At 66.0% G+C, this 109,894-nt stretch carries 109 protein-coding genes, 1 tRNA gene, 2 rRNA genes and 2 pseudogenes (2 of these 114 only partly in view); 65 read left to right on the top strand and 49 right to left on the bottom strand.

Annotated elements, in window-relative coordinates; all coding sequences use genetic code 11:
• The 3 genes in view from DACI_RS13125 to DACI_RS13115 are tightly spaced (at most 11 nt apart) and all read left to right on the top strand, a layout consistent with a single transcriptional unit that may run on beyond the window.
• A protein-coding gene (locus DACI_RS13125) for a phage tail tape measure protein (protein WP_012204505.1) crosses the window boundary here: on the top strand, positions 1 to 2,253 show its 3' portion. It extends 585 nt beyond the left edge of the window; only the last 2,253 of its 2,838 coding nucleotides appear in the window; its start codon lies off the left edge, out of view; the stop codon is at positions 2,251 to 2,253.
• An 11-nt stretch (positions 2,254 to 2,264) separates the two neighbouring features.
• On the top strand, positions 2,265 to 2,705 hold the full coding sequence (locus DACI_RS13120; RefSeq protein ID WP_012204504.1) for a phage tail protein: 441 nt from the start codon (positions 2,265 to 2,267) through the stop codon (positions 2,703 to 2,705).
• A complete protein-coding gene (locus DACI_RS13115; RefSeq protein WP_016450706.1) occupies positions 2,693 to 3,706 on the top strand; it encodes a contractile injection system protein, VgrG/Pvc8 family in 1,014 nt (337 codons plus the stop codon). Before DACI_RS13120 ends, DACI_RS13115 begins: the two co-directional genes overlap by 13 nt.
• Before the next feature lie 48 nt (positions 3,707 to 3,754).
• Here DACI_RS13115 and DACI_RS13110 read toward each other — a convergent pair whose 3' ends face one another.
• Positions 3,755 to 4,087: a helix-turn-helix domain-containing protein gene (locus tag DACI_RS13110; protein WP_012204502.1), complete on the bottom strand. Its 333-nt coding sequence runs from the start codon at positions 4,085 to 4,087 to the stop codon at positions 3,755 to 3,757.
• 86 nt (positions 4,088 to 4,173) lie between these two features.
• On the opposite strand from DACI_RS13110, the gene DACI_RS13105 reads away from it, so the two are divergent.
• The 6 genes from DACI_RS13105 (at position 4,174) to DACI_RS13080 (ending at position 7,836) form a co-directional block, all read left to right on the top strand.
• Positions 4,174 to 4,395, top strand: coding sequence for a hypothetical protein (locus tag DACI_RS13105; RefSeq protein ID WP_225971082.1), 222 nt, complete (start codon positions 4,174 to 4,176; stop codon positions 4,393 to 4,395).
• A gap of 61 nt (positions 4,396 to 4,456) precedes the next feature.
• On the top strand, positions 4,457 to 4,780 hold the full coding sequence (locus DACI_RS13100; protein WP_012204500.1) for an ogr/Delta-like zinc finger family protein: 324 nt from the start codon (positions 4,457 to 4,459) through the stop codon (positions 4,778 to 4,780).
• A 108-nt stretch (positions 4,781 to 4,888) separates the two neighbouring features.
• Positions 4,889 to 5,341: a hypothetical protein gene (locus tag DACI_RS13095; RefSeq protein WP_012204499.1), complete on the top strand. Its 453-nt coding sequence runs from the start codon at positions 4,889 to 4,891 to the stop codon at positions 5,339 to 5,341.
• Positions 5,342 to 5,345: 4 nt separating this feature from the next.
• A complete protein-coding gene (locus DACI_RS13090) occupies positions 5,346 to 7,325 on the top strand; it encodes a replication endonuclease (RefSeq protein ID WP_012204498.1) in 1,980 nt (659 codons plus the stop codon).
• A 21-nt stretch (positions 7,326 to 7,346) separates the two neighbouring features.
• A complete protein-coding gene (locus DACI_RS13085) occupies positions 7,347 to 7,595 on the top strand; it encodes a hypothetical protein (protein ID WP_012204497.1) in 249 nt (82 codons plus the stop codon).
• Positions 7,596 to 7,629: 34 nt separating this feature from the next.
• Positions 7,630 to 7,836 (top strand): helix-turn-helix transcriptional regulator, encoded by a 207-nt coding sequence (locus DACI_RS13080; RefSeq protein WP_012204496.1) that lies wholly within the window; start codon positions 7,630 to 7,632, stop codon positions 7,834 to 7,836.
• Positions 7,837 to 7,862: 26 nt separating this feature from the next.
• Here the strand turns inward: DACI_RS13080 and DACI_RS13075 are convergent, their stop codons facing one another.
• The 3 genes from DACI_RS13075 to DACI_RS13065 all read right to left on the bottom strand — a co-directional run bounded on the left by DACI_RS13075 (position 7,863) and on the right by DACI_RS13065 (position 10,713).
• The gene (locus tag DACI_RS13075; RefSeq protein WP_012204495.1) at positions 7,863 to 9,170 is read right to left on the bottom strand and encodes a type II toxin-antitoxin system HipA family toxin; all 1,308 of its coding nucleotides are present in this window, start codon (positions 9,168 to 9,170) and stop codon (positions 7,863 to 7,865) included.
• Entirely contained in the window at positions 9,170 to 9,577 is a 408-nt protein-coding gene (locus DACI_RS13070) for a helix-turn-helix domain-containing protein (protein WP_012204494.1), read from the bottom strand. Before DACI_RS13070 ends, DACI_RS13075 begins: the two co-directional genes overlap by 1 nt.
• A gap of 119 nt (positions 9,578 to 9,696) precedes the next feature.
• Positions 9,697 to 10,713, bottom strand: a complete 1,017-nt coding sequence (locus tag DACI_RS13065; protein WP_012204493.1) for a tyrosine-type recombinase/integrase — start codon at positions 10,711 to 10,713, stop codon at positions 9,697 to 9,699.
• A gap of 428 nt (positions 10,714 to 11,141) precedes the next feature.
• Here DACI_RS13065 and DACI_RS13060 point away from each other — a divergent pair, with 428 nt between their 5' ends.
• The 25 genes from DACI_RS13060 to DACI_RS12940 all read left to right on the top strand — a co-directional run bounded on the left by DACI_RS13060 (position 11,142) and on the right by DACI_RS12940 (position 30,716).
• Positions 11,142 to 11,360: a hypothetical protein gene (locus DACI_RS13060; RefSeq protein ID WP_012204526.1), complete on the top strand. Its 219-nt coding sequence runs from the start codon at positions 11,142 to 11,144 to the stop codon at positions 11,358 to 11,360.
• Between the two features lie 385 nt (positions 11,361 to 11,745).
• Positions 11,746 to 11,949 carry a tail protein X gene (locus DACI_RS13055; protein WP_012204525.1) on the top strand — a complete coding sequence of 68 codons (204 nt, stop codon included), beginning with the start codon at positions 11,746 to 11,748 and terminating at the stop codon, positions 11,947 to 11,949.
• Between the two features lies 1 nt (position 11,950).
• On the top strand, positions 11,951 to 12,217 hold the full coding sequence (locus tag DACI_RS13050) for a hypothetical protein (protein ID WP_012204524.1): 267 nt from the start codon (positions 11,951 to 11,953) through the stop codon (positions 12,215 to 12,217).
• Complete coding sequence (locus DACI_RS13045; RefSeq protein ID WP_012204523.1) at positions 12,214 to 12,795, top strand: glycoside hydrolase family protein; 582 nt, start codon at positions 12,214 to 12,216, stop codon at positions 12,793 to 12,795. Before DACI_RS13050 ends, DACI_RS13045 begins: the two co-directional genes overlap by 4 nt.
• Complete coding sequence (locus tag DACI_RS13040; protein ID WP_012204522.1) at positions 12,795 to 13,361, top strand: DUF2514 family protein; 567 nt, start codon at positions 12,795 to 12,797, stop codon at positions 13,359 to 13,361. The genes DACI_RS13045 and DACI_RS13040 overlap by 1 nt, the downstream gene beginning before the upstream one ends.
• A complete protein-coding gene (locus DACI_RS13035) occupies positions 13,345 to 13,854 on the top strand; it encodes a phage tail protein (protein WP_012204521.1) in 510 nt (169 codons plus the stop codon). The genes DACI_RS13040 and DACI_RS13035 overlap by 17 nt, the downstream gene beginning before the upstream one ends.
• Positions 13,855 to 13,952: 98 nt before the next feature.
• Positions 13,953 to 14,558, top strand: coding sequence for a phage baseplate assembly protein V (locus DACI_RS13030; protein ID WP_050771840.1), 606 nt, complete (start codon positions 13,953 to 13,955; stop codon positions 14,556 to 14,558).
• The gene (locus DACI_RS13025) at positions 14,555 to 14,905 is read left to right on the top strand and encodes a GPW/gp25 family protein (protein ID WP_012204519.1); all 351 of its coding nucleotides are present in this window, start codon (positions 14,555 to 14,557) and stop codon (positions 14,903 to 14,905) included. The genes DACI_RS13030 and DACI_RS13025 overlap by 4 nt, the downstream gene beginning before the upstream one ends.
• 8 nt (positions 14,906 to 14,913) lie before the next feature.
• On the top strand, positions 14,914 to 15,759 hold the full coding sequence (locus DACI_RS13020) for a baseplate assembly protein (protein WP_225971083.1): 846 nt from the start codon (positions 14,914 to 14,916) through the stop codon (positions 15,757 to 15,759).
• Positions 15,756 to 16,736 carry a phage tail protein gene (locus tag DACI_RS13015; RefSeq protein ID WP_012204517.1) on the top strand — a complete coding sequence of 327 codons (981 nt, stop codon included), beginning with the start codon at positions 15,756 to 15,758 and terminating at the stop codon, positions 16,734 to 16,736. Before DACI_RS13020 ends, DACI_RS13015 begins: the two co-directional genes overlap by 4 nt.
• A gap of 2 nt (positions 16,737 to 16,738) precedes the next feature.
• The gene (locus DACI_RS13010) at positions 16,739 to 17,224 is read left to right on the top strand and encodes a hypothetical protein (RefSeq protein ID WP_012204516.1); all 486 of its coding nucleotides are present in this window, start codon (positions 16,739 to 16,741) and stop codon (positions 17,222 to 17,224) included.
• 10 nt (positions 17,225 to 17,234) lie between these two features.
• Positions 17,235 to 20,351 (top strand): DUF4815 domain-containing protein, encoded by a 3,117-nt coding sequence (locus DACI_RS30750; RefSeq protein WP_012204515.1) that lies wholly within the window; start codon positions 17,235 to 17,237, stop codon positions 20,349 to 20,351.
• The gene (locus tag DACI_RS13000; RefSeq protein WP_043781397.1) at positions 20,348 to 20,887 is read left to right on the top strand and encodes a hypothetical protein; all 540 of its coding nucleotides are present in this window, start codon (positions 20,348 to 20,350) and stop codon (positions 20,885 to 20,887) included. Before DACI_RS30750 ends, DACI_RS13000 begins: the two co-directional genes overlap by 4 nt.
• A complete protein-coding gene (locus DACI_RS12995) occupies positions 20,884 to 21,717 on the top strand; it encodes a glycine-rich domain-containing protein (RefSeq protein ID WP_012204513.1) in 834 nt (277 codons plus the stop codon). Before DACI_RS13000 ends, DACI_RS12995 begins: the two co-directional genes overlap by 4 nt.
• Positions 21,714 to 22,004: a hypothetical protein gene (locus tag DACI_RS12990; protein ID WP_012204512.1), complete on the top strand. Its 291-nt coding sequence runs from the start codon at positions 21,714 to 21,716 to the stop codon at positions 22,002 to 22,004. The genes DACI_RS12995 and DACI_RS12990 overlap by 4 nt, the downstream gene beginning before the upstream one ends.
• Positions 22,001 to 22,687 carry a hypothetical protein gene (locus tag DACI_RS12985; protein ID WP_012204511.1) on the top strand — a complete coding sequence of 229 codons (687 nt, stop codon included), beginning with the start codon at positions 22,001 to 22,003 and terminating at the stop codon, positions 22,685 to 22,687. Before DACI_RS12990 ends, DACI_RS12985 begins: the two co-directional genes overlap by 4 nt.
• Positions 22,688 to 23,043: 356 nt before the next feature.
• On the top strand, positions 23,044 to 23,430 hold the full coding sequence (locus DACI_RS12980; protein ID WP_043781394.1) for a hypothetical protein: 387 nt from the start codon (positions 23,044 to 23,046) through the stop codon (positions 23,428 to 23,430).
• Positions 23,430 to 23,915, top strand: coding sequence for a hypothetical protein (locus DACI_RS12975; protein WP_012204510.1), 486 nt, complete (start codon positions 23,430 to 23,432; stop codon positions 23,913 to 23,915). Before DACI_RS12980 ends, DACI_RS12975 begins: the two co-directional genes overlap by 1 nt.
• A 57-nt stretch (positions 23,916 to 23,972) precedes the next feature.
• Positions 23,973 to 25,166: a phage tail sheath subtilisin-like domain-containing protein gene (locus tag DACI_RS12970; protein WP_012204509.1), complete on the top strand. Its 1,194-nt coding sequence runs from the start codon at positions 23,973 to 23,975 to the stop codon at positions 25,164 to 25,166.
• A gap of 63 nt (positions 25,167 to 25,229) precedes the next feature.
• The gene (locus tag DACI_RS12965; RefSeq protein ID WP_012204508.1) at positions 25,230 to 25,739 is read left to right on the top strand and encodes a phage major tail tube protein; all 510 of its coding nucleotides are present in this window, start codon (positions 25,230 to 25,232) and stop codon (positions 25,737 to 25,739) included.
• Between the two features lie 88 nt (positions 25,740 to 25,827).
• Positions 25,828 to 26,187: a phage tail assembly protein gene (locus tag DACI_RS12960; RefSeq protein ID WP_012204507.1), complete on the top strand. Its 360-nt coding sequence runs from the start codon at positions 25,828 to 25,830 to the stop codon at positions 26,185 to 26,187.
• A gap of 8 nt (positions 26,188 to 26,195) precedes the next feature.
• Positions 26,196 to 26,312, top strand: coding sequence for a GpE family phage tail protein (locus DACI_RS31200; protein WP_012204506.1), 117 nt, complete (start codon positions 26,196 to 26,198; stop codon positions 26,310 to 26,312).
• A 113-nt stretch (positions 26,313 to 26,425) separates the two neighbouring features.
• Positions 26,426 to 29,263, top strand: a complete 2,838-nt coding sequence (locus DACI_RS12950; RefSeq protein ID WP_012204505.1) for a phage tail tape measure protein — start codon at positions 26,426 to 26,428, stop codon at positions 29,261 to 29,263.
• An 11-nt stretch (positions 29,264 to 29,274) separates the two neighbouring features.
• Complete coding sequence (locus DACI_RS12945) at positions 29,275 to 29,715, top strand: phage tail protein (RefSeq protein ID WP_012204504.1); 441 nt, start codon at positions 29,275 to 29,277, stop codon at positions 29,713 to 29,715.
• Positions 29,703 to 30,716, top strand: coding sequence for a contractile injection system protein, VgrG/Pvc8 family (locus DACI_RS12940; protein ID WP_016450706.1), 1,014 nt, complete (start codon positions 29,703 to 29,705; stop codon positions 30,714 to 30,716). The genes DACI_RS12945 and DACI_RS12940 overlap by 13 nt, the downstream gene beginning before the upstream one ends.
• 48 nt (positions 30,717 to 30,764) lie before the next feature.
• On the opposite strand, the gene DACI_RS12935 is transcribed toward DACI_RS12940, so the two are convergent.
• On the bottom strand, positions 30,765 to 31,097 hold the full coding sequence (locus tag DACI_RS12935; protein WP_012204502.1) for a helix-turn-helix domain-containing protein: 333 nt from the start codon (positions 31,095 to 31,097) through the stop codon (positions 30,765 to 30,767).
• A gap of 86 nt (positions 31,098 to 31,183) precedes the next feature.
• Here DACI_RS12935 and DACI_RS12930 point away from each other — a divergent pair, with 86 nt between their 5' ends.
• From DACI_RS12930 to DACI_RS12905, 6 genes are all read left to right on the top strand, one after another.
• Positions 31,184 to 31,405, top strand: coding sequence for a hypothetical protein (locus tag DACI_RS12930; RefSeq protein WP_225971082.1), 222 nt, complete (start codon positions 31,184 to 31,186; stop codon positions 31,403 to 31,405).
• A gap of 61 nt (positions 31,406 to 31,466) precedes the next feature.
• Positions 31,467 to 31,790 carry an ogr/Delta-like zinc finger family protein gene (locus DACI_RS12925; RefSeq protein ID WP_012204500.1) on the top strand — a complete coding sequence of 108 codons (324 nt, stop codon included), beginning with the start codon at positions 31,467 to 31,469 and terminating at the stop codon, positions 31,788 to 31,790.
• A 108-nt stretch (positions 31,791 to 31,898) separates the two neighbouring features.
• The gene (locus DACI_RS12920; RefSeq protein ID WP_012204499.1) at positions 31,899 to 32,351 is read left to right on the top strand and encodes a hypothetical protein; all 453 of its coding nucleotides are present in this window, start codon (positions 31,899 to 31,901) and stop codon (positions 32,349 to 32,351) included.
• A gap of 4 nt (positions 32,352 to 32,355) precedes the next feature.
• Positions 32,356 to 34,335, top strand: a complete 1,980-nt coding sequence (locus DACI_RS12915) for a replication endonuclease (RefSeq protein WP_012204498.1) — start codon at positions 32,356 to 32,358, stop codon at positions 34,333 to 34,335.
• A gap of 21 nt (positions 34,336 to 34,356) precedes the next feature.
• On the top strand, positions 34,357 to 34,605 hold the full coding sequence (locus DACI_RS12910; protein ID WP_012204497.1) for a hypothetical protein: 249 nt from the start codon (positions 34,357 to 34,359) through the stop codon (positions 34,603 to 34,605).
• 34 nt (positions 34,606 to 34,639) lie between these two features.
• Positions 34,640 to 34,846, top strand: a complete 207-nt coding sequence (locus DACI_RS12905; RefSeq protein ID WP_012204496.1) for a helix-turn-helix transcriptional regulator — start codon at positions 34,640 to 34,642, stop codon at positions 34,844 to 34,846.
• Between the two features lie 26 nt (positions 34,847 to 34,872).
• On the opposite strand, the gene DACI_RS12900 is transcribed toward DACI_RS12905, so the two are convergent.
• The 6 genes from DACI_RS12900 to DACI_RS12875 form a co-directional block, all read right to left on the bottom strand.
• Entirely contained in the window at positions 34,873 to 36,180 is a 1,308-nt protein-coding gene (locus DACI_RS12900; protein ID WP_012204495.1) for a type II toxin-antitoxin system HipA family toxin, read from the bottom strand.
• On the bottom strand, positions 36,180 to 36,587 hold the full coding sequence (locus DACI_RS12895; protein ID WP_012204494.1) for a helix-turn-helix domain-containing protein: 408 nt from the start codon (positions 36,585 to 36,587) through the stop codon (positions 36,180 to 36,182). The genes DACI_RS12900 and DACI_RS12895 overlap by 1 nt, the downstream gene beginning before the upstream one ends.
• A gap of 119 nt (positions 36,588 to 36,706) precedes the next feature.
• The gene (locus tag DACI_RS12890; RefSeq protein WP_012204493.1) at positions 36,707 to 37,723 is read right to left on the bottom strand and encodes a tyrosine-type recombinase/integrase; all 1,017 of its coding nucleotides are present in this window, start codon (positions 37,721 to 37,723) and stop codon (positions 36,707 to 36,709) included.
• A 185-nt stretch (positions 37,724 to 37,908) separates the two neighbouring features.
• Positions 37,909 to 37,995 (bottom strand) — tRNA-Leu (locus DACI_RS12885).
• 120 nt (positions 37,996 to 38,115) lie between these two features.
• On the bottom strand, positions 38,116 to 41,331 hold the full coding sequence (locus tag DACI_RS12880; RefSeq protein WP_012204492.1) for an efflux RND transporter permease subunit: 3,216 nt from the start codon (positions 41,329 to 41,331) through the stop codon (positions 38,116 to 38,118).
• Positions 41,328 to 42,578, bottom strand: a complete 1,251-nt coding sequence (locus DACI_RS12875; RefSeq protein ID WP_012204491.1) for an efflux RND transporter periplasmic adaptor subunit — start codon at positions 42,576 to 42,578, stop codon at positions 41,328 to 41,330. Before DACI_RS12875 ends, DACI_RS12880 begins: the two co-directional genes overlap by 4 nt.
• A 174-nt stretch (positions 42,579 to 42,752) precedes the next feature.
• On the opposite strand from DACI_RS12875, the gene hpnC reads away from it, so the two are divergent.
• The 4 genes from hpnC (at position 42,753) to DACI_RS12855 (ending at position 47,078) form a co-directional block, all read left to right on the top strand.
• Positions 42,753 to 43,637, top strand: coding sequence for a squalene synthase HpnC (hpnC, locus tag DACI_RS12870; protein ID WP_012204490.1), 885 nt, complete (start codon positions 42,753 to 42,755; stop codon positions 43,635 to 43,637).
• A gap of 67 nt (positions 43,638 to 43,704) precedes the next feature.
• On the top strand, positions 43,705 to 44,550 hold the full coding sequence (gene hpnD, locus DACI_RS12865; RefSeq protein ID WP_012204489.1) for a presqualene diphosphate synthase HpnD: 846 nt from the start codon (positions 43,705 to 43,707) through the stop codon (positions 44,548 to 44,550).
• Positions 44,547 to 45,935: a hydroxysqualene dehydroxylase HpnE gene (hpnE, locus tag DACI_RS12860; RefSeq protein WP_012204488.1), complete on the top strand. Its 1,389-nt coding sequence runs from the start codon at positions 44,547 to 44,549 to the stop codon at positions 45,933 to 45,935. Before hpnD ends, hpnE begins: the two co-directional genes overlap by 4 nt.
• Before the next feature lie 123 nt (positions 45,936 to 46,058).
• The gene (locus DACI_RS12855) at positions 46,059 to 47,078 is read left to right on the top strand and encodes a Bug family tripartite tricarboxylate transporter substrate binding protein (RefSeq protein ID WP_012204487.1); all 1,020 of its coding nucleotides are present in this window, start codon (positions 46,059 to 46,061) and stop codon (positions 47,076 to 47,078) included.
• Between the two features lie 39 nt (positions 47,079 to 47,117).
• Here the strand turns inward: DACI_RS12855 and DACI_RS12850 are convergent, their stop codons facing one another.
• The gene (locus DACI_RS12850) at positions 47,118 to 47,801 is read right to left on the bottom strand and encodes a GntR family transcriptional regulator (RefSeq protein ID WP_012204486.1); all 684 of its coding nucleotides are present in this window, start codon (positions 47,799 to 47,801) and stop codon (positions 47,118 to 47,120) included.
• A 167-nt stretch (positions 47,802 to 47,968) separates the two neighbouring features.
• Here DACI_RS12850 and DACI_RS12845 point away from each other — a divergent pair, with 167 nt between their 5' ends.
• The 3 genes from DACI_RS12845 (at position 47,969) to DACI_RS12835 (ending at position 50,357) form a co-directional block, all read left to right on the top strand.
• The gene (locus tag DACI_RS12845) at positions 47,969 to 48,367 is read left to right on the top strand and encodes a carboxymuconolactone decarboxylase family protein (RefSeq protein WP_012204485.1); all 399 of its coding nucleotides are present in this window, start codon (positions 47,969 to 47,971) and stop codon (positions 48,365 to 48,367) included.
• A gap of 10 nt (positions 48,368 to 48,377) precedes the next feature.
• Entirely contained in the window at positions 48,378 to 49,241 is an 864-nt protein-coding gene (locus tag DACI_RS12840) for an NAD(P)-dependent oxidoreductase (protein ID WP_012204484.1), read from the top strand.
• Between the two features lie 132 nt (positions 49,242 to 49,373).
• The gene (locus DACI_RS12835; RefSeq protein ID WP_012204483.1) at positions 49,374 to 50,357 is read left to right on the top strand and encodes a tripartite tricarboxylate transporter substrate binding protein BugD; all 984 of its coding nucleotides are present in this window, start codon (positions 49,374 to 49,376) and stop codon (positions 50,355 to 50,357) included.
• 174 nt (positions 50,358 to 50,531) lie between these two features.
• Here the strand turns inward: DACI_RS12835 and DACI_RS12830 are convergent, their stop codons facing one another.
• From DACI_RS12830 to DACI_RS12820, 3 genes are read right to left on the bottom strand one after another with little or no spacing between them, the layout of a single operon-like run.
• Positions 50,532 to 50,744 (bottom strand): DUF2788 domain-containing protein, encoded by a 213-nt coding sequence (locus tag DACI_RS12830; protein ID WP_012204482.1) that lies wholly within the window; start codon positions 50,742 to 50,744, stop codon positions 50,532 to 50,534.
• Positions 50,745 to 50,800: 56 nt separating this feature from the next.
• Positions 50,801 to 51,634, bottom strand: coding sequence for a DUF2189 domain-containing protein (locus DACI_RS12825; RefSeq protein ID WP_012204481.1), 834 nt, complete (start codon positions 51,632 to 51,634; stop codon positions 50,801 to 50,803).
• Between the two features lie 30 nt (positions 51,635 to 51,664).
• On the bottom strand, positions 51,665 to 52,435 hold the full coding sequence (locus tag DACI_RS12820) for an HAD family hydrolase (protein WP_012204480.1): 771 nt from the start codon (positions 52,433 to 52,435) through the stop codon (positions 51,665 to 51,667).
• A 91-nt stretch (positions 52,436 to 52,526) separates the two neighbouring features.
• Here DACI_RS12820 and hemH point away from each other — a divergent pair, with 91 nt between their 5' ends.
• From hemH to DACI_RS32370, 4 genes are all read left to right on the top strand, one after another.
• Positions 52,527 to 53,624, top strand: a complete 1,098-nt coding sequence (hemH, locus tag DACI_RS12815) for a ferrochelatase (RefSeq protein ID WP_012204479.1) — start codon at positions 52,527 to 52,529, stop codon at positions 53,622 to 53,624.
• A gap of 146 nt (positions 53,625 to 53,770) precedes the next feature.
• Positions 53,771 to 54,745, top strand: coding sequence for a sulfurtransferase (locus DACI_RS12810; protein WP_012204478.1), 975 nt, complete (start codon positions 53,771 to 53,773; stop codon positions 54,743 to 54,745).
• Between the two features lie 93 nt (positions 54,746 to 54,838).
• Positions 54,839 to 55,936: a YeeE/YedE thiosulfate transporter family protein gene (locus DACI_RS12805; RefSeq protein ID WP_043781388.1), complete on the top strand. Its 1,098-nt coding sequence runs from the start codon at positions 54,839 to 54,841 to the stop codon at positions 55,934 to 55,936.
• Between the two features lie 11 nt (positions 55,937 to 55,947).
• Positions 55,948 to 56,121: a hypothetical protein gene (locus DACI_RS32370; RefSeq protein ID WP_012204476.1), complete on the top strand. Its 174-nt coding sequence runs from the start codon at positions 55,948 to 55,950 to the stop codon at positions 56,119 to 56,121.
• Between the two features lie 18 nt (positions 56,122 to 56,139).
• Here DACI_RS32370 and DACI_RS12800 read toward each other — a convergent pair whose 3' ends face one another.
• The 12 genes from DACI_RS12800 to DACI_RS12745 all read right to left on the bottom strand — a co-directional run bounded on the left by DACI_RS12800 (position 56,140) and on the right by DACI_RS12745 (position 69,500).
• Positions 56,140 to 57,135 carry a rhodanese-like domain-containing protein gene (locus tag DACI_RS12800; protein WP_012204475.1) on the bottom strand — a complete coding sequence of 332 codons (996 nt, stop codon included), beginning with the start codon at positions 57,133 to 57,135 and terminating at the stop codon, positions 56,140 to 56,142.
• A 109-nt stretch (positions 57,136 to 57,244) separates the two neighbouring features.
• A complete protein-coding gene (locus DACI_RS12795) occupies positions 57,245 to 58,153 on the bottom strand; it encodes an alpha/beta fold hydrolase (protein ID WP_012204474.1) in 909 nt (302 codons plus the stop codon).
• A gap of 65 nt (positions 58,154 to 58,218) precedes the next feature.
• Complete coding sequence (locus DACI_RS12790; protein ID WP_012204473.1) at positions 58,219 to 60,423, bottom strand: 3-hydroxybutyrate oligomer hydrolase family protein; 2,205 nt, start codon at positions 60,421 to 60,423, stop codon at positions 58,219 to 58,221.
• 52 nt (positions 60,424 to 60,475) lie between these two features.
• Positions 60,476 to 61,543, bottom strand: a complete 1,068-nt coding sequence (locus tag DACI_RS12785; RefSeq protein WP_012204472.1) for a branched-chain amino acid ABC transporter permease — start codon at positions 61,541 to 61,543, stop codon at positions 60,476 to 60,478.
• 13 nt (positions 61,544 to 61,556) lie between these two features.
• A complete protein-coding gene (locus DACI_RS12780) occupies positions 61,557 to 62,549 on the bottom strand; it encodes a branched-chain amino acid ABC transporter permease (RefSeq protein WP_012204471.1) in 993 nt (330 codons plus the stop codon).
• Complete coding sequence (locus tag DACI_RS12775) at positions 62,546 to 63,295, bottom strand: branched-chain amino acid ABC transporter ATP-binding protein (RefSeq protein WP_012204470.1); 750 nt, start codon at positions 63,293 to 63,295, stop codon at positions 62,546 to 62,548. The genes DACI_RS12780 and DACI_RS12775 overlap by 4 nt, the downstream gene beginning before the upstream one ends.
• Entirely contained in the window at positions 63,292 to 64,074 is a 783-nt protein-coding gene (locus tag DACI_RS12770) for an ABC transporter ATP-binding protein (RefSeq protein WP_012204469.1), read from the bottom strand. Before DACI_RS12770 ends, DACI_RS12775 begins: the two co-directional genes overlap by 4 nt.
• 3 nt (positions 64,075 to 64,077) lie before the next feature.
• Positions 64,078 to 65,280 (bottom strand): substrate-binding domain-containing protein, encoded by a 1,203-nt coding sequence (locus DACI_RS12765; protein ID WP_012204468.1) that lies wholly within the window; start codon positions 65,278 to 65,280, stop codon positions 64,078 to 64,080.
• Positions 65,281 to 65,570: 290 nt separating this feature from the next.
• Positions 65,571 to 66,596, bottom strand: coding sequence for a methionine synthase (locus DACI_RS12760; RefSeq protein ID WP_012204467.1), 1,026 nt, complete (start codon positions 66,594 to 66,596; stop codon positions 65,571 to 65,573).
• A 108-nt stretch (positions 66,597 to 66,704) separates the two neighbouring features.
• Positions 66,705 to 67,688 carry a DUF1852 domain-containing protein gene (locus DACI_RS12755; protein ID WP_012204466.1) on the bottom strand — a complete coding sequence of 328 codons (984 nt, stop codon included), beginning with the start codon at positions 67,686 to 67,688 and terminating at the stop codon, positions 66,705 to 66,707.
• Between the two features lie 43 nt (positions 67,689 to 67,731).
• Positions 67,732 to 68,313, bottom strand: a complete 582-nt coding sequence (gene msuE / locus DACI_RS12750; protein WP_012204465.1) for an FMN reductase — start codon at positions 68,311 to 68,313, stop codon at positions 67,732 to 67,734.
• Positions 68,314 to 68,597: 284 nt separating this feature from the next.
• Positions 68,598 to 69,500 (bottom strand): LysR family transcriptional regulator, encoded by a 903-nt coding sequence (locus DACI_RS12745; protein WP_043781385.1) that lies wholly within the window; start codon positions 69,498 to 69,500, stop codon positions 68,598 to 68,600.
• A 111-nt stretch (positions 69,501 to 69,611) separates the two neighbouring features.
• On the opposite strand from DACI_RS12745, the gene DACI_RS12740 reads away from it, so the two are divergent.
• The 3 genes from DACI_RS12740 (at position 69,612) to DACI_RS12730 (ending at position 72,745) form a co-directional block, all read left to right on the top strand.
• Positions 69,612 to 70,586: a Bug family tripartite tricarboxylate transporter substrate binding protein gene (locus DACI_RS12740; RefSeq protein ID WP_012204463.1), complete on the top strand. Its 975-nt coding sequence runs from the start codon at positions 69,612 to 69,614 to the stop codon at positions 70,584 to 70,586.
• Positions 70,587 to 70,661: 75 nt separating this feature from the next.
• Positions 70,662 to 71,513, top strand: a complete 852-nt coding sequence (locus DACI_RS12735) for a substrate-binding domain-containing protein (protein ID WP_012204462.1) — start codon at positions 70,662 to 70,664, stop codon at positions 71,511 to 71,513.
• Positions 71,514 to 71,641: 128 nt separating this feature from the next.
• A complete protein-coding gene (locus tag DACI_RS12730; protein WP_012204461.1) occupies positions 71,642 to 72,745 on the top strand; it encodes a porin in 1,104 nt (367 codons plus the stop codon).
• A 334-nt stretch (positions 72,746 to 73,079) separates the two neighbouring features.
• Here the strand turns inward: DACI_RS12730 and DACI_RS12725 are convergent, their stop codons facing one another.
• A complete protein-coding gene (locus DACI_RS12725) occupies positions 73,080 to 74,105 on the bottom strand; it encodes a hypothetical protein (protein ID WP_157059652.1) in 1,026 nt (341 codons plus the stop codon).
• 197 nt (positions 74,106 to 74,302) lie between these two features.
• Between DACI_RS12725 and DACI_RS32875 the strand changes: the two are divergent.
• A pseudogene (locus DACI_RS32875) lies at positions 74,303 to 74,614 on the top strand (integrase core domain-containing protein); the annotation flags it as partial.
• 30 nt (positions 74,615 to 74,644) lie between these two features.
• On the opposite strand, the pseudogene DACI_RS31190 reads toward DACI_RS32875, so the two are convergent.
• The 4 genes and pseudogenes from DACI_RS31190 to DACI_RS12705 all read right to left on the bottom strand — a co-directional run bounded on the left by DACI_RS31190 (position 74,645) and on the right by DACI_RS12705 (position 78,489).
• Positions 74,645 to 75,364 (bottom strand): annotated as a pseudogene (locus DACI_RS31190) (transposase).
• 242 nt (positions 75,365 to 75,606) lie between these two features.
• Positions 75,607 to 77,388 (bottom strand): ATP-dependent nuclease, encoded by a 1,782-nt coding sequence (locus DACI_RS31185; protein WP_012204457.1) that lies wholly within the window; start codon positions 77,386 to 77,388, stop codon positions 75,607 to 75,609.
• A gap of 241 nt (positions 77,389 to 77,629) precedes the next feature.
• A complete protein-coding gene (locus DACI_RS31985; protein ID WP_157059651.1) occupies positions 77,630 to 77,821 on the bottom strand; it encodes a hypothetical protein in 192 nt (63 codons plus the stop codon).
• A 17-nt stretch (positions 77,822 to 77,838) separates the two neighbouring features.
• Positions 77,839 to 78,489 carry a LexA family protein gene (locus tag DACI_RS12705; protein ID WP_043781378.1) on the bottom strand — a complete coding sequence of 217 codons (651 nt, stop codon included), beginning with the start codon at positions 78,487 to 78,489 and terminating at the stop codon, positions 77,839 to 77,841.
• Positions 78,490 to 78,562: 73 nt separating this feature from the next.
• Between DACI_RS12705 and DACI_RS31180 the strand changes: the two genes are divergently transcribed.
• The 7 genes from DACI_RS31180 (at position 78,563) to DACI_RS12675 (ending at position 83,808) form a co-directional block, all read left to right on the top strand.
• Positions 78,563 to 78,793, top strand: a complete 231-nt coding sequence (locus DACI_RS31180) for a helix-turn-helix domain-containing protein (RefSeq protein ID WP_012204455.1) — start codon at positions 78,563 to 78,565, stop codon at positions 78,791 to 78,793.
• A gap of 4 nt (positions 78,794 to 78,797) precedes the next feature.
• A complete protein-coding gene (locus DACI_RS12700) occupies positions 78,798 to 79,502 on the top strand; it encodes a hypothetical protein (RefSeq protein ID WP_050771838.1) in 705 nt (234 codons plus the stop codon).
• Between the two features lie 23 nt (positions 79,503 to 79,525).
• Complete coding sequence (locus DACI_RS12695; protein ID WP_012204453.1) at positions 79,526 to 80,224, top strand: hypothetical protein; 699 nt, start codon at positions 79,526 to 79,528, stop codon at positions 80,222 to 80,224.
• Positions 80,225 to 80,260: 36 nt separating this feature from the next.
• Entirely contained in the window at positions 80,261 to 81,004 is a 744-nt protein-coding gene (locus DACI_RS12690) for a hypothetical protein (RefSeq protein ID WP_012204452.1), read from the top strand.
• A gap of 28 nt (positions 81,005 to 81,032) precedes the next feature.
• A complete protein-coding gene (locus tag DACI_RS12685; RefSeq protein WP_225971081.1) occupies positions 81,033 to 81,713 on the top strand; it encodes a hypothetical protein in 681 nt (226 codons plus the stop codon).
• Between the two features lie 124 nt (positions 81,714 to 81,837).
• The gene (locus DACI_RS12680) at positions 81,838 to 82,998 is read left to right on the top strand and encodes a hypothetical protein (RefSeq protein ID WP_012204450.1); all 1,161 of its coding nucleotides are present in this window, start codon (positions 81,838 to 81,840) and stop codon (positions 82,996 to 82,998) included.
• The gene (locus DACI_RS12675) at positions 82,999 to 83,808 is read left to right on the top strand and encodes a nucleotidyltransferase family protein (protein ID WP_012204449.1); all 810 of its coding nucleotides are present in this window, start codon (positions 82,999 to 83,001) and stop codon (positions 83,806 to 83,808) included.
• Between the two features lie 66 nt (positions 83,809 to 83,874).
• Here DACI_RS12675 and DACI_RS12670 read toward each other — a convergent pair whose 3' ends face one another.
• The 12 genes from DACI_RS12670 to DACI_RS12620 all read right to left on the bottom strand — a co-directional run bounded on the left by DACI_RS12670 (position 83,875) and on the right by DACI_RS12620 (position 101,775).
• Positions 83,875 to 85,053, bottom strand: coding sequence for a DUF4272 domain-containing protein (locus DACI_RS12670; protein ID WP_012204448.1), 1,179 nt, complete (start codon positions 85,051 to 85,053; stop codon positions 83,875 to 83,877).
• Positions 85,054 to 85,161: 108 nt separating this feature from the next.
• Positions 85,162 to 86,694, bottom strand: coding sequence for a sigma-54 interaction domain-containing protein (locus DACI_RS12665; RefSeq protein ID WP_012204447.1), 1,533 nt, complete (start codon positions 86,692 to 86,694; stop codon positions 85,162 to 85,164).
• 71 nt (positions 86,695 to 86,765) lie between these two features.
• Positions 86,766 to 87,086, bottom strand: a complete 321-nt coding sequence (locus DACI_RS12660) for an ArsR/SmtB family transcription factor (RefSeq protein WP_012204446.1) — start codon at positions 87,084 to 87,086, stop codon at positions 86,766 to 86,768.
• Positions 87,087 to 87,365: 279 nt separating this feature from the next.
• Entirely contained in the window at positions 87,366 to 88,679 is a 1,314-nt protein-coding gene (locus DACI_RS12655; RefSeq protein ID WP_012204445.1) for an SGNH/GDSL hydrolase family protein, read from the bottom strand.
• A 227-nt stretch (positions 88,680 to 88,906) separates the two neighbouring features.
• Entirely contained in the window at positions 88,907 to 89,455 is a 549-nt protein-coding gene (locus DACI_RS31980; RefSeq protein ID WP_157059650.1) for a YbbD family protein, read from the bottom strand.
• A gap of 910 nt (positions 89,456 to 90,365) precedes the next feature.
• Positions 90,366 to 90,920 (bottom strand): hypothetical protein, encoded by a 555-nt coding sequence (locus DACI_RS32870; RefSeq protein WP_422653292.1) that lies wholly within the window; start codon positions 90,918 to 90,920, stop codon positions 90,366 to 90,368.
• Positions 90,921 to 91,856: 936 nt separating this feature from the next.
• Positions 91,857 to 92,665, bottom strand: a protein-coding gene (locus tag DACI_RS31170; protein WP_085930546.1) for an IS5 family transposase whose coding sequence is annotated in 2 segments (ribosomal slippage) — positions 91,857 to 92,335 and positions 92,335 to 92,665 — 810 coding nt in all. Because the reading frame shifts where the segments join, the coding sequence is not laid out codon by codon here.
• Between the two features lie 432 nt (positions 92,666 to 93,097).
• Entirely contained in the window at positions 93,098 to 93,433 is a 336-nt protein-coding gene (locus DACI_RS31965; protein ID WP_012204441.1) for an SEL1-like repeat protein, read from the bottom strand.
• Positions 93,434 to 93,468: 35 nt separating this feature from the next.
• Positions 93,469 to 97,998 (bottom strand): RHS repeat-associated core domain-containing protein, encoded by a 4,530-nt coding sequence (locus tag DACI_RS12635; RefSeq protein WP_012204440.1) that lies wholly within the window; start codon positions 97,996 to 97,998, stop codon positions 93,469 to 93,471.
• A 517-nt stretch (positions 97,999 to 98,515) separates the two neighbouring features.
• The gene (locus tag DACI_RS12630; RefSeq protein WP_012204439.1) at positions 98,516 to 100,030 is read right to left on the bottom strand and encodes a tripartite tricarboxylate transporter permease; all 1,515 of its coding nucleotides are present in this window, start codon (positions 100,028 to 100,030) and stop codon (positions 98,516 to 98,518) included.
• A complete protein-coding gene (locus tag DACI_RS12625) occupies positions 100,030 to 100,599 on the bottom strand; it encodes a tripartite tricarboxylate transporter TctB family protein (RefSeq protein ID WP_012204438.1) in 570 nt (189 codons plus the stop codon). Before DACI_RS12625 ends, DACI_RS12630 begins: the two co-directional genes overlap by 1 nt.
• Before the next feature lie 216 nt (positions 100,600 to 100,815).
• Positions 100,816 to 101,775 (bottom strand): Bug family tripartite tricarboxylate transporter substrate binding protein, encoded by a 960-nt coding sequence (locus DACI_RS12620; protein ID WP_012204437.1) that lies wholly within the window; start codon positions 101,773 to 101,775, stop codon positions 100,816 to 100,818.
• A 100-nt stretch (positions 101,776 to 101,875) separates the two neighbouring features.
• On the opposite strand from DACI_RS12620, the gene DACI_RS12615 reads away from it, so the two are divergent.
• Genes DACI_RS12615 through DACI_RS12605 form a run of 3 tightly spaced genes read left to right on the top strand, consistent with a single transcriptional unit; the run spans position 101,876 to position 104,570 of the window.
• Positions 101,876 to 102,598: a response regulator transcription factor gene (locus DACI_RS12615; protein WP_012204436.1), complete on the top strand. Its 723-nt coding sequence runs from the start codon at positions 101,876 to 101,878 to the stop codon at positions 102,596 to 102,598.
• A gap of 30 nt (positions 102,599 to 102,628) precedes the next feature.
• The gene (locus tag DACI_RS12610; protein ID WP_012204435.1) at positions 102,629 to 104,116 is read left to right on the top strand and encodes a sensor histidine kinase; all 1,488 of its coding nucleotides are present in this window, start codon (positions 102,629 to 102,631) and stop codon (positions 104,114 to 104,116) included.
• Between the two features lie 4 nt (positions 104,117 to 104,120).
• Positions 104,121 to 104,570 (top strand): RNA-binding S4 domain-containing protein, encoded by a 450-nt coding sequence (locus tag DACI_RS12605; protein WP_012204434.1) that lies wholly within the window; start codon positions 104,121 to 104,123, stop codon positions 104,568 to 104,570.
• A gap of 106 nt (positions 104,571 to 104,676) precedes the next feature.
• Here DACI_RS12605 and DACI_RS12600 read toward each other — a convergent pair whose 3' ends face one another.
• The 5 genes from DACI_RS12600 to DACI_RS12580 all read right to left on the bottom strand — a co-directional run.
• Positions 104,677 to 106,050 (bottom strand): uracil-xanthine permease family protein, encoded by a 1,374-nt coding sequence (locus DACI_RS12600; RefSeq protein ID WP_012204433.1) that lies wholly within the window; start codon positions 106,048 to 106,050, stop codon positions 104,677 to 104,679.
• Positions 106,051 to 106,097: 47 nt separating this feature from the next.
• On the bottom strand, positions 106,098 to 107,525 hold the full coding sequence (guaD, locus tag DACI_RS12595; protein ID WP_012204432.1) for a guanine deaminase: 1,428 nt from the start codon (positions 107,523 to 107,525) through the stop codon (positions 106,098 to 106,100).
• Between the two features lie 19 nt (positions 107,526 to 107,544).
• Positions 107,545 to 108,288: a 16S rRNA pseudouridine(516) synthase gene (locus tag DACI_RS12590; RefSeq protein ID WP_029733247.1), complete on the bottom strand. Its 744-nt coding sequence runs from the start codon at positions 108,286 to 108,288 to the stop codon at positions 107,545 to 107,547.
• A 129-nt stretch (positions 108,289 to 108,417) separates the two neighbouring features.
• A 5S ribosomal RNA gene (rrf, locus tag DACI_RS12585) occupies positions 108,418 to 108,530 on the bottom strand.
• 126 nt (positions 108,531 to 108,656) lie between these two features.
• Positions 108,657 to 109,894, bottom strand: a 23S ribosomal RNA gene (locus tag DACI_RS12580) (it continues 1,638 nt past the right edge of the window).

Genomic DNA, 109,894 nt, shown 5'->3' with positions numbered 1-109,894 from the left:
CTGGCGCCCGTGCGCGCCGTGAGCCAGGCCTTCATGACCGACGACCAGGCCGCCGCGCAGCTGCGCGCCACCATGGCGGGCAGCAACGGCAAGCCGGGCGCCGATTACCAGCAGGTGCTGGACTTGGCCAAGAGCCTGGGCACCGACATGCCCGGCAGCACGGCCGACTACATCGCGATGATGAACCAGCTGCAGCGCCAGGGTGTGTCCTCGCAGGATGTGCTGGGCGGCGTGGCACAGCAGGCGGCCAACCTGGGCGCGGTGCTGAACATGCCCGCCAAGGAGGCCGGCGAGTTCGCGGCGCAGCTGCAGCAGGCCACCCGCGCAAGCGCGGGCGACATGGCCGCACTGGCCGACACGGTGCAGCGCACCTCCCACCTGGGACTGGACCCGACAGGCATGGTCAAGGGCCTGGATGCCATCGGCAAGGCCCTGCCGCAGCTGGGGCAGCAGGGCGCAAGGTCGGGACAGATGTTCGCGCCGCTGCTGCTCATGCTCAACGACGCCAGCATCAGCGGCGAGGCCGCGGGCAAGGCCGTCGGCAACCTGGTCAAGAACTCCATGGACCCGGCCAAACTAGGCCAGGTCAACAAGATGCTCGCGGGCCAGGGCGTGTCGCTGGACTTCAAGGACGCCAGCGGCCAGTTCGGCGGCACCGAGCAGATGATGGCCCAGCTGCAAAAGCTGCAGAGCCTGGGCAGCGACAAGCTGCGCGCCGCTGCGCTGGACAAGCTGGCCGGCGGCGATGCGCAGACGCGCAAGGCCTTGGAGGCGCTGCTCCAGCAGGGCCCGGGCGGCTACCAGCAGATCGCCTCCCAGCTCAAGTCACAGGCGGATCTGGATGGGCGCGTGGCCATCCTGAAGGACTCGGTCTCGGCCCAATACGAGTCCGTCAAGGACAGCTACAACGGCCTGTTGAGCGACATGGGCTCGACCATCGAGTCCGACCTCAAGGCCGTGCTGGGCACGCTGCGCGAGATGACCGAAGGCATGCGTGCCTGGGTCAAGGAGCATCCCCAGATCGTGCAGTGGACGCTGCGCATCGTGGCCGTGCTGGGCCTGCTGGTCGCAGGCGTCGGCGTGGTGAGCAGCGTGCTGTTCGGCCTGCTGGCGCCGCTGCTGCTCACGCGCACCGTGTTCGGCCTGCTGGGTGCGGCCATGGGCGCAGGCAGCGGTGCCTTGGGTGTGCTCAGGCGCGGCCTGGCGGCCGTGGTCCTGTCGCTTGGCATGATGAGCGGTGGCGGCAGTGCCATGGGCCTGTTGGCCGGCGGCATGCGCATGGCCAGCAACGCCGTGGGCGTGCTCCGGCGCGGCGTGGGCGCCGTGGTCCTGTCCCTGTCCATGATGAGCGGCGGTGGCGGAGCCATGGGTCTGCTGTCGGGAGGCTTGCGCATGGCCAGCAACGCTGCGGGCGTGCTCAGGCGCGGGCTGGGCGCTGTGGTCCTGTCGCTGGCCATGATGGGCCGCGGCGCTGCCATGGGCAGCATAGGCACCGCACTGGCCGGCGCGGGCCGCGCTGCAGGCCGCATCTTCGGCGGCGGTGCAGGCGCAGTTACAGGTGCAGGCAAGGGCCGAGCGGGCGCCGTCATGGGCCTGCTGGGCGCCGGCCTGGGTGCCGTCGGCGGTGGCCTGGGCGGCAGTCTGGGTGGCGCAGCCGCATCGCTGATGGGCCTGGTGCGCATGACACCCATGGGCCGGCTCGCAGGCGGCCTGATGGGCGCGGGCGGCTCGATCATGCAGAACTGGGACGGCCTGTCCACCGCCTTCAAGGCCGGCGACTGGAAGGGCGTCGGCGGCACGCTGCTGGAGGCCGGCAAGGCCGGTCTGGATGGCGCTACGGGCGGGTTGTTCGGCGTGGTCTCTGACCTGGCGGGCAAGGGCATCAGCGGCCTGGCCTCGTCGGTGGGCTCGTGGTTCAAATCCGGCGATGCGTCAGCACCCGACCAGGGCCGCGCCGGCGCACTGCGCCAGGGTGTTGCGGCCGCAGCCACGGCGGCCACGCTGGCCACGGGCGCCATGCCGGCCCTGGCCGACACGGGCGCCGTGCGCATCGACAGCCGCCCGCCGCTGGCCAGCGCCGCTGCACCCGCGCCGGCACCGGCCCCGGTGGCCGGCGCCACCATCCACATAACCGTCAACGCCGCGCCCGGCCAGGACGCGCAGGCCATTGCCCGCGCCGTGGCCGCCGAGCTGGACCGCCGCGACATGGCCAAGCGCTCCAGCGTGCTGTCGCAGCTGTCGGACATCGACTGAGGAGCATGAGCATGCTGATCACACTGGGCCAGTTTGCCTTTGGCATCGACACACTGGCATTCGACAAGCTGGTGCGCAGCAGCACCTGGCGCCACCCGAGCAACAGCCGCGTGGGCGCGCGCCCCGCCCGCCAGTCACTGGGCCCAGGCGATGAAACGCTGGGCCTGACCGGCGTGCTCGCACCCGAGTTCCGGGGCACGGCCAAGTCGCTGGACGACCTGCGCGAAATGGCCGACCAGGGCAAGGCATGGGCCCTGGTGGGCGGCGAAAGCATCCTGGGCGCCTGGGTCATCGAGAGCCTCCAGCAGACCGGCACGCACTACACACCGGGCGGCAAGCCGCGCCGCATCGAGTTCGATCTCAAGCTGGCCCGCGTGGACGATCACCTGGCCGAAGGCGGCGGCGGCGTCGACCCCTGGCCCGATGACGACTTCTGGGAATGGTGGATCTGATGGCCACGCAGGAATACTTGCACGCCAAGCCCCAGTACGAAATCGTCCTGGACGGGCGCGACATCACCAGCAGCGTGAACACGCGGCTGATGAACCTGACGCTGTCCGAATCGCGCGGCGAAGAGGCCGACAAGCTGGACATCACGCTGGACGACAGCGATGGGCGCCTGCCCATGCCGGGCAAGGGATCCAAGATCGCGCTGAAGCTGGGCTGGGCCGGCCACGGCCTGGTCGACAAGGGCACCTACGAGGTGGACGAGGTGGAGCACCAGGGTGCGCCCGACAGGATCGTGGTGCATGCGCGCTCGGCCGAGCTCAAGCGCCAGCTGCGCACGCGCTCCGAGCACAGCTACCACAACAGCACGCTGGGCCAGATCGTGCGCAGCATTGCGCAGCGCAACGGCCTGCAGGTGCGCGTGGACGCGCAGTTCGAGAACCTGCGCGTGGACCACATCGACCAGACCCACGAAAGCGACCTGAACTTCTGCAGCCGCCTGGCGCGTCAGTACGACGCCGTGTGCACGGTCAAGAAGGGCAAGCTGGCCTTCATCGCCATCGACAGCAAGATCACCGCTGCCGGCCAGGCCGTGGAGGCCGCCACGCTCACGCGCGCCGAGGGCGACAGCCACGCCTACCACACGGCCGCGCGCAACGACTACAGCGGCGTTCGCGCGTACTGGAACGACGCGGATCGCGCCGAAAAACGCAGCGCCACGCAGGGCGCCGAGGACAACGAAAAGCGCCTGAAGGACACCTACGGCAGCGAGGCCGAGGCGCAGGCCGCAGCCAAGGCCGAGATGGGCCGCATCAACCGCGCCAAGGCCACCATGGGCCTGAAGCTGGCGCTGGCGCGGCCCGACCTGATGCCGCAGACGCCGCTGAAGCTGCAGGGGTTCAAGGCGGAGATCGATGACACGCCGTGGCTGGTCGTCAAGATCCAGCATGAGCTGGGCGACGGCGGCTTCACCTCCAAGCTGACGCTGGAGACGCGTGCCAAGTGAGCGAGAGGGGCGGGTAGAGCGCGTCCTGGAGCGGCCGGCGCAGGCCGTTCAACGCGCGGCCAGGGTCGCCACGGCCATGATGGCGGCGCGGCCCGAATCGTCGGCCCGGCCGTAGCAATCGAGCAGCTCGCGCTCGTCGGGCGCCAGGGTCTGGACCGATGCGTTCGCATGCTGGCCCGTGACCACATACAGGACATCCACGCCCAGGCCCGCCATCACGGCCAGGGCGGCCGCATTGGGCGATTGCTCGCCCTTCTCCCAGGTGGCCAGGGTGCCGCGCGAGACGTCGCAGGCGTCGGCCATGGCGAGCTGCGCCACGTCCAGACGCAGACGCTCTTGCCTCAGCCTTTCACCGATGTGATCGAAATTTCTTCTATTCATCAATTGACATGCTCGAAATTTCGAGCAATGATGCAGTCAGCGTGTAACCAAACCATCCAAACCATCCCAAATACTACATGACAGCCATGCACTCCCCCAGAGCCGTGCCCGGTATCCCTGCGGCTCCGGTGCTTCATGACAGGCCCGTGCCACTGCGCATGACGGCATCCGAACGCGAACGCCACGCCCGCTATGCCAGCCGTGAAAGCCGCAGCGCCTCCAACTTCGCGCTGAAGCTGTACCGCATGGGCATGCAGCAGTACGAGCAGCAGATGCCGCCGCTGCCCCAGGCCGATCAGGCGCGATAGCCACCCGCGCCGACCTGTTCACCGCCTTGTCTTCGATCCCAACTGCCCCCAGGAGCCTGCCATGCGCATGATGTGCCCCCACTGCAACGAACACGCCTACACCCGCACCAGCCTGCAGCTGACCAGCACCAGCCGCGAGACCATCTTCCAGTGCCGCAACTTCGAGTGCGGCCATGTGTTCTCGGCGGTGACCGAGATCAACCGCACCATCAGCCCCAGCGCCATTCCCAACCCCATGGTGATCCTGCCGATGAGCACGCACATCAAGCGCAAGCTGCTGCAGACCCAGCTGGACGCCATGCCGTCCTCGCAATACGAAGGCGCAGCGCACCGCGCAGCCCAGGCGGCCGAATCCGCCCAATCCAGCGAAGGCGCGCGCAGCTAGCGCGGCCGGGGCGCCTTCGCCGCTCCTGACGGCGCCCCACCCGGCGCGCGGGCAGCCCGCCTGCACCGCCGCCACCCCACCCCCTTTCCCGCAACCTGCGGAGCCTGCATGAAGGCCCTGCGGGATGCGCTCACCCTGAAACGACCTGGACAGACCATGAAGCTCGGCGACCTGCGCCTTTCCGATCTGATGCGACTGCTGCGGGCAGACGATGCGCCCGCGCCCGAATACCGGCCCGAGGACCCGCCCGCGCTGCCCGAGGCCTACCAGCGCCTGAGCGTCCAGGACTGCCGCATCCGCCTGCGCGAACTGCAGCGCGAGGCCGCGCAGCGCTGCGCCAATGGCCGCTGCGGCAGCGCCGAAAGCCGCGAATGGGCGGGCCTGGCCAGCCACTACCGCATGGCCCTGGTGCTGCTGGCGGGCATAGACGGCGAGATCGAGGAGCTGGCCCTGCGCGACTGGCGCGAAATGCCGCCGCCCGAGCGCGACGCCATCCGCCGCCAGATCCGCGCGCTGCGCAGCTGCCTGCTGCCGCTGCGCGCGCTGGCCCTGAGGACCTGAGCCCATGTCCGTCCTGCTCGCCGCCAAATCCACCGGCCGCAGGCTGCGCACCGCCAGCCTGCAGCAATGGGACCAGCACAAGCCCCGCCCCCACATGGTCCAGCGCGCCATGCAGGCGCTGGAAAAAGCCTTGCCGCCGCAGTGGCTGCAGCCCATGAAGCTGCTGGGCCTGGGCGACTGGCAAAAGGGCGCGCAACACGCCAACGGCCAGCCCGAATGGGCCGCCTGCCACGACGCGCTGGCCGCCATTGACGACTTTGCCAGCCGCCACGGCCGTGCGGCCGAATGGAATCTGGACGACTACGAGATCTGCCAGATGGCCAGGCGCCTGAGCGACGAAGTCGGTGAGCTCGACGCCGGCGCCCAGGCCCAGAACATGGACCTGGCCGCACGCGTGGACCTGGTGCGGCTGATGCTGCGCATGCTGGGCCTGCAGGAAAGCACGCCGCTGGCCGGCGAGCCCGCCATCCGCCGCGCGCTGGATGCCGCCTGGTGGCGCCGCATGCTGCGCCGCCACGTCACGCGCACCGTGGAGGCTGGCGCCGTCAAGCTGGGCATCGTCAACCGCAGCGCCGGCGGCTATGCCAGCAATACCACCGTGCGCCGGCGCACCGCGCAGATCGAACGCAACGCCCGCGCGCTGGAGCGCAGCCTCTACCGAAACGAGGCCGGCCAGGTCTTCACCCTGGCCGAGCTGGCCGCGCTGTCGCCGGCCAACCCCGTGATCCGTGGCGGCGAGCTGATGACGCGCATCCGCGGCGCAGAGGAATATGCCGACGCGCGCAGCCACGTCGGTCTCTTTCTCACGCTGACGGCGCCCAGCCGCTTTCACGCCGTCACGCTGGGCAGCGGCGGCCGGCCGCGCCCCAATCCCCATTACGACGGCCGCAGCACGCCGCGCGATGCCCAGCTGTGGCTGCGCACCATGTGGGCGCGCGTGCGATCTCACCTGGGCCGCCAGCGCATCGCCATGTACGGCATCCGCGTGGCCGAGCCGCACCATGACGCCACGCCGCACTGGCACGCCCTGGTCTGGGCCGAGTGCGAGGAGCACGCCCGGCACATCGAGGCCGCCATCCGCAAATGGTGGCTCAGCGAAGATGGCGACGAGCGCGGTGCCCAGCGCAACCGCGTCAACGTCAAGCGCATGACCGGCGGCGGCGCTGCCGGCTACGTGGCCAAGTACATCGCCAAGAGCGTGGGCCATGCGGCCCTGGCCGACCACCTCGACGTGGTGCAGGGCCGCCTGTGGGATGTGGAGCAGGGCGGCATGCCCGGCCACCGCCGCGTGGACGCCTGGGCCGCCTGCTGGGGCATTCGCCAGTTCCAGGCCGTGGGCATGCCCAGCGTCTGCGTCTGGCGCGAGCTGCGCCGTGTCAGCAAGGACCAGGTCGAACAGATCCGCATCGACGGCGACAAGGCCAGCTGGAAGGCCTGGGGCGCCAGCCACCGCCACGGGCCCGACATCCCCGCCGACTGGCGCCTCTACATGGAAGCCATGGGCGGCCACTGCCTGGCCCGCGACCGCTGGCATCTGCGCATGGCACGCCGCCCCGTGCCCGCCGGCGCCGTCAACCAGTACGGCGAGGCCATCGCGCCCGGCTGCGGCCGCGTGGTGGGCCTGGAAACCCGGCGCGGCCAGTGGCTGGTCTCGCGCCGCATCGCCTGGCGCAGCGTGGCTCGCGCCACGCTGGAGTTCCAGGAAAACCACGGTGCAGAAAGCGTCGAGGGCGCCGAGGGTGCCGAGGTCGCCGACACGGCCCCGCCCGCCCCGCCCGCCCTGCCCGCCCGCGCGCCGCTGGCGCGCGCTTGGACTGGTTTCAATAACTGTACGGCCCGGCTCACGGGCCACACGCTGCGCGCCCTCATCGGCCGCGGCGGGCACCAGCGCGAGGACCGGGCCAACCCTTCCGCGCCCGATTCCGTGCTGCACCGCCCCGCATCCGGCGCCACGCCATCCAACCACCCTTTCTTGACCAGCTGATCCACCCCAGGAGGACCCACCATGCACCACAACATCACCGCCCTGCGCAGCTACCGCGCCACCCTCATCCCCCACGGCGTGGACGCAGCGCAGCTGGATCAACTGGCCGACGCCCGCCTGCTGCCCGTGCTGCGCCTGAAGGCGGCCAGCGCCAGCCACGCCCAGGCCTGCGCCCTGCTGGCCAGCGGCCGGCCCGTGCTGCGAGTCGAGCGAGTTGAACGTGTGGAGCGCAAGAAGGCAGGCAAGTCCATCACGACGCGCCACCCCTGATCAAGCACCGGACACGACATCGGAGAACACCGCAATGACGCAACAGAACATGGAACTCTTTCACAGCGCCCCGCGCCTGGACACCCAGGGCATCGCCAACTACCTGGGCCTGAGCCGCGAGCACGTCACCGCGCGCCTGACCAAGCGCCCGGACTTTCCCAAGCCCTTCATCAACGCCAGCCGCCGCATCCGCTACTGGCGCATGGCCGACGTCAAGGCCTGGGCCGAGGGGCGCCGGTGAGCCGGCACCAGGCCATCGCCGTGCGCTCAGTGATCGCTGCCCGCAAGAAAGCGGCGAGCCTGGTCGCGCGCCCCGTCGAAGATCTGCCGGGCCATAGGCTGCGGCACGCTGGCCGGCAGGCGCGGCTGCAGCCGGTCGATGGCGCCGTCCAGCGCCTCGACCATCTCCACCATGCTCTCCCACAGGCCTGCGATGCGCGTGGTCTCGGCCAGGGCCTTCCAGTGGCGGCGCTGGATCTCGGCCAGGCGGTAGTGGCGGCTGCGCCCCGGCAGGGCCATGGCCATCCTGGCGCGCTGGCGGGCAATCTTGCCGTGGCCGTGACCGATGATGGGCCAGGCCGACAGCACGTCGTACAGCGGCGTCATCTCATAGCCGCCGCCCGGCTGCAGGAACACCGAGAAATTCTTGGCATGCCCGTCCGTGGCCGCCAGCAGCCAGAACGCCAGCTGGGCCATCACGAAGCGGGCGCAATCCTGGGCAGGCTCGCTGCCATGCTGCAGCACCTGCAGGCACTGCAGCATGCCGGGCCCGCCGTGGGTCTCGTACTTGTTGGCGCTGGCAACGCCGCGCACCTGGCAGAAGTCTTCCTGGGGCAGACGCGCAATCCAGCCCTGGGCCGTCCAGGCGCGGTCAAAGCGCTCCACGCACAGCACCTGCTGCCCGCCAAAGGTCTCGATGCTGCTGTCGGCCACGGCAAAGCCCAGCTCGGCCAGCAGCCGGGCGCACAGCCACTCATTGGCCACTGACTCGCTCAGGTCGTAGTGCCAGTGCGGCACCACGCCGATGGCCGGCTTCAGGATATGCGTGGTCGGCGTCGCGCCCAGCGGGCGGCACCACTGGCCGCCATGGCGCAGCACCGCCGTCTTCTCCTGCGCACCGGCAATGGACAGCCGGAACTCCTGGTCCACCTCCAGCGCACCAAACCCGCCACCCAGACTGGCCAGGTGCTCTGCAATCTGCGCCTCGCTCAGCGGCTCGAACCGCACCTGATCGAACCCTTCGGGTACGGCCCCCTCGGGCAACAGTTGCACGGCCCCCACGCAATCGCGGCCAATGGCTTCCAACAGCGAAAACGCATCGATCCCGCGCAGCCCGAAGCGCTGGTGAATGCGCCGGCGAATGCCCTCGCCGTCCGGCAGCAGGTTGTCGAAATAATGGGCCACCACCTCGCCCGCCACCGTCAGGTCGCGGGTGAAGGGCATGGACAGCGACAGCGGCCGCGCATGCGCGCTCTGCGGCCAGGCCGGGTCATAGGCGAACACATGGCGGCCCGTGCGCGTGACCTCCCAGGTGCCCACCCGCTCCCCATTCATCCAGACGCCCAGCGCCGCCATCACCAGGACCCTTTCGGCTTGCGGTCCTGCCAGTGCGGCGGCAGCGCCTGCGGCTTGAAGGCCACGGGGCGGTCGGCGGGCTTGCGGGGCACGTTGTCACCCGCGTACGGTTGTGGAGCTGGCTCGGCCACCCTCAACGCAGCAGGCGCAGGCACAGACATAGGTGCAGACGCAGGAGAAGCCACCGCATCCGCCCTGGGCCGCATGAGCAGATCGGCATCCAGCAGCTGCAGGATCTCCATCAGCTGGCGCACGCTGATGGCGGCCGGGTCACGCTCTATCGCCGCCACACGCGACTGGGACACGCCCAGCCGCTGTGCCAGTTGGGCCTGGCTCACGCCAGCGGCCTTGCGCAGCGACTTCAGGTGCAGCGCAAGCTGATCGGGCAGTTGCAACAGGTGGTCCATGGTGTTCTCCTGGCCAGGGCATTCAAAATATCATCTCAAGATGATGAATTGAAATTATCACTCCAGAATAATATTGTCAACATATCATATTAGAGTGATATTCCTGGCAGCCATCCTGCCTACAACCGTGCCGCTATGTCCTCGGCCGTCTCCCGGTAATAGGTATTGAACAGCTCGTTGATATCCACGTGGCCGCTGATGCGGGCCAGCGTCATCACATCCACGCGCTTGCTCAGCCAGGTCAGCGCCGTGGCTCGCAGGTCATGAAAGCGCAGGCCCTCCACCATCACCCGGTCGCGCAGCTTGCGGTAGAGCGTGTCGCGGCTGGCGTCGCTGATGGTCCAGTAGGCGTCGCGCCCGGCAGCCTCGGCGGCGGCGTCCAGCACGCGCAGCAGGCGCACGGCACGGCGCGTCAGCGGCACATGGCGCTCGCCCACCTTGGCCTCGGTCTTGTGGTGCGGCAGGTGGTAGACCCGGCGCTTGAGATCCACATTGCTGCGGCCCATGCGCAGGATCTCGCCGCTGCGCATGGCCGTGTGCAGGGCCACCAGCATGGTCCAGGCCGTCTGCTCCATGGCGGTGACAGGCGCCAGGCGCGGCGAGACATTGGCCGAGCGCAGCATGCGCCGCACCTCGCTCCACTGCCCCGTGCGCCGGCGCGCATGGGACTTGGCCGGCAGCTTGATCTCGGGCCAGGGGCTCTTGCCCACCCATTTCCACTGCTTGACCGCCAGCGTCCAGATCGGACGGAATTGCTGCGCCTCGCGCAGCACGCTGGCGCCGGAGACCTGCTGCAGCCGCGCATCGCGCCAGCGCGCCAGGTCGTCGCCCGTGATCTCGTGGAAGACCTTGGAGGCCAGCTCGGGAAACTCGCGCAGCCAGGCATCAAAGCGCAAATGATCGGCCCGCGCCGTGCTGGCCGTCTTTTTGTCGGTGACCTCGCGCCGATAGCGCTCCACCGCCTCGGCCAGCGTGCGCCGCGGAAACTCCCCGCGCGCACCGGCCAGAATGGCCGCCTCCTCGGCCACGGCCCAGCCCTGCGCCTCGGCCTTGGTCGCCCGCGTGGCGGTGCGCCGGATGCCCGCGCGCTCCACCTCGGCCCGCCAGCCGTTCTTCACCTTCCGGAAATACGCCATCCCACCTCCTGCAGCCCGCGCGGGATCACAAGCGGGATCTGCGCGGGATTGTGATGTGATTTTGCGCTGTTTTGTGCCGGTTTCAACCCGTTCCGTTTTGCCCCCAGAACCCAGAAAAAAAGCCCGCCTCCTCTACAGGAAGCGGGCTTGAGCAGTGTTCGCCGCAGTTGAGCGGCGTTGGTGCGTGGTGCGCGGGGGGCGGGTCGTTATCCATTCAAAAACAATCACTTGCCTTCACTGCGCGGGATCCGTGCGGGCCAGCAAAGAGCTTCGGAGGCCGCCCGGCACACGTCAGCCCAACATGCGCGCAGCCCGACCAAAGGCCCTGCCAGTCATCGCCAATCAGCAGATGAAAAAGGGTCACATCAAATTGAAACATCTGGTCATTCGACCTATACTGTATGTGCATACAGTAGAAAGAAGACGCGATGCAGCACCAGATTGAGACGGTCAGGGACGATGTGGAAAGCGCCAGCGAGCAAGTGGCCGCCATCTGCGAGCTGCTGGCTGCAGCCCGGGGCACGGCCGTGCACGCCTCGGCCATTACCGCATTGCTGCTGCCCGTGTCACGCAAGCTCAGCGCGGCGGCGGGTGACCTGTCCGACCATCTGCATCGCAGCCAGGTAGTTGGCAGCAAGCGCTGCTAGACCCTCTCACCCGCACCATGACAAGACCCCGCCCTGCGGGGTCTTGTCATTTCTGCATTCGGCATGGCCGCTGGCGTGCCCGCAGCGCGCACAGGCTGCAGCGATTGCCGGGCCTGCTCCCGTCGGCAAACATGGCATTCATACCCGGCCCGCGCGCCGGACCCGGCATACCGCCTGCTTGGTGCTACCGCGATCCGGTGGCCTGAGGCGTTCCCGGCATCCGCAGCCACACGCATGGCAGGTGCACCAGGAACAGGTCCGCGCGGGCCGGCCCACGAGGAGCTTCAGTGAGTCTTGCCATTCCCTTTCCCGCGCCGGATCAGGCGATACCGCCACCGGCCCGTGCCGCCGCTCCCGCCGACCCTGCACACAGGGAGCGCGCCTGATGCTGGCCATTGCCCGTGAATACGAAACGCTGGACGAGCTGTGCATGCGCCAGCTGGGCGCCACGCGCGGCGTGGTGGAAGCCACGCTGGAGCGCAACCCGGGCCTGCCGGCCCACGGCCCCCATCTGCCCGCCGGCCTGGCCGTCGAGCTGACCGAACCTGCCCAGGCGCCCAGCCTGCCCCTGATCAGTTTCTGGGATTGACATGGACCGAGAAACCATCGTCAGGACCGCTGCCCTGGAAGGCGCCAAGGCCGCGCCTCCCGTCACCGTCGTGGCCGCGAACGTGGCCAATGGCTGGACCATGACCCATACCGCCACCGCGCTGACCATCGTCTACGTGCTGCTGCAGGCCGCGTATCTGCTGTGGCGCTGGCGCAATGAGCGCGAGGACCGGCGCGCGCGCCAGGCCGAGGACGCTGCGCGCAGGAAGGCGTCTTCGACCGCCACAGACACCGGAGCGGCCCCATGAGCACGGCCCGCATGCCAGCGGCAGGACTGGGCATTGGCGCGGCCATTCTCGCGGCCTGGATTGCCGCAGAAGGCTTCAGCGCAGATCCGATCATCCCGGTTCGCGGCGATGTGCCCACCATCGGCCACGGCGCCACGCGCTACGAGGACGGCACACGCGTGACCCTGGCCGACCCGCCCATCACCCGCGAACGGGCGCGCGAGCTGGCCATCAACCTGCTGGAGCAGCAGTACGGCGCCTGCGTGCGCGATTCGCTGGGTGACACGCGAGTGCACCCGGCCGAGTTCGCCCAGGCGGTGGACTTCGCAGGCCAATACGGCTGCGGGGCCTGGCGCGGCTCCTCGATGCTGGCCAGGACACGGGCCGGCGACTACGCCGGCGCCTGCCAGTCCTACCTGTCCTGGCGATTCATGACCAGCACCCAGCCTTTGCAGGGCTTCAGCGCCTATCGATGGGATGGCGCAGGCCGGCCCGCGCGCTGGCGCTTTGACTGCTCGGCACCCGGCAACAAGGTATGCCGCGGCGTGTGGACACGCCAGCAGGCGCGCCACGCGGCCTGCATGGAGGCCCAGCCTTGATGGACCGCCTGCAAACCCATGCCTGGCAGCTGCTGGCCCTGCTGCTGGCGGCGCTGCTGGTCTGGCAGTCGCTGGCGCGGCTGGGTGCCGAGCGCGATGCGGCGCAGGCACGCACGGATCTGGCGACCGACCGCCAGGCCGCTGCCACCGCCGCGCTGCACGCATCCGAACGCTATCGACAACGGGAAGGAGCCTACCGTGAACGCCTCGACTTTCTTGCACGCGACACGGACCTGGCCCTGGCGCGCGCTGCGGCGGATGCCGATGCTGCCCGCGCTGCTGCTGGCCGGCTGCGCGGCGACCTCGCCGACTACATCACCGCCCACCGTGCCGCCGCCCAGGCTCGCGCCGCTGCCGGACAGTGCGCGCCAGACACCGCAGCCCTCGATCTGCTCGCCGAGCTGCAGCGCCGCGCTGACGAGCGAGCGGGAGCGCTGGCGCGCATTGCTGACGACGCCCGCCACCGAGGCAGCGCCTGCGAGCGCGCCTACGACGCCGGGCTCGCCCTGACCAGCGCCCTGACCAGCACCATGACCCAGGACCCACGCCATGCTCAAGCCCGCTAGCCTGCGCGACGCGCTCGTCGCTGCCCTGCCCCAGCTGCAACAGTCGCCGCGGAACATCCGTTTCACCATCCAGAGGGGCCGTGTGGTCAACACGGGCACGCCGTCCCTTTCCTGGGAATACCGCTACACGCTGAGCCTGGTGATTGCGGACTTCACCGGCAGCATCGATGCCGTGACCGTGCCGCTGCTGGTCTGGGCGCGGCGCCACCAGCCCGACCTGTTCGACCATGCCGAAAGGCGCGAGCAGGCGATCCGCTTCGACATTGCGCCTCCTTCCACGGACCCTGCAGCCGCCTCGCAGCCGCAGCAGCTCGCCATCGAGATCGACCTGGTGGAGGCCGTACTGGCGCGCCCGCGCGAGGGCAACCCCGGCGCCTTCGACCTGATCTACAAGCCCGAGCCGCCAGGCCAGCTCGACATTGCGCAGCGCCAGTTGTGGGAGCTGTTCCTGTTCGGCGAGAAGGTGGCCGAGTGGAACTACGACCCGCGCTGAGGCGTGGCCCTGCTCCATGCCGGGCTGCATGTCGGGCCGCATGTGGCAGCGTGCGCCACGCCCGGCACACGGCGACACGCAAGGGCCCGGCCGGCACCATGAACGCCATGGATTCGCCCGTTGCACAAACCGAGAGCCCGTACGAGATCATCCGCCGCCTGGAAGGGCTGATCCGCACGGGCACCATCGCCGCAGTCCGCCATGCGCGCCCTGCGCGCTGCCGCGTCAAGACCGGCAACCTGACCACCAACTGGATTCCCTGGCTGGCCATGCGCGCCGCGGGCGAGAACGCCAGCGTCTGGTGGCCACCGGCCGTGGGCGAGCAATGCCTGCTGCTGTCGCCCGGCGGCGACCTGCTGGGCGCCGTGGCGCTGACCGGCATCTACAGCAGCGCCGCAGCCCAGCCCAGCGACCGCGAAGGGGTGTGCCACACGCAGTGGAGCCCCACCGATTTCATGGAGCACGACAGCACCACGGGCCGTCTCAACATCAACGTGGCCCACGGCATCACGCTGCGCGTGGGCAACTCGGTGATCAGCATCGACGAGCAAGGCATCAGCCTGCAGGCCAGCGGCGGTTCGGCCACCGTCAATGCGCAGGGCCTGGCCGGCGCGCCCGATGTGACCACCGGCCCCATCAGCCTGCTGCGCCACCGACACGGCGGCGTCAGAGCAGGCGACGCCGTCACGCAGGGGCCGCTATGAACCGCCACACAGGCCGCCGCATCGAGGGCATGGAGCATCTGCGCCAGAGCGTGGCCGACATCCTGTCCACGCCCATCGGCTCGCGCGTGATGCGCCGCGACTATGGATCGCTGGTCCCGGCGCTGCTGGACCAGCCCGACAACAACGCCACCCAGGCACGCCTGCGCGCCGCCGTGGCCAGCGCGCTGATGCGCTGGGAGCCCCGCATCCGCCTGACACGCATCGTGATCGAGCGCGATCCGGCCACACCCGCGCGCGCCGACCTGACGCTGATCGGCACCTTCAACAACACGCGCCGCCCGGCACCGCTGAGCCTGCAGATGCCTATTGCCCGCACCCTTTCATGAAGCAAGACATGACCCCTGCACTGGATGCCCTGCCGCCGCCCGGCGTCGTCGAGACGCTGGATTTCGAGCGCATCCTCGACGCCCACCGCGCCGATCTGCTGGCGCGCCACCCCGAGGCCGCCGAGGTCCTGGCGCTGGAGAGCGAGCCGCTCAACAAGCTGCTGGAGGCGCACGCCTACCGCGAGCTGCTGTACCGGGCGCGCGTCAATGATGTGGCGCGTGCGCATTTGATTGCGTTCGCCCAGGGCTCGGACCTGGACCACAAGGGCGCCTTCTATGACGTGGCCCGACTGCCCGGGGAAAGCGACGAACGCTACCGCCAGCGCATCCTGCTGCGCGTGCGCGCGCTGGCCGGCAGCGGCACGGCCGAGCACTACGAGCACCTGGCCATGACGGCCAGCGCCAATGTGCACAGCGCCATTGCCACACAACCCCAGCCCGGCCGCGTGAGCGTGCAGCTGTGGCTGGTCGAGCCCGCACAGGCCGAAGAGACGCTGGCCATCGTGCTGTCGGCCCTCAATGCGCCAGGCGCACGGCCGCTGGGCGTGCCCGTGTCGGTATCGCTGGCGCGCCCGCACCCCATCGACATCACGGCACACCTGCTGCGCGAGCCCGGTGCGCCCGTGGACATCGTGGCGCGCCTGCAGGCCGGCCTGGCCGCCCAGATTGCAGCCTACGCGCTGCTGGGCCGCGATGTGCCGCGCTCGTGGATCACCACGCGCCTGCATGTGGACGGCATTGCCCGCGTCACCTACCCCGACGCCCAGGCCCCGGCCGAGCTCACGCCGCTGGCCGCCGACGAATACCCGGTGCTGGGCCGAGTGCAGCTGGTGGACGAGGGCCTGCAGGCATGAGCACCGCCGCCATCGTCCCGACGGCGCCCCGCCGCCACGTGCTGCCGCCCAACGCCACGGCGCTGGAGAAGGCCGTGGACCAGGTCGTCCCGAATTGGGACGGCCTGGCCGGCGCCTTTCCCGCGCCGGCCCAGGGCGAGCCTGCGGCCTTTCTGCCCTGGCTGGCGGCCGAATGGGGCATTGCCCAGTTCGACCGCTACTTCGACGACGTGCCCGCACTCATCGCCAACGGCCTGCCCTGGCTGCGCGAGCGCGGCACGGCCGCGTCCATGCAGCGTGCGCTGGGCTGGCTGGGCTATGACGGCGCGCAGCTCGACGAGGATGGTGCCTGGCTGCACCTGGACCTGGGCCGCATCATCGGCGACGCAGAGCTGGCCAGCGTGGCCCATGTGGTACGCGCCAGCCTGCCGGCGCACGTGCGCTTTTACCGCGTCTTCCACGGCCACGACCTGCGCCCGCTGCGGCTGGACCACGGCCCGGGCCTGGACGCCGGCATGCTGGACAACGACAGCGGCACCTGGATCGATGTGTCGCCGTATGGCGAACCCGTCAAGCTCAGCCAGGGCCTGCCCCGCCGCACCGGCACCGAGGCACCGCCTTCGGACGGCGTGCTCACGGCCCAGCTGTTCCGCGTCACCACCATCGCCACCTATGCCGACCGCATGCTGCTCGATGCCTGGACGCTGGACAGCGAGATCCTGATCGACGCCAGCCTGGGCATCACCGAAGTCAACGCCACCACCACGGGCGAGCCCGCCTACTACGCGCCGCTGCGGCCCATCCCAGCCCAGGCCATGGCCACCCACAGCGCCTGGACGGCGCCCGCTCCGCTGGCCCTGGCCAGCCTGCACCCCTGGGCCAGCACCGAGCGCCCGCACGACAACACCCGTACCTGGACCGGACGCTGGGACAGCACGCCCTGGCGCCGATCCTTCGAAACCCGCACCACCACCACCGAAGAACCCGAGGAACCCTGAACATGGCAGTTCTGCAGCAAGCGGGCCGCATCGCCCTCGCCAAGGCCGTCGCCGCCCAGACCATCCACATCGCCTGGGGCCGCGGCCTGCCCGCCTGGGACGCCGCGCCCGAGCCCGAACCCATCACCGCCAACGCCCTGGTCGACGAAATCGGCCGCCGCCTGGTCACCGAGGTGCGCTTTGCGCGGCCCGACGACAACGGCGAGATCGAGCTGCCCAGCGGCGCGCGCTACAGCGTCAGCGACACACCCACCACCTTCGTCTACCTGCGCGCGGCCTTCGGCTTCGACGACGCCAAGGGCGAGGACGTGCGCGAGATGGGCGTGTTCTTCGGCACCCAGGTCGCCACGGACGTGCCGCCCGGCCAGCGCTGGGTGCTGGCCAGCCAGCTGACCGGCAAGGGCGAGCTGTACACGCTGGAGCGTCGCCCCCGGATCCTGCGCAGCGGCAGCGTGCGCCAGGTCGAAGAAATCATCCTCCCCTTCTGAACGGCACCCCATGAGCCAGACCAAGATCTACGACCGCTTCGACGCCGGCAAGCGCTACGACAGGCTGCAGTTCGCGGCCGACCGCGTGCTGCAATCGGCCGAACTCAACGAGCTGCAGAGCATGCAGCAGCACCGCCTGCGCGGCATCACCGATGTGCTGTTCAAGGAGGGCGACATCGTCCGCGGCTGCCAATGCATCACCTCCGCCGACACGGGTGCCACCACCATCGAGGCCGGCGCGCTCTACGTGGCCGGCGCCGTGCGCGGCATCACGCCGGGCACGCTCACCGTGGCCACCGTGGGCACGGTCTACGTGGGCGCCTACCTGCAGACCGACACCGTCACCGAGCTGCAGGACCCCGAACTGCTCAACCCCGCCGCCGGCACGCGCGGCTATGGCGAGCCCGGTGCGCTGCGCGAGCGCGTCACCCTGGTCTGGGGCGCGCAGGGCGACGGCACGGCCGGCACCTTCTATCCCGTGTGGACCATCATCGACGGCTCCGTCATGCCCAAGGAGCCGCCGCCCAACATCGACGCCGTCACCCAGGCCCTGGCCCGCTATGACCGCGACAGCGCGGGCGGCACCTACGTCGTGCGCGGCCTGGACGTGATCATGGGCGAGGACCTGGCCACCGGCCAGCAGGTCTACACCGTGCGCGAGGGCGCCGCCCGCGTCAACGGCCATCCGCTGGAACTGGGTGCCAGCCGCCGCCTGGTCTACGAGGCCAAGCCCGACCTGTTCTTCGTGGACAGCGAGCCCCACACCTCGGCCGGCACGGCCGCCCAGCGCATCCGCTTCGACCGCCAGCCCGCTGTCGGCACGCCCCAGGTGCGCGTGCAGGCGCGCAAGACCGTCACGCTCACGCATGGCGGCTTCACGGGCGCGGCCGACCCGCTGCCCGACAACGCCGTGCTGGCCGTGGACAGCGTGGTCCAGGCCGGCACCACCTACGTGCAGGGCACGGACTGGAAGCTGGTCGGCGGCCAGATCGACTGGAGCCCCTCGGGCGCCGAGCCCGTTCCCGGCAGCACCTACCAGGTCACCTACCAATACATGCTCAACGCCACGCCCACAGCTGTGGACTCCACGGGCTTCACCGTGGAAGGCGCGCTCAAGGACACCCTGGTGCTGGTCAGCTACCACTACGCGCTGCGCCGCTACGACCGCCTGGTGCTCAACAGCGAAGGCCAACTGCAATGGGTGCCCGGCGTGCCCGCCGCCTGGTCGCCCAAGGTGCCGGCAGCACCCAGCGGCACCCTGGCCCTGGCCTCGGTCTACCAAAGCTGGGACAGCAACCGCCGCGTGGACCAGGACGCCGTGCGCGTCGTGCCCATGCAGACCCTCAGGGCCTACCAGGACCACATCCAGACCATCTACGCCGACCTGGCCGAGCTGCGGCTGTCGGTGGACGTGTCGGGGCGGCACAGCGGGGTCAAGAAGGGGTTGTTTGCGGATCCGATGCTGGACAACGGCCTGCGCGATGCGGGGCGCAGCCAGAGCGCCCATATCCTGGGCGGACAGCTGCAGCTGCCCATGAACGCCAAGCTGCACCAGATCGGCACCGATATCACCTCGCCCCAGACCACGCCCTACCAGCCTGTGGTCGTGCTCGACCAGTTGGGCCGAACCGGCTCCATGCTGGTCAATCCCTATGGCGCCTTCGATGTGCTGCCCAGCGCAGCCACCCTGACGCCCGCCGTGGACTACTGGACCGATGTGCAGACCCAATGGGCCAACCCCATCATCCTGCGCCTGACGCCTAGCCAGGCGCGTCCTTCGGAAACCGAAAAGCTGCTGTCCGAATCCACCAAGGCACTGGAGAAGCTGCGCCAGATCGATGTGCAGTTCTGGCTGGATTTTCCGGTGGGCGAAACCCTCACCGAGCTGATCTTCGACGGCATTCCCGTCACGCCCCAGCCCCTGACCGGCGGCACGCTCGTGGCCACGGCACAGGGACTCAAAGGCACGTTCAAGATCCCGGCGGGCGTGCCCTCGGGCACCAAGAGCGTGCACTTCACGGGACGCGCCGGCAGCCATGCCGAGGCCGTCTTCACGGGCCAGGGCCAGTTGCTCGAGCGCAGCGTGGCCAAGATCACGGTCCAGCTCTACGACCCGCTGGCGCAGACCTTCACCCTGGGCACCACGCGCGAGATCTGCGGCACGCGCCTGTGGTTCGCCGCGGCGGGCGACAAGGATGTGCAGGTGCAACTGCGTGAAGTCACCAGCGGCGTGCCTTCGCGCAGCATCCTGGCCGAATGCGTGCTCAAGCCGGCCCAGATCAGCGCCGACATCGCCGCGACCAAACCCACGCAGGCGCAATGGGCGCCGGTGCTGCTGGAGTCGGGCGTGGAATACGCCATCGTCGTGCTGACCAACGACGCCACCACCGCCCTGGCCGTGGCCGAGCTGGGCGGCTGGGACGCGGCGCGCGCGCAGTGGGTCACCAGCCAGCCCTACAGCGTGGGCGTGCTGCTGTCCAGCAGCAATGCCAGCACCTGGACACCCCACCAGACACGCGACATGACCTTCGAACTGCTGGCGGCCGAACACACGGCCACCACGCGCACCATCGAGCTGGGCAGCATCGCCGTACAGGACGCCACCGACCTCATGGTCCAGGCCGGCGCCATGCTGCCCGCAGCCGACGCACAACTGGTCTTCGCCATGCAGCTGGAAGACGGCAGCACGCTGGAGGCCGCGCCCGGCCAGGCCGTGCAGCTGGCCAGCCGCTACAGCGGCAACGTGGCCGTGCGCGCCAAGCTCTCTGGCAACACCAACCACGCAGCCCACCTGCTGCCGGGCATGCAGCTGGTGGCCGGCAGCCTGCAGGCCACGGGCGACTACATCAGCCCCGCCATCAACGCCGGCACCAACGTCACGCTCAACGTCGTGGCCGAGGCTGTGCTGCCCGCCGGCAGCGCCCTGGCCGTGCAGATGCAGGCCGAAGGCAGCAGCGCCTGGACCAACGTGCCCTACCTGAGCACCAGCCCCCAGACCGCAGGCGTGCTGGAGCTGAGCTACCGCCTTACCGGCATCAGCGCCGAGCGCCTACGTGTCCGCCTGGTCCTCACGGGCAGCCACGGCGCCCGTCCCCAGGTCACCAACCTGCGAGCCATCGTGATATGACATTGCACGACGACAAGACAGCGCAGGGCTGGCCCCTGCCCCACCCCGACAACCGTCTGGAAGACGACGTGCTGCGCCTGCGCCAGGCCGTGCAGGACGTGGACCAGGCGCTGACCGCAGCGCGCCAGCTCATCGACACCAAGGCCAGCTCCCAGGGCGTGCAGGACGCCATGGACATCGTGGCCCGCCGCATAGAGCAGCTGGAGACCGCGACCCAGGCCCTGAGCACCGGCAAGGTGGCCAGCGTCAACGGCGTGGCCGGCGTCAACGTCAAGCTCAACCCCGAGCACATCGCGCTGGGCCCGGCCAACGGCGCCACCAGCGAAAGCTTCGGCTACGACGCCCAAGGCCGCATCAGCAGCATCACGCGCAGCGTCAACGGCTTCAGCGCCACCACCGCCGTCAGCTACGACGGCGCCGGCCGCGTCTCGCAGCAGCAGACCAGCTACCGCGGGCGCGTGCGTACGGAAACCTATGCCTACGACGCCGCCACGGGGCGGGTGTCGGGGGTCAATGCCACGGAGGTACAGGGATGAGTTTCGACGCAGTCAACTACGCCGAGTTGCGCCGGCTGGCCGACAGCGTGCAGCAGGCCGCTCAGAAGGTGGACTCCGGCCGCAATGAAGCCGCGGGACACAAGGCCGAAGTACTGGCCGCCATGTCCGGCAAGCTCAAGTTCACAGAGTTCCGGAGCAGCGGCTACTTCTACCCTTCAGCCAAGCTGCTGGCCAACGGCGGCCAAGTATTCATACTGGCCGTTGGCGGCGGGCAAGGTGGAGCCCGTGGGGGATACAACGGCAACAGCGGAGGCGCCGGTGGAGCGGTGCGCTTCGAGATTGGCGGTGTCGGCGGCCCTACCAGCGTAGTCATCGGCGCAGGCGGAAGCGGACAGACTGCAGCCTATCTGAGCCAGGCCGCCAATGGTGGAGACACCTCGTTCGGAAACCTGCTGGCCATGGGCGGGCGTCAGTTCAAAAGCCCCACAGGTGTCGGCGACCCGTCCCCGCGCGGCTCGGCTGCCGGCCGCTCTTTCGGCGTCAGTGGATATGGTGGCCCCGGCGGCGCAGGAGGATTCGGCAGCTCGGGAACAGGCAATGCTACCCAGCCGGGCGCCGATGGTGTGATCGGCGGACTGGCTATGGGCAATAGCTCGACCGGGGACTACGGAAACGTCGTGCCCGGAGATCCCGGCTACAGCGGTGGAGGCGCCGGAGGCACGGGCGTCGCCGGCAGCGCGACACGGGGAGGCCACGCAGCCCCCAACTCTGGCGGAGGCGGAGGAGGCGGCGGTTCGTCCGGGATCGGTCAGCATGCCGATGGCGGCAATGGCGGAAGCGGCTTTGTACGCGTCTGGTGGTACGAATGAGTAAGCAGGACCTGCATTTCGCACTGATCAAGGCCGACCGCGTGCACAACATCATCGTTGCGGACGAGGAATTCATCGCCGAGTTGCAGACGCGCCAGCCATCACTGTGGGACAGCATCGAGCCAGTGGCAGGCGACTGCGCGATCGGCTCCGTCAGAACAGGCACAGGCTGGCAGATCTCCACCGAAGATCAAGCGCCTGCGCCCATAAACACGCCCATAACCGAACCCGACGAATTAGCCGCAGGGCGCGTGTCGGCGGTCAATGCCACGGAGGTACAGGGATGAGTTTCGATCCCATCACGAATGCAGGCGTCAAGGCGCTGCAGGGTCAGGTCAACACGGTGCAGTCGCAGACGACTGCGCTGACGACGAAGCTGGCGCAGATCGAGAGCGCGCTGGCGAGTTTGAATACCGCTCAAGCTTCTTCGCGCAAGCCGTTGAGAGTGACGGAGTACACGTCGGGGGCGGGGACGCACACGTTCCTGCCGGAAAGCACGCATCAGTACATCACCTTAGTGGGCGCAGGCGGTGCAGGTGGAGCCGGATATCTCTCCGGTTCGCAGCACATCCAAAATGGAGGCGGATCTGCGGGCTACGAACTGCGTTTGCGGATGGCCCTGACCGCCACAGCTGCCTACCAAGTGGGCGCAGGTGGCGGCACATCAGGAGCCCAAGGCGGAAGGACTGTACTTGGCGCGCTCGCGGTCAGTGGCGGAGCCGGCGGGTCTTCTGATCGCAGCTACACCCCACCCCCTCAAGTCGGGACTGGTGGCGTTGAAACGGGAGAAGCGGGCTCGTTCGCCAAAGGCGGCAATTCGACCATGGGCATCGGAGGCCAGTGCTACGGCCTCTACGGCTCGATACCGTTGGGCTATGCAACGGGATACGGCGCAGGTGGGGGAGGCTCATACGGCCCTGGCGGCTTCAGCCCAGGGACCGGGGGTTACATCCGTATCGAAGAGTACTGAACCAAACGCTGAACGAGCGAGGCAAAAACCTGGGCACTCCCGTTTCGTAACGCTCGCTCCTTGCCATCCACTTAGCTCCGGCGCCGTTGCGACCGGAGCTTTGCCATGCCCGACCCAAACGACAGACACGCCAAACCAAGCCTCTGTGCAGCCCTCCGGCACAGCCAAGGTCGCTGGTGCCCAAGCCCCCGCCGCGAGAACATCAATGCAACCCGGGCACAACGCCAGCGGCCTTGCAGGCTGCAGGCGCTGTGCCCGGCCAGGACAACAGGCCGCCTTGGCTGCATGAACTTCAGCATGACACAGACCATCACTGTCGATTCCATCAACACCGCAGCTTGCGCAAAGGTGCCTGCATGAGCCTGGATGCCGTCATCAGTGCCGATCTGGTGAAGACGCGGGCGGAGATTGCCGCGCTTAGCAATGCTTTGATATCCGCGCGCAACGAGATTGCAGGACTGTCAGGGCAAATCAGCAACGGGAGTGCGATCAAGAGTGTCCAGAGAATAAGGCTCAGACCTGCCTACAACTATGAAGGAGCTTACTCAGACGCGACTATCACAGCGATCAATCCACAAAAGACTCTTATTTTGATTCGAGGAGTTTACGTGGGCTCAACCCTCTATGGCAGGTTCGATTGTGAAATCATCAATCCCACGACATTGCGCTGCTATAGCGCTGGATACAGCGGGGGGTACGTCCCCCTCCCAGAGATGGACATCCAGGTGGTGGAGTTCAAGTAATGCCCCACCACTACGCCCAGCTCACCCCCGCCGGCGTGGCCTTCGCCATCACCGAGACGCACGCCGAGCTCGACGCTCCCGACCTGCTCCCCCTGCCCCGCTACGACACCTCGGTGCTCGGCCGCCGCTGGACCGGCACGCACTGGGAAGACGTGGCGCAGGCCTTGCCTGACGAACAGGCAGCGTCCAACGAATCCGCCCCCCGCCACATCACCCCCCACGCCCTGCGCCGCCGCTTCACCGTGGTCGAGCGCACGGCGCTGGAGTGGGCCGTGGTGGACCGCGCCGAGGCGGGCGAGGCCGACCGGCTCAACGCGGCCACGCTGCGCTCACTGCTCAAGGACATCGAGCAGGCGCGGCAACTCGATCTTGACGACCCCGAACTGGCCGACAGCCTGCGCCAGTTCGAGGCCTTCGGACTCATCGCCGCGGGGCGTGCCCAGGAAATCCTGGACGGCCCCGTACAAGCCCACGAACAGCCGTGACCACCCCTTTCTGACGACAGCCCCACGGCCCAACCACCCCCCAACCCGGAGAACACCATGGCGACAGCCCCGTTCCATCATGGCATTCGCGTCACGGAAGTGAGCGAAGGCATCAATTCCATCCGCATTGTGTCCACGGCCGTGATCGGCCTCGTGGCCACTGCCAGCGACGCCGATGCGGCCACTTTCCCGCTGAACCGTCCGGTGCTGGTCACCAAGGTCGATGCGGCCATCGGCAAGGCCGGCACCAAGGGCACGCTGGCCCTGGCGCTGAACGCCATCAAGGAGCAGTGCCGCCCGGTGCTGGTCGTCGTGCGCGTGGCCGATGGCGAAGGCGCCACCGAGGCCGAACGCCGCACCGACCAGGACGCCAAGGTCATCGGCACCACCGCCGGCAACCAGTACACGGGCCTGCAAGCGCTGCTGGCGGCCCAGGCCCAGCTCGGCGTCAAGCCGCGCATCCTGGGCGCGCCGGGCCTGGACAGCCAGGCCGTGACCGACGCGCTGGCGTCCGTGGCCATCAAGCTGCGCGGCTTTGCGTATGCGGCGGCCATCGGCAACGATGTGGCCGAGGCCCAGGCCTACCGCGAGCACTTCGGCCAGCGCGAACTGATGCTGCTGTGGCCCGGCTTCAAGGCACTCGACCTGTCCACCGCCGCCGTGCAGGACGCCTCGCCCGTGGCCTACGCCCTGGGCCTGCGCGCGCGCATCGACCAGGAGCAGGGCTGGCACAAGACGCTGTCCAACGTGCCGTTGTCCGGCGTGCTGGGCATCTCGCGCGATGTGCACTGGGACCTGCAAAGCCCCGATACCGAGGCCGGCATCCTCAACCAGGCCGGCATCACCACGCTGATCCAGAGCCAGGGCCACCGCTTCTGGGGCTCGCGCACCTGCACGGACAGCGAGCTGTTCCGCTTCGAGTCCAGCGTGCGCACCGCGCAGGTGCTGGCCGACACCATGGCCGAGGCGCATTTCTGGGCCGTGGACAAGCCCATGCACCCCAGCCTGGTCAAGGACATCCTGGAAGGCATCAACACCAAGTTCCGCGAGTTGAAGGCCCTGGGCTACATCCTGGACGGCAAGGCCTGGTACGACGAAACGGTCAACGAGACCGCCACGCTCAAGGCCGGCAAGCTGGTGCTGGACTACGACTACACGCCCGTGCCTCCGCTGGAGGACCTGGGCTTTCGCCAGCGCATCACCGATCGCTACTTCGCCGACTTCGCCCTGCGCGTGGGCACCGGCCAGTAAGCGGCGGCCGCACCCGACACACCCAATACACCGAACACACCGGATACACAGGAGAAAAGCACCATGGGACTGCCCCGCTCTCTCAAGAATTTCGCCACCTTCGTGGATGGCAACTCGTACATCGGCGACATGCCCGAAGTGGGCTTGCCCAAGCTCACCCGCAAGATGGAGAAGTACCGCGCCGGCGGCATGAACGGCGAGGTCAGCCTGGACTTCGGCATGGAGGCCATCGAGGCCGACCTGACCGCTGCCGGCTACATGAAGGAGTTGATCTCCACCTGGGGCACGCTGCGCCACGACGGCGTGCTGCTGCGCTTCGCCGGCGCCCTGCAGGGCGATGACAGCGAAGGCGTGGACTCGCTGGAAGTGGTCATGCGTGGCCGCTTCTCGGAGTTCGACCCCGGCAAGGCCAAGGCCGGCGACAAGACCGAGATCAAGTACAAGCTGGCCGTCAGCTACTACCGCCTGTCCATCAACGGCCAGGTGCTGATCGAGATCGATCCGGTCAACTTCGTCGAAGTCGTCAACGGCATCGACCGCCTCGCGCAGGTCCGCGCCGCGCTGGGCATCTGAGCCTGGCTCACCTGACCTGACCTCACCGGGCCCCACCGGGCCAGTTGGCCCGGTCCTCCTCTTTTCTTCACCCGAACGCTGACACACCATGGACACCACCAAGCCCCAGGAAGACCTCCAGAACCAGGCTGCCGCCAATGCGGCCGCCCTCGCATCGGGCGATGCGCGCGAGATCACGCTCGACGTGCCGCTCAAGCGCCCCGGCGGCGACCTGGCCCGGGTGCTGGTGCGCCGCCCCAATGCCGGCGCGCTGCGCGGCCTGTCGCTGGTCGAGCTGCTGCACATGAACGTGACCGCGCTGCAGACCCTGCTGCCGCGCGTGACCGAGCCCATGCTGCACAAGGCCGAGGTGCTGCAGCTGGACCCCGCCGACCTGGTGACCCTGGGTACGGAGGTGGCCTCTTTTTTGGTGCCGAAGGCGCAGAGGGAGCAATTCCCGAGCGCGTAGAGGACGCCATGGCCGACCTGGCCATGGTCTTCCACTGGCGGCCGGCGGACATGGAGGACATGTCGCTGGCCGAACTCGGCCAATGGCATGAACGGGCGCGCGAGCGCTATGAAAGCCAGGACTGAGCCAGTACTGAGCACCACCTCCACTCCATCGCCCGCCTCTCGCCCCTCTCTTGCACGCCCCTTGCCCATGACCTCCACCCAACGCCAACACCGCACCGGCCAGGGAGCCCTCCATGGCCGTTGACACCCTGCGCCTGGACGAGGTGCTCAAGCAGGCCGAGCGCGTGCACCAGCCCCTGGCGCTGCTGGGCAGAACCAGCAGCAACACGGCCAGGGAACTCAAGGAAACGGTCGACCAGTTGAAGAAGCTGCAGCAGCAGCAAACCCAGCTGGGCGACTACCGCGCGCTGCGCAGCGGCCTGGCAGACACCACGGCACGGCTGCGCGGCGCGCGCCAGCAGATGGCCCAGCTGCGGCTGGAATCGGGCGCGGGCGAGCAGCCCTCGCGCGCCATGCTGCGCGCGCTGCGTTCGGCCCAGGTCGAGGAAGAGCGCCTGGCGCTGCTGCGCGCCACGCAGCGATCGCGCCTGATGGACATGCGCGAAGGCCTGCGCGGCGCGGGCGTGGACACGGGCAACCTGTCGGCGCACGAGCGCAAGCTGCACAACGACATCCGCGCCACCACGGCCCAGATGGAAAAGCAGCGCAAGGTGGTGGCACCGGCCGCCCAGCGGCTGGAGAGAATCGACGCCCTGCGCGAGCAGAGCAAGACCCTGGCCGATCGCGGCCAAGCGCTGCGCGAGACGGGCGGCAAGATGCTGGCGCCCGTGCGCGCCGTGAGCCAGGCCTTCATGACCGACGACCAGGCCGCCGCGCAGCTGCGCGCCACCATGGCGGGCAGCAACGGCAAGCCGGGCGCCGATTACCAGCAGGTGCTGGACTTGGCCAAGAGCCTGGGCACCGACATGCCCGGCAGCACGGCCGACTACATCGCGATGATGAACCAGCTGCAGCGCCAGGGTGTGTCCTCGCAGGATGTGCTGGGCGGCGTGGCACAGCAGGCGGCCAACCTGGGCGCGGTGCTGAACATGCCCGCCAAGGAGGCCGGCGAGTTCGCGGCGCAGCTGCAGCAGGCCACCCGCGCAAGCGCGGGCGACATGGCCGCACTGGCCGACACGGTGCAGCGCACCTCCCACCTGGGACTGGACCCGACAGGCATGGTCAAGGGCCTGGATGCCATCGGCAAGGCCCTGCCGCAGCTGGGGCAGCAGGGCGCAAGGTCGGGACAGATGTTCGCGCCGCTGCTGCTCATGCTCAACGACGCCAGCATCAGCGGCGAGGCCGCGGGCAAGGCCGTCGGCAACCTGGTCAAGAACTCCATGGACCCGGCCAAACTAGGCCAGGTCAACAAGATGCTCGCGGGCCAGGGCGTGTCGCTGGACTTCAAGGACGCCAGCGGCCAGTTCGGCGGCACCGAGCAGATGATGGCCCAGCTGCAAAAGCTGCAGAGCCTGGGCAGCGACAAGCTGCGCGCCGCTGCGCTGGACAAGCTGGCCGGCGGCGATGCGCAGACGCGCAAGGCCTTGGAGGCGCTGCTCCAGCAGGGCCCGGGCGGCTACCAGCAGATCGCCTCCCAGCTCAAGTCACAGGCGGATCTGGATGGGCGCGTGGCCATCCTGAAGGACTCGGTCTCGGCCCAATACGAGTCCGTCAAGGACAGCTACAACGGCCTGTTGAGCGACATGGGCTCGACCATCGAGTCCGACCTCAAGGCCGTGCTGGGCACGCTGCGCGAGATGACCGAAGGCATGCGTGCCTGGGTCAAGGAGCATCCCCAGATCGTGCAGTGGACGCTGCGCATCGTGGCCGTGCTGGGCCTGCTGGTCGCAGGCGTCGGCGTGGTGAGCAGCGTGCTGTTCGGCCTGCTGGCGCCGCTGCTGCTCACGCGCACCGTGTTCGGCCTGCTGGGTGCGGCCATGGGCGCAGGCAGCGGTGCCTTGGGTGTGCTCAGGCGCGGCCTGGCGGCCGTGGTCCTGTCGCTTGGCATGATGAGCGGTGGCGGCAGTGCCATGGGCCTGTTGGCCGGCGGCATGCGCATGGCCAGCAACGCCGTGGGCGTGCTCCGGCGCGGCGTGGGCGCCGTGGTCCTGTCCCTGTCCATGATGAGCGGCGGTGGCGGAGCCATGGGTCTGCTGTCGGGAGGCTTGCGCATGGCCAGCAACGCTGCGGGCGTGCTCAGGCGCGGGCTGGGCGCTGTGGTCCTGTCGCTGGCCATGATGGGCCGCGGCGCTGCCATGGGCAGCATAGGCACCGCACTGGCCGGCGCGGGCCGCGCTGCAGGCCGCATCTTCGGCGGCGGTGCAGGCGCAGTTACAGGTGCAGGCAAGGGCCGAGCGGGCGCCGTCATGGGCCTGCTGGGCGCCGGCCTGGGTGCCGTCGGCGGTGGCCTGGGCGGCAGTCTGGGTGGCGCAGCCGCATCGCTGATGGGCCTGGTGCGCATGACACCCATGGGCCGGCTCGCAGGCGGCCTGATGGGCGCGGGCGGCTCGATCATGCAGAACTGGGACGGCCTGTCCACCGCCTTCAAGGCCGGCGACTGGAAGGGCGTCGGCGGCACGCTGCTGGAGGCCGGCAAGGCCGGTCTGGATGGCGCTACGGGCGGGTTGTTCGGCGTGGTCTCTGACCTGGCGGGCAAGGGCATCAGCGGCCTGGCCTCGTCGGTGGGCTCGTGGTTCAAATCCGGCGATGCGTCAGCACCCGACCAGGGCCGCGCCGGCGCACTGCGCCAGGGTGTTGCGGCCGCAGCCACGGCGGCCACGCTGGCCACGGGCGCCATGCCGGCCCTGGCCGACACGGGCGCCGTGCGCATCGACAGCCGCCCGCCGCTGGCCAGCGCCGCTGCACCCGCGCCGGCACCGGCCCCGGTGGCCGGCGCCACCATCCACATAACCGTCAACGCCGCGCCCGGCCAGGACGCGCAGGCCATTGCCCGCGCCGTGGCCGCCGAGCTGGACCGCCGCGACATGGCCAAGCGCTCCAGCGTGCTGTCGCAGCTGTCGGACATCGACTGAGGAGCATGAGCATGCTGATCACACTGGGCCAGTTTGCCTTTGGCATCGACACACTGGCATTCGACAAGCTGGTGCGCAGCAGCACCTGGCGCCACCCGAGCAACAGCCGCGTGGGCGCGCGCCCCGCCCGCCAGTCACTGGGCCCAGGCGATGAAACGCTGGGCCTGACCGGCGTGCTCGCACCCGAGTTCCGGGGCACGGCCAAGTCGCTGGACGACCTGCGCGAAATGGCCGACCAGGGCAAGGCATGGGCCCTGGTGGGCGGCGAAAGCATCCTGGGCGCCTGGGTCATCGAGAGCCTCCAGCAGACCGGCACGCACTACACACCGGGCGGCAAGCCGCGCCGCATCGAGTTCGATCTCAAGCTGGCCCGCGTGGACGATCACCTGGCCGAAGGCGGCGGCGGCGTCGACCCCTGGCCCGATGACGACTTCTGGGAATGGTGGATCTGATGGCCACGCAGGAATACTTGCACGCCAAGCCCCAGTACGAAATCGTCCTGGACGGGCGCGACATCACCAGCAGCGTGAACACGCGGCTGATGAACCTGACGCTGTCCGAATCGCGCGGCGAAGAGGCCGACAAGCTGGACATCACGCTGGACGACAGCGATGGGCGCCTGCCCATGCCGGGCAAGGGATCCAAGATCGCGCTGAAGCTGGGCTGGGCCGGCCACGGCCTGGTCGACAAGGGCACCTACGAGGTGGACGAGGTGGAGCACCAGGGTGCGCCCGACAGGATCGTGGTGCATGCGCGCTCGGCCGAGCTCAAGCGCCAGCTGCGCACGCGCTCCGAGCACAGCTACCACAACAGCACGCTGGGCCAGATCGTGCGCAGCATTGCGCAGCGCAACGGCCTGCAGGTGCGCGTGGACGCGCAGTTCGAGAACCTGCGCGTGGACCACATCGACCAGACCCACGAAAGCGACCTGAACTTCTGCAGCCGCCTGGCGCGTCAGTACGACGCCGTGTGCACGGTCAAGAAGGGCAAGCTGGCCTTCATCGCCATCGACAGCAAGATCACCGCTGCCGGCCAGGCCGTGGAGGCCGCCACGCTCACGCGCGCCGAGGGCGACAGCCACGCCTACCACACGGCCGCGCGCAACGACTACAGCGGCGTTCGCGCGTACTGGAACGACGCGGATCGCGCCGAAAAACGCAGCGCCACGCAGGGCGCCGAGGACAACGAAAAGCGCCTGAAGGACACCTACGGCAGCGAGGCCGAGGCGCAGGCCGCAGCCAAGGCCGAGATGGGCCGCATCAACCGCGCCAAGGCCACCATGGGCCTGAAGCTGGCGCTGGCGCGGCCCGACCTGATGCCGCAGACGCCGCTGAAGCTGCAGGGGTTCAAGGCGGAGATCGATGACACGCCGTGGCTGGTCGTCAAGATCCAGCATGAGCTGGGCGACGGCGGCTTCACCTCCAAGCTGACGCTGGAGACGCGTGCCAAGTGAGCGAGAGGGGCGGGTAGAGCGCGTCCTGGAGCGGCCGGCGCAGGCCGTTCAACGCGCGGCCAGGGTCGCCACGGCCATGATGGCGGCGCGGCCCGAATCGTCGGCCCGGCCGTAGCAATCGAGCAGCTCGCGCTCGTCGGGCGCCAGGGTCTGGACCGATGCGTTCGCATGCTGGCCCGTGACCACATACAGGACATCCACGCCCAGGCCCGCCATCACGGCCAGGGCGGCCGCATTGGGCGATTGCTCGCCCTTCTCCCAGGTGGCCAGGGTGCCGCGCGAGACGTCGCAGGCGTCGGCCATGGCGAGCTGCGCCACGTCCAGACGCAGACGCTCTTGCCTCAGCCTTTCACCGATGTGATCGAAATTTCTTCTATTCATCAATTGACATGCTCGAAATTTCGAGCAATGATGCAGTCAGCGTGTAACCAAACCATCCAAACCATCCCAAATACTACATGACAGCCATGCACTCCCCCAGAGCCGTGCCCGGTATCCCTGCGGCTCCGGTGCTTCATGACAGGCCCGTGCCACTGCGCATGACGGCATCCGAACGCGAACGCCACGCCCGCTATGCCAGCCGTGAAAGCCGCAGCGCCTCCAACTTCGCGCTGAAGCTGTACCGCATGGGCATGCAGCAGTACGAGCAGCAGATGCCGCCGCTGCCCCAGGCCGATCAGGCGCGATAGCCACCCGCGCCGACCTGTTCACCGCCTTGTCTTCGATCCCAACTGCCCCCAGGAGCCTGCCATGCGCATGATGTGCCCCCACTGCAACGAACACGCCTACACCCGCACCAGCCTGCAGCTGACCAGCACCAGCCGCGAGACCATCTTCCAGTGCCGCAACTTCGAGTGCGGCCATGTGTTCTCGGCGGTGACCGAGATCAACCGCACCATCAGCCCCAGCGCCATTCCCAACCCCATGGTGATCCTGCCGATGAGCACGCACATCAAGCGCAAGCTGCTGCAGACCCAGCTGGACGCCATGCCGTCCTCGCAATACGAAGGCGCAGCGCACCGCGCAGCCCAGGCGGCCGAATCCGCCCAATCCAGCGAAGGCGCGCGCAGCTAGCGCGGCCGGGGCGCCTTCGCCGCTCCTGACGGCGCCCCACCCGGCGCGCGGGCAGCCCGCCTGCACCGCCGCCACCCCACCCCCTTTCCCGCAACCTGCGGAGCCTGCATGAAGGCCCTGCGGGATGCGCTCACCCTGAAACGACCTGGACAGACCATGAAGCTCGGCGACCTGCGCCTTTCCGATCTGATGCGACTGCTGCGGGCAGACGATGCGCCCGCGCCCGAATACCGGCCCGAGGACCCGCCCGCGCTGCCCGAGGCCTACCAGCGCCTGAGCGTCCAGGACTGCCGCATCCGCCTGCGCGAACTGCAGCGCGAGGCCGCGCAGCGCTGCGCCAATGGCCGCTGCGGCAGCGCCGAAAGCCGCGAATGGGCGGGCCTGGCCAGCCACTACCGCATGGCCCTGGTGCTGCTGGCGGGCATAGACGGCGAGATCGAGGAGCTGGCCCTGCGCGACTGGCGCGAAATGCCGCCGCCCGAGCGCGACGCCATCCGCCGCCAGATCCGCGCGCTGCGCAGCTGCCTGCTGCCGCTGCGCGCGCTGGCCCTGAGGACCTGAGCCCATGTCCGTCCTGCTCGCCGCCAAATCCACCGGCCGCAGGCTGCGCACCGCCAGCCTGCAGCAATGGGACCAGCACAAGCCCCGCCCCCACATGGTCCAGCGCGCCATGCAGGCGCTGGAAAAAGCCTTGCCGCCGCAGTGGCTGCAGCCCATGAAGCTGCTGGGCCTGGGCGACTGGCAAAAGGGCGCGCAACACGCCAACGGCCAGCCCGAATGGGCCGCCTGCCACGACGCGCTGGCCGCCATTGACGACTTTGCCAGCCGCCACGGCCGTGCGGCCGAATGGAATCTGGACGACTACGAGATCTGCCAGATGGCCAGGCGCCTGAGCGACGAAGTCGGTGAGCTCGACGCCGGCGCCCAGGCCCAGAACATGGACCTGGCCGCACGCGTGGACCTGGTGCGGCTGATGCTGCGCATGCTGGGCCTGCAGGAAAGCACGCCGCTGGCCGGCGAGCCCGCCATCCGCCGCGCGCTGGATGCCGCCTGGTGGCGCCGCATGCTGCGCCGCCACGTCACGCGCACCGTGGAGGCTGGCGCCGTCAAGCTGGGCATCGTCAACCGCAGCGCCGGCGGCTATGCCAGCAATACCACCGTGCGCCGGCGCACCGCGCAGATCGAACGCAACGCCCGCGCGCTGGAGCGCAGCCTCTACCGAAACGAGGCCGGCCAGGTCTTCACCCTGGCCGAGCTGGCCGCGCTGTCGCCGGCCAACCCCGTGATCCGTGGCGGCGAGCTGATGACGCGCATCCGCGGCGCAGAGGAATATGCCGACGCGCGCAGCCACGTCGGTCTCTTTCTCACGCTGACGGCGCCCAGCCGCTTTCACGCCGTCACGCTGGGCAGCGGCGGCCGGCCGCGCCCCAATCCCCATTACGACGGCCGCAGCACGCCGCGCGATGCCCAGCTGTGGCTGCGCACCATGTGGGCGCGCGTGCGATCTCACCTGGGCCGCCAGCGCATCGCCATGTACGGCATCCGCGTGGCCGAGCCGCACCATGACGCCACGCCGCACTGGCACGCCCTGGTCTGGGCCGAGTGCGAGGAGCACGCCCGGCACATCGAGGCCGCCATCCGCAAATGGTGGCTCAGCGAAGATGGCGACGAGCGCGGTGCCCAGCGCAACCGCGTCAACGTCAAGCGCATGACCGGCGGCGGCGCTGCCGGCTACGTGGCCAAGTACATCGCCAAGAGCGTGGGCCATGCGGCCCTGGCCGACCACCTCGACGTGGTGCAGGGCCGCCTGTGGGATGTGGAGCAGGGCGGCATGCCCGGCCACCGCCGCGTGGACGCCTGGGCCGCCTGCTGGGGCATTCGCCAGTTCCAGGCCGTGGGCATGCCCAGCGTCTGCGTCTGGCGCGAGCTGCGCCGTGTCAGCAAGGACCAGGTCGAACAGATCCGCATCGACGGCGACAAGGCCAGCTGGAAGGCCTGGGGCGCCAGCCACCGCCACGGGCCCGACATCCCCGCCGACTGGCGCCTCTACATGGAAGCCATGGGCGGCCACTGCCTGGCCCGCGACCGCTGGCATCTGCGCATGGCACGCCGCCCCGTGCCCGCCGGCGCCGTCAACCAGTACGGCGAGGCCATCGCGCCCGGCTGCGGCCGCGTGGTGGGCCTGGAAACCCGGCGCGGCCAGTGGCTGGTCTCGCGCCGCATCGCCTGGCGCAGCGTGGCTCGCGCCACGCTGGAGTTCCAGGAAAACCACGGTGCAGAAAGCGTCGAGGGCGCCGAGGGTGCCGAGGTCGCCGACACGGCCCCGCCCGCCCCGCCCGCCCTGCCCGCCCGCGCGCCGCTGGCGCGCGCTTGGACTGGTTTCAATAACTGTACGGCCCGGCTCACGGGCCACACGCTGCGCGCCCTCATCGGCCGCGGCGGGCACCAGCGCGAGGACCGGGCCAACCCTTCCGCGCCCGATTCCGTGCTGCACCGCCCCGCATCCGGCGCCACGCCATCCAACCACCCTTTCTTGACCAGCTGATCCACCCCAGGAGGACCCACCATGCACCACAACATCACCGCCCTGCGCAGCTACCGCGCCACCCTCATCCCCCACGGCGTGGACGCAGCGCAGCTGGATCAACTGGCCGACGCCCGCCTGCTGCCCGTGCTGCGCCTGAAGGCGGCCAGCGCCAGCCACGCCCAGGCCTGCGCCCTGCTGGCCAGCGGCCGGCCCGTGCTGCGAGTCGAGCGAGTTGAACGTGTGGAGCGCAAGAAGGCAGGCAAGTCCATCACGACGCGCCACCCCTGATCAAGCACCGGACACGACATCGGAGAACACCGCAATGACGCAACAGAACATGGAACTCTTTCACAGCGCCCCGCGCCTGGACACCCAGGGCATCGCCAACTACCTGGGCCTGAGCCGCGAGCACGTCACCGCGCGCCTGACCAAGCGCCCGGACTTTCCCAAGCCCTTCATCAACGCCAGCCGCCGCATCCGCTACTGGCGCATGGCCGACGTCAAGGCCTGGGCCGAGGGGCGCCGGTGAGCCGGCACCAGGCCATCGCCGTGCGCTCAGTGATCGCTGCCCGCAAGAAAGCGGCGAGCCTGGTCGCGCGCCCCGTCGAAGATCTGCCGGGCCATAGGCTGCGGCACGCTGGCCGGCAGGCGCGGCTGCAGCCGGTCGATGGCGCCGTCCAGCGCCTCGACCATCTCCACCATGCTCTCCCACAGGCCTGCGATGCGCGTGGTCTCGGCCAGGGCCTTCCAGTGGCGGCGCTGGATCTCGGCCAGGCGGTAGTGGCGGCTGCGCCCCGGCAGGGCCATGGCCATCCTGGCGCGCTGGCGGGCAATCTTGCCGTGGCCGTGACCGATGATGGGCCAGGCCGACAGCACGTCGTACAGCGGCGTCATCTCATAGCCGCCGCCCGGCTGCAGGAACACCGAGAAATTCTTGGCATGCCCGTCCGTGGCCGCCAGCAGCCAGAACGCCAGCTGGGCCATCACGAAGCGGGCGCAATCCTGGGCAGGCTCGCTGCCATGCTGCAGCACCTGCAGGCACTGCAGCATGCCGGGCCCGCCGTGGGTCTCGTACTTGTTGGCGCTGGCAACGCCGCGCACCTGGCAGAAGTCTTCCTGGGGCAGACGCGCAATCCAGCCCTGGGCCGTCCAGGCGCGGTCAAAGCGCTCCACGCACAGCACCTGCTGCCCGCCAAAGGTCTCGATGCTGCTGTCGGCCACGGCAAAGCCCAGCTCGGCCAGCAGCCGGGCGCACAGCCACTCATTGGCCACTGACTCGCTCAGGTCGTAGTGCCAGTGCGGCACCACGCCGATGGCCGGCTTCAGGATATGCGTGGTCGGCGTCGCGCCCAGCGGGCGGCACCACTGGCCGCCATGGCGCAGCACCGCCGTCTTCTCCTGCGCACCGGCAATGGACAGCCGGAACTCCTGGTCCACCTCCAGCGCACCAAACCCGCCACCCAGACTGGCCAGGTGCTCTGCAATCTGCGCCTCGCTCAGCGGCTCGAACCGCACCTGATCGAACCCTTCGGGTACGGCCCCCTCGGGCAACAGTTGCACGGCCCCCACGCAATCGCGGCCAATGGCTTCCAACAGCGAAAACGCATCGATCCCGCGCAGCCCGAAGCGCTGGTGAATGCGCCGGCGAATGCCCTCGCCGTCCGGCAGCAGGTTGTCGAAATAATGGGCCACCACCTCGCCCGCCACCGTCAGGTCGCGGGTGAAGGGCATGGACAGCGACAGCGGCCGCGCATGCGCGCTCTGCGGCCAGGCCGGGTCATAGGCGAACACATGGCGGCCCGTGCGCGTGACCTCCCAGGTGCCCACCCGCTCCCCATTCATCCAGACGCCCAGCGCCGCCATCACCAGGACCCTTTCGGCTTGCGGTCCTGCCAGTGCGGCGGCAGCGCCTGCGGCTTGAAGGCCACGGGGCGGTCGGCGGGCTTGCGGGGCACGTTGTCACCCGCGTACGGTTGTGGAGCTGGCTCGGCCACCCTCAACGCAGCAGGCGCAGGCACAGACATAGGTGCAGACGCAGGAGAAGCCACCGCATCCGCCCTGGGCCGCATGAGCAGATCGGCATCCAGCAGCTGCAGGATCTCCATCAGCTGGCGCACGCTGATGGCGGCCGGGTCACGCTCTATCGCCGCCACACGCGACTGGGACACGCCCAGCCGCTGTGCCAGTTGGGCCTGGCTCACGCCAGCGGCCTTGCGCAGCGACTTCAGGTGCAGCGCAAGCTGATCGGGCAGTTGCAACAGGTGGTCCATGGTGTTCTCCTGGCCAGGGCATTCAAAATATCATCTCAAGATGATGAATTGAAATTATCACTCCAGAATAATATTGTCAACATATCATATTAGAGTGATATTCCTGGCAGCCATCCTGCCTACAACCGTGCCGCTATGTCCTCGGCCGTCTCCCGGTAATAGGTATTGAACAGCTCGTTGATATCCACGTGGCCGCTGATGCGGGCCAGCGTCATCACATCCACGCGCTTGCTCAGCCAGGTCAGCGCCGTGGCTCGCAGGTCATGAAAGCGCAGGCCCTCCACCATCACCCGGTCGCGCAGCTTGCGGTAGAGCGTGTCGCGGCTGGCGTCGCTGATGGTCCAGTAGGCGTCGCGCCCGGCAGCCTCGGCGGCGGCGTCCAGCACGCGCAGCAGGCGCACGGCACGGCGCGTCAGCGGCACATGGCGCTCGCCCACCTTGGCCTCGGTCTTGTGGTGCGGCAGGTGGTAGACCCGGCGCTTGAGATCCACATTGCTGCGGCCCATGCGCAGGATCTCGCCGCTGCGCATGGCCGTGTGCAGGGCCACCAGCATGGTCCAGGCCGTCTGCTCCATGGCGGTGACAGGCGCCAGGCGCGGCGAGACATTGGCCGAGCGCAGCATGCGCCGCACCTCGCTCCACTGCCCCGTGCGCCGGCGCGCATGGGACTTGGCCGGCAGCTTGATCTCGGGCCAGGGGCTCTTGCCCACCCATTTCCACTGCTTGACCGCCAGCGTCCAGATCGGACGGAATTGCTGCGCCTCGCGCAGCACGCTGGCGCCGGAGACCTGCTGCAGCCGCGCATCGCGCCAGCGCGCCAGGTCGTCGCCCGTGATCTCGTGGAAGACCTTGGAGGCCAGCTCGGGAAACTCGCGCAGCCAGGCATCAAAGCGCAAATGATCGGCCCGCGCCGTGCTGGCCGTCTTTTTGTCGGTGACCTCGCGCCGATAGCGCTCCACCGCCTCGGCCAGCGTGCGCCGCGGAAACTCCCCGCGCGCACCGGCCAGAATGGCCGCCTCCTCGGCCACGGCCCAGCCCTGCGCCTCGGCCTTGGTCGCCCGCGTGGCGGTGCGCCGGATGCCCGCGCGCTCCACCTCGGCCCGCCAGCCGTTCTTCACCTTCCGGAAATACGCCATCCCACCTCCTGCAGCCCGCGCGGGATCACAAGCGGGATCTGCGCGGGATTGTGATGTGATTTTGCGCTGTTTTGTGCCGGTTTCAACCCGTTCCGTTTTGCCCCCAGAACCCAGAAAAAAAGCCCGCCTCCTCTACAGGAAGCGGGCTTGAGCAGTGTTCGCCGCAGTTGAGCGGCGTTGGTGCGTGGTGCGCGGGGGGGGACTCGAACCCCCACACCATTGCTGGCGTCAGGACCTAAACCTGGTGCGTCTACCAATTTCGCCACCCGCGCTGGTTCTTGAGGGAGCCGCCTGCGCGGCGGCTCCTAGGTCAGGGCGCAGATTCTAGCCGCAATTGCGGGGTGGATTGCCATACCCCGGATTTGAGCGGCGGCCTCTGCGTTTTCGCCGCCTCAATGCGTGGGCTCGCGGCGCACGCGGAACACGGCGGCGTACATGGCCGGCAGCGCCAGCAGTGTCAGCACCGTGGCCACGATCAGCCCGCCCATGATGGCCACGGCCATGGGGCCCCAGAACACGCTGCGCGACAGCGGGATCATGGCCAGCACGGCGGCGGCAGCCGTCAGCACGATGGGGCGCAGGCGGCGCACGGCGGCTTCGATGATGGCGTCCCAGGCCGGCACGCCGCGCGCGCGGTCGGTCTCGATCTGGTCGATCAGGATCACCGAATTGCGCTGGATCATCCCCATCAGCGCCACCACGCCCAGCAGCGCCACGAAGCCGAAGGGCCGGCCCAGCAGCAGCAGCGCCGCCGCCACGCCGGGAATTCCCAGCGGCCCGGTGATGAACACCAGCAGTGAACGGCTGACACTGCGCAACTGCAGCATGAGCAGCGTGAAGGTGAGGAACAGCATCACGGGCACACCAGCGACGATGGCGTCCGAGCCCTTGGAGCTTTCCTCCACGGCACCGGCCACATCGATGCGGTAGGCCGTGTCGCCCGCAGCGTGCCAGCGCGCCTCGATCTCGCGCAGACCCGGCAGCAGCGCATGGGTCAGCGTTGCGCCCTGCAGGCCCTCGCGCACATCGCCCTGTACCGTGATGGCGAACATGCGCTTTTCTCGCCACATCACGCCGGGCTCCCAGACCATCACGGGCTTGGCGATCTGCGTGAGCGGGATCGACTTACCCGACGCCGTGGGCAGGTAGGCGTTGGCGATGTCGGTGATGGCGTCGCGCTCCGAATACGGCGTGCGCAGCACGATGTCGATGAGCTTGTCACCCTCGCGGAACTGGCCCACGGTGGAGCCGCTGAGCATGACGCGGGCCGCCTGTGCGATGGCCTGGCTGCTCACGCCCAGGGCGCGCGCCTTGTCCTGGTCCACCTCCAGGCGCACGGCCTTGACGGACTCGTTCCAGTTGTCGTTGACGCCGCGCATGTCGGCGTTGGCGATCATGACCTGCTTGACCTCGTCGGCATAGGCACGCAGCTTTTGCGGATCGGTGCCGGACACGCGGAACTGCACCGGATAGGGCACGGGAGGCCCGTTGGGCAGCAGCTTGACGCGGCCGCGCACCTCGGGGAACTCCTGGGCCAGCAGCGCCGGCAGCGCCTTGCGCAGACGCTCGCGCGTGGGCAGGTCCTGGGCGACCAGGATGAACTGCGAGACGTTGTTCTGCGGGAACACCTGGTCCAGCGGCAGGTAGAAACGCGGCACGCCCGAGCCTACCCACTCGCTGACCGTGCGCACGCCGTCCAGCTGCATGAAGCGCTCTTCCACGCGGCGCGTGACGGCCTCGTTGGCGGCCAGCGACGTGCCCTCGGGGAACCAGATGTCCACCAGCACTTCGGGCCGGCTGGAATCCGGGAAGAACTGCTGCTGCACGCGCGACATGCCCACCAGGCCCAGCGCGAAGACCAGCACCGTGATGGCGATGGTCAGCCAGCGGTGCGTCACGCACCAGTTCACGGCGCGCCTAAAGCGGTTGTAGAACGGGCTGTCGAAGACTTCATGCTCGGCCGACGAGGCATTGAGGTTGGTCTCCTCGATGGGCACCTCGCCCGAGGCCACCTCGGGCGGCAGCGTGGCCGCGTGCGGCGGGCGCTTGAGCAGCAGCATGCCCAGGTAGGGCACGAAGTACACCGAGGCGAACCAGCTGAGCACCAGCGCAATCACCGTCACCGCGAAGATGGCGAAGGTGTACTCGCCCGTCATGGACTTGGCCATGCCGATGGGCAGAAAGCCCGCCGCCGTGATCAGCGTGCCGGTCAGCATGGGCTTGGCCGTGATCTCGTAGGCAAAGGTGGCGGCGCGGTACTTCTCGTAGCCCTCCTCCATCTTGCGCACCATCATCTCCACGGCAATGATGGCGTCGTCCACCAGCAGGCCCAGCGCGATGATCAGCGAGCCCAGCGACACCTTGTGCAGGCCGATGTTCCAGTACCACATGGCCAGGAAGGTCGCGGCCAGCACCAGCGGAATCGTGATGGCCACCACCAGGCCCGGGCGCGGGTCGATGTACCAGCGCTTCCACAGCGGCTGGTGGCCCTCGCGCCTGTGCAGGCCCAGGCTGATGAAGCTCACGGCCAGCACCACCACCACGGCCTCGATCAGCACCTGCAGGAATTCGTTGACCGAATCGGCCACCGCCTTGGGCTGGTCCTGCATGTTGGCCAGCTCCACGCCGGCCGGCAGCGTGCGCGCGATGTCGCCCACGGCGCCGCGCAGGGACTTGCCCAGGCGGATGATGTCGCCGCCCTTGGTCATGGACACGCCCAGCGCAATCGTCTCGCGCCCCTGGTGGCGCACCTTCACATTGGCCGGATCGGCATAGCCGCGGCGGATCTCGGCGATATCGCCCAGACGCAGCTGCGCGCCCGATGCGCCGCGGATGGGCATGGCGCGCAGCTCATCCACCGCCAGGAACTGGCCGGCCACGCGCACCTGCACATCCTCGCGCGGCGTCTGCAGCACGCCTGCGCCCTCGATGGCGTTTTGCTGGCCCAGCTGGCCCAGCACCTGGTTCATGTCCAGGCCCAGCTGCGACAGGCGGCGCTGCGACAGCTCGATGTAGACCTTCTCGTCCTGCACGCCGAACAGCTCGACCTTGGCCACATCGGGCACGCGCAGCAGGCGCTGGCGCACGTCGTCGGCCATGGTCTTGAGCTCGGCGTAGCTGAAGCCGTCGGCCTGCAGGGCGTAGATCACGCCATAGACATCGCCGAACTCGTCATTGAAGAACGGCCCCTGCACGCCCTGCGGCAGGGTGTAGCGCATGTCGCCGATCTTCTTGCGCACCGTGTACCACAGCTGCTGGACATCGCCGGGGCGCGAGTTGTCCTTGAGCTGGAAGATGATCATCGACTCGCCGGGCTTGGAGTAGCTGCTGATCTTGTCGGCGTAGGGAACCTCCTGCAGCGTGCGCTCGATCTTGTCGGTGACCTGCTCGGCCATCTGCTGCGCCGTGGCGCCCGGCCAGTTGGTGCGCACCACCATGGCGCGGAAGGTGAAGGGCGGGTCCTCGTCCTGCCCCAGCTGGAAGTACGAGGCAAAGCCCAGCAGCAGCAGCACGACGATGAAATAGCGCGTCAGCGCCACATGGTCCAGCGCCCAGCGCGAAAGATTGAAGTGCGCGCCCTGCGGCGCCTTGTGCTTGGGCCCGCTCATTGGGCCGCTCCGCTGGGCGCAGCGCCTGCGGCGGCAGGTGCCTGTGCAGGCTGTGTCTGTTGCGGCCGCTGCTGAGCCGGCTGCTGCTGTGCCGGCTGCGGGGCCTTGTCATAACGGTCCTGATAGACCGTGACCTTCTGGCCTGGCGTGAGCACATGCACGCCGGCGGCCACCACCTGCATGCCGGGCGTCAGGCCAGCGGCAATCACGGCCTCGTTGCCATCGGCCGTGGCCAGTTGCACGGGCTGCAGCTTCACCGTGCTGCTGGCGGCGTCGAACACCCACACGGCCGTGCCCTGGCCGCCGCCGCCTTCCTGGCGCAGCGCGGTGGTGGGCAGCTTGATCACGGGCTGGCCCGTGGGGCCCATGCCCTCGGGCAATGCGTGGACCGTGGCACCCAGCGGCGGCACGGCGGCGGCGTCCGAGGTGGGCAAAGCCACCTTCACCTGGTAGGTGCGCGTGACGGGATCGGCACTGGCCGCCACCTCGCGCACCTGGCCCTGCAATGGCTGCATGCCGGCCGACCAGGGGCGCACATTCACCTTCTGGCCCACGCGGATGGCACCGCGCTTGTCTTCGGGCACCACGAACACCACGTCGCGCGGGCCGTCCTGGGCAATGCGCACCACGGGCGAGCCGGCCGACACCACCTGGCCGGGCTCGGCGTCTATGCCGGTCACCACGCCGGGCACATCGGCCAGCAGTTGCGCATAGGCCTCCTGGTTGCTCTGCGATGCCAGCTGCGCTTTGGCCTGGTCCAGCGTGGCCTGGGCGGACTTGAGCGTGGCCTCTCGCCGCTCCAGCTCCGCACCGCTGATGAAATTCTGCGCCTTCAGCTGCGAGTAACGCCTCACATCGGCGGCGGCAAGATCGCGCTGCGTGGTCGCGGCCGCCACCTGGGCGCGCGCGGCGTCAGCTCCCAGCCGGTAGTCGCTGGCATCGAGCCGCGCCAGCAACTGGCCTGCCTGCACGTGCTGGCCCAGCTCCACCTCGCGGCGAACGAGCTTGCCGGCCACGCGAAAGCCCAGGCGCGACTCTATGCGCGCGCGCACCTCGCCCGCGTATTCCAGTTGCGTGTCCAGCGCGCCCACGCCTACGGTGAGCAGCTTGACGGCGCGCACCGGCTCGGGCGGCGGCTCGGCCTTGGAACAGGCGCCCAGCGCCAGCGCGGCGGCCAGGCACAGAGGGGCAAGAAGAAGATGGCGCGGCAAAGCGGGCGCGGCAGGGTTCGATGGCAAGTCGGGCATGTGGATCCGGGAGGGCTGGTGCGAAAAGCGGCTGCGGGCTGCAAGATCCGGGCAACATGCCGCGGCAGCTGGCTGGCGCCGTTTACTGACTGACGGGTTAGTAATTTAGGAGAAGCCCTTGAGCCCGTCAAGTGAAATGCATGGCCTTGCGCGCAGCATCGACAATCGGCCACCGTGAAGTCCACCGCTCCCACCCTGCCCGCCTCCCCCGCCCCGGTCACGCACTACGAGAACTTTCCCGTGGCGTCCTGGCTGTGCCCGCCCCGCTTGCGCCCGCCGATTGCCGCGCTCTACCACTTCGCACGCACTGCAGACGATCTGGCCGACGAGGGCGACGCCACGCCCCCCGAGCGCCTGGCCGCGCTGGCCGCCTACCGTGCCGACCTGATGGCGCTGGGCACCGAAGGCGAGGCCTCCATGCTCGCCCGCACAGCCTGGCCTCTTGTCTTTGCAGGACTGGCGCCGCAAGTACGCGCCCACCAGCTGCCGCTGGCGCTGATGGACGACCTGCTCAGCGCCTTCGCGCAGGACGTGCACAAGACCGAATCCGGCACCACCTACGCCGACCGCGCCGAGCTGCTTGACTACTGCCGCCGCTCGGCCAACCCCGTGGGCCGGTTGCTGCTGCATCTGTACGGGGTGGATGATGCCGAATCGCTGGCCCGCAGCGACGCCATCTGCACCGCCCTGCAATTGATCAATTTCTGGCAGGACTTCAGCGTGGACCTGCCACGCCAGCGCCACTACCTGACCGATGCCGACTGCGCCGCCCACGGCGTGCGGCTTGAAGACCTGCGCGCCAAGCCCGCTGCACTGACCCCTGCCGTGCGCGCGCTGTTGGCCGACCAATCGGCATGGGCGCGCGCCCTGATGCTGTCTGGCGCACCGCTGGTGCACCGCCTGCCGGGCCGCATCGGCTGGGAGCTGCGTCTGGTGGTGCAGGGCGGGCTGCGCATCCTGGACAAGGTCGATGCACTGCAGGGCGCCAGCCTCTACCGCCGCCCCACCGTCGGCAAGGCCGATGCCCCGCTGCTGCTGTGGCGCGCCCTGCGCATGTGATGACGGGCCGGCCGTTGCGACACCCAGGCTTTGGCCCCAAGCCGTCCATGGGACAATCCGGCCCCATATGAATCCGGATCAGTACGTCCAAGACAAGGCCGCCGCCTCGGGCAGCAGCTTTTATTACGCCTTCCTCTTCCTGCCGCGCGAGCGCCGTGCGGCCATCACCGCCTTTTATGCGTTCTGCCGCGAAGTGGACGACGTGGTGGACGAAGTCTCCGACCCCGGCGTGGCCGCCACCAAGCTCGGCTGGTGGCAAAACGAAGTGCACCAGGCCTTTGCAGGCAAGCCCTCGCATCCCGTAATGCGGGCGCTCATGCCGCACGCCCCGGTCTACGGCATCGAGGAGCGCCACCTGCAGGCGGTCATCGACGGCTGCCGCATGGACCTGGAGCAGACCCGCTACCTGGACTTCCAGGGCCTGACGCGCTACTGCCACCTGGTCGCAGGCGTGGTCGGCGAAGTGGCCGCACGCATCTTTGGCCAAACACAGGAAGAAACCACGGCCTACGCCCACAAGATGGGTCTGGCCTTCCAGCTGACCAACATCATCCGCGACGTGGGCGAGGACGCCATGCGCGGACGCATCTACCTGCCCATCAGCGAGCTGCAGCAGTTCGACGTCAAGGCGCATGAGATCACCAAGCGCGAATACTCGGACCGCTTCACCGCGCTGATGCGCTTTCAGGCCGAGCGCGCCCACCGCCTCTACGACGAGGCCCTGGCCCTGCTGCCCGCCGCCGACCGCCGCACGCAAAAGCCCGGCCTGATGATGGCCAGCATCTACCGCACCCTGCTGCGCGAGATCGAGGCCGACGACTTCCGCGTGCTGCACCAGCGCATCAGCCTGCCGCCGCTGCGCAAGCTGTGGCTGGCCTGGAAGATGCAGGCGCTGGGGCGCATGGCGCGGTGAGCAGAGACAGCGCCAAGCACACGCCTCGCGCCGCTCAGCCGCGCGCCGCCATCATCGGCGGAGGCTGGGCCGGCTTTGCCGCCGCCCTCACGCTGGCGCGCAGCGGCTGGCACATCACCCTGCACGAGGCCGCACGCGAGCCCGGCGGCCGTGCGCGCGGCATGGACCTCGACACGCCACAGGGCCCGCTGCGCGTGGACAACGGCCAACACATCCTCATCGGTGCCTACACCGAAAGCCTGCGCCTCATGCGCGAGGTGGGCGTGGACCCTGAACAGGCCCTGCACCGCCAGCCCATGGCCTTGCCCTATATCGATGGCAGTGGGCTGCGCTTTCCCGACTGGCCTGCGCCGCTGGATGCGCTGGCCGGCATTGCCACCGCACGCGGCTGGAGCCTGGGCGAGCGTGCAGCCCTGCTGGCGCGCGCCGTGCGCTGGCGGCTGGCGGGCTTTCGCTGCGCGCCGCAAGCCACCGTGGCCGACCTGTGCGCCGGCCTGCCGCAGCGCCTGGTCACCGAGTTCATTGACCCGCTGTGCATCTCGGCACTCAACACGCCCATTCACCTGGCCAGCGGCACGGTGTTCCTTCGCGTGCTGCGCGATGCGCTGTTCAGCGGCCGTGGCGGCTCGCATTTCCTGGTGCCGCGCCGTGACCTGGGCAGCCTGTTCCCGGCGCCGGCCGCGCAGTGGCTGCAAGAGCGCGGCCACGCCGTGCGCCTGGGCAGCCGCGTGGCCGAACTGCAACCCCAGGGCCCGCACTGGACGCTGGGCGCAGCCCAGGGCGAAGACGCGCCCTTCGACGCCGTGCTGCTGGCCTGCCCAGCGCCCGAAGCAGCGCGCCTGGCACTCACCGCCGCCGAGCACGACAGCCTGCCTGCACGCGACGGCATAGCCCTGCAGCGCTGGGCGCAGCTGGCCCAGGACCTGCAGCACCGCCCCATTGCCACCGTCTATGCGCAGACCGGCGATCCCTCCCACACATTGCCCCCGGGCGCGCCCTGGCTGGCGCTGCGCTCCACGCCCGATGCGCCTGCGCAATTCGTCTTCGACCGTGGGCAACTCGGCGGCCCTCAGGGCCTGATGGCCTTCGTCATCAGCGACAGCGCATCGGACCGCGAAACCCTGCAGGCCCAGGTGCTGGCCCAGGCCCGGGCGCAGTTGGGCTGGCATGGACTGGTTGCGCTGCGCACCGTGATCGACAAGCGCGCCACCTTCGCCTGCCTGCCGCAGCTGCAGCGCCCCGGCATGGAGTTGGGCCACGGCCTGTGGGCCTGCGGCGACCATGTGGATGGACCGTATCCGGCCACCATCGAGGGCGCCGTGCGCAGCGGCCTGCAGGCGGCCGAGGCCATCGGACAGGCCCTGGGTGCCGAGGGAAAAGCCTGATCCCCCGGGTATCTCCGTAGCCTGCAGACCCTGGTTTGACAGCAGATTGACAGCCGCCGGCGCCACCATCGCTGGCGCCGCATCCGCTGCCCATTCACTACAACGATAGCCAGGAGACCAGACATGCCTTCGCGCGACTTTCTTCACCACGCAGACCTGCCCCCGCTCGGCCGCCGCCAACTGCTGGCCGGCACGGGCGCCATGGCCCTGTCGGGCCTGCTGCCTGCGGCCGCGCTGGCGCAGGACGCCTGGCCCACGCGCCCCATCCGCTTTGTCGTGCCCTTTGCGCCCGGCGGCAGCTCGGAAATCGTGGCGCGCTCCACGGCCGCCGAGCTGTCCAAGACCCTGGGCCAGAACGTCTTCGTGGACAACAAGCCCGGCGCGGCCGGCAACATCGCCATGCAGGAAGTGGCGCGCGCCGATGACCAGAGCACCGTCATCCTGGGCCACATCGGCACCCTGGCCGTCAATCCCTACATCTTCGACAAGCTGCCCTACGACGCGAACAAGGACTTCCAACCCGTCAGCCTGCTGGCCAAGGTGCCCAGCCTGTACGTGGTCCACCCCGATGTGCCGGTCAAGAACCTGCGCGAACTCATCGCCTACGCCAAGAAGAAGCCCGGCCAGCTCAGCTACGGCTCGGCCGGCAATGGCAGCGCCGGGCACCTGGCCTTCGAGTACCTGAAGATGACGGCCGAGATCTTCATGCTGCACGTGCCCTATCGCGGCACGGGGCCGATGATGACGGACCTGATGTCAGGCCGCCTGGACGCTGCATCGGTCGGCGCTGCCGCCCTGCTGCCCTTCATCAAGGCGGGCAAGGTGCGCTGCATCGCCACGGGATCGACCCAGCGCCTGCCCCAGTTGCCCGACGTGCCCACCGTGGCCGAGCAGGGCTTCCCGGGCTTCGAGATGACGCAGTGGTACGGCATGCTCGCCCCCTCCAGCATGACCCGAGCCCACGTGGACAAGCTGGCCGCCGAGTGCGCCAAGGCCGTCAAGGCGCCCGACGCGCTCAAGCGCCTGCAGGGCGATGCGGCCGAGCCCATCGGCAGCACGCCCCAGCAGTTCGCGCAGTTCATTGCCACCGAGCAGACGCGCTGGCAAAAGGTGCTCAAGCGCGCCCAGGTCAAGCCGGACTGAGCGCACACGGACTGACACCCCCAGGCACAGGCTCCGGCATCAGCTGGCCGGGCCAGCCTTCTCGGCCATGGCGCGCAACACGCCCTGGCTGGCCTTTTGCACATGCTCGGCGCTCAGGCGCGCGGCCTGGTCCGCGTCGCCCTGCTCTATCGCCGCCACGATGGCGTCCAGCTCGGCCAGCGTCTGCGGCAGGCGCCCGGGCTGGGACATGGAGATGCGCCGCAGCACCGTCACGCGGTTGTTCAGCTGCCGCAGCATCTGGCCGGCCACCAGATTGCCGCAGCCCTCGATCAGGATGTCGTAGAACTGGTTCTTGATCGCCAGCAGGGCCACCTTGTCGCTGGCCACGGCGGGCACGGCCAGCTCGCCCAGCTTGGCGCGCAGCGCGGCGCGCTGGCCTGCCGAGGCATGCAGCGCAAAGCCCCGGCTGGCCAGCCCCTCCAGGCTGGCCCGCACCTCGTAGATATCGCGCACTTCCTGCACCGAGATGTCCGTGACCTCGGGGCCCCGGTGCGGAACGATGGTGATCAGCCCCTCGGCCTGCAGGTGCTGCAGCGACTCGCGCAGGCACGAACGGCTCACATCAAGGCTCTCGCACAGTTCGCGCTCGGACAGCTTCTGGCCCGGCGCAAACACGCCATCGAGGATGGCCGTGCGCAGGGTCTGCGTCGTGCGCAGGCGCAGCGACGTTTCTTCGCGGGGGACACGCAGCATCTGGTTCATGGGACGAATCCTACCCGCCAATCCAGGGGCCGGACGGACTGACGGATTGTCATACACACACCTGGCGCGGCAGGCAATCCCGATTTTCATCAAGTAGGATTGTCTGACAATCTGATTAAATCCACTCCACCGAAAGACATCTTCACCGCCTTCCATCAGGAGTTTTCATGACCCGAGCCTATGCACCCAAGAACCCCGCCCTCTTCGACCAGGGCCTGTCCACCCGCCGCGAGGTGCTGGGCGCCGAGTATGTCGATGCGTCCATCCAGAACGCCACGGACTTCAACATCGACATGCAGGAGCTGGTCACCCAGTACTGCTGGGGCGATGTCTGGAACCGCCCGGGCCTGGACCGCAGGACGCGCTCCTTCCTGAACCTGGCCATGATCACGGCGCTCAACCGCCCGCATGAACTCAAGCTGCATGTGCGCGGCGCCATCAACAACGGCCTGACCAAGGAAGAGGTCAAGGAGGTCTTCCTGCAGACCGCCATCTACTGCGGCGTGCCGGCCGCCATCGACTCCTTCCGCGTGGCTTCGGAAGTCTTCAAAGAGATGGACATCTGAGGCACGCAGCATGACCACCATAGGATTCATCGGCCTCGGAATGATGGGCCAGCCCATGGCCCACCTGCTGCACGCCGCAGGGCACGCCCTGGTCATCCGGGACGCCGTGCCCGCCGCCACCGCACGATTCGCGCAGGAACATGCGGGCGTGGCCGTGGCATCCGGCGCGGCCGACTTTGCCGGCTGCAGCGTGGTCTTCACCATGCTGCCCGACTCCCGCATCGTCGATGCCGTGGTCGGTGAACTGGCACCGCACCTGCCGCCCGGCGCCTGCATCATCGACATGAGCTCGGCCGACCCCAACCGCACGCGTGCGCTGGCCGGCCTGCTGGGCGAGCGCGGCATCGGGCTGCTGGATGCGCCGGTCTCCGGCGGCGTCAAGCGCGCCATTGCGGGCACGCTGTCCATCATGGTCGGGGGCGATGCGGACCTGCTCGCCCAGCACCTGCCGCTGCTGCAGCGCATGGGCCAGGCCATCACCCATGTCGGCCCCGTGGGCGCGGGCCATGCGCTCAAGGCCTTGAACAACTATGTCTCGGCAGCGGCCCTGATCGCCACGGCCGAGGCCATCCACGCAGGCGCGGCCTTCGGCATTGCGCCGGCCACCATCGTGGACGTGATCAATGCCTCCACCGGCAAGAACAACACCACCGAAAACAAGGCCCACCAGTTCATGCTGAACGGCGCCTTCAACTCGGGCTTCTCGCTGGCGCTGCAGGCCAAGGACGTGGGCATTGCCCTGTCGCTGGGCCAGGCCATGCACACGCCCATGGCACTGGCCGAACAGGTCAGCGCCATGACGGCCGAGGCCTCCAGGTCCCTGGGACCCGCCGCCGACCACACCGAGCTGTACAGGTACGTGGCCCCGGCCTGAGCCTGCGCCGTCTCGCCGTCGTCAAGGGCCGCATGCGGCCCTTGCCTTCCTGCCTCACGCCACCAAACACGCCACCGACAACCGGCCGCACAGAGCCGGCGGCCCCTGCACGCGCCTCCAGGAGACAAACCCATGCGCCACCTCATCCGCAACCCCCTCGCCCAGACCCTTCTCGCCGCCGCGCTGTCGGCGGCCAGCCTTGCCGCCCAGGCCTTCCCCAACAAGCCCGTCACCATCGTCGTTCCCTACGCGGCCGGAGGCTCCACCGACGTGCTGGCCCGCGTGCTGGCCGAGGCCATGACGCGCGACCTGGGCCAGCAGGTCATCGTCGAGAATCTGGGCGGCGCCGGTGGCACCATCGGCACCAGCCGCGTCACACGCGCCCAGGCCGACGGCCACACCTTGCTGCTGCACAACATGGGCATCGCCACGGCACCCGCGCTCTACAGCAAGCTCGCTTTCGATGTGAGGCGCGACCTGGAACCCATCGCGCTGGCCGGCGACGTGCCCATGATCCTGGTGCGCAGCAAAGGCTTTGCGCCCGCCACGCTGGCGGACTTCATCGCCCACATGAAGGCCAAACCGGGCGAAGTGCGCTTCTCGCATGCCGGCGTAGGCGCCACCTCCCACCTGTGCGCCATGCTGCTGCTGCAGACCACCTCCACCGAGGCCACCCTGGTGCCCTACCGTGGCACGGGCCCGGCCCTGCAGGACCTGGTGGCAGGCAATGTCGATGTCATCTGCGACCAGCCCGTGGCCACCGGCCCGCACATACAGGCGGGCATGCTCAAGGGCTACGCCGTCGCCACGCGCGAACGCCTGCCCTCCCTGCCCGATGTGCCCACCTTCGCGCAGGCCGGCCAGCCCGGCTTCGAGCTTGCCGTATGGCACGGCCTGTACGCTCCGCGAGGCACGCCCCAGGCCGTCATCGAACGCCTCAACAAATCCCTGCGCACCGCCCTGTCCGAGCCCGCCCTGGTCAAGCGCTTCACGGACATGAGCGTCATCATCCCGCCCGCAGACCGCCTCACCCCCGACGCCCTGCGCCAGCACACCACCGCTGAAATCAAGCGCTGGGACCCGGTGATCAAGGCTGCGGGGGCCAAGGCGGAATAGAGGCGCAGCAAGGAGCAGGCAGGCCAGGAAGATAGGCGCGCTGAGCAGGGCACAAAAACCCGACGCAGCCCAAAGCCTGGGACACCGAGCAAGGGCCGCCCCGCCGCGAGGGTGTCGCCCCCCTCCCGCGAAGCGAGAGAGGGGGAAGCCGCGCAGCGGCTCAGGGGGTGACGATCATTTTTCCATCCACCACTGGATGACGATCTTGGCGATGTAGCCGACAAAGCCCACGCCCAGGCCCAGGAAGATCACGAAGGTGCCGAACTTTCCTGCCTTGGACTGGCGCGCCAGCTGCAGGATGATGAACACCATGAAGAGGATGAAGGCCCCCACGCCATAGGTGAGGAAGAAATGGGCGATCTGTTCTTCTGTATACCCGAATATCACGACAACACCGTCCTACATCCTCCCCTGCAGGCCCGGCCGGTCCGGGCCCGCCCGGCTCAACGCGCCGGGAAGGCCGACGAATCGACCAGATCGCGGTACGCGTGCCAGCTCGCGTGCCCCAGCAGGGGCATCACGGCCACCAGTCCCAGCAGCCAGCTGCCCAGGCCCAGCAGGGTCAACAACACAATGAGGGCGGCCCACAGTGCCAGAGGCACAGGGTTGGCCAGCACGGCCAACCAACTGGTCAGCACGGCCTGGCGCACCGTCACCCGCCTGTCCAGCATCAGCGGCATGGCCACCACGCTGGACGCAAAAATAGGCGCTGCCAGAAAACTGCCCAGCGCCAGCCATATCGCAAACAACTGCCCGTCGCGGGCCAGCACCACGTGCTGCACGAAATCCGCCGGAGTGGCGATGCGCACGGGCGAGAGCACGGTGATCAGCGAGGCCGACACCAGCACCCAGCCCGTGGCTGCCAGCGACAGCAGCAGCCCGAACTGCACCAGACACCAGTAGCCGACCTGCCCCTCAGCCTTGGACGCATGGCCGTTTTGCCAGCGCGTCCAGGTGCGCCGCACCAGGGACAGATCGGCAGCCTCGCCGCGCTCCAGCGCGCGGCTGATGGCGTAGAGGCTGGTCGCCACGACAGGGCCGACGATCAGGAACCCCGACAGGGCCCCGGCCATCAGCCAAAAGCGATTGTGCCCCAGCGTCAAGATCAAAAACCCGATCAAGGTCAAGACCAGGCCATGAGCCAGGCTCAGCCAGGGTGCCCTGGCCATGTCGCGCGCGCCACGCGCTAGCCAGCTCAGGGGGTGTTTCCAGCCGATGCTGCGCACGGCGGGGAGGACGGGGGGGTGGAAGAAAGCGGTGCTGTGGCTGGTGGGCATGGCATGGCGCGGCTTCGCGGGCAGGCAGGGTCAGCTGTCAGCCAGCCCCTGGCACAACTGCGCAAGGCTGGCCACCGTGACGTGGGGCGTGGACCCCTCGTGAGGCCATGCTACGCCCGTGCGGTTGAGCCAGACTGCGTGCATACCCGCATCCATGGCGCCCAGCGCATCGAGCCGCGCGTCGTCGCCAATGTGCAGCACCTCGTCAGGCGCCACGCCTGCCGCCGCCGCCGCCGCGTGAAAAAAGCGCACATCGGGCTTGGCCATGCCGGCCTTGGTCGCGCTCAGCGCGGCATGGAAATGCTCGCCAATGCCCACCACGTGCACGCTGGCGTTGCCGTTGCTCAGCGCCACCACGGGCCAGCGCGCGGCCAGGAACTGCAGGGCGGGCAGCGCGTCCTCGTACAGGTCCACACGCTGGCGCTCGGCAAAGAAAAGATCGAAGGCCGGCTCGGCCAGCGCGCCGTCGTCGCCATTGCGCTGCAGCGCCAGGCGGATGGACTCGCGGCGCAGGCCGCTCAGGTCGTGGGCAAGGTCCGGGCGGTCACGCTCGATCTGCACGCGGATGGCGCGCAGGGTGGCCACGTCGCGCAGCGCTGCGGCCGTGGTGGGCGCATGGGCGTGCAGCCATTCCAGCAGCACCTGTTCGGCGCGCGAGATGGCTGGCCACACGGGCCACAGCGTGTCGTCCAGGTCGATGGAAATGGCGCGGATGCGGCCGCTGCGGCGCAGCTGCTGCAATGCGGCCAATGCAGGGGCAAGAGAGGATTCGGCGAGGGGGGCGATGGTGGCTTGGGACATGGTTCGAGCATAGCGAAGGCAGCCGTTGCCGGCAGCAGCCGGGTCATCCGACTCGCGTGGCAGGCGGCTCCGTCCTGCCACAATCGGCCCCATGCCTTCCCGCTTCGCGCCAGAACCTCCATTCCGCCACGACCAACCCCAGCGCACCGCCGTGCTGCTGTGCAACCTTGGAACGCCCGATGCGCCCACGGCTCCGGCCGTGCGCCGCTACCTGGCGCAGTTCCTGGGCGACGACCGCGTGGTCGAGATCCCCAGGATTGCCTGGCTGCCCATCCTGCACGGCAGCATCCTGCGCACGCGGCCGACCAAGTCGGCGGCCAAGTACGCCACCGTCTGGCATGAGAAGGACGGCTCCCCCCTGCAGCACTGGAGCGCGCGCCAGGCCCTGCTGCTGCGCGGCTGGCTGGGCGAGGCCGGCCACAACGTGCTGGTGCGCCATGCCATGCGCTACGGCAACCCGTCCATCCCCAGCGTGCTCGATGCCCTCAAGGCCGAAGGCGCCACGCGCATCCTCATCCTGCCGCTGTACCCGCAGTACTCCGGCACGACCACGGCCAGCGTGTTCGATGCGGTCTACGACTGGGCCCGCACCCAGCGCCATATTCCCGAGCTGCGCTTCGTCAACCGCTACCACGACGACGCTTCCTATATCGACGCGCTGGCCCAGCGCATCGAGGCCCACTGGCGCGGCAACGGCCGTGGCGAAAAGCTGGTCATGAGCTTTCACGGCGTGCCCGAGCGCACGCTGCACCTGGGCGACCCCTACCACTGCGAATCGCGCAAGACCGCACGCCTGCTGGCCGAGCGCCTGGGCCTGTCGCCCTCGCAATACCTGGTGACCTTCCAGTCGCGCTTTGGCAAGGCCAAATGGCTGGAGCCCTATACCGAGCCCTCACTGATCGAGCTGGCACGCAGCGGCACCAAACGGGTGGACGTGGTCTGCCCCGGCTTCACCAGCGACTGCCTGGAAACGCTGGAGGAAATCAGCCAGGAAGCGCGCGAGGCCTTCCTGCATGCCGGTGGCGAGCAGTTCGAGTTCATTGCCTGCCTCAACGACAGCGCGCCCTGGATCACGGCGCTGAGCCGCATCGCCCAGCAGCATATGCAGGGCTGGCCCACGCAGAAGGCGCCGCAGGCCGAACTGGACGCCAGCCTGGAGCGCGCCAAGGCCGTGGGCGCACAGCGCTGAGGCCGTTCTGCATCTTCTGCGCCGCGCCATATAACCCTGCCTCATGAGCAGAATGCATAAGCGTCTTTGTATATAGATGCTGCAAGCGGGACAATTGCACTCCAGTTGCTTGTTCCGCCGGTCTTCCATGACCGGCCCCAGCCATCATGACCAAGACCTTTTCCCCTGCTCTGCGCCTGGCGGCCCCGCTGCTGGCGCTCGGCCTTGCCTGCACCGCCTTCGGCACGGCCCACGCCGCCGAACCCCTGCTCACCCCTGCAGGCGTGCAGGCTGCCGCCGGCCAGGACGCCGTGCGCATCATCGACATCCGCGATCCCAAGGCCTATGGCGAGCGCCACATTCCCGGCGCGCTCAACGCCCCCTACGGTAAATGGCGCGGCCCCGCCACCAATCCCGGCGAACTGCCCGAGCTGCCCAAGCTCACCGAACTCGTGCAGTCCCTGGGTCTGACGCCGGCCACCCACGCCATCGTGGTCTCCACGGGTGCGGACGCCACCGACTTCGGCGCGGCAGCGCGCGTGTACTGGACGCTCAAGCTGCTGGGCCTCAAGGAGCTGTCCGTGCTCAACGGCGGCATGAAGGCCTGGAACGAGCAAAAGCTCCCGCAGGACAACGAGGCAGTCAAAGTCGCTCGCAGCAGCTACCAGCCCCAGCTCGACACCAGCCTGATCGCCACGCGCGAAGACGTGGGCCAGCACGTCAGGCTCAGCAACGCGGCCCTGGTGGACTCGCGCCCCGACGCCTTCTACCAGGGCAAGACGCGCGCACCTGCCGCCAAGATCTCGGGCACCCTGCCCGGCGCGCAGCAGCTGGACTTCAACCAGTGGTTTGTGCCCGGCACCTCCACCTTTGTCGATACCGCCACGGCCAAGCAGATCGCGGCCAAGGTCAAGCGCGAGCAGGGCCAGGACATGGTGGCCTTCTGCAACACCGGCCACTGGGCAGCCACCGACTGGTTCGGCCTGTCCGAAGTCGCGGGCCTGCCGGGCGTCAAGCTGTATGCGGGCTCCATGGTGGACTGGACGCAGCAGGCCGATGCGCCGCCCATGGCCAACCAGCCCGGCCGCGCCGAATCCCTGGCCTACGACGCCAAGCAGTGGTGGGAAAAGAAGTTCAAATAAACACCCCCTGAGGCGCTTGCGCGCCTTCCCCCCGTGGCACGGCGCCTCTCTACCCGCTTCGCGGGGGAGGGCGACTGCATGGAGAAAAATCATATGAAACGACTTCCTCTTGCGGCCATCCTGGCCGTTTTCTTTGGCTGGCTGCTGTGGAGCGTCTCGGTGCGCCAGGCCGCGCTGTTCGCCGTGGGCCTGGGCCTGGGCGGGGTGCTGGCCGGCAAGCGCTTCGGCTTCACCACGGGCTGGCGCATGCTGATCGAGGACAAGGACGCCAGCGGCGTCTTCGGCCAGTTGCTGCTGCTGGCGCTGGCCGCCGCGCTGGCCATGCCGCTGCTGGGCCACTATCCCGAACTCACGGCCGCCCTGGGCCCGCCCAGCATCAGCCTGCTGGTGGGCGCCTTCGTCTTCGGCCTGTGCATGCAGATTGCAGACGGCTGCGGCAGCGGCACGCTGTACAAGGCCGGCATGGGCATTCCCATGAATGCGGCCATCCTGCCCGTGTTCGCCATCGGCAGCTTCCTGGGCAGCCTGCACCTGGGCTGGTGGCTGGACCTGGGCAACACCCAGCCCGTGGGCCTGGTCACGGCCTGGGGCTGGGCCCCTGCCCTGCTGGCCACGCTGGCGGCGCTGGCCGTGGTCGCGCTGGGCGTGGCCTGGTATGTGCGTGGCGCCAATGTGGCGCTCAAGCGCCCGGCCAAGCCGCTGTTCGTGCGCAAGTGGGTGGCGGGCGCGGTGCTGCTGGCCGTGCTGACCACGCTCAACCTCGTCATTGCGGGCCAGCCCTGGGGCGTGGTCTACGGCTTCGGCCTGTGGGCCGCCAAGATCGCCAACGCCACGGGCGCCGTGGACCTGGCCGGCAACTGGTTCTGGAGCCAGCCCGGCAACGCCGCGCGCCTGCACGAGACCGTGCTGCTGGACGTGACCAGCATCACCAACATCGGCATCCTGGGCGGCGCCCTGTGGGTGGCTGCCGCCAAGCCCGTCAATGCCAAGCCGCTCACGGGCACGCAATGGATGGTGGCCCTGGTGGCCGGCCTGGTGCTGGGCTACAGCTCGCGCCTGGCCTTCGGCTGCAATGTGGGCGCCATGCTCTCGGGCATCTCCACGGGCAGCATCCACGGCTGGATCTGGGTGCCGCTGGCCTTTGCCGGCACCATCTTCGGCCTGCGCATCCGCCGCCACTTCAATTTCTGAGAGGACCCGCCATGACACAGCAAAACACCCTGCGCGCGGTCTTCTGGGCCGTGCTCGTCCTCTTCCTGGCCTGGGACCACCTGCACTCGCCGCCCGTGGACCTGCGCTTCGAGGCGCCGCTGATCGCGGCCGGCTCGGGCAAGGCCACGCAAGGCGGGCACTGCTCGATGCCGGCGGGCAAATAGGTCAAGGCAAGGCCAAGGTCAGGGCACGCTGGGCGCCGGCCCCTCATCCGCGCTGGCCGTCACGGGCAGCGGCGCGGTTTCCACGTCGAAGCCAGCCGCCTGCCAGGCCTTGAGGCCGCCCACCAACGGACGCACGTTGGCAAAGCCGGCGCGCTGCAGCTGGCGCGCCAGGCGGGCGGCGGATATCTCGTTGGGGCAGTCGCAGTAGATCACCAGCCCGTGGGGATGGTCGTGCTGGGGCAGCAGGTGCGCATGCGACTCGCCGCCATCGCGCGGGCGCAGTTCCCAGGACTGGGCGCCGGGGATATGGCCCTGGCGGTACTGCGGCAGAGCGCGCACATCGATCACCGTGGGCTCCATGCCCTGGGCATGCAGGCCCGCCAGTTCGCGCACCGACATGCGCGGCATGCGCAATGAACGCACCATGCGATGGCGCTGCCACCACTTGCGCACGATGAACAGCCCCAGCGCCACGCCCAGCAGCAACAGGCCCCACTGGCCCAGCGCCGTAAGCACGCCCAGCAGGTCTTCCACCGTGGAGCTGAACAGCGAGCCCAGGTAAACGGCCGAGCCCACCCAGATCAGCGCGCCCAGCCCGTCATACAGCACGAAGCTGCGCAGCGGCGTGCCCATCACGCCGGCCAGCGCGCTGGCGATGGAGGCAAACCCCGGCACGAACTTGGCCACCAGCAGCGACCTTGCACCCCAGCGGCCATAGACGGTCTCGGTCTGGCGGATGCAGGCATCGGGCGACAGCGAGATGCGGCAGATGCGCCCCAGCACCCGGTGGCCGTAGGCCTTGCCGGCCTGATACCAGAACAGGTCGGCAATCAGCGCCGCGCTCACGGCCACGGCCACCAGCCACAGCAGGCGCACCCAGTCGGCGCCTTCCAGCGCGCCGGTCACGACCAGCACCGGGTAGGCCGGAATCGGTGCACCCAGCTGCTCGACGAACACATTGAGAAAGACGATGCCGAAGCCGTACTCGCGGATCAGCTCCACCAGAAAACCCATGTCAGGCCTCTCTTGCCCAGACGGTGCCCGCGCCCGAAAAGAAGGCGAGGCTGCACCCGTCGCAAATGCTAGCGCGGCAGCAACATCCGCGCCCGGCCCGGGTTGATGCTCAGCCGCGCTGCAGATGCTCCAGCACCCATTGCCAGTGCGCGGGCACGTTCAGCGCCGGCGCATGGCCGCAGCCAGGCACCTCCTGCCAGTGCAGCAGGCCGCGCGCGCCGGGGCCGCGCGTGGTCATTTCCCGGGCCACCTCGGGCAGCACCAGGTCCGAGTCCACGCCCCGCAGCAGCAGCACGGGGATCTGCAGGGCGTCGTAGTGCGGCCAGATGCCGTAGTCGTCGTCATGGGCCGTGAACTGCTCGATCATGGCCGGGTCGTAGTGCGGCGTGACGCGGCCATCGGGCAGGCGGCGCACGCTGGTCTCGGTGAGCTTGCGCCACTCGGAGTCGCTTAACCAGCCATAGGGCCGGTAGGCCTGGCGAAAGAAGGCCTCCAGCTCGCCCACCGTATCGAAGGCCGGGGGCTGGCCCGCATAGGACCTGATGCGTGCCAGCGCCGACTCGGCCAGCTGCGGCGCATTGTCATTGAGCACCAGCGTCGCAATGCGTGCGCGCAGCGACGGCTCGAACAGGCCCGAGGCGCAGACCGTGCCGATCGCCCCGCCCATGGACGTGCCCACCCAGTGCGCGCGCTCCAGCCCCAGCGCATCGAACAGCCCGCGCGCAATGCGGGCGTAGAAGCCCAGCCGGTATTCCTCGCGCGGCGCGCGGCTCCACTGGCTCAGGCCCCGGCCCGGCGTGTCGGGGCAGATCACGCGCCAGCCCTGGCCTGCCAGGAACTGCGCCAGTGCATCCATGTCGCGCCCCGTACGTGCCAGCCCGTGCCAGGCGACGACGGTTCCCGCTGGCGCCACGTCGGGCGCGGGCTGCCAGTCCATGTAGTGGATCTCGTAGCCCGCGCATTGCGTGTAGCAGGAAGCGGGTACGGGCGCGGATGAGGAAGATGCTTTGGAAGCCATGGGAGAAATCTCTGCTGTGCAGGAGCGGCCGGCCGCCTTGGCAGGCGGCCGCTCCAGGGCCTGGCTCACTCAGGAATGCGGATCAGCCCGTCGCTGACCTCGATGGTGTTGGCCGTGCTGGGCCGCGCCACGAAGGGCGGCACCTGCGCCGCCGTGATGGCGGGCGCCGCGCCCGGCTGGCCGCCGCGCGGCGTGGTGCGCACCACCTGGCTGGCGGGCAGCGCGGTGCTGCTGCGCAGGTTGGCCCACACGGCATCCATGGCCTGGTTGAAGTACGGGTGCAGCGGCACGAAGCGGGTGTCGAAGCCGGAGAACGGCAGGAAGGCATCGAAGTGCTGGGCATTCACCACCTCGATATAGCGCAGCCGCGTGTTGCTGCCGTCCAGCCCCCGGTTGAGCACCGTGTAGGCGCGCGCATTGTGGTTGACCGGCACCAGCGCATCGCTGCGGCCCGCCACGATGATGGTGGGCTTGCCGCGCAGCTTGGCGGTGTGCAGCACCTCGTTGATGCCGGCGCGCACGGCGTCGCTCTGGGCACGCGTGGGCACGCTGCTTTCGGAGAGATTGAAGCCGGTCACCGGATCGAAGCCCGTCACCAGCGCGTGCTGGCACAGCGCGTTGTCCAGGCCCAGGTCGGCCACGCGCGTGGAGGGCGACACGGCAAACTGCCAGGCCTTGGCCCCGCCCACCGAGTCGTTGTAAACCACCGTGGCGGGCGTGCCGTTGGCCGTGCCATTGGCCGTGGCAAAGCTCTGCGCCAGCGCAGCCCCCGTGGCGGGCACCACGTCGCCCGTGGCATTGGCGGCCGCAAAGCTGGTGCGGCACAGGTTGGCATCCACGCCAAACCGGCCATAGGCCATGGTGTACATGGCCGACAGGATGGGGCCGTTGCCCAGCGCGTAGTGGGCGTTGTGCATGGCGTCATGGTCGCGCGTCCAGCCGTACAGGCGCAGCTTGCTCAGCGCATTGGCGGCGCGGTCGGCCGTGGTGCTGCCAATGACCAGGCCCTTGGCGGCCAGGCTGTTGCAGCGTGCCTCGGCCCGCGCCGTCATGGCCGTGAGGCCTATGTAGTTGAAGATGGATGTCTCGGTCAGCGCCGCATCGGGGGCCAGCGCCGCGCAGGGCTGGTAGATGTTGCCGTAGGTGGTGTACTCGGCCAGCGGGCGGCCCGGGTTGGGCATGGTCGCATTGCCCACGGCAATGGTGTAGCCCTGGCGCGTGGGCATCTCGGTCACGGGTTCGGAGGCCACCACGCCGTCGATCAGGCCGTCCGCATCCAGCTCGGCCGCGCGCAGCACGGCCGCGCCGCCGTTGGAGGCCGAGCCTGCCAGCACCAGCGTGTTGTCCTTGCCGAAGGGCACGGGGTCCTGCGTGGTGCCATAGCGGGCATTGAGCACGTACAGCGCATAGCGGGCCGCGGCCAGCGTGTCGTTGCCCCAGTCCTTTTCAGGGTTCTGCTGGGAGTGCGCGTGCTTGATGGCGATGCGGTTGGGAAACGCAGCGTTGTAGGCGGCGCGCGCCGCATCGGTCAGCCGCGCGGCAAAGAAGGACAGGCTGCCGGCGTCCGTGCGCGTGGCGCGCGTGCCGTCCAGCTTGTTGACGGTGTCGTCGCTCAGGTTGTGCAGGCCCACGCCCTTGCCCGCATCGGTCAGCGCCACGGCGCAGCCCTTCTTCAGGCCCCACTCGCCCGCCGTGCCGATGGCGCCATACACGCCGCGCGAGCCAGAGGACGGGCCCAGCACGATGCAGGGCCGGTTGCGGTCAAAGCTGTCCGGCACCTGCACGGCCACCATGGTCTGCTTGCGGCCCGTGCCGTCGTCCAGCACGGCCAGGTACTCGCGCCCGGGGATCAGCCCTTCGCCCGTGGTCACCTGCCCGTCTGCCGTGATGTTGGGGCCGTACAGCGTGCCGTAGCCGCCGCCCGCCGTGGGGTCCAGGATGCCCCGGTAGTTGGAGTACAGCGCATTGCGCCGCAGCTCTGCCGCCGTGGGATTGGCAGGGTCCGCATACAGGGGCGCGGCTGCGGCGCCCAGGCCCGTCTTGCCCAGGCCGCCCGTCAGCAAGTCCTGCGTGGCTGCCGTGGCTCCCGTGCCGGTGGCCGTGGCCGGATACACCGTGGCGCCCAGCTCGGTAAAGCCCTTGGGCAGATCGTTGCTGGGTTCATGCTCGCCGCTGCCGCAGGCTGCCAGCGCGGCCGCCGCCAGCGCCGTGAAGGCCCAGCGCCAGGGGGTTGCAGGAATCGACGACACCATCTCTTCACGCTTCAACATGCCCATCTCCTTGTGGTAGTTCTCTGATGCACGAATGCGCCAGGGGCCCTGGTCAGGCTCCGGCGCGGGAAGAACGCAGACGCCCCACGACGCCCGTGGGGAAATAGTAGACCGACAACACAAACAGCACGCCCAGCCACAGCAGCCAGCGGTCAGGAGACAGCAGCGCGGCCAGCCAGGGCAGGCTGTGCGCGGCCTCGCTGGCCACGCGCAGCAGGTCCTGCAGATAGCTCTGGGCGATGAGGAACAGTACCGAGCCGATCGCCGCGCCATAGATGGTGCCCATGCCGCCGATCACCACGATCAGCAGGCAGTCCATCATGATCTCGAACGACAGCGAGGTATCGGGCCCGTTATAGCGCAGCCACAGCGCCAGCATGGCACCGGCCACACAGGCGAACAGGGCCGAGAGCACGCTGGAGAGGGTGCGGTACACCACCACGCGGTAGCCGATGGCCTCGGCACGGAACTCGTTCTCGCGGATGGCCTGCAGCACGCGGCCGAACGGTGAGTTGACGATGCGCAGCAGCGCCAGCACCAGCACCACGGCCAGCACGAACAGCAGGTAGTAGGTGATGATGCGCCCGTCGATCAGCACGCCCAGCACCTCGTTCTCGAACGGCTCGAAGCTGGGCGACAGCCACTCGGGCAGCTTGAAGCTCAGCCCGTCCTCCCCGCCCGTCCATTCCGAAAGCTGCGAGGCCAGCGTCTGGAACGCCGCCGCCACGGCCAGCGTGATCATGGCAAAGAAGATGGCCCGCACGCGCAGCGAGAACAGGCCGATGGCCAGCGACAGCAGCAGCGACACCAGCAGCGCCGCGCCCAGGCCCAGCGCCAGAGCGCCCCAGCCCGCACCCATGCGCGAGGACGCTATCGCCACCCCATAGGCGCCAATGCCGAAGAACATGGTGTGCGCAAAGCTCACGATGCCGGTGTAGCCCAGCAGCAGATCGAAGCTGGCCACCAGCACCACGAAGATCAGCACCTTGGCCGCCACGTTCAGCGCCTTCACGCCAGGGAACACGAAGGGCGCCGCCGCCAGCCCCAGGAAAATCAACAGCAGCAGCACCGCCAGCACGCGGCTGCGCGGCATGTCGCCGGAAAGCAATCGGTTGAGCATGTCGATCACTCCTTCAGCGGTTCGCGACGGGATAGACGCCCTGCGGGCGCCACAGCAGGATTGCCACCATCAACGCAATGTTGGAAAACAGCGCCACCTTGGGCACCAGGAACCCCGTGTAGTTGGCCATCAGCCCTACCAGCAGCGCGCCGATCAGCGCCCCGCCCGTGCTGCCCAGCCCGCCGATGATGATCACGATGAAGATCAGCACATTGACCTGCGCGCCCATCTGCGGCACCACGCTCTGCTGGTACATGCCCCACATCACCCCGCCCAGCCCGGCCAGGGCCGAGCCCGCCACGAACACGCCCACGAACAGGCGGCGCACGCGGTAGCCCAGGGCCTCCACCATCTCGCGGTCCTGCACGCCCGCGCGGATCAGCAGGCCGATCTTGGTGCGCGACAGCGTCCAGGCCAGCAGGGCAAACACCGCCAGCCCCACCAGCACGGCCACCACGCGGTACTTTTCCACGGCGGCATCGCCCAGCAGCCAGGCGCCCTTCATGCCCTGGGGCAGCGGCAGCGGCATCTGCTGCGGGCCCCAGATGAGCTTGATCAGTTCCTCGCCGATGATCATGCCGCCCATGGTGATCAGGATCTGCTTGAGATGCTGGCCGTACACGGGCCGCACGATGAAGCGCTCGAACGCCAGCCCGATGGCGCCCGCCACCAGCATGGCCACCACCATCGCCGGCAGCACGGCCAGCAGGTTGCGCCACAGCTGGTCCGACCCCGTCCAGTCGCCCATGGCGCCCAGCACGCTGGTGGCCACGAAGGCGCCCAGCGCGATGAACACGCCGTGGCCGAAGTTCAGCACGTCCATCAGCCCGAACACCAGCGTCAGCCCCGAGGCGATGATGAACACGATCATTCCCATGGCCAGCCCCGCCACCGTCAGCGTCAGCCAAGTCGAGCCCGAACCCACCAGAGGCAGCGCCACCAGGGCCAGCACGGGCACCAGCAGCAGCGGCTTGAAATCCACATCCAGCCTGTTCAGCTTGTTCATAGCGAAAGCCCCAGCAGCGACTGCTGCAACGCCGCGTCTGCCGAGAACTCGGCCATGCCGCCCGCGTGCACCACGCGGCCGTTGTCCATCACCGCCACGCGGTCGCCCAGGCGGCGCGCAAAGCCCAGGTTCTGCTCCACCAGCACAATCGTCGTGCCGCCCGCCTTGAGTTGCGCGAAGGCCGCGATCATGTTCTCGATGATGGCTGGCGCCAGGCCCTTGCTGGGCTCGTCCACGATCAGCAGATCACGCGGCTCCACGATGGCGCGCGCCACCGCCACCATCTGCTTTTGCCCGCCCGACAGCTTGCCGGCCGGGTGGTTCCAGAACTTCTCCACGGCCGGGAACATGCCGAAGATCCACTGCAGCCGCTGCGCGTCCATGCGGTCGGCGCGCGAGGCGCCGCGCGCGGCCAGCAGCAGGTTTTCCTGCACCGTCAGGTCCGCGAAGATGCCCATGTTCTCGGGCACATAGGCAATGTTCAGCCGCGCAATCGCGGGCGTAGGCAGGGCCGTGATGTCGGCCCCGCCAAAGGCGATGCGCCCCTGGCTGGCCCGCCACAGACCCATGATGGTGCGCAGCGTGGTCGTCTTGCCCGCGCCATTGCGCCCCAGCAGCATGGTCAGCTGACCGCGCGGCACGGCCAGGTCCACGCCATGCAGGATGTGATAGGCCCCGATATGCGTGTGCACGCCCGACAGTTCGAGCAGGTTGGAGTTTGGGTTGAGGTTGGCGGCAGCGCTCATGCGGCCTCCTTCACAGCGCCCTGCTCCGGCACCACACCCAGGTAGGCCTGCTGCACCACAGGCGAGGCGATGACCTCGGCCGGCGGCCCATCGGCCACCAGCGTGCCATTGGTCAGCACGATGATGCGGTCGGCCAGCTCGCGCACCACATCCATCTTGTGCTCCACCAGCAGGATGATCTTGCTGCGGTCCTGCTTGAGCTTGCGTATCAGGTCCAGGATCACCGGCGCCTCGTCATGGCTCATGCCCGCCGTGGGCTCGTCGAACATATAGACCTGGGGTTCCAGCGCCATCAGCAAGGCCACCTCCAGCTTGCGCTGGTCGCCATGCGGCAGCGCGGCCACGGCCTCATCGCGCCGGGCGGACAGGGCCACCTGGTCGAGGATGTGCAGCGCCCGCTGCGTCAATGCCCGGTGGTCGCTCCAGATGCTCCACAGGTTCAGGCCGCGCCGGTGCGGGCCCTCGTCGCGCGCCTGCACGGCCAGGCGCACGTTCTCCAGCACGCTCAGGTGCGGGAACAGATTGGTGAGCTGGAACGCCCGCCCCAGCCCGGCGCGCGTGCGCGCCGAAGGGGCCAACCCCGTCAGCTCGCGCCCGCCCAGCAGCACGCGCCCGGCCGTGGCCTTGAGCTGCCCGGAGATCAGGTTGAAATACGTGGTCTTGCCCGCCCCGTTGGGCCCCACGATGGCCGTCAGCGTGCCCGGCTCGAAAGCGCAGCTCACGCCGTTGACGGCCACATGGCCCCCGAAGCGGATGGTCAGATCCTCTGTGCGCAACATTGCTCAGCGGCCGTTGCGGATGGGGACCTGCATCTCCTCGGGCTTGATCTCGCGCACCAGCTCGGGCACGCCCCAGGCCAGCGCCGGGTCCACGCGGATCTTGAAGTGGTACATGCTCTGCAGGGCCTGGTGGTCTTCCTTGCGGAAGGTCATCTGGCCCTTGGGCGTGTCGAAGCTCATGCCCTCCATGGCCTTGATCAGCGTGTTGGTCTTGGTATCGCCCCCGGTCTTCTTGAGCGCCGTCACGATGGCCATGGCCGCAGAGAAACCGCCCGCCGTGAAGAAATCCGGCGGCGTCTTGTACTGCTTGTAGTGCATGGACACCAGCGCCTCGTTCACCGGGTTCTTGGGAATGCCGTAGTAGTAGTACGTGGCACCCTCCATGCCCGGCAGATTCTTGTAGGCCGCCATGGCGGGCAGGATGTTGCCGCCCGTGGCGATCTCGATGCCGTAGCGCTTGAGATCCATGTCCGCGATCTTGAACGGATTGCCCGCCCCGGCCCACACGATCCAGATGATCTTCCTGCCCGGCTGGTCCTTGAGCTTGTCGATCAGCCGCTGCGCCCCTGCCGTGAAATCCGTGGTGGCGGCGGGCAGGTACTCCTCATGCGCCAGCTTGCCCTTCTTGATGGCGTCCTTGAAGGCCTTCACCCCATCGCGGCCAAAGGCGTTGTCCTGAGCCAGCGTGGCAATCGTCACGCCCGCCTTGTCGATGGCCACGGCATTGCTGATGGCGTCCTGGCTGGAGTTGCGGCCCGTGCGGAAGATGTACTTGTTCCACTTGTCGCCCGTGATCGAATCGGCCACGGCCGGCTCCACCAGCAAAATCTTCTTGTACTCCTCGGCCACCGGCAGCATGGCCAGCGCCACGCCGGACGACGTGGGCCCCACGGCCAGATCGGCCTTGTCATCAGAATACGCCGTGGCCAGCAGGCTCTTGCCCAGGTCGGGCTTGCCCTGGTCGTCCTTCTCGATCACCACCAGCTTCTTGCCATTCACCGCCATGCTGCCGCCCGTGGCGTACTCCAGCCCCATCAGCAACCCGGCCTGGGTCTGCTTGCCATAGGCCTCCAGCGCGCCGGTCTTGCTGTAGACGTGGGCAATGCGGATCTCGCCCTGCTGGGCCATGGCGGCGGGAGCCGCAGCGGCCATGGTGGCCATGGCGGAGAGTGCGAGGGCGGAATGCAGGAAGGGGCGGCGTTGCATGGTTTGTCTCCTTGGGTTGGCGGCTGGGCTGGCGCCCGCTGCTTTTGTGGGGAGGGACCATGCATGCTTTGTGCCAGGCAGGCCCAGGCAGGCCCAGGCAGGCCCAGGCGGGCCAAGGAGGCGCAATGACGGGCGCAATGGCGGGCACGGGCAGAGCACGGGCAGCGAGTGCCCGACTATTGAACAGATTCAGTGTCTTGACTTCAGACAGTTGCCTGAATCCGATACAGGGCAAACCATGAACCCCTGGCACCCCTGGCATCTTCCCCTGCGCTTGGCCACGCAGGGCATCAGGCCTTGGCGAGCCGCTCCTTTGCCAGCTTCGTGCCTTCTGCCAGCGCCTTCAGCTTGCGCCACGCCACGTCCCGGCCCATGGGCGCCAGGCCGCAGTTCGTGCAGGGGAACAGCCGCTCCTTCGGCACGAACTCCAGTGCCCGGCCGATGGTGTCCGCCACTTCCTCGGGTGTCTCCACCACGTCGCTGGCCACATCGATCACGCCGACCATCACGTCCTTGCCGGCCAGCAGCCTCATCAGGTCGGGCGGCACGTGGGAGTGGATGCATTCCAGGCTCACCTGGTCGATGCGGCTCCTGGCCAGCGCGGGAAACACCGTCTCGTACTGGCGCCATTCCTCGCCCAGCGTGCTCTTCCAGTCCGTATTGGCCTTGATCCCGTAGCCGTAGCAGATATGCACGGCCGTCGTGCAGGTCAGGCCCTGCGCTGCGCGCTCCAGCGCCTGCACGCCCCAGTCGGCGGCATCCTTCATGTAGACATTGAAGGCAGGCTCGTCGAACTGGATGATGTCCACGCCGTCGGCCTGCAGCGCCAGGGCCTCCTGGTTGAGCAGCTCGGCAAAGGCGAAGGCCATCTTGACCTTGTCGCCATAGAAGCGGTCCGCCACGGTATCGACGATGGTCATCGGGCCGGGCAGCGTGAACTTCAGCTTCTTCCTGGTGTGCGCACGCGCCAGTTGCGCCTCGAAGGCATGCACGCGGCCCTTCAGGCGCAGGGCGGCAACCACCTGCGGCACCATCGCTTCGTAGCGGTTGTCGCGGATGCCCATCTTCACCTTGTTGTCGAAGTCGATGCCCTCCACCTGCTCCAGAAAGCCATGCACGAAATGCTGGCGCGACTGCTCGCCGTCGCACACGATGTCCAGGCCTGCATCTTCCTGGGCCTTGATCCACAGCAGGGTTGCATCGGCCTTGGCCTGGCGAAGCGCATCGCCCTCGGCCCGCCACTGGGGCCAGAGCTTGTTGGTTTCGGCCAGCCAGGCTGGCTTGGGCAGGCTGCCGGCGATAGAGGTTTCAAACATCGGAGAATTCCTTCAAGGCAAAAAGGGGTGGTGCCAGCGTACTTCAGGACCGTTGTCCCAAGCCGCTGCGCAATCAATGAAAAATGGTCTGTCTGTCTGTCTAGCCGGTCAGAGCGCGCAATCGGCAGCCCATTGCTCAAGAACATTCCTGTACGGCTTGATGAAATGCTCCTGCGCAAACCTGCCCTGCTTGATGGCCAGCTGGCTGCGCTCTTCGCGGTCATAGACAATCTGCGTCAACGAGTAATCGTGGTTCTTCAGGCTCGGCTGATAGATTTTTCCTGCCGCGCAATTGGCGTTGTAGATCTCGGGGCGATAAATCTTCTGGAAGGTTTCCATGGTGCTGATGGTGCCGATCAACTCGAGATTCGTGTAGTCGGCCAGCAGGTCGCCCTGAAAATAGAAAGCCAGGGGTGCCACGCTATTGGGCGGCATGAAGAATCGAACCTGCATCCCCATCTTCCCGAAATACCGGTCCGTAGATGACAGCTCATTTTGCTGATACTCGGCACCCAGTACGGGATGCTGGTTTCCGGTGCGCTGATAGGTCTTGCTGATAGAGGCGCTGATGCAGATGACGGGGGGCTTGTTGAAGTGCTCCCTGTACGTGCTCGAACGGGCGAATTGCTTGAACAGCTTGCCATGCAGGTCGCCAAAATCGTCCGGCGTGCTGAACTCCTGGCGGTTGATGTTGTACTCCGGCAGCAAAACACTGAAGTCATAGTCGCGCACGTAGGATGAGAAATTGTTCCCTGCAATGCCGGCTATGCGCTTGTTCGATTTTCTGTCGAGAATGCTGGTCTTCAATATCTCGATCAACGGAAATACGCCACTTCCCATCTCCGCACCCATGCCCATGTCCACGGAGATGATGTCCAGCTCGACTGAATAGCGGTCTCCCGTCGGATTGTCCCAATGCGCCAGTTCATTGAAGCGGTTGTCAATCATCCTCAGCGTATGGCGCAGGTTCTGTTGCCGGCTCGTTCCCCGGGCCAGATTGGCAAAGTTGGTGGTAATGCGCGTACTGTCCGATGGGTGATAGTTCTCATCGAAACGGATGCTCTTGAGGCTGAAGTGCAGTTCTGCGTTCATGGTGATCCAATGACCTGATTTAGAAATAAAAATGTGGGTTGACTCAGGCCGCAGCCATTTCCTCGGCCAGGCAGGGCCTGGCGCGGTGCATCAGCTCGACCAGCGGCAATGCCCGTTGCACCGCCAGTGCGGCCCGCTGTATCAGGGCCTCGTCGTGCAGGCGGTAGTCCACGAAATCCTTGTCGGTCGCGTACACGCCCAACGGCAGCGTGCGCGCCTGGAAGAAGCTGAACAGCGGCCGCAGCTGGTGGTCGATCACCAGGGCATGGCGCTCACTGCCACCGGTGGCCGCCAGCAGCACGGGCTTGTCGATCAAGGCGTCCTGGTGGACGAAGTCGAAGAAGTGCTTGAACAGTCCGGTGTAGGCGCCACGAAAGACCGGGGTGGCCACCACCAGCACATCCGCCTGCTCCACCGCCGCAAGCTCACGCTCCACCCTCTCGGGCAACTGCGAGCGCCACACCGCGCCGGCAAGCTGCGGCGCAAGCTGGCCCAGCTCCACCAGGCGCTGTTCGCACGGAACTTCGGCGGCGATCAGATCAGACAGATGCTCTGCCAGGGCGGCAGATTTGGAGGGGCGCTGCAGTCCACCGGAAACGGCGACCAGACGGAGCGGACGTGACATGGCTGCGCTCACGCGAGATGGCCAAGTTCAGCGCAAGAGCCGGCTCCGGCATCCATGCGATCCGAGGGTGTGGTGATGTCCATGACTGCTTCCCAAAATGCAAACGAACAATGGGAGCGAATGGTATGGATGCGAATCGATGAAGTAAAATGGTTTTATTTCACAGATGCATGAACTGCATTCATGTGAAAGCGTGATCCCATCCTTCTGCGCACTGCGCTATGCGGCAGCCATGCCAGGGCCTGCGCGCAACGGGGTTGCAACGCAGTGAAGCCAAGGCCAGTTCAGCCGCCCGCGCCCTGCACCTGCACCAGGCACTCCCTCAACGCCTGCGCCACAGGCCCCAGGACGCGGTCACGCCTTTGCAGCAGGCCCAGCGTGCGCCACACATCGGGCTCGGTCAGGGGCACGCCGCAGACCTGGGCGTGGTCCTGGCGCAGGGCCAGCTGGGGCACGGCGGCCAGGCCCAGGCCGGCTTCCACCAGGGCCAGGGCGCCTGTAACGTGGTTGCACTCGTGCCAGGCCACGGGCTGCTCGGGCAGGCCGGCCATCACCTGGTCCAGCAGCAGGCGGTTGCCGCTCTTGTGGGAGACGGAGACCAGGCGCTTGCCCGCCAGCTCGGCCCATTCCACCTGGCTGCGCCCGGCCCAGGCGTGGCTGCGCGGCATGGCCAGCACATAGCGCTCGCGCGTGAGCGCCTCAAAGCGCAGCGACGGCTCCTGGCTGCCCGTGAAGCTCAAGCCAAAGTCAGCATCCCCGCGCAGCACGGCCTCCACCACCTGCTGCGCGCTCTCGTCGATGACGTGCACCTGCACATCGGGCTGCTCCACGGCAAAGGTCTTCAGCACGGGCGGCAGCAGATTGGTGGCCACCGAAGGCACGCAGGCAACCGTTACGCGGCCACGGCGCAGCTTCAGCTGGTCATCCACGCGCTGCACGGCCTCGTCCAGGCCGGCCAGGGCCCTGCGCGCCTCCTGCAGGAATTCATGGCCCACCTCGGTCAGTTCCACACGCCGCGTGGAGCGCTCCAGCAGCCGCGCGCCCAGCACGGACTCCAGCCGCTCCACCCGCCGGCTCAAGGCAGGCGGCGACAGGAAAAGCGCTTCTGCGGCCAGGCGAAAGCTGGCCTTCTCGGCCGTGGTCACGAAGGCGATCAGTTCCCCCATGTCGAATTTGATGCGCTGCACGCAACAGTCCTTCCAAAAGTTGCAATTCACAGAATAACACCCGCTGCATAGGATGGCGCCCTTGATAACGCTGCCCCCTGCGGGCAGGCAAGACCAACAAACGGAGACGACATGCACCAACGCAGACTGATCGCAGGCGGCGCCCTGGCCGCCCTTCTTTCCCTGGCCGTGGGCACCGCCCAGGCCCAGGACTTCCCCCCCAAGAAACCCGTGGTCATGGTGGTCGGCTTCGCCGCAGGCGGCTCGGCCGACATTGCCGCGCGCATCATCGCCAAGAAGCTGGGCGAGAACATCGGCCAGAGCGTGGTCGTGGAAAACAAGCCCGGCGCGGGCGGCAACCTGGCCCACACGCAGGTGGCCAATGGCCCGTCCGACGGCTCGGTGCTGCTCTTCGGCTCCATCGGCCCGCTGGCCATCGCGCCGCACTTCATGAAGATCGGCTACGACCCGCTCAAGGACCTGGCCCCCATCACCATGGGCGTGAACTTTCCCAACGTGCTCGTCGTGCCTGCCGCCACCGGCATCAAGACCCTGGGCGAATACGTGGCCAAGGCCAAGCGCGAACCCGGCAAGCTGGACTTCGCCTCCACCGGCCCCGGCTCCGCATCGCACCTGGCCGGTGAACTGCTCAACGATGTCGCCAAGATCGACACCCTGCACGTGCCCTACAAGGGCGGCGCGCCCGCCCTGCAGGACGTGCTGGGCAACCGCGTGACCTCCTTCTACGCAGCCCCGCCCACGGCCCTGCCCCACATCGAATCCGGCAAGCTGATCCCGCTGGCCACCACGGGCCTCACGCGCCCCGCCTATCTGCCCAATGTGCCCACCGTGGCCGAGAGCTTCCCCGGCTTCAACGCCACCAACTGGTACGCCTTCGTGGCATCCGCCAAGACGCCCAAGCCCTTGCTGGACCGCTGGAACATCGAGCTGGTCAAGGTGCTGAACACCCCCGAAGTGCGCGACAACCTGCTCAAGCACGGCCAGACCGCCGCCCCGGGCACCCGCGAGGAACTGGGCCAGTTCATCGCCGCCGAGCACGCCAAGTGGGGCCGCATCATCCGCGAGCGAAAAATCACCGCCGATTGATCCCCCTCAGAAGCCTTGGCAGCTTCAGCAGCCTCGGCCGCTATCCCCCAACCATAAAAAACCAGGAGACAAACCATGACCGCCATCCGTTCCACCCCCCTGCAGTCCTCCGTGCCATCCACCCTGCGCCGCCGCACCCTGGGCGCGCTGCTGGGCGGCGCCCTCAGCCTGGGCCTGGGCCTGGCCCTGGGCGCTGCCACGCCTTCCACCGCCGCCGCAGATGAAATCCGCGTGGTCACCTCGGGCGGCTTCTCTGCCGCCTATGACCAGCTGATACCCCTGTACGAGCAGGCCACGGGCCACAAGGTCGTCACCTCGCGCGGTGCCTCCATGGGCAATGCGCAGGACTCCATTCCCAGCCGCCTGGCACGCGGCGAGCAGTTCGATATCGTCATCCTCGCGGATGGAGCCTTGGACAATCTGGCCGCTCAAGGCAAGGTGGAAGCGGGCAGCCGTGTGGACCTGGCGCGCTCCATGATCGGCATGAGCGTGCGCAAGGGCACGCCCAAGCCCGACATCAGCACCGTGGACGCGCTCAAGCAGACCCTGCTGGATGCCAAGACCATTGCCTACTCGGCCAGCGCCAGCGGCACCTATCTGGCCAACGAACTGTTCCCGCGCCTGGGCGTGGCCGAGCAGATGAAGGGCAAGGCCACCCGCATCCTCAGCGAGCGCGTGGGCGCCGTGGTTCTGCGTGGCGATGCGGACATCGGCTTCCAGCAGGTCAGCGAACTGCTGCCGTTCAAGGAACTGGAATTCGTCGGCCCCCTGCCCGATGAAGTGCAGCAGCGCGTCTTCTTCTCCGCAGGCGTGGCCACCGGCGCCAAGAGCCCTGAGACGGCACGCCACCTGATCCGCTTCCTGGCAGCCCCCGCCGCCGCACCCATCGTGCGCAGCACGGGCATGGAACCAGCGGCCAAGCCCTGACGGCAGGCCCCCGAGCCCTCAAGGCTCTCTAGGCACTCAAGGCCCTCAGGGCCCTCGACACACAGGGGGCCTTCACCCCTCCCCGGTTCGACCTCCATTCAGCGGCGCTGCAACGGCACTGCTGCGGCATGCCGCTGCCCAGCCCTATCACCCTCGCCACACCCATGAACACCAAAACCCTGGTGCTGATCACCCTCGCTGCCGCACCGCTGTCGGCCCTTGCGCAATCCAGCATCACGCTCTACGGCATTGCCGATACCGGCGTGCGCTACACCAGCGGCCTCACCGCCGCCAACGCGGCCAGCAACACCTCGGGCGCCGCGCTGTCCAGCGGCGTCAACACCACCAGCCGCTTCGGGTTTCGCGGCCGCGAAGACCTGGGCGGCGGCATGTACGCCCTGTTCAACCTGGAAACCGGCCTGAACCTGGACACCGGCACCACCGCCAACTCCAGCAAATTCTTCGACCGCGCGGCCATCGTGGGCCTGGGCGGCAACTGGGGCCAGGTCACGGCCGGCCGCCAGACCAACCTGCTGGCAGATGCCATCAGCCCTGTGGACCCCGTGGGAATGCGCTTCGCCGCCTTCAACCCCAACATCGCCACCGCCGCGCTCAGCAGCCACGGCCTGGGCGTGGAATACGGCAGCGCGGGCGCCACCACGGGCTCCTACCGGCTGGACAACTCGGTCAAGTACACCGGCCGCCTCGGCGGCCTCACCGCCCGCGCCATGTACAGCTTTGGCGAGACGGCGCAAGGCGGCTCCGCCCGCTCATCGGCCGGCGCGGGCCTGGCCTATGGCACGAAGACATGGACCGTCTCCGGCGCCTACCAGCGCTTCAAGACCGCAGACCAATGGGAACTGAAAGCCGCTACCCTGGGCGCCAGCTACAAATGGGACAACCTGCGCCTTGCGCTGAACACCGCGCGCAGCGACGGCCAGACCAACGCCACCACCGCCCGCACCGTGCAGCGCGTGCACTCGCTGGGCGCCACCTGGTCCGCCCGCAGCACGCTGGACCTGACCGCCGCCCTGTACCGCGTGGAACGCGAACGCAGCGGCCGCGCCGCAGACGGCTACACCCGCGCCCTGCTGTTTGCGGAATACAAGCTGTCACGCCGCAGCAAGCTGTATGCGGAGTTGGACCGCACGCATTGGAGTGGAGGGTTTCAGGGCGGGCAGAACAAGGATGTGGCTACGGGGGTGACTGCGGGGTTGATGCATAGTTTCTGAGGGGTGCTGCGGCGACCCGCAGCGCCCACTTTTGAAGTGCTTGTGGAGGGTTGTTGCTGGCGATCCTCGCCAACTTCAGGCGCAGGCGCAGTGCCTGCTGCTCCTGAATCAACGCTCCCCTTAAAAAATCCATATAGCTCAAAATTAGAGGTACGGCTGCTTCTTAACGCCCCCGCAGGCGACAGGAGAAGTGTCAAAAAGGTCACAATTCACCGAAGATCAAACCAAATACGCACGGGAATCAGTCGATAGCAACACTGCAGCAGTGAGACAGTGAACGGCATTTAAATAATTCGGTTGTCGCGGCTCGCGAGGGTGGAAATTTTTCGTAAATCTAATTCTCGCCTGCGAAACTTGGCTGTGCCTCTCCAGGTTTTTTCAGGCAAGGAGAAACTACCCAAGCGATACCGCTTGCCGGTAAAGCCCAAACCCCATAGCCAAACTTTAAATAACCCGGAATTTCTGAAACCTGGCTCAAAACATCTTCAAGCACAAGGGTCTTGAACTGTATCTCGCATGCCACAGGATATGTAATAGTAATATCGAAATTCTTGGTCGGATGCGCCATCGTCCAATACTGAAGCTTTCCCAATTTTACAATATACTCGGCTTCGGTAAAAACAACTAACAAGTCTACTTCCTTGTATTCAGCCAACGACACTTCTATACCCTTATCAAGGCAACTTTTTAATTTATCTCCATCCTCCTTGAACAATTCCCTCTTCTCGCCTGCGAACTGATGTCCAGGTGGAAATTGAATCAAAATTGAGAGTGATTTGACATCCTCGAATTCGCCATCGTCCGGCCTCCAGACTACCTTTTCTTGGAGCCGACCGCCTGAAGATCGGCAGACGTACCGAACCCTGTCAAGAACTTCCAGCTTAGTTCCGTCGTCGCATGGTTTCATAAGCACTTCCGCCGACACATCCTCCCGGAAAGGCTCTGAAATAAATCTATGAAGGTTGCTCTCGAAATACTTCAGAAAACTACCCTCTTTATCAATGGCTTGATTCCTAAATTGTGCCTTTAGAGTTCTCGTTTGCAGGTCCTTTAGCGACTCGTAATCCAAGGTTTCTATATAGTCTTGCTCAAGGATTACTTCCTTAAGCCTTTCAGCGAAATAATCTCTCCAGTGCTTTGTGTCGAAAGTTAGGCTGAAGATGGCATAGCCAATCAGCGCCACTGAAATAGTTGTAAGTCCGGAAGCACAGGCGCTTGAAATTGTGCCCGCCTTTGGAGTGAAAGCTTCGGCATAGTACGCAGCAGCGATGACGCCCAAGACACCGACTAAGAAAACAATTAGTGAAAACTGCCTGGCACTTTTCGCGAGGAGGTATTTCTTTTTTTTTGTATCTTTCATATGCGATTTCCCCATCTTTTTCATGTGTCTTTTACGACCATGCAGGTTGCAAAGAAATTTCGATTATTGCTCGATCTACTGATGGAAAGTCCTAAGAGCTGATGGTCTCCGCCACGCGTACCCAGCATCCGAACGCCAAGATGCTCGGTTCAAGGAAGTCATGGTGCATTCTGCAGCTTGGAGCAGGAAAAAGCATTATGACAATTAGCCTGCACAGCTGCGCCTTCATAACGCCGCGTATCCGCACAGAATTGCATCTAGCGACTTGCTCCTGGCCAAGCTCTGAATCATCAACTCCAAGACGTGGCGTGCACGCACCTCTGTGCTCGATGAGCCCATGGATCTGCGGGACAGAGCAAGTCGGCATCTGTCCCCAAGAGTAAGAACACCTAGCAATCGCGTTGCGCAAGCAAGGGCATTTGCCGATAGACATCCTCATGGCGCAGCTTCTGGAGGCAGCCCCCAAGTTCAGTCGCAGTGCCTTACATCGACGCCTGCAGCGTCACGGATGATCTTGCCCCCGTATTCCCGACCCCGTCCTATTCGCAATAAAGCAGCTGGTAAGCCCCTGCCGCCTGTTGCCGCCTGAACTCTCGAGGCGACCGCATTTTCAGCGAAGAATGCGGATGCACCTCGTTGAATTGCTCGAAGGCCGCTGGCAGTTGCGCCAGTACCGTCTTCAGGTCCAGGCGGGCCACGTAGTCACGTTTGAAGGTGTTCACGAAGCTCTCCGGCCATGCTGTTGCTTTGCGGGCTGCAGACGGGCGCCGGCGAGGCGCCTTGGGCAGCAGCAGAGCGGCTTGTGCCATGACGCGATAGACGCGTTTGGCATTGACCTTCGGGGCGCCCCGTGCCGTACGCTGGCGGTTCACCAAGGCACAGGCACGTCGGTAGCCATAGCTGGGCAAGTCGGCAATTTTTCTGCGGCGTACTCCACGGCTTCCTTGAGGATTTCGTTCTCCAAGGTCTTCTTGCCGAGCACGCGCTGCAGCTTGGCGATTTCCGCGCGTGCAGCCGCCAGTTCGGATGCCGGCACGACTGCCTCGCCAGCGGAGACGGCGGTCAAAGCACCTTGGCGTTCGAGCTTGCGCCACTGAAACAGCAGTCCAGCCGAAACGTCTTCCTGCCGAGCGACCAATGACACGCTCATGCCTGGTTCGTAGGTTCGACGCACCAGCCGCCGCCTTCTCTGCGAGAGACCAGCGCCTGCGGCGCTGGTCCTTCACGACTACCTCGATTGACTCCGTATGCTTAGTCATATGCACAGTCCTGTTCCTATCTTCAAAGATAAGCGATAGGACGGGGCCGGGGAATCAGGGGGCTATCTCATTCGACCGAGCCGAAGCAGCGTTCGACGGCCTCGATGAGCATCTCGCGTACCGGCTCACCTGGCTGGAGCCGTCTTCACTTTGAGTCAGTGTCTCGACGAGACTGGGCAGGGTCAACCCGCACCCGCAGCCTCAATCAATGCCCACCACTGGTGGTGCTAACGCAGGGTGGCTCAGTTCACTTTGAGACTTCTGAAAAGGTCCACCCCCTCGAGCAGCTCCACCAAGTCCCCCGAAAAATCTTCCTGCCGCATTGCATCTACGATCTTTGCATCTGTAATTGACAAGCCAAGTGATGCCTGGGTCTTGTCTCGAAAGCGGCGCAATGCCTCTTTGCCCGAGACCAAGTTCCAGCGCTGGAGCGGCTCATTCCAACGAGATCGGAAGGCCGAGGTCGCCTCCTTCAGTAGGGTGGAGAGGTCCTTCTTTCCATTCTTATGGTGGTAGTCCGAGTAGCGGCTTACGTACTGTTGCTCCGCATCGTCTTTCAGTTCGTCCGTCACTTCTAGAAGAACCGCTTCCGAATTCCGTGAAGGGTCCTGCACAGGGAAACCTTTGGCGCGCCGCTCTGCAATGCCTCGCCCGATGACCCGATCCAACACCGCGGGCATGAGTAGGTAGTTTTCAACCTCCTTCCGGCTGTGCACATGTGCGAACCGAAGTGATTTTCGAAGCTTGGATAGAACTTCGTCAATCTGCTGATCACAGAAGTAGTCCCGGTCATAAACGGCCCCGATCAGGAGTTCGGCGCCAAGGGCTTGCCCAATTCCGTCGGCTAGCGAGGTGATTCGTTGCCATGAACCAAAACCACCTGAAGGCATTGCGGCAAGCCCCAAGCTGGCTGCAAGGTCGTTCATTCCGCGCTGCTTTGCAAAACGTCTAATAAGACTGAAGTCATAGTCACCTTCAACAAAGAGAACGCGTCGGCTTCGAGCAAGCGCAGCAAGCGATATGTTCTGCTGTGATCCCAGAACATCCATGGCCTTCTGAACTCCGGCTACATCCTTGATGCGTTCGGCACTTGTCCTTCGTTTGTCGATCAGCACGATGTCTGCGGGGTCCGCCTCGGCGATGATCTCAGTCGAGTGCGTCGCGAGTAACACGTCTGGCCCTGTATCCTTGAGAACGCCAAGCAAGCGTCGCTGAATGTCGGGATGGAGGTAGACCTCTGGCTCATCAACAACTACGAGAGTCGCGGCAGCTGCTCGATGCAGATGTGTGAGTAACTGGCACCAGATCTGAAAGCCAAAGCCGACCCAGTAGAGCTCTCTATCGAAGCGATCTTCACCTACAAACATCGAAAGCTCGCCCATCATGGATCGTTCCGGTGGTCGAATCTCCATCCCCGGCCAAGTACGGGTTACGAGCGCGCAAAAATCCTGAAATCCTTCAGGATTGTGGTACCAATAGCTTCTGAAGTGTCGTGATGCGCGATGCGTGGATAGCGATGCAGCGACCGTTTCTCGCTCGCGCAGATCTTCTCTGTGCTCCACGGGGCCAAGAACGGGAACAACTGCCAAGTCAATCGGGAAGTTCGACTTGAAGGTCGCGGGACTGGTAACTGCAGCGCCGCTTGTATCTGGCACCAGTACACATCCGTCGGAGGAAAAGTAGAGGTGCAAGTGATTGCCATTGCTTAGCCGGAAGCTCACTCGCGATTCGCCGTCCTCATAGTTCGTGGCGACATTCTCGAGCGAGATCGGAAGTTGGGTTTCTCTAACTCGATAACCCAAAACGTGCCGCTCGTTGATAGCAAGGCGCTCCGGTTTCCGACTTCTTGCTGCGCGCATAGCCACGGCAAGTACGCGAAAAGCTCCAAGGATTGTGGACTTGCCGGAGTTGTTTGCGCCGGTCAGTACGTTGATCCGGTCCAGAGACAAGCTATACCGCGCGAGCCCCTTGTAATGATGGAAGCTAACGCTCGTGATTCTTACTGGCCCGTCAGTCTTGCCCATGCTCTCCCTTCCTTAATATGGATCTCGCGGCTTCTCAAGCAACTTCTCTGTCATACGACCGCGGTGGCCGGATTCTGCGCCACATACGTGCTTGTGACCCTCGTGAAAAGTACTGGTTTGCGCTGCTGAGGCTGCCGCCTTCGGTGATTATGTGCTAAGTCACATGGATGCAAGGACGCCCTACAGTTCAATTCAACGCACGTCTAACGGTGCAACTTTTTTTGTCGCGGAGCGACTGATTTCAGGCGTCGAGTTCAGCAAGTCGAACGACGGCACCCGCTGCAAAGCCGACACCTGCAGGCAACATATGAGCGTCACCAAATGGGTAGATATCAGACCAGACGCTGGACCACCAGCCAAGCCGGTTGACCAGTCCTGAAAAGATCCTCCGTGTCGCATTGCTTTCCAAGGCGGCGTTCACGGAGCTGCGCATACTGGCAGATCCTAGACTCAAGGGCGCGGAAACTTCCGCCGCAACTCCAGCATGGTTCCGATCACGGAAAGCCCATGTTCGTCACTGCGCATGACGGGATGGTCTTGATTGAGCGGGATCAGCTCAAACACCTCATTACCCAGCCTATCGTTTCCGTGTAGCCGGTATTTCCGAAACAGGGCTTCGGTCTTTCCCACCTGGGCGGCCACGTAGTCTCCAGGCTGAGGCTTGACACCTGGATCGATCAGTACACGGTCTCCTTCACGGAACTCCGGAGTCATGGAGTTTCCAGCCAACTGGAGGAAGAAAGCATGAACTGATGCCTCGTTGGCAGAGACTTCCGTGCCCAGACTCTCCAAGCCCTCGACGGCTTCACTTCGGGCAACGGCCTGGCTGGAAGTAAGCACCGGGTATCGCCGAATTCCGCAGGGAAGCTGAGCAAGCATCGCCGCCTCGTCAGGCGTCATCACCCCCTCGCCGCTTTCCAGCCAAAGAGCGCTCACTCCGCACGCTGCTGCCATCGTGGCAGTCCGCTTGGAACCATGTCCCTTCGACTCAAGATCCCCAATGGAGGACTGCTTCAACCCAGCCTTTGCGGCGAGCTCCTCTTGAGTAAGACCTGCATGAGCACGAGCTGCTTTAAGACGCTTGGCGAAATCTGTGGACATAGCGCCGAAGCTTACGGAAAACCGATAACGATATATCGTTTGTCTTTTAACGATTAAACGTTAGACTGCGTGCATGCAATGGAAAGACTACCTCGCCAAGCTTGCAGCGAAGGGTGTCAGTCAAAGCCAGATCGCCCGCGAAGTGGGCTGCGGTCAAGCAACGATTTCTGACCTCGCACTGGGCAAGACCAAGGAACCACGAACTTCTTTGGGTATGGCGCTCATGCGCATCGGTGCCCGCTGCGGTATCGAGACACCCTTCGGTTCGGTTCACCCAGGCCAAAGTCGCAAAACCGATGAGTGAAGCGATGCACATCACTCACCACTTCACCCCCGGCTTGCACTTCGCCGCACGCTGGAAGTACGCCGCCCGCGCGCCATCGGGCAGGGTCTGTTGGTCGCGGCTGCCGCTGGGGCAGCCGGATGCGGGCAGGGCCGATCCGCATGGCGCCTGGTGGTGCGTGAGGCGCTGCGCTGCCGTGCTGCGGCGGGAGATGTGGCAGTCGGTGGATCTGCCGCCAGGCATGCCCTTGCGGCCGGGGCCGGAAGATGTGGCGCTGGCCCTGCACGCGCTGATGCCGCGTTGGCAGGTGCAGCTCAGCGCAGGGGCCGGGGCCGGGCACAGTCCGCTGCAGTCTTGCACCCGGGCGCTGTTGGCGGGCGGCGGGGCCGTGCTGCAACTGCAGTCAGAGGCGCTGCACCGGTGCCCACAGAGCACGTTCTGGGCCTGGGTGATTGGTGTGGAGATGCATCAGAGAATGCTGCCCGCGCCGGTGAAGCCATGGCCCTCATGCCGTGCGCCCCGCCCCGTCGCGCTACTCGCCATTCCCTTTGGCTGGAGCATGCCCTGGGCCTGTGGCTATGCGGCGCGGGTACAGGTGAACCGCGACGGGCATTGCGATGTGGATGGCATTGACGGGCAGTGGCGCGAGTGCCGCTGCCTGGCTGCAATCACGTTGTCGCCCGCGCAACGCGGCAATGCAGGGCCATTGACGAGGCACGCACCGTGTTGAAGTCCACCACGACAAGGTCCCACATGGATGAGACCACGCACCTCACCCACCGCTTCACCCGAGGGCTTCGCTTTGACGGACTGTGGACCTACTCGGCGCTCACGCCTTCAGGCCGAGCCTATTGGGCACGGCTGCCGGCAACCCGGGCAGGCGGCATGGCTGCAGCAGATCCACAGCGGGCCTGGTGGTGCGTGCGCCAGTGCGTTGCAGTGCTCAATCGCAGGCCCTGGCGTTCCGCGCATCTGCCCTCGGGCCTGCCTGCGCAGCCGGAATGTGGCGATGTGGCGCTGGCCCTGGGCGCAATGCTTGCGGGCTGGAACGTGAAGGTGCTCGATGAACCCTCGACACAGGCGCCGCTGCTGCGCAGCACCGATGCGCTGCTTGCCGGTGGCTGCTCTTTGCTGCAACTGCAGGCCGAGGATTCAAGCGATGGCGTGCAAGCCGTTTTCTGGGCCTGGGTGATCGGCGTGGAAATGCACGAGAGGTTCCAGCGTGCCAAGCGCATTTCAGCCTTTGACATGCCCGGGCGCCCTGGCGCGCTGCTGATCTGGCCCTTCGGCTCGCCCCTGGCATGGAACCACGCCTTGAGGGTGACGGTGGATGGCGAAGGGCTGTGTGATGTGGATGGCCTGGATGCGCGCGCAAGCCGGTACCGCTGCACGGCGGCCATCACGCTGGAGCCACTGAGCAACGACATTGCCATCAACGGCAGCTTCTCCTGACCGGCTTTTTCTGACCGGCTTTCCTGACCCGAAGAAATGCAGAACTCCAATCTCACCCCAGAGCAGTACGAGCGGGAAATTCCGCTGGAGCCAGGTAGTCCCGGTCAACGCCTCATCAGCGGCCTGCTCTTTGATGGTCACTGGCAATACAGAAGGCGTGCGGAAGCCGGCAAGACCAGCTGGACACAACTGCCGATGGCCTCCGACCTTGCTGGCCCGGCCGACCCTTATGGCACCTGGTGGTGCGTTCGCCGGTGCGCCGTGGTTCTGGAGCAGCACCACTGGTTGTTCCTGCGGCTGCCCGTTCACCTGCCCCCGCTTCCCGGCGTGGAGGAGCTGGCGCAGATCCTTGATGTGCTGCTGCCCGATTGGGACGTGCAGGCACCTGCTGAATGCGCCCGAACGCCCTTGCTGTGCGCCCAGGCAGTCGAGCAGGGAGGCAGTGCCTTGCTGATGCTGGAGTCACCGGAATGCGAAGGGCCCAAGCCGGGCATTTTCTGGGCCTGGGTGGTGGGGTACGAGCCGGAGCTGCCGTTGTCGTGCACCGACGATTGCGTTGCGTCCGACACGTTGCCGTCACCGGACGCGCAGGCCATGGCGCCTCCCAAGGCTTTGCTTGCCCTGCCCTTTGGCTCGACCCTGCCCTGGTCCAGCGGGTACGCCACCCGGATCCAGGTGCAAGCCGACGGGACCTGCCTCCTGCATGATGCGGGCGGCCCCTGGCACCCATGCCAGTGGCTTGGCACGGTCACGCTTGCAGCCAGGCCCGCACCGGCCTGACGCTGGTGACTCTGCAGCCGCAATGCACATGCCCAGGTCTCCCATTCGTACCTTCATGCCCGGCCTGCGCTTCGATACGCAATGGCGCTACGAGGTGGGTACACAGACGCGCAAGACGCGCTGGGCCACACTGCCCACGGTTCCCGATGCCCAGTGCCTGCCCGATCCGCTGGGCGCCTGGTGGTGTGCACGGCGATGCGCTGCCGTGCTGCGGCAACGGGCATGGCTGCAGGTGCAATTGCCGCTGCAGTTGACGCCACAGCCCGGCCCGCAAGAGCTGGCGCAGGTTCTGGCTTTGCTGCTGCCCGGTTGGAAAGCGCAGCTTGAGAATTTCCCCGCCCTCGCTCCGCTGCGTTGTGCCCAAGCCATGCAGCGGGGCGGCAGCGCCATGCTGCTGCTGGAAATGCCAGGTCACAGATTTCGCCACCCGGCGCTCTTCTGGACCTGGGTGATCGGCATGGAGCGATCACCGCTGCGCCTGCGCTCTGCAAACCATCTCACGCGCCTCGAACCCTATCCACCAGCGCAGCCGCTGCCCGAAGCCTTGCTGGCCATGCCCGCCCGCCGCTCAAGGCCCGGCGCCAACCGCCACGTCACCCGCATCCAGATGGACGCCGCCGGGCGCTGCATCTCGGATGACGCCGCCTGGCCATTGGATGGATGCAGGTGGCTGGCCTGCATCACGCTGGAGCAGTTGGGCGGGGGTTGAGCTGTGGCTGCGGCAGCCAGGCGCGATGGTTGGTGAAGGCGGGCCAGGTTTGCAGCCAGGGGGATTGGAGATACCTACCACGGCCATGGTATATACAATGCCCATGTTATCCAAGGAGTCGCCCATGTCCTCAACACGCTCACCCATCAGTCGCGCCAGCCAGGCCGAGCGGTTCGTGGCCGGGCTGTTTGAAGACGCAGGCTGGACGATTGATACCGCGCCGGAAGGGGACGATGACCGTGTGGACCTGAGCGTTCACCGTGGCAATCAACGCTATGCAGTGGAGATCAAGTCTTCACAAGGACGGGCTGATCGCGTGGTGCCACTGCTGGCTCAGGCCATTTTGCAGGCCCAGACTCTTGCAACTCAGGAGCGCGGCGCGGCTCCGTTGGCGGTGGTCTATGTGGACCATGTATCACCTGCCCTGCTCAGGCAGGTGATGGCATTTGCCGAGCGTTTTGCGCCCCATGTCGCCTTCGGTATCGTGTCTGAAGAGGGGCCCAATCATTTCCACGGTCCGGGCCTCGATGATCTTCAAGAGTCACCGCGCCCGCGCTTGCTGGCCAGACACGCGCCCGCCAGGCCCGCTCCCGCGATCAACCTTTTCTCGGACCTCAATCAATGGATGCTGAAGGTGCTCTTGGCACCTGAGTTACCTGAAGGTTTGCTCAACGCGCCAAGGGGCCGGTATTGCAGCGGGGCGGAGCTGGCTGCTGCGGCCCAGGTTTCTGCCATGAGTGCTTCCAGATTCCTGACCCAGTTGGGCAATGAGAATTTCCTGGACAGGTCATCAAGCCATCTGCGACTTGTGCGCAGGCGCGAGTTGTTCAGCCGCTGGAGTGCAGCAGCCACACGCCCTGGCGCCGAAATTCCCGCCCGCTTTCTGGTGCGGGTGCCGGTGGCCTTGCAGATGCGTGAGTTGCTGGACCGCGCGCCCGGTGAACGCTGCCTGGGCCTGTTCGCGGCAGCCGACGCGCTCAAGCTGGGCCATGTCAGCGGTGTGCCGCCCCATGTCTTTGTGCGCAAGCTGCCGCGTTCGGGCTTTGCGGCCTCTGAAGATTGGGACATGCTGGCGGCGTTTCCCGAGGGAACGCCCGACATCATCGTGCGACAGGCACCGTGGCCGGAGTCGATATTTCGGGGCGCCACAAACCATGATGGACTACTGACAGCCGATGCAATCCAGGTCTGGCTGGATGTTTCCAACCATCCGTCCCGAGGCAAGGAGCAGGCTGAACTGATCTACCAGGAAGTTCTTCAGCCGCTGGTCGAAGAAGGACTCTGAATGAATGACTTGCACGCATTCGCCAAGCTGGTCAAGGCACTGAGCCCCTGGCGGGGGCAGTTGGTCTTCATCGGTGGCTGGAGCCACCGGCTGCACAGCTTGCATCCGCAGGCCAACAGACAGGAGCACCAGCCGGTTTTCACACGCGATACGGATCTGGCTTTTGCCAACAAGGCACCCATTGAGGGCGACATGAGGAGTGCGTTGGCGGCACATGGATTTACCGAGCAATTGGCAGGAGAGTTCAAGCCACCAGCGGCTCACTACACGTTGGGCAGCGACAGCAAGGGGTTCTACGCCGAGTTTCTGACACCACTTTCCGGCAGCGGGCGCAAGCGCGATGGAACGCCAGATGCCACGATGGAGAAGGCAGGCATCTCAGCCCAGAAGATTCGTCATCTGGAGATCCTGCTGGTCGACCCGTGGGTTGTCACGGCAGGTCCGCAAAACGGTATTCCGCTTGAAGCACCGGTAGACCTTCAGGTCGCCAACCCGCTGTGCTTCATGGTCCAGAAGCTGCTGATCAAGAAGGACAGGAAGCCAGCGAAGCACGCTCAGGACTTGCTGTACATCTACGACACCATCAGCCTCTTCGGCCATCTTCTGCCGCTATTCAAGGACTGCTGGAACACGAGCGTGCATCCCGCCCTTGGCGACATGGGAGACACGGTTACAAGAGAGTGGGATGCGAGCTTTGCGCATGTGACTGATGCCATCCGGCAGGCCGCACTCATTCCTGCAGATCGGAAGCTTTCTCCCGAGGAATTGCAGGCCACGTGCAGGTATGCGTTCGACCGGATTTTCAGGTAGGGCAAGCAGTGCAGTAGTGCTCGCCCCGATCCGCATGGGTTCTTGATGCGCCCTGCGCAGCACGCCTCAGGTGGGCGTATCCACGTCATCCCAGTCATTGCCTTCGAAGAGCACCAGCCAGTTCAGAGCATGGTGGCGTTCCATGAGCACGTCGGCGTTCAGCCCGGCTGGCGCGGGCTGCTGTTGCACCTGGGCCTGGCGCACGATCCAGTGCAGGCGGTAGTGCTGGTCCAGTGCGTCGAGGATTTCGCTGTCGGGCCGCATGCGTGCGGCATGCAGGGCGCCTTGCAGGTCGCCCGCCTGCAGCAGGGTGCGCGAGGTGAGCGGCACGTCGCAGATGGCGTCGGGGAAAGGCAGCGCATCGACCAGGCCCAGCGCCCATTCCAGCAAATACGCGGCTTCGTAGCGCCAGCCGAACTTGGCGATGGCCTCTTCGGAGGGCTGGGCAGTGGCCATGAATTCGCGCTCGTTGGGGGTGAGCGCGGCCTGGGCGGCCGGCAGGCGCTGGAACAGCTGCTCGGGCGTGAGCGGTTCGCCACTGTTCAGTGTTTCGTTCAGTGCGTCGTTCAGTGATTCGGCGCGCACGGCCACGGCCAGCAGGGCGAAGGCGCGGGCGGCGATCTCGTCGGGTGCGCGCATGCGCAGTTCGGGCTCGGAGATCAGCGGCGGCAGGCTGGCCGCTGGCGTGAAGCCGCGCTGCGCCAGCACCTGCTCGCTGCGCTGCTTGCGCTGCCAGGCCTGCCGCGGATAGGGCAGCGCAGCCTGGTCATCAGGCTCGGCGCCGCTGGCATCCAGCAGGATGCGGCCCTGCGGGTCGCGGATGCTGCCGTCCGTCAGAAAGGCGATGGCGTTGGCGCGCTGCGCCCAGCCGGCAAAGGCATCGAGCTGGGCCGGCGCAATGCCCAGGCTCAGGTGCTGCTGCACACGCTGGATGTGGCGCATGGCGTGGTAGCGGTTGCGCGTCATCTGCCCATCGCCGCGCCCCAGCACATAGCCGACAAAGCCGGAAAGATGGGGCGCCAGCTCAGGGTCCGCAAGATCGCGGCGCCCGGCCAGCGTGTGCGCAAAGTCAAGCGCGGGAAGGTCCCAGACGGTGCAGTAGGCGTTGATGAGTACTTCGTCTTCTGCGGCATCCGACTGGGGTTCGTGCGGCTGGTGCTCGTTTTGCGGGTGTTCCTGTTGGCGAGCGGGCTCGGGGGCGGGCTTGCTGAATGCGGTCTTGAGGCGGGTGAGGAGATTTTTCATGCTCACGGGCTTGGTTCCGGACTTGGTTCCGGGGTTGGTTCCGGGATTGGGAGCGGCAGGAAGCGCCCTGCCTCTTGGCGACGGTACGGCCTGCAGGCGGCGGTTGACTCAGCCCTGCAGCTCCAGCACCGCCATGCGGTCATACAGCGTGGCCCGCGAGATGCCCAGCTGGCGCGCCGTGGCCAGTTTGTTGCCGCTGTTGGCGGCCAGGGTGGCGGTGATGGCCTTGCGTTCCAGTTCGGCCACCTGCTGGGCCAGGGGGCGCAGCAGGTCGGTGTCGGCGGGGCTGTTGTGGGCAGGAGACGGGGCGAGCGCAGTCTCGGGGCCGGGCGCGGGTGCGGCGGGTTCCACGCCGGATGAGCGCAGCACTTCGCGCAGTTGCTCTGCGTTGATGGCGGTGTCTTCGCTGCGCATGGCGGCCTGCTCCAGCACGTTGCGCAACTCGCGGATGTTGCCGCGCCAGGTCTGGCCGGCCAGCAGGGCCAGGGCGTCGGGCAGCAGTTCGGGCGGGGGCATGTCGTTGCGCAGGGCCAGTTCTTCGGAGAGGACTTCGACCAGGGCCGGGATGTCGCGCCTGCGTTCGCGCAGCGGCGGCACGCGGATGGGCAGCACGTGCAGGCGGTAGAAAAGGTCTTCCCGGAAGCGGCCGTCACGCACCATCTGCGGCAGGTCGCGCGAGGTGGCTGCCACCACGCGCACGTCAAAGCGCACGAGCTGGTTGGAGCCCAGCGGTTCGATCTCGCCCTCCTGCAGCGCGCGCAGCAGCTTGGCCTGCAGGTTCAGGGGCATGTCGCCGATTTCGTCGAGGAACAGCGTGCCGCCGTCGGCCAGCCTGAATTTGCCGTCGCGCGGCTTGCGGTCTGCACCGGTGTAGGCGCCGGGGGCAACGCCGAAGAACTCGGCCTCCAGCAAGGCATCCGGTACGGCGGCGATGTTGACGGTGACGAAGGGGCCACCGGTGCGGGCCGATGCCGCGTGGATGGCATGGGCCAGCAGCTCCTTGCCGGTGCCGGTTTCGCCCAGCAGCAGCACGGGGCTGAGCGACTGGGCCGCGCGGCGTGCCTGGCGCTTGACCTCCACGGCCGCCGGGCTGCTGCCGACAAAGCTGGCAAAGCTGTACTTGGCGCGGCGCTCGCCCTGCACGGCCACGCGCAGGCTGCGGTTGCGCTGGGCGGCCAGCTCGCGCCGGGCCTCGTCCAGGTCGCGCTGCAGAACGGCGAACTTGCTGATGAGGGGCTGCAGCGTGGTCTCCGGCTGGTCGAAGAGCACGATGCCGATGGCACCGATGACCGCGCCCGCATCGTCCTTGAGCGGGATGCGGCTGACCACGAAGGTGCCGGCGCGGTTGGTGAGCAGGTCGATGAGTACGGGCTCGCCGGTTTCCAGCACGCGGCGCATGCGGGTGTTGGGGATGACGTCCTCGACCATGTGGCCCAGGAAGTCGTCCACCGAGGCCACGCCCAGGTCGGGCAGGAAGCGCTGGTAGCCCTCGTTGACCCAGACGATGCGCCCCGCCCTGTCGGCCAGGAACATGCCCTGGCTCATGGTGGAGAACAGCTGGAACATGGAGCGCGCTGCCAGCGCGAGGATGCCGTCGGCATCGAGCGGCAGGGGCTGGACCAGGGTGGGTGTGGGCGGCATGGATGGCATCCTAGCGGAGTCGCCTTGGGTCCCCTTGAGATCCCTTTTTGCAGCCTGCGGGTCTGCCGCGCTCAGCCCTGCGCGATGGCGACCTGGGCGCAGATGGCGCGGCACATCTGCGCCGCCTGCGCGTTGGCGATGAAGTAGTAGATGCTGACGCCTTCGCGACGCCGGCCCAGCACGCCGGCCTGGTACAGCGTGTTCAGGTGCTGGGACATGTTGGGCTGCGTGGTGGTGATGTCGGCGAGCAGTTCGGTCACGTTCTTCTCGCCATGCCACAACACGCTGATGATCTTCAGGCGCACGGGCGCCGCCATGGCACGGAACAGCTCCGCAGCGCTCTCGAACACGCTGTCGTCGCTCAGGTCCATGCTGTCATTGCGGCTGTCCATAGGCGTCTGTCATCCTGGTAATGGAGGGTGGGCGGGTGAGCGGGTTGGGGGGCCGGCATGCTCGCCGCCCCATCGGGCTAGTTTATAGCCCGCAGGACGGCAGCGCAGGCTCGGCCCGGCTCGGGCTCGGCTTGATCTACGGCAAGGCGCCGTGTCGTCGCTCAGAAATCAACGGTGGCCGACAGCAGGACCTGTCCAAGGCAGGCCGCACAGCGGCATCGGAGCCATCGCTCCGATGTCCAGGCTCAAATCTGAAAACAAGCTCTTGCCGGTTCACAGCTAGCGCGGCAGCAGGCCAGGCAGTATGGCGTTCAGATCCACCGCATCGGCCATGGCGCGATTGCCTTCGTCGCCAGGATGCAGGCGGTCGCCCGAGTCGAAGCGCGCCGCCATGCGGGAAGGATGGGCGCCATCGCGCAGCACGGCATCGAAGTCGATCACCGCATCGAAGGCGCCGCCCAGGCGTATCCAGGCGTTCACCTGCCGGCGCAGATCGTCCTTTTCGGCCTGGTAGTAGTCGTCCAGCGGCGTGCCTGGCAAGGCGCCCTCGAAAGGCGGCAAGGTGGCGCCTATCACGCGCAGGCCGTGGCTGCGCGCCCTGGCAACCAGCTGGCGATAGCCCTCTGCCATGTCCTGCAGCGTGGGACGCGGCGCTTGCCGCGCAAAGGCCGTGCCGGGCCAGGAAATATCGTTGATGCCCAGCAGCACGATGAGGCTGCGCACACCGGGCTGGGCCAACACATCACGCTCCAGCCGCGCCAGCGCATGCTCGCCCATGCCATCGGACAGCAGGCGCGCGCCCGAAATGCCGGCATTGACCACCGCCGCGCCGCGCGGCGCAAGGCGCGCGGCCAGGAAATCTGGCCAGCGGCTGTCCCGGTCCAGGCTGGCCGTGGCACCGTCGGTGATGGAGTCGCCCATCACCGCTACCACGGGCACCGCGGGCGCCGCGGGGTCGGCCTCGACCTGAATACCCGCCAACAGCGGGCGGGCCGTGCTGCTGATTGCGCCAGGGTCCGAAGTCCGCAGCGCCGCAGCAGAGGACTGGTCGCCCGCCACGATCCAGCCGGTCTGGCGCCCATCCCAGTGAAAACTCTGCACAGGCATGGCGCCGGGCAGGTACAGGCTCACGGCCACCTGCGACAGCGAGGCCAGCGGCAATGCCACAGGGTCACTGACCAGGGATGCGCCTGCGGCAATGGTGGCTTGCGCGCTGCCGCCAAAAGTCACGGCCTGCAGGCTGCCAGCGTCAATGGCGCCCTCCGGCAACGGCTTTGCCACGGTCGCCCTGCCCACGGTCACAGGCTGGCCGCCATAGGCGTTGGACAGCACGATGCGCAGGCGCGGCCCGCCCAGGCTGATGCGCGCCACCTGGCGCACGGTCTGGTCCTGAAGCACGGCGGGCAGATTGGTGGGAAAGAGGAAGTCCGCCCCCCAGACCGGCTGCGGGCTGGCCTGCCACGTGGCAGCCCAGTTGGAGGCTTCAGCCGAACCCGCCGGCACCGTCGAATCCGCCATGGCTGGCGTGGAAATCACAAGCGCCAGAAGGGCCGCGACCGAGGCCGTGGAAAGCGATGGAAAAAGTTGCCGCATACAAGGAATCCGATGTCTGTCGATGGCGGGATCATGGATTCAAGGGCTGCGCAGGACTAGCCGGTCTGCTGGAACACCATCTGTGAATTTAATTCACGATGAGGCCTGTGCTGTGCTTTGGCAGCGAGGATTGCGTGCGTATTCAAGCGCTTTTTTATAGGAGCAATGCAAGGCTGAGGCGGTCTTCTGACGGCAAAAATCACATCCTATAGATTCACCCGCGTCAATTACCTGATGTCCAGATATTGCATTTCAGGCTTGAAATCGCCATGCTCACAATATTTCTTCGCCATTTCCGAAGTGTATTCAGTCGAATTCAAATTAGTAGCCGTTGTCGCCTTCGTCACATAATAAATTTCTTCACTAGAGCTTACTTTTCCCACCAGATATAGATTTTCACCAAATCCATTCGAAATGTCCTGAAAAGCGCACCACCCTGATTTTAATTTCTCAACGCCCTTTTGAAGCAGCGCCACTCCATTTTTTGATGCTTGCATATTCATCTTTTTCTGAAAATCAATAGATTGAATTTTTTCCAGCTGAAAGAACATATAAAAATAATTAGTTTCCACATCAGCATATATTCTGATATTAAAGGCAGTTTTTGGCAAAAAAACGGGAACCCAAGAGATATATCTTTGCCCATCTTCACCCAATAGATCATAGGAAGAGAAGAAGCTCTCCTTTTCATTTTCGACTGAAGAAATAAGAAAAATAAATCCCAAAAGTGCAACCACAACGAATGATCCGAAAGATAATTTTATTATCTTCTTCATGGGCTTATATATTAAATACTCATAAAACAAGCGCTTATTTCGCAAGACCCAAGAATGAAACTCCAAAAATTCCAGTGGAGCCTCTATTCCTTACAGCCTAACTAATCTACATCCGCCACCAAAATTACCGTGACTATTGGATAATTTAACATGCATAACAGTAGCGCTCCGGCCAAAAAGAGCAATTTATTGTTTGCAACAACAGCTAGTCCAACATCAGCAAAGAAAAAAATCTGTGCACACTCACTCCAGAATGGATGCAATATTTAAAGACTGGCTTAACTGTGTGAGTGTGTTAGTTAAAAAAGGCCATGGCAATTGGCACAAGTCTTTACTTCAAGGAAAGTTAAATCGCGGTAATATTTTCATCTACCCAAACAACCATATTCACCCACCGAATTATTCCTCACCATTTCTTCTCCAGAAGAAATTATTTCACTATTTTTTATAAAGAAATAAGTAAAAATGCCATCGTCCATTGATTCTTTGTACGCCACATCATCCTTTAAATCACTTGAATATTTTCTCAGCTCTTCAAGAACAACTAATTTTGGCGTATATGGTGGAAATACACAAACAAAGTCGTAATCTTTATTTATATGATAATCAAAACCACTTTTCTGAAGAAAAAATATCCATTTAGCAAGATTAAAATAATAATTACCAATTTAATCCTCATGGAGTTTGCCAGTCTTTTCTTGCATTAAGCGCACCAGAGTTTTTTCTATGATCCATACACCGCCATCATCAATACTATCTTGGAAATTATTTTTCACGATCTTTGTCAGGTGTTATTTTTTCTCTCTCGTTCTGCTGCTTATTATTACTTCTACAAAAAATCAACACAAGAATAATTATCGGACTAATGAGCAAATAAATCGTCACCAGCATTTTTATATTTCTTGGAACCTCACAATAAACAGAGGAAAATACGCTTATTAGCCAAATTGATGCGTATATTGCTTTCCTTGTTGAATGCAAATATATAGATCCAACAATGCAAATCAAAAATACGAAAAATATTGCCCAAAAATAATACAACACCACATCGGTTGCAAAAGCGAAAGCCGGCATGGGTAATGCAAGAAAGAAAATCAGTCCAATCGCATCCGCAAGTAATTTTGAACGCATTGATTTCATTGCCTTTGAAATCTTTCCAAGCTTGTTCTGTAATTTTTGCTAGATCACTATTCTCGCCAGGTTGTACTATTTCCTGGCTTACGTGATGTGCTTTATGAAGCAATCCTTCTTCACAACTCCATACCTGAAACCTCTGCGAGACGTCCCCTGTGGGTTGTATTCCTGCAGCACATTGCCACAGGTGTCCTGCTTTGCTGCTCAGGCCACCTATCCTGTCTGGTCCGTCAGCGCCATTGGCGTGCCCAGGTGGTCGCAGTCGTAGTGGTGGATGGCAATGCGGGCATGCTGCTTTCTTTCCTGTTTTTACAGTTGAGCCTGCATGCAACTGATCATGGTTTGCATGAAGGTCAGGGCCAACGTGTGACTAGGGTCACCCCGGTCGGGCTGGCCTGCGGTAATGGCTTGTACCAGCAAATAGGGTTCGCTGGCCGTGGTACCCATGCGTGAAGCTGCCCGGCTTGTGTAGACCATGGGTTCTATGTGGCGGGTGTCCCTGCCGTGCTGCATGCGTTCGGCGTGGGTGAGGCAGCTGCCATCCCTGTCGTAGTAATGGATATGTTTAGTACTATATGCGTGATACGCATGCTGCCGACAGTCACTCAGGTGCTGAGCTTAGGCGAGAAATTCATCATGCGTCCTAGACGCAAATCATCCTTGGTGGCTTTTTTATGCTACTGTGGATAAGTATTTTATTTTTTAAAAATCTTTTCGCACAATAATTTCGTGACCAGAATTATTTCAATATCATCTTCTTTGCCTTCAATGATTATCGCATTTTTTCTATTGAAATTCTTAAAAAATGATCTCTCATTTAATCCAATCTTCTCTCCATCCATTTTTTCTTCTTTTATATAATCCAGAAATGGTTTAATGGTTGTTGTTTTATATTTTTTCTTTACCTCACTAAATATTTCACCAGGAGTTTCTTTTGATTTAGATATTGATACTCAAAATACAACTCCCCCAATGATATGCATCCATCGGATCTACTCAACAACATCCATTCTTTTTCATCTGCAGCCATGGAATTTTGAGAAAAAGTTAAAATACATAGACTTATAGTCAATGCCAATTTTTTCATTTTTATTTGCTATCAATTTCAGGAAATAAAATTCTCTAATCGAAACAATAGCAGTCAAATTTTATTCCATTTTTGAAATCAATATTTTTATCTGCAGCAGATTCTACCTAGCTCTGCCCAGGATCGTTTTCTATTAATTTTGGGAATGGGCCATGTCTATGAAAGTCGCGCTTAGACTGGCTAACACCACCGATCCACGAAGCGTGCACAGATGATCGCCGCTGCCAGTTTCAGCAGCGCTTCGTGGATATCCAGCCGTCGTTCAAAGCGGATTCGCAGCTTGCCAAAGCCTGCAAACCAGCTGTGCGTCCTCTCCACCACCCACCGGTGTTTGCCCAGCCGCTCGCTGCTCTCAATGCCTCGTCTGGCAATCCGGCCAATGATGCCCCGCTGCCTCAGGTGGGCTCGGCATCGCTTGAAGTCGTAGCCTTTGTCGGCGTGCAGCTTTGCCGGTCTTCTACGGGGACGTCCTGGCAGGCCAGCAATCGCAGGAATCGCGTCCACGCACCTCTCGAACATCTTGGAGTCGTGCCGGTTCGCGCCGCTGACCAAGATCACCAGCGGGATGCCTCTGGCATCTACGACGATGTGCCGCTTGGAGCCGAGCTTGCCTCTGTCCGTGGGGTTTGGGCCCGTTTCCTGGCCCCCCGGGGGCTTGGTACCGAGGAGCCATCAATGCTGGCCCGGCTCCAATCGATTTGGTCATGTTCACGCAAGCGAGTCAGCATGGCCTGGTGCAGCTGCTCCCAGACACCAGCGGCATTCCAGTCGCGCAGACGCCGCCAGCAAGTCATGCCGCTGCCGTAGCCCAGGGATTGGGGAAGGTCTTCCCATGGAATGCCTGTTTGCAGCACGAACAAGATGCCGTTGAGGGCAGCTTCATCGCTGACTGCGAGTTTGCGCGCACCGCCTTTGGCAGAAGGCACGAAGGCTGGGATCAGGGGTTGCAGCTGTCGCCACAGTTCTTTGCTTACAGGTCGTCGTGCCATGAGGGCAGCGAGCATAACTGCTCTGCGGGGGCCTGTGACGAAGTGGTGTTAGCCACTCTTAATACAGCCCGTCTCCCTGTCATGGTTTTGCCCTCGTAGCCAGAAGGCCTGGTGGATCTCTTTCGGGTTGTATTTCTGGAAAGAATTGCCTCAAGGGCCAAGTTTTGCAGTCCGTATCACATATCCAACCCAGTCCGTCAGGGCCTGCAGTGCGCTGCCCAGAGTACGCAGTTGCAGTGGAGGATGGCAATGCTGCGCTATTACTACCATTGTGCCTGTGCACCACTCGGCATGCGCGCGGTGCTTCCGGTCTGTTCGCTCGGGGCGGGTGCGCTGGGTGTCCCATATTTTCCGAGTTTATGTCATATTTCAGCTTATATATTTTGCAGGAAATGTCTATAGAAAAACAGTCTATCAAACCTAATGAAGTTGTTATTTTTTATTTGAGGGATTCTTTTCAAGAAATAATTTATTTATCTCAGCATTGTCTTTCCATTTCTTAGCTAGCGAATTTGCTTTCTTTTTATTTCCGTTGTCATAAAAATGCTTTACATAGTTGAATTGCGCCAGTTCATGCCCCAACAAGGCAGCTTTTTCCAGCCAAGTCATGGACTCTTCTTCATTGTATTCAGAAAGTGTATAGTACTCGTAAAGCCTATAAGAAGCCTTGGAATCAATTTCAGCCTTCTTTTTAAGATTAAGGATTTCATTTGGATTTAAATGATAAATTGACCCGGATGATTGATCTGAATTGGCTATGTTGGTCATTGTTATGAGTATGAATAGTATGAAAATGTACCGCATCACTTCCCCTTTGACGAAGGGTTGAAATCTATCATCTTTCCAGGGGCGGTCTTATCTTGAGCTCCTGCCGATGTCATTCCCATCGGCGTAGTGCTTCCATCACTGGAATACCACATGTATTGATCCGGTGCACTTACTTTTGCGCCCAATTCGTTTGCTAGTTTTTTCGCATATGGATCATTTCCTTTTCCAGTGTTGCAAGAAAGTAATTCCACAGGTGTTCCACTTTTATAGTTTGGGTCGCTCTTGATTTTCTTCGCCAAGTCTGAGGGGGACAGAATTTTTCCCTTGTCATCAACAATCAAGCTAGGGTTGCCATGTGCTCCTACTTGATAAACCCCTGACTTAGGTGGAACCTTGTTTGCAAAACCTCGAATATTTTCAGACTCCGGAAAGAGATTTAAATCGACCAGCCCCCATGGATCTATGCCAATATTTGGATTTTTTGGGTAATTGTAATAATTAACGCCTCCATTCAACCCAATCGGATCCTGATTCACATAACTCCCCACCACCGGATCGTAATACCGATGCCGGTTGTAATACAGCCCCGTTTCCCTGTCATGGTGCTGCCCCGGCAGCCGGATCGCCTGGTGGATGCCTTGCGGGTTGTATTCCTGCAGCACATTGCCCCAGGGGTCCAGCTTTGCGGCCCAGGCCACCTGGCCGGTCTGGTCCGTCAGGGCCATGGGTGTGCCCAGGTGGTCGCAGTGGTAGTGGTGGATGGCGATGCGGGCGTGCTGTTCTTTTTCCTGTTCCTGCAGCTTTGCCTGCATGCCGCTGAGCAGGCGCGCGGTGCTCTCGGCCTGTTCGCCCAGCATGGCTTGGGCGCCGGGCGGCAGGCCGTGCTCCAGGGTGTGGCGCAGGTGGCGGGCGGCGTCTTGCTGCATGTCCCTCGGCATGGCGCTGAGCATGGTTTGCATCAGGGCCAGGGCCGGCCTGTGATTGGGGTCGTCCTGGTCGGGCAGGCCTGCGGCGATGGCCTGCACCAGCAGGTGGGGCTCGTTTTGGGGGTCGCCGCTGGCCGTAGTGCTCAGGCGCACCAGGGGCGTGAAGCTGCCGGGTTCGTAGATGGTGTGTTCTATGTGGCGGGTGTCGTCGCCATGCTGCTGGCGTTCGGTGTGGATGAGGCGGTCTCCGTCCCAGCCGTAGTAGTGGGTGCGGGTGGGGTTGCCGTCTGCGCTTTCCACTTGCTGCTTGAGCCTGCGGCCCAGGGCGTCGTAGGTGTAGCGGCTGTGGTGGCGCAGTTGCTCGGCGTTGCCCTGGATCTGGCTGCTGCGCACCGCTATGAGCTGGTGGGCTCCGTCGTAGTGCAGTTGCTGCTGGCTGTGGTCTGCCTGCATTTGCGCGATGCGGTTGCCGCAGGGGTCGTAGCGCCAGACGCGGTCTTCGGTGAAGCCTATGCGGTTGTCTTCCCAGCGCTGCACGGGGCCTTGCCGCTGGCCTGCAAGGTGGCCCAGGCCCATGAGGTTGAAGTCGGTGTGCCGCCAGTGGGCGTGGACCTGGGCGGCCCAGTTGTCCTGGGTGTTCGTCTGGCCCGTTGCGCCGGGTGCACCGGGTGCTGGCAGGCGGTTGCCTGCGGGGTCGAGCTGCCAGCGGGTGGTGGTCTGGGGGTGCTGGCTGTCGGTGGCCGCTCTCAGGCGCCCGGCGCTGTCGTAGCCGTAGCGCAGCAGTTGCGCGGCCTGGCCCGGGGCGCCGGCCTGTTCTATGGCGACGAGCTGGCCCAGGCTGTCGTAGTGGTAGCGGCGGCCGAGGATCTGGCCGATGAGGGCGTGGGCCTGGGCGTCGGTGGGCTGCAGCGCTTGCAGGCCCGTGGTGCCCAGGGCCGTGAGGCGGCCCAGGCTGTCCCATTGGCGTTGCACCTGCAGGGGGTGGTGTGCGTCTGCTGCAGGGGTGGGTGGGTGCAGGCTGCGGCGGACTTCGCGGTGCAGGTTGTCGCGCTCGAAGTCGATGAGGCTGGCTCCGTTGAGCTGCAGTCCGTGCACATGGCCTGAGCCGTAGGTGAGCCAGGCGATCTCTCCCAGGCCTTGCAGCTGGCTGTGCTGGCGTCCGCCCAGGCGGTCCAGCGTGTGGGCGATGCGGTGTTCGTATTCGATCTGGTCTGCGCCGCCGCCCACGTTGCCGTCCTTGCCTGGGCGGTACAGCTGCTGCACTTCTGCCGTGATGCGGCCCAGGGCGTCGCGTTCCAATGCTATGCGGCTTTGCCGTTGGATGGTGTTCTCTGCGGTGTTCTCGCCGGTGTGCTGCCAGACGCTGGCCGCCGTGAGGCGCCCGGCCGCATCCCATTCGTAGCGGTGGGTTTGTGCGGGCGCGTGGGGCGTAGCGGGCAGCTGGCGTTCGGCGAGGCGCCCGCCTTCGTCCCAGCGATAGTGGCTGCTGCTTTGCTGCGCGGCGTTGCCGTCCGTGGCTTCCATGAGCTGGCCTGCCGCGTCCCAGCGGTAGCGCTGCAGCCGTTGGTCGAAGCCTTCTTCCTGCACGAGCCGGTCCAGCGCGTCCCAGGCAAAGCGGCTTTGCGACCCGTTCTCGTTGACGAGGCGCAGGAGGCGGCCGGCGCTGTCGTATTCGAAGGCCAGGGTGAGGCCGCCATGTGTTCGCTGGACCAGCCTGCCCCAGAGGTCGTAGCGCAGGTGGATGCTGGGGTCGGCGGTCTGGGTTTCGCTGGAGGTGCCCGCAGGCTGGGCTGGATCGATGCGCGTGAGGTGGCCTGCGCTGTCATAGTGGTAGCGCTCGATCTGGCCGTTGGGCAGTTCGCTGGCCACGATGCGCCCCTGGCCGTCGCGCTGGTGGCGTTGGCGCTGGCCCAGGGCGTTGTCCACTTCGATGAGCGCCCCCCAGCGGTCGTAGTGGTAGTGCGTGCTGTGGCCCGAGCAGTCGGTGTAGCTGAGCAGTTGGCCCGCGTCGCTCCAGGCCAGCTGTTTGCTGCCACCCTGGGCGTCTTCGATGCGCCGGGGGCTGTCGCAGGTGAGCGGCGCTTCCTGGGGGTCGGGGTAGTGGTAGCGCTCGGTGCTGCCATCGGCCTGGGTGATCTGGGTGAGGCGGCCCCAGGCGTCGTATTGGTAGCCGGTGGTGGCCCCTGCGGTGTCAGTGCTTTGCAGCAGGCGGCCGGTGGCTTCGTCGTGTTCCTGCTGGGTGCTGCGCCCGTCGGGCAGTTGCACGCCGATGAGCCGGCCCTGGCCATCACGCCTGAGGTGCACGCTGCGCCCCAGCGGGTCGGTGCGCGAGGCCAGGCGGCCGAAGCTGTCGTAGGCCTGCAGCCAGCGGCTGCCATCGGCCTTGTGGTGGGCGATGAGGCGCGACAGGCCCGCTGCGCCTTCGAAGTAGTAGGTCTCGATGCGATCCAGGCTGTCGCTGACGCGGGTGGCGGCACGCGGCTGGCCGTCAGGGCCCGGGGGCTGGGCCAGGTAGTCGAAGCGGTAGCTGAGGCCTTCCTGGTTGCTGTGCTCGATGACGCGGGCGCCGGGCTGGGCGCTCTCGTAGCGGTAGCGGTGCCAGGGTCCGCTGGCATGGCGGTGGGCGCTGATGCGGTGGTGGTCCCATTCGAATTCACGCACGAGCTGGCCTGCGCGGTCGTGGACGGTGATGAGGTCGCCTGCGCTGCTGTAGCCGTAGCGCACGAGCGTGATGGGAGCGATGGGGGTGGACAGGGGATTCAACGGGTCCTGTGTGAGGTCCACGCCTGTGACTCGCCAGCCGTCGTCGGCGCCCCATAGTCCGTTCAGTCCCTGCGCATCCTTGCCCCCATGGATGCGCTGGTGCAGCAGGCGGTAGCGCCGGCCCGTGCCGTCGCTCAGCGAGACCAGGCGGCCTGCGGGGATGAGGTCCTTGCTCGCACTGTGGCCGGCCTCGGGCGTGGTGCCGTCGCTGTAGTGGTAGAGCTGGCGGCGCCCGAAGCGGTCGATCTGGGCCATGAGGCGCCAGGGACCGTCGACAGGTTCACCGGGCGCAGGACCAAAGCCCCAGAGGGTGTCGCCATCGCCGCTGACCGCGAGGATGGCTTGCGGGTTGCGCACCAGTGCCTGCTCCACATGCGACCAGCGAGGATTGGCGGCCCAAGGCGCGGTACCGCCGTCCGGCTCCGTGCTGCCGCCGCGCAGCAGCCAGAGGTCTTCGCTGGCACTGTGCAGCTGGCCGCCCGGCACCAGAGGCTGGTCGAAGGTGATGACGCGGCCGCTGGCATCCAGCAGCAAGGTGGCCTCGTCCTGCAGCCGGATGCTGAGCTCCTGCAGCAGGTGCCAGCCATGGCCCAGCAGGCCGCAGGCGGCGCCGTGCTCGGGGTTGACGTAGCTGCTGTACTGGCGCTGCCAGGCCACAGGCAGCGCAGCCGATGGCAGGGCGAAGTCCAGGTCTTGTGCGCCCAGCAGGACCTTGGCGCCCAGCTGGGGGTTGACGGGGGAGCCGACGGTGATGCCGCCCGGGCAGACGGAGCAGGCCAGGCCCCCCTGGCTGCCAATGAGCACGGTGAGCGAACCGGTGACGATCTTGCCCTTGACGACGCTGTCGGTGATACGGGCTGCGGGTTTGCCACTCATGCAGACTTCTCCTGAGTGGACTTGATGGCGCAGTCGCACTGTATCGCTGTATCCAGGGCGGCAATTGCTTCACATTGCCTCATTCCGGGTAGATGGAAACAGTGGCGAATTCTCTGATGGCCAGGCATTTCATGAGAATGCAGTGGCTCGCCCCATGGCGTGCGGATGGCAAATGGTCGTGTCATTGTGTCAACCGTCCTACGGACGGCTCCCTCTCTCGATGAGCGGGAATCATAGACAGTCCACTTGCAATGGCGCAATTGATTTATGCGTCAGACTCTTCCTATAAATGTAAGCAAATTGATTATCTTGGATACATCAGCAATTGAATGCCGCCTCACCAATGGAAGGACATATCGATAAATTTCCCATGCCATTGGTGCAATGGGCATGAGGCGCCTGCTGATCCGCATCAAGGCACGCCAATAAAAAAAGCCCCTGCCTCGGAAGGCAGGGGCTGTCAGGGGCCCGGGGCGCCATGCGTGACACCGCCGGGCCGGCTAGCAACGGGTTGGCATCAGCCGGCAGCCGCCTCCGGCGAGGGCTTGGGCTGCAGGCGCTTGAGCACGCGCGGCACGATGAGCACGCAGGCCACGATGATGATCAGCGTCAGCGACATGGGGCGCTGCAGGAAGATCCACCAGCTGCCTTCGCCGATGGACACGGCATTGCGCATCTGTGCCTCGGCCAGGGGGCCCAGGATCATGCCGACCACGACGGGCGCGGTGGGGAAGTCGAAGCGGCGCATGATCACGCCCAGCACGCCGATGCCGTACAGCAGGAACAGGTCGAAGGCGCTCTGGCGCATGCCGTAGGCACCCACGGTGGCGAAGATCAGGATGCCTGCGTACAACTGGGGACGCGGGATCTTGAGCAGCTTGACCCACAAGCCCACCATGGGCAGGTTGAGCACCAGCAGCATCAGGTTGCCGATGTACAGCGAGGCGATCAGCGCCCAGACCAGGGCGGCGGACGAGCTGAACAGCTGCGGGCCGGGGTTGATGCCGTAGTTCTGGAACGCGCCCAGCAGAACGGCCGTGGTGTTGCTGGTGGGAATGCCCAGGGTCAGCAGCGGGATCAGCGCGGCGGTCACGGTGGCGTTGTTGGCGGCCTCGGGGCCGGCCACGCCTTCGATGGCGCCCTTGGTGCCGAACTCGGCACGGTTCTCACCCTTGGCCAGCTTCTTTTCGGTGGCGTAGCTCAGGAAGGTGGGGATCTCGGTGCCGCCGGCAGGGATGCAGCCGAAGGGTGTGCCGATGACGGTGCCGCGCAGCCAGGCGGGCCACGAACGCTTCCAGTCGCGGCCGGTCATGTGCACGCGGCCCATCCTGTTTTGCGTATCGACGACCTTGCCTTCGTACATGGCGGCGTACAGCACCTCGGCCACGGCGAACAGGCCCACGGCCACGAGAACGATGTCCACGCCGTCCAGCAGTTCCATCTTGCCCATGGTGTAGCGCGCAGCGCCCGAGATCTGGTCCATGCCGATGCAGCCCAGCGCCAGCCCCAGGAACAGGGCCGTCATGCCGCGCAGCGCGCTTTGGCCGAGCACGGCACTGACGGTGGTGAAGGCCAGCACCATCAGCATGAAGTACTCGGGCGGGCCCAGCTTGACGGCAAAGTCGGCCACCGACGGCGCGAACAGCGTGACGACCACGGTGGCCACGGTGCCGGCCACGAAGGAGCCGATGGCGGAGGTGGCCAGCGCGGCGCCCGCGCGGCCGCTCTTGGCCATCTTGTTGCCCTCCATGGCCGTGACCATGCTCGCGGTCTCCCCGGGCGTGTTCAGCAGGATGGAGGTGGTGGAGCCGCCATACATGGCGCCGTAGTAGATGCCCGCGAAGAAGATCATCGAGGCGGTGACCTCGACCTTGGCGGTAATGGGCAGCAGCATGGCCACGGCCACGGCCGGGCCGATGCCGGGCAGCACGCCCACGGCCGTACCCAGGGCGCAGCCGACCAGAGCCCACAGCAGGTTGGCGGGTGTGATGGCGGTGGCGAAGCCCGCCATCAGTGCGTCAAAGATTTCCATTACAGCCACCCTGTCTCAGTCAGGCCCGGCAGGTTGATTGCCAGGAATTGCGTGAAGGCCCAGAACACGGGTGCCGAGATCAGCAGCCCGGTGACCACGTCCTTGACCCAGGTGATGGGTGCGCCCGCCTGGGCCTGGCCGCCAGCACGGCGCAGGCCCTGCACGGCCAGCACGTAGCAGACGGTGCAGCTGACGATGAAGCCCACGGTGCCGATCAGTGCGGCGTTGACCAGCAGGCCGGTCGACACCCAGACGAAGGCGCCGATGTCGGCGCGTGGATGGCCGCCAGGTGCGGAGGCTTCGCGGTAGCCGCCCGTGCGCGCCTCCCAGACCAGCCAGGCGCCGCAGACCGCGAGCACCACGGCGCACAGCCAGGGCAGGAAATTGGGGCCGACGCCGCCGTAGCCGGAGTCGGAAGGAATCTGCAGCGCGCCGAAGGCCAGGCCTGCAGCGACGAGCAGCACGCCAGAGCCGACGATGGTCTGCGCGCGAACCGAGGGAAAGCCGCTGGGCTCATCGGCCTGGGCGGCATCCGTGGCAAGTGGATTGGGTTGTGAGGACTCGGACATGGTCAGTTCCTGGCCGCAGCGGAACCGGCGACCGGGCCGGCCACCGCTGCAGACGTGGGGAAAAAATTAAGCCGCCGGGGCCAGGGGGCCGCTGGCGCGGCGCGCGGGCATCTTCCGCTTCTTGAAGCAGGCGCTGCGACTGGCGCCTGCCGTGGCCCGCAGGAGTGCGGGCCTGTGGCCGCACCAGCCCCGCAAGAGGCCGGTGCAGCCGTGCGATCACACCATGCCGGACTTGACCATGGTGGCGCGCAGGCTCGCGAACTCCTGGTCCACGAACTCGCCGAAGGCATCGCTGGCCAGCCACGCGGGCGTCCAGTCGTTCTTCTGCAGAGCCTCGGCCCAGGCCTTGCTCTTGGTGGCCTTCTCCAGCATGGCGACCAGCGCGTCGCGCTGGGGCTTGGTGATGCCGGGCGCGCCGTACACGCCGCGCCAGTTGCCGATCTCGACGTTGATGCCCTGCTCCTTGAGCGTGGGCACGTCCACGCCCTTCAGGCGCTGGCCCGAGGTCACGCCGATGGGCTTCATCTTGCCGGTGCTGATGTACTCGGCGAACTCGCTGAAGCCGCTGCCGCCCACGGTGACGTTGCCGCCCAGGATGGCGGAGATGGCCTCGCCGCCTCCACGGAAGGCCACGTAGTTGATCTTGGAGGGATCGACGCCGACTTCACGCGCGATCATTGCCGCCGCAATGTGCTCGGTGGAGCCGCGCGAGCCGCCGCCCCACTTGACGGAGCCCGGGTCCTTCTTGAGCTGGGCGATCACCTCGGCCATGTTCTTGAAGGGCGAGTTGGCGGGCAGCACGAACACGTTGTATTCGCTGGTCAGGCGCGCCAGCGGCGTGGCCTGCGTCAGGTTCACGGGCGGCTTGCCCGTGATGATGCCGCCCAGCATGACGGCGCCCATGACCATCATGGCGTTGGGATCGCCCTTGCTGCCGTTGACGAACTGCGCAAGACCGATGGCGCCAGCGGCGCCGCCCTTGTTGTCATAGGTGACGGAAGCAGCCTGACCAGCGTCCTGCAAAGCCTTGCCCAGGGCACGGCCCGTGGTGTCCCAGCCGCCGCCGGGGTTGGCCGGCAGCATCATCTTGACGGCGACCGCAGCCTGTGCGGACAGCGGCAGGCTGCCTGCGGCGGCCAGTGCGGCCAGCGACTTCAGAAAAGTATCACGACGCATGGTTTGACTCCTTGTGTTGTAAGGCTGTCGATGATCGGTTCGCTACCTGTCAAATGGCTGTCCAAACCCCTAGGGGAATCCCTAGATCGCTCTTGGCGCGATGGCCTGCATCGCGCCCGGTGCTAACGTGCGGGCCATGCAATTGCTGCTCGTAGAAGATGACAACGCCATGCGCACCACGCTGCAGCGCACGCTGATCCGGCGCGGCATCCAGGTGGAGACGGCGGCCGACGGCCCCTCGGCCCTGGCGCAGTGGCTGGTGCGCGAGCCCGACGCCGTGGTGCTGGATTTGAGCCTGCCCGGCCTGGACGGCCTGCAGGTGCTGGAGCGTGCGCGCGGCCAGGGCCTGCGCACGCCCGTGCTCATCCTGACTGCGCGCGGCACCGTGGGCGACCGCGTGCTGGGCCTGAACGCCGGCGCGGACGACTACCTGGCCAAGCCCTTCGACCTCGACGAGCTGGAGGCCCGGCTGCGCGCCCTGCTGCGCCGCAGCAGCGACAGCTTCGCGCCCAAGCCACCGCCCGAGACCATTGCCATGGGCGCGCTGCGCTACGACAAGACCAGCGGCGCCATCCACCGCGATGGCGAGATCATGGAGCTGACGCCCCGCGAGCTGGCCCTGATGCACGCCCTGCTGGCACGCCCCGGCCATGCCGTGGCCAAGGAGCGGCTGTTCGCGCTGGTGTTTCCCGGCGAGTCCGACGTGCAGTACGAGGCCGTGGAAGTGGTCGCCTACCGGCTGCGCAAGAAGCTGTCGGGCACGGGCGTGCAACTGGTCACGCTGCGCGGCCTGGGCTATCTGCTCAAGGCCGAGTCGGCCTGACGCATTGCCGCATTCCTGCACCGCAAGCCCATGCGCGACCCCGGTCTTCCCCTTCCCGCCCCCGCCCGCGCGCGCCAGCCCTGGTCGCTGCGCCGCCAGCTGCTGACGGGCATTCTCGTACCCGTCATTCTGTTCATTGGCTTCAATACCTGGAGCCTCTACCACCAGACGCTGGCTGCGCTGAACACGGCCTATGACCGCACGCTGCTGGCATCGGCCAAGAGCATCAGCGAGCAGCTGGATGTGACGGGCTATGACGAGTCCGCCCAGTTGCATGCCATCGTTCCCTACTCGGCGCTGGAGATTTTCGAGGCCGACAACCAGAGCCGCATGTTCTACCGCGTCTCCACGCTGGACGGGGAAATGGTGTCGGGCTTTGGCGAGCTGCCCATGTGGCACGGCGTCATCCCCCAGCGCCCGCCCTACGCGGCCCTGGTCGATTTCTATGACGCCCAGTTCCGCGGCCGGCCCGTGCGCATGGCCGTGCTGCTGCAGCCCGTGGCCAGCGCCAAGGGGCGCGGCATGGCCGTGATCCAGGTGGCCGAGACGCTGGAGCTGCGCGAGACCCTGGCCCTGCAGATCCTGCGCACCACGCTGGCGCGCCAGGCCCTGCTGGTGGCTGCCGTGGCGCTGATCGTGATCTTTGTGGTGCAGCGGGCCACCCAGCCCGTGCGCCAGCTCAGCAGCGACCTGCGCTCGCGCCCGCGCGGCGACCTGAGCCCGCTGTCGGCCCCCGCTGCGCCGCGTGAATTGCAGCCCCTGCTGGAGGCCATCAACCAGCTCATGCTGCGGCTGCGCCAGCTGCTGTCGGACCAGAAGCGCTTTGTGCGCGATGCATCGCACCAGTTGCGCACGCCGCTGGCCGTGCTCAAGGCCCAGCTGCAGTCGGCCCAGCGCGGCGATGTGCCGGCCGAGCAGGCCTTCGAGGAAATCGGCGCCACCGTGGACCGCGCCACGCGGCTGGCCAACCAGATGCTGGCGCTGGCCAAGGTCGAGCAGCTACGGCAGGAAGACAGCGCCGAGCCGGCGTCGCCCGCCCCCAGCCTGCTGGACGAAGTGGTGCGCGACGTGGCCATCGAACTGTCGCCGCTGATTGCCGAGCAGGACATCGACTTCTCCATAGACACCGAACCCTGCCCCGTGCCGGCCCATGAATGGATGCTGCGCGAACTCACGCGCAACCTGCTGCACAACGCCATACGCCACATGCCTGCGGCCGGCAGCCTGCACATCAGCGTGCACCAGGCCGGCAGCCAGGCCGTGCTCAGCCTGCGCGACAGCGGGCCGGGCATAGACAGCGATCTGGCCCAGCGGCTGTTCCAGCCGTTCTCGGCCGGCAATGCGCGCAGCGGCTCGGGCCTGGGGCTGGCCATCTGTCACGAGATCGTGCAGACGCTGGGCGGCGCCATCGAACTGCGCAACATCTACCGGCAAGGCCTGGTCTGCGGATTGCATGCGCACGTGGCGATTCCGCTGCAACCGGCCGCTGGCAAGCACCCCGCGCCGCGCGCACAATAACGCCATGACCGATATCGAATCCATGCGTCTGGACAAATGGCTGTGGTGCGCGCGTTTCTACAAGACGCGCAGCCTGGCGGTAGAAGAGATCGGCAAGGGCCGCATCACCGTCAACGGAGCCCTGGTCAAGCCCGCGCGCGAGGTGCGCTGCGGCGACACCGTGGCGCTGCGCCAGGGCCAGATTCCGCGCACCGTGGTCATTCGTGGCCTGTCCGGCATGCGCGGCCCCGCGCCTGTGGCCCAGGCCCTGTACGAAGAAACCGCCGCAAGCCTGGCCGAGCGGGAGCGCCTGGCCGAGCAGCGCCGGCTGGCGCCCGAGCCAGCCAGCAGCATTGCCGACCAGCACGACGGCCGCCCCACCAAGCGCGACCGCCGCCAGATCGACCAAGTGCGCGAGCGCGGCAGCTGGGACAGCCGCTGGAGCGCATCCATCGACGACCTGGACCGGCGCTGAATCCCGCGGCCCTGCCCGCCTCACGCCTCTTCCAGCAAAAAGGCCATGCGCAACCGCTGCGCATGGCCTTTTCTCATGGGTTTGCGGGCGCAGACCCCTGCGGCGTTCAGACCACCTGGTCCTTGGCCGGTGCGTCGTCCCCCTGCGCACGCGGCAGGATGAGGTTCATCACCATGGCGGCCATGGCCCCCACGGTCACGGCCGAGCCCAGCAGGTACTGCAGCATGTCAGGCAGGGTCTGGACCCAATCCTTGGGGGCCAGCGTGGCGAAGAAGGAGCAGATGATGGGCACGCCCACCACCAGCATGGCGCGCTCGTCCAGGCGCACATGGCGCAGGATGCGGATGCCCGCCATGGCAATGGTCACGCAGACCACGGCGAACATGCCGCCGATCACGGGCGAGGGAATGGCCGCAATCAGCGCCGAGAACTTGCCCAGGAAGCCCAGGCAGGCCAGCACCAGGCCGGCTGCAATGAAAACCATGCGGCTGGCCACGCCGGTGATGGAGATCACGCCCGCATTGGTGGAGTAGCCGGTGACCGGCGTGGCGCCGATCAGTGCGGCCACGCTGCAGCTCAGGCCCTCGCCCACGGCGCCACGGTCGAGCTGGCGGCTGGTGATGGGCTGGTTGATCACGGCCGAGACGGCGAACCAGGTGCCCGTGGTTTCCGCCATGACCACCAGATAGATCACGACAAAGGTCAGCACGGCAGGCAGGCTGAACTGCAGCGGGTAGTCGATGCCGGCCAGCTTTGGCAGCGTCAGCCAGGGCGCATCCGCAACCGGCTGCCAGGCGAACAGGCCCATGGCCCAGGCCACGGCCGTGCCGCCGGCCAGCGCGATGATCACCGACGACAGGCGCATCCAGCGGCCCAGCCGGTTGTCAAAGCGCAGGCCCAGCATCATGGCCGCGATCAGCAGCGCCGCCGACACCGAAGCCAGGGCACTGGACTGGTTGACCGTCATGCCGCCATGCACCGAGAACACGTTGGCGCTGAGCGCAATCGGCAGCAGCGACAGCCCCACCACGAGGATGATGGTGCCGCCGACGATGGGCGGCACCAGCCAGCGGATCACGCGGTGGAACCAGCCCAGCGCCCCCAGCGCAATGACGATCAACGCTCCCGGAATCAGCGCGCCATAGACCGCTCCCATGCCGCCGAAGCCACCGCCCGCGCCAAAGGCCACGGCCAGGATGGCACCCAGCGGAATGTAGGAAGGCCCTTGCGCAACAGGCATGCGCATGCACCAGGCGGTCTGGATCAGCGTGCCCACGCCTGCGGCAAGAAAGGTGGACTGGATCATGGACGCCGCATCGGCTTGCGACAGCGCCAGGGCCGAGGCAATGATGAAGGGCACGACATACACGTCCATGGCCATCACATGCTGCAGGCCCAGCAACAGGGCCTGTGACAGCGAGACGCGGTCGTCGGGGCGGGCGATCAGGCGCCCTTCGTAGGAGGAGGTCGGTTCGGTCATGGGACGGAAAAATGCGGAAAACGGCCGCAGCCTAAAGACTGCGGCGCTCAGACAGCAGTGACAGCGCTGACCGCGCTGGCGGCCTGGCGCCGGTGCACGCACTCGCCCTGCACCCAGGTGCTGGCCACATTGGCGCGCGTGGCGTGGTGGATGATCTTTTGCAGAATGTCGGCCGGGCCATCCGCGCCGGGCCAGATCTGGACATTGGAGTCAGGCCCCTGGCAGTCGATGGCCAGGGCGTCCATGGCGTGGCCGGGCTCGATGCGGCCAATCGGCAGGTCCAGCGCATCGCCCCCCGCCGCCGTGGCCAGCCACAGCGCAAAAACGTGGTCGATGCGGGCCTGCACGCCCTGCCCCACCCTGCCGCGCTGCGAAGCGCCAAGGGCCGGGTCAACCCCCTCATGCAAGGCCAGCGAGGCCGTCATGGCGTGGCGGCAGGCATCGAACATGCTGGGGCTGTAGCCGCCCGAGATGTCCGTGGCCAACCCCATGCCCAGGCCCTGCTCACGGCCGCTGCGGGCCGGGAACACGCTGTTGGCGAAATAGAAGTTGGACAGAGGGCAGTGCGCGACCGAGGCGCCCGTGCGCGCCATCAGCGCCACGTCATCGGCCGTGAGGAAGTTGGCATGGGCCACCACCGTGCGGCGCGTGAGCAGGCCGAAATCATGCAGCGCATGCGCATCGGTGCGGCCCTGGCGTTCCAGCACATGGGCATGCGCCCAGTCGCTCTCGGAGCAATGGGTTTGCACATGGGCGCCGGTGCGTCCAGCCAGGTCGCCCAGCCCGCGCAGCAGCTCGTCGGTGCACGAAGGAATGAAGCGCGGCGTGATCACCGGCAGCACGCGCTGCTGCGCGTTGTCCGGATGCTGGCGCAGCCAGTCGATGAAGCGTGCCGTCTCGGCAATGCCTTCGGCGGCGCTGCCGTCCTTGTAGTACGGGGGGCATTGCGACGGCTCGTCCATCGCCACCTTGCCCACCAGGGCGCGCTGGCCCAGGGCCAGGCAGCGTTCGGCCAGCACCTGGTTGCCCACGGCGTGGATGGTGCCGAAGTACATGGCCGTCGTCGTGCCATTGGCCAGCAGCGTGCGCACCACGCTGTCGTAGACCGATGTGGCAAAGCCGGCATCGCCGTAGCGCGCTTCCAGGGGAAAGGTGTACTCCTGCAGCCAGGTTTCCAGCGGCACATCCAGGGCCTTGCCGCTTTGCGGCCATTGCGGTGCATGCACATGCAGGTCCACCATGCCGGGCAAAAGGTACTGGCCCTCGGGCAGGCGCTGCAGCGTGCCTGCGGCCGCATGCGCGGCCTCCAGAGCGGCGCGGCGGGAATCACCGCGCTCCAGCACGGCATCGATCATGCCGCGGCTATCCACCATGATCAGCACGTCCTGCTGGATGCGCAGCGCATCCGGCACGGGCGCATCGAAAGCAGTACACAACAGGGCCCAGCCCCGGCCAGGGTCAGCGCAATTCATCATGGAAACGCGGCCCCCTGCCTCACTTGGCCTTGAGCTTGGCCAGGTCCTCGGCCGTCAACCATCGCCACTGGCCCGGCTGCAGGTCCTCGGTGAGCTCCAGCTCGCCGATCTTCCAGCGATGCAGGCCCTCGACGCGGTTGCCAACGGCCGCGATCATGCGCTTGACCTGGTGGTACTTGCCTTCGGTCAGCGTGAGGTCCAGCACATGCTCGCTCACCTGCTCGCAGGCAGCGGCCTTGACGGGCTTGGGGTCATCGTCGAGCACCACGCCGTCGAGCAGGCGCTGCACCTGGCTGGCATCGACCGGATGCTTGGTGGTCACGCGATAGATCTTGGGCACATGCTTCTTGGGCGAGCTCATGCGGTGGATGAACTGGCCGTCATCGCTGAGCAGCAGCAGGCCCGTCGTGTCTTGGTCCAGCCGCCCCACGGCCTGCACGCCCTGCACGGCGCCCTTGTTCGGACGCAGACGCAGCGGCAAAGGCAAAAGCGAGTAAATGCTCGGATAGGTCGACGGTTTTTGCGAGCACTCCGTGCCCGCAGGCTTGTGCAGCAGCACATAGCCCAGCGCGTGATAGGCCCACTCCACACCCTGCACGCGATAGCGCAGGCCTTCAGGATCGATGTCCTGCGTGGAGTCGAGGCAACGCACCCAGTCATTGGCCTCGGTGTCCCACAGTTCCACCCAGCCCTGCTGGACCAGTCCGGAACACACGCGGCGGATGCCGAACCCTTGGGAATACAGAATGTCTTGCAGTTGCATGTTCATCTTTCAAGCCGTCTGCGCCCACCATGGCGCACGCACATCGCGCAGGCGACGATACAAGTACTTCTGCGCAAACAAGCAAAAAACCCCGTAGCTTTGGGCTACGGGGTTTCTTGGGCTGTAAGAGCCTGACGATGACCTACTTTCACACGGGAACCCGCACTATCATCGGCGCAAAGTCGTTTCACTGTCCTGTTCGGGATGGGAAGGAGTGGTACCAACTTGCTATGGTCATCAGGCATAACTTGTTGTCATGCTGCTCATGGAGCAACACAACGAATTCATAGAGTCTGTAAATCAGCTTTGTATTTTGACTGCGCCTTACTTGGCATAACCACCTTGATGATCAACGTCATCAAAGTTATAGGGTCAAGCCTCACGAGCAATTAGTACTGGTTAGCTTAACGCATTACTGCGCTTCCACACCCAGCCTATCAACGTCCTGGTCTTGAACGACTCTTCAGGGGGCTCAAGGCCCCGGCAGATCTCATCTTGAAACGAGTTTCCCGCTTAGATGCTTTCAGCGGTTATCTCTTCCACACTTAGCTACTCGGCAATGCCACTGGCGTGACAACCGATACACCAGAGGTGTGTCCACTCCGGTCCTCTCGTACTAGGAGCAGGCTTCCTCAAATCTGCAGCGCCCACGGAAGATAGGGACCAAACTGTCTCACGACGTTTTAAACCCAGCTCACGTACCTCTTTAAATGGCGAACAGCCATACCCTTGGGACCGACTACAGCCCCAGGATGAGATGAGCCGACATCGAGGTGCCAAACACCGCCGTCGATATGAACTCTTGGGCGGTATCAGCCTGTTATCCCCAGAGTACCTTTTATCCGTTGAGCGATGGCCCTTCCATACAGAACCACCGGATCACTATGTCCTGCTTTCGCATCTGCTCGACTTGTCAGTCTCGCAGTTAAGCACGCTTATGCCATTGCACTATCGTCACGATGTCCGACCGTAACTAGCGTACCTTCGAACTCCTCCGTTACGCTTTGGGAGGAGACCGCCCCAGTCAAACTGCCTACCATGCACTGTCCCCGATCCCGATAAGGGACCTGGGTTAGAACCTCAAACGCACCAGGGTGGTATTTCAACGTCGGCTCCATGAGAACTAGCGTCCTCACTTCAAAGCCTCCCACCTATCCTACACAGATCCGTTCAAAATCCAATACAAAGCTACAGTAAAGGTTCATGGGGTCTTTCCGTCTTTCCGCGGGGAGATTGCATCATCACAAACATTTCAACTTCGCTGAGTCTCTGGAGGAGACAGTGTGGCCATCGTTACGCCATTCGTGCAGGTCGGAACTTACCCGACAAGGAATTTCGCTACCTTAGGACCGTTATAGTTACGGCCGCCGTTTACTGGGACTTCAATCAAGAGCTTGCACCCCATCATTTAATCTTCCAGCACCGGGCAGGCGTCACACCCTATACGTCCACTTTCGTGTTTGCAGAGTGCTGTGTTTTTATTAAACAGTCGCAGCCACCGATTTTTTGCAACCGCTTTGGGCTCCCTTTGTTCAAGTTCACCTACTTGCGGCATACCTTCTCCCGAAGTTACGGTATCAATTTGCCGAGTTCCTTCTCCAGAGTT

Origin of the sequence: Delftia acidovorans SPH-1 (genome assembly GCF_000018665.1) — a bacterium.
Lineage (GTDB): Bacteria > Pseudomonadota > Gammaproteobacteria > Burkholderiales > Burkholderiaceae_C > Comamonas > Comamonas acidovorans.
Note: the sequence above shows the minus strand (reverse complement) of the source record. Positions and strands in the feature narration are given on the sequence as shown.

What these genes read in the sequence shown, in the direction of transcription:
- DACI_RS13120 (WP_012204504.1), top strand. Translation starts at nt 2,265, where the DNA reads ATGCTGATCACACTGGGCCAGTTTGCCTTTGGCATCGACACACTGGCA.
- DACI_RS13115 (WP_016450706.1), top strand. Translation starts at nt 2,693, where the DNA reads ATGGTGGATCTGATGGCCACGCAGGAATACTTGCACGCCAAGCCCCAG.
- DACI_RS13110 (WP_012204502.1), bottom strand. Translation starts at nt 4,087, where the DNA reads ATGAATAGAAGAAATTTCGATCACATCGGTGAAAGGCTGAGGCAAGAG.
- DACI_RS13105 (WP_225971082.1), top strand. Translation starts at nt 4,174, where the DNA reads ATGCACTCCCCCAGAGCCGTGCCCGGTATCCCTGCGGCTCCGGTGCTT.
- DACI_RS13100 (WP_012204500.1), top strand. Translation starts at nt 4,457, where the DNA reads ATGCGCATGATGTGCCCCCACTGCAACGAACACGCCTACACCCGCACC.
- DACI_RS13095 (WP_012204499.1), top strand. Translation starts at nt 4,889, where the DNA reads ATGAAGGCCCTGCGGGATGCGCTCACCCTGAAACGACCTGGACAGACC.
- DACI_RS13090 (WP_012204498.1), top strand. Translation starts at nt 5,346, where the DNA reads ATGTCCGTCCTGCTCGCCGCCAAATCCACCGGCCGCAGGCTGCGCACC.
- DACI_RS13085 (WP_012204497.1), top strand. Translation starts at nt 7,347, where the DNA reads ATGCACCACAACATCACCGCCCTGCGCAGCTACCGCGCCACCCTCATC.
- DACI_RS13080 (WP_012204496.1), top strand. Translation starts at nt 7,630, where the DNA reads ATGACGCAACAGAACATGGAACTCTTTCACAGCGCCCCGCGCCTGGAC.
- DACI_RS13075 (WP_012204495.1), bottom strand. Translation starts at nt 9,170, where the DNA reads ATGGCGGCGCTGGGCGTCTGGATGAATGGGGAGCGGGTGGGCACCTGG.
- DACI_RS13070 (WP_012204494.1), bottom strand. Translation starts at nt 9,577, where the DNA reads ATGGACCACCTGTTGCAACTGCCCGATCAGCTTGCGCTGCACCTGAAG.
- DACI_RS13065 (WP_012204493.1), bottom strand. Translation starts at nt 10,713, where the DNA reads ATGGCGTATTTCCGGAAGGTGAAGAACGGCTGGCGGGCCGAGGTGGAG.
- DACI_RS13060 (WP_012204526.1), top strand. Translation starts at nt 11,142, where the DNA reads ATGCAGCACCAGATTGAGACGGTCAGGGACGATGTGGAAAGCGCCAGC.
- DACI_RS13055 (WP_012204525.1), top strand. Translation starts at nt 11,746, where the DNA reads ATGCTGGCCATTGCCCGTGAATACGAAACGCTGGACGAGCTGTGCATG.
- DACI_RS13050 (WP_012204524.1), top strand. Translation starts at nt 11,951, where the DNA reads ATGGACCGAGAAACCATCGTCAGGACCGCTGCCCTGGAAGGCGCCAAG.
- DACI_RS13045 (WP_012204523.1), top strand. Translation starts at nt 12,214, where the DNA reads ATGAGCACGGCCCGCATGCCAGCGGCAGGACTGGGCATTGGCGCGGCC.
- DACI_RS13040 (WP_012204522.1), top strand. Translation starts at nt 12,795, where the DNA reads ATGGACCGCCTGCAAACCCATGCCTGGCAGCTGCTGGCCCTGCTGCTG.
- DACI_RS13035 (WP_012204521.1), top strand. Translation starts at nt 13,345, where the DNA reads ATGCTCAAGCCCGCTAGCCTGCGCGACGCGCTCGTCGCTGCCCTGCCC.
- DACI_RS13030 (WP_050771840.1), top strand. Translation starts at nt 13,953, where the DNA reads ATGAACGCCATGGATTCGCCCGTTGCACAAACCGAGAGCCCGTACGAG.
- DACI_RS13025 (WP_012204519.1), top strand. Translation starts at nt 14,555, where the DNA reads ATGAACCGCCACACAGGCCGCCGCATCGAGGGCATGGAGCATCTGCGC.
- DACI_RS13020 (WP_225971083.1), top strand. Translation starts at nt 14,914, where the DNA reads ATGACCCCTGCACTGGATGCCCTGCCGCCGCCCGGCGTCGTCGAGACG.
- DACI_RS13015 (WP_012204517.1), top strand. Translation starts at nt 15,756, where the DNA reads ATGAGCACCGCCGCCATCGTCCCGACGGCGCCCCGCCGCCACGTGCTG.
- DACI_RS13010 (WP_012204516.1), top strand. Translation starts at nt 16,739, where the DNA reads ATGGCAGTTCTGCAGCAAGCGGGCCGCATCGCCCTCGCCAAGGCCGTC.
- DACI_RS30750 (WP_012204515.1), top strand. Translation starts at nt 17,235, where the DNA reads ATGAGCCAGACCAAGATCTACGACCGCTTCGACGCCGGCAAGCGCTAC.
- DACI_RS13000 (WP_043781397.1), top strand. Translation starts at nt 20,348, where the DNA reads ATGACATTGCACGACGACAAGACAGCGCAGGGCTGGCCCCTGCCCCAC.
- DACI_RS12995 (WP_012204513.1), top strand. Translation starts at nt 20,884, where the DNA reads ATGAGTTTCGACGCAGTCAACTACGCCGAGTTGCGCCGGCTGGCCGAC.
- DACI_RS12990 (WP_012204512.1), top strand. Translation starts at nt 21,714, where the DNA reads ATGAGTAAGCAGGACCTGCATTTCGCACTGATCAAGGCCGACCGCGTG.
- DACI_RS12985 (WP_012204511.1), top strand. Translation starts at nt 22,001, where the DNA reads ATGAGTTTCGATCCCATCACGAATGCAGGCGTCAAGGCGCTGCAGGGT.
- DACI_RS12980 (WP_043781394.1), top strand. Translation starts at nt 23,044, where the DNA reads ATGAGCCTGGATGCCGTCATCAGTGCCGATCTGGTGAAGACGCGGGCG.
- DACI_RS12975 (WP_012204510.1), top strand. Translation starts at nt 23,430, where the DNA reads ATGCCCCACCACTACGCCCAGCTCACCCCCGCCGGCGTGGCCTTCGCC.
- DACI_RS12970 (WP_012204509.1), top strand. Translation starts at nt 23,973, where the DNA reads ATGGCGACAGCCCCGTTCCATCATGGCATTCGCGTCACGGAAGTGAGC.
- DACI_RS12965 (WP_012204508.1), top strand. Translation starts at nt 25,230, where the DNA reads ATGGGACTGCCCCGCTCTCTCAAGAATTTCGCCACCTTCGTGGATGGC.
- DACI_RS12960 (WP_012204507.1), top strand. Translation starts at nt 25,828, where the DNA reads ATGGACACCACCAAGCCCCAGGAAGACCTCCAGAACCAGGCTGCCGCC.
- DACI_RS31200 (WP_012204506.1), top strand. Translation starts at nt 26,196, where the DNA reads ATGGCCGACCTGGCCATGGTCTTCCACTGGCGGCCGGCGGACATGGAG.
- DACI_RS12950 (WP_012204505.1), top strand. Translation starts at nt 26,426, where the DNA reads ATGGCCGTTGACACCCTGCGCCTGGACGAGGTGCTCAAGCAGGCCGAG.
- DACI_RS12945 (WP_012204504.1), top strand. Translation starts at nt 29,275, where the DNA reads ATGCTGATCACACTGGGCCAGTTTGCCTTTGGCATCGACACACTGGCA.
- DACI_RS12940 (WP_016450706.1), top strand. Translation starts at nt 29,703, where the DNA reads ATGGTGGATCTGATGGCCACGCAGGAATACTTGCACGCCAAGCCCCAG.
- DACI_RS12935 (WP_012204502.1), bottom strand. Translation starts at nt 31,097, where the DNA reads ATGAATAGAAGAAATTTCGATCACATCGGTGAAAGGCTGAGGCAAGAG.
- DACI_RS12930 (WP_225971082.1), top strand. Translation starts at nt 31,184, where the DNA reads ATGCACTCCCCCAGAGCCGTGCCCGGTATCCCTGCGGCTCCGGTGCTT.
- DACI_RS12925 (WP_012204500.1), top strand. Translation starts at nt 31,467, where the DNA reads ATGCGCATGATGTGCCCCCACTGCAACGAACACGCCTACACCCGCACC.
- DACI_RS12920 (WP_012204499.1), top strand. Translation starts at nt 31,899, where the DNA reads ATGAAGGCCCTGCGGGATGCGCTCACCCTGAAACGACCTGGACAGACC.
- DACI_RS12915 (WP_012204498.1), top strand. Translation starts at nt 32,356, where the DNA reads ATGTCCGTCCTGCTCGCCGCCAAATCCACCGGCCGCAGGCTGCGCACC.
- DACI_RS12910 (WP_012204497.1), top strand. Translation starts at nt 34,357, where the DNA reads ATGCACCACAACATCACCGCCCTGCGCAGCTACCGCGCCACCCTCATC.
- DACI_RS12905 (WP_012204496.1), top strand. Translation starts at nt 34,640, where the DNA reads ATGACGCAACAGAACATGGAACTCTTTCACAGCGCCCCGCGCCTGGAC.
- DACI_RS12900 (WP_012204495.1), bottom strand. Translation starts at nt 36,180, where the DNA reads ATGGCGGCGCTGGGCGTCTGGATGAATGGGGAGCGGGTGGGCACCTGG.
- DACI_RS12895 (WP_012204494.1), bottom strand. Translation starts at nt 36,587, where the DNA reads ATGGACCACCTGTTGCAACTGCCCGATCAGCTTGCGCTGCACCTGAAG.
- DACI_RS12890 (WP_012204493.1), bottom strand. Translation starts at nt 37,723, where the DNA reads ATGGCGTATTTCCGGAAGGTGAAGAACGGCTGGCGGGCCGAGGTGGAG.
- DACI_RS12880 (WP_012204492.1), bottom strand. Translation starts at nt 41,331, where the DNA reads ATGAGCGGGCCCAAGCACAAGGCGCCGCAGGGCGCGCACTTCAATCTT.
- DACI_RS12875 (WP_012204491.1), bottom strand. Translation starts at nt 42,578, where the DNA reads ATGCCCGACTTGCCATCGAACCCTGCCGCGCCCGCTTTGCCGCGCCAT.
- hpnD (WP_012204489.1), top strand. Translation starts at nt 43,705, where the DNA reads ATGAATCCGGATCAGTACGTCCAAGACAAGGCCGCCGCCTCGGGCAGC.
- DACI_RS12855 (WP_012204487.1), top strand. Translation starts at nt 46,059, where the DNA reads ATGCCTTCGCGCGACTTTCTTCACCACGCAGACCTGCCCCCGCTCGGC.
- DACI_RS12850 (WP_012204486.1), bottom strand. Translation starts at nt 47,801, where the DNA reads ATGAACCAGATGCTGCGTGTCCCCCGCGAAGAAACGTCGCTGCGCCTG.
- DACI_RS12845 (WP_012204485.1), top strand. Translation starts at nt 47,969, where the DNA reads ATGACCCGAGCCTATGCACCCAAGAACCCCGCCCTCTTCGACCAGGGC.
- DACI_RS12840 (WP_012204484.1), top strand. Translation starts at nt 48,378, where the DNA reads ATGACCACCATAGGATTCATCGGCCTCGGAATGATGGGCCAGCCCATG.
- DACI_RS12835 (WP_012204483.1), top strand. Translation starts at nt 49,374, where the DNA reads ATGCGCCACCTCATCCGCAACCCCCTCGCCCAGACCCTTCTCGCCGCC.
- DACI_RS12825 (WP_012204481.1), bottom strand. Translation starts at nt 51,634, where the DNA reads ATGCCCACCAGCCACAGCACCGCTTTCTTCCACCCCCCCGTCCTCCCC.
- DACI_RS12820 (WP_012204480.1), bottom strand. Translation starts at nt 52,435, where the DNA reads ATGTCCCAAGCCACCATCGCCCCCCTCGCCGAATCCTCTCTTGCCCCT.
- hemH (WP_012204479.1), top strand. Translation starts at nt 52,527, where the DNA reads ATGCCTTCCCGCTTCGCGCCAGAACCTCCATTCCGCCACGACCAACCC.
- DACI_RS12810 (WP_012204478.1), top strand. Translation starts at nt 53,771, where the DNA reads ATGACCAAGACCTTTTCCCCTGCTCTGCGCCTGGCGGCCCCGCTGCTG.
- DACI_RS12805 (WP_043781388.1), top strand. Translation starts at nt 54,839, where the DNA reads ATGAAACGACTTCCTCTTGCGGCCATCCTGGCCGTTTTCTTTGGCTGG.
- DACI_RS32370 (WP_012204476.1), top strand. Translation starts at nt 55,948, where the DNA reads ATGACACAGCAAAACACCCTGCGCGCGGTCTTCTGGGCCGTGCTCGTC.
- DACI_RS12800 (WP_012204475.1), bottom strand. Translation starts at nt 57,135, where the DNA reads ATGGGTTTTCTGGTGGAGCTGATCCGCGAGTACGGCTTCGGCATCGTC.
- DACI_RS12795 (WP_012204474.1), bottom strand. Translation starts at nt 58,153, where the DNA reads ATGGCTTCCAAAGCATCTTCCTCATCCGCGCCCGTACCCGCTTCCTGC.
- DACI_RS12790 (WP_012204473.1), bottom strand. Translation starts at nt 60,423, where the DNA reads ATGTTGAAGCGTGAAGAGATGGTGTCGTCGATTCCTGCAACCCCCTGG.
- DACI_RS12785 (WP_012204472.1), bottom strand. Translation starts at nt 61,543, where the DNA reads ATGCTCAACCGATTGCTTTCCGGCGACATGCCGCGCAGCCGCGTGCTG.
- DACI_RS12780 (WP_012204471.1), bottom strand. Translation starts at nt 62,549, where the DNA reads ATGAACAAGCTGAACAGGCTGGATGTGGATTTCAAGCCGCTGCTGCTG.
- DACI_RS12775 (WP_012204470.1), bottom strand. Translation starts at nt 63,295, where the DNA reads ATGAGCGCTGCCGCCAACCTCAACCCAAACTCCAACCTGCTCGAACTG.
- DACI_RS12770 (WP_012204469.1), bottom strand. Translation starts at nt 64,074, where the DNA reads ATGTTGCGCACAGAGGATCTGACCATCCGCTTCGGGGGCCATGTGGCC.
- DACI_RS12765 (WP_012204468.1), bottom strand. Translation starts at nt 65,280, where the DNA reads ATGCAACGCCGCCCCTTCCTGCATTCCGCCCTCGCACTCTCCGCCATG.
- DACI_RS12760 (WP_012204467.1), bottom strand. Translation starts at nt 66,596, where the DNA reads ATGTTTGAAACCTCTATCGCCGGCAGCCTGCCCAAGCCAGCCTGGCTG.
- DACI_RS12755 (WP_012204466.1), bottom strand. Translation starts at nt 67,688, where the DNA reads ATGAACGCAGAACTGCACTTCAGCCTCAAGAGCATCCGTTTCGATGAG.
- msuE (WP_012204465.1), bottom strand. Translation starts at nt 68,313, where the DNA reads ATGTCACGTCCGCTCCGTCTGGTCGCCGTTTCCGGTGGACTGCAGCGC.
- DACI_RS12740 (WP_012204463.1), top strand. Translation starts at nt 69,612, where the DNA reads ATGCACCAACGCAGACTGATCGCAGGCGGCGCCCTGGCCGCCCTTCTT.
- DACI_RS12735 (WP_012204462.1), top strand. Translation starts at nt 70,662, where the DNA reads ATGACCGCCATCCGTTCCACCCCCCTGCAGTCCTCCGTGCCATCCACC.
- DACI_RS12730 (WP_012204461.1), top strand. Translation starts at nt 71,642, where the DNA reads ATGCCGCTGCCCAGCCCTATCACCCTCGCCACACCCATGAACACCAAA.
- DACI_RS12725 (WP_157059652.1), bottom strand. Translation starts at nt 74,105, where the DNA reads ATGAAAGATACAAAAAAAAAGAAATACCTCCTCGCGAAAAGTGCCAGG.
- DACI_RS31185 (WP_012204457.1), bottom strand. Translation starts at nt 77,388, where the DNA reads ATGGGCAAGACTGACGGGCCAGTAAGAATCACGAGCGTTAGCTTCCAT.
- DACI_RS31985 (WP_157059651.1), bottom strand. Translation starts at nt 77,821, where the DNA reads ATGCGCAGCTCCGTGAACGCCGCCTTGGAAAGCAATGCGACACGGAGG.
- DACI_RS12705 (WP_043781378.1), bottom strand. Translation starts at nt 78,489, where the DNA reads ATGTCCACAGATTTCGCCAAGCGTCTTAAAGCAGCTCGTGCTCATGCA.
- DACI_RS31180 (WP_012204455.1), top strand. Translation starts at nt 78,563, where the DNA reads ATGCAATGGAAAGACTACCTCGCCAAGCTTGCAGCGAAGGGTGTCAGT.
- DACI_RS12700 (WP_050771838.1), top strand. Translation starts at nt 78,798, where the DNA reads ATGCACATCACTCACCACTTCACCCCCGGCTTGCACTTCGCCGCACGC.
- DACI_RS12695 (WP_012204453.1), top strand. Translation starts at nt 79,526, where the DNA reads ATGGATGAGACCACGCACCTCACCCACCGCTTCACCCGAGGGCTTCGC.
- DACI_RS12690 (WP_012204452.1), top strand. Translation starts at nt 80,261, where the DNA reads ATGCAGAACTCCAATCTCACCCCAGAGCAGTACGAGCGGGAAATTCCG.
- DACI_RS12685 (WP_225971081.1), top strand. Translation starts at nt 81,033, where the DNA reads ATGCCCAGGTCTCCCATTCGTACCTTCATGCCCGGCCTGCGCTTCGAT.
- DACI_RS12680 (WP_012204450.1), top strand. Translation starts at nt 81,838, where the DNA reads ATGTCCTCAACACGCTCACCCATCAGTCGCGCCAGCCAGGCCGAGCGG.
- DACI_RS12675 (WP_012204449.1), top strand. Translation starts at nt 82,999, where the DNA reads ATGAATGACTTGCACGCATTCGCCAAGCTGGTCAAGGCACTGAGCCCC.
- DACI_RS12670 (WP_012204448.1), bottom strand. Translation starts at nt 85,053, where the DNA reads ATGAAAAATCTCCTCACCCGCCTCAAGACCGCATTCAGCAAGCCCGCC.
- DACI_RS12665 (WP_012204447.1), bottom strand. Translation starts at nt 86,694, where the DNA reads ATGCCGCCCACACCCACCCTGGTCCAGCCCCTGCCGCTCGATGCCGAC.
- DACI_RS12660 (WP_012204446.1), bottom strand. Translation starts at nt 87,086, where the DNA reads ATGGACAGCCGCAATGACAGCATGGACCTGAGCGACGACAGCGTGTTC.
- DACI_RS12655 (WP_012204445.1), bottom strand. Translation starts at nt 88,679, where the DNA reads ATGCGGCAACTTTTTCCATCGCTTTCCACGGCCTCGGTCGCGGCCCTT.
- DACI_RS31980 (WP_157059650.1), bottom strand. Translation starts at nt 89,455, where the DNA reads ATGAAGAAGATAATAAAATTATCTTTCGGATCATTCGTTGTGGTTGCA.
- DACI_RS31965 (WP_012204441.1), bottom strand. Translation starts at nt 93,433, where the DNA reads ATGACCAACATAGCCAATTCAGATCAATCATCCGGGTCAATTTATCAT.
- DACI_RS12635 (WP_012204440.1), bottom strand. Translation starts at nt 97,998, where the DNA reads ATGAGTGGCAAACCCGCAGCCCGTATCACCGACAGCGTCGTCAAGGGC.
- DACI_RS12630 (WP_012204439.1), bottom strand. Translation starts at nt 100,030, where the DNA reads ATGGAAATCTTTGACGCACTGATGGCGGGCTTCGCCACCGCCATCACA.
- DACI_RS12625 (WP_012204438.1), bottom strand. Translation starts at nt 100,599, where the DNA reads ATGTCCGAGTCCTCACAACCCAATCCACTTGCCACGGATGCCGCCCAG.
- DACI_RS12620 (WP_012204437.1), bottom strand. Translation starts at nt 101,775, where the DNA reads ATGCGTCGTGATACTTTTCTGAAGTCGCTGGCCGCACTGGCCGCCGCA.
- DACI_RS12615 (WP_012204436.1), top strand. Translation starts at nt 101,876, where the DNA reads ATGGCCTGCATCGCGCCCGGTGCTAACGTGCGGGCCATGCAATTGCTG.
- DACI_RS12610 (WP_012204435.1), top strand. Translation starts at nt 102,629, where the DNA reads ATGCGCGACCCCGGTCTTCCCCTTCCCGCCCCCGCCCGCGCGCGCCAG.
- DACI_RS12605 (WP_012204434.1), top strand. Translation starts at nt 104,121, where the DNA reads ATGACCGATATCGAATCCATGCGTCTGGACAAATGGCTGTGGTGCGCG.
- DACI_RS12600 (WP_012204433.1), bottom strand. Translation starts at nt 106,050, where the DNA reads ATGACCGAACCGACCTCCTCCTACGAAGGGCGCCTGATCGCCCGCCCC.
- guaD (WP_012204432.1), bottom strand. Translation starts at nt 107,525, where the DNA reads ATGATGAATTGCGCTGACCCTGGCCGGGGCTGGGCCCTGTTGTGTACT.
- DACI_RS12590 (WP_029733247.1), bottom strand. Translation starts at nt 108,288, where the DNA reads ATGCAACTGCAAGACATTCTGTATTCCCAAGGGTTCGGCATCCGCCGC.